The organism is Aeromonas sanarellii (assembly GCF_000820085.1).
Classification (GTDB): domain Bacteria; phylum Pseudomonadota; class Gammaproteobacteria; order Enterobacterales; family Aeromonadaceae; genus Aeromonas; species Aeromonas sanarellii.
This window is the reverse complement of sequence record NZ_CDBN01000050.1, coordinates 57,213-143,924: the sequence shown is the minus strand read 5'-3', so window position 1 is coordinate 143,924 and position 86,712 is coordinate 57,213. Positions and strand designations below refer to the sequence as shown.

Here is an 86,712-nt window from a genome sequence, read left to right as displayed (position 1 = left end):
GATTTCCCCCGCGCCCCGGCCAAGGCTCAGGCCGTTGTCCATCCCAGAGTAGATGAACGTGATCGCGACCCACCCCATGCTCGACAGCTATTACAGCCAGGATCTGGTGTTCTTCTCCATCCTGGTGGCGGTGCTCGCCTCCTACACGGCGCTGAACATGACGAGCCGGGTGAGCCAGAGCCGGGGCCGGGCCGCCGCCTTCTGGCTCGCGGGGGGGGCCTTTGCCATGGGATTCGGCATCTGGTCCATGCACTTCATCGGCATGCTCGCCTTCAACCTGCCCATCGCGCTGGGTTACGATCTGACCCTCACCGGCCTCTCCCTGGTGGCGGCCATCGGCTCGTCGGCCTTTGCGCTCTGGCTGGTGAGCCGCCCCCGGCTTCCCTGGCATCAGGTCGTGTTCGGGGCCCTGCTGATGGGGGCCGGCATCGCCACCATGCACTACATCGGCATGGCCGCCATGAAGATAGAGCCCGGCATCCATTATCAGGCCGGGCTCTTCATCCTCTCCATCCTTATCGCCGTGCTCGCCTCCGGCGCCGCGCTCTGGATAGCGTTTCGCCTGCGCAACAGCTCGCAGCGCGCCTTCTTCAGCAAGGCCGTCGCCTCCCTCGTCATGGGGGGCGCCATCATCGGCATGCACTACACCGGCATGGCGGCGGCCCAGTTTCCCGAGGGCAGCCTGTGCGGCGCCCTCTATACCGGGCTCAATACCCAGTGGCTGGCGACCGTGGTCATCATAGTGACCCTGGCGGTGTTCGCCATCGCCCTGGTGCTCTCCATGCTGGACGCCCACGCCGCGCGCCTCTCGACCTCATTGCACCAGGCCCATGACGAGCTGCTCAAGCTGGCGCTCCACGACAGCCTGACCCGGCTGCCCAACCGGCTGCTGTTCGCCGACCGACTGGAGCAGCGCATCAAGGAGTGCCAGCACAGCCAGCGCAGCTTCTCCCTGCTGTTTCTCGATCTCGACGGCTTCAAGATCATCAACGACGCCCACGGCCACCATACCGGGGATCTGCTGCTGGTCGAGGTCGCCGAGCGGATCAGCGGGCTGCTCGGCGGGAGCGACACCGCCTCGCGCTTCGGGGGGGACGAGTTCGTGCTGGCCCTGGCGCCGGGGGATCTGGGCCAGACCACGGCCTTCGTCGAGCGGCTGCTGGCCGCCCTGGCGCAGCCCTACGAGTGGGAGCATCACAGCCTGCACATCACCGCCAGCATCGGCATCGCCGTCTATCCCCAGGACGGCACCAGCCTGCACGAGCTGACCCTCAACGCCGACGCCGCCATGTACTACGCCAAGGAGCGGGGGCGCAACGACTACTACTTCTTCGACAGCGCCATGAACGCCAACGCCCACCAGCAGTTCCTGCTGCAAAGGGAGCTGCAACACGCCCTGGAGCGGGGGGAGCTGACCCTGCACTATCAGCCCAAATACGCGGCCCGCGACGGCCAGGTGGTCGGCGCCGAGGCGCTGCTGCGCTGGCAGCACCCGGTGCATGGTGCCATCTCCCCGGCCCGCTTCCTGCCCCTGGCGGAGAAGAGCCGCCTCATCATCCCCATCGGCAACTGGGTGCTCGACGAGGCCTGCCGCCAGATGAGCTGCTGGCGGGCGGCGGGGCACCACGACTGGAGCGTGGCGGTCAACCTCTCCACCATACAGCTGGCCAGCCCCGGCCTGCTGGAGGAGGTGCAAGGCGCGCTCTCCCGTCACCGCCTCGAGGCCCGTCACCTGACCCTGGAGATCACCGAATCCACCGCCATGGAGAACGCCGAGGAGAGCCTGACCATCCTCAATCGCCTGGCCGAGCTCGGGCTTGGCATCTCCATCGACGACTTCGGCACCGGCTACTCCAGCCTGCTCTACCTCAAGCGCTTCCCCGCCAACGAGCTCAAGATAGACAGGGGTTTCGTCACTACCCTGGTGCAGGGGGGAGACGATGCCACCATCATCGCCGCCATCGTCGCCCTGGGTCAGGCCCTGGGCATGCGCATCGTGGCCGAAGGGGTGGAGACCCAGGCCCAGCGCACCCTGCTGACCGAGCTGGGCTGCGACACCCTGCAGGGCTATCTGCTCGGGCGCCCCATGGCAGGGGACCAACTGCTGGCCCACTGCGGTGAACGGCCCCAGGACGGCGTGCTCGCCGAGTCCGCCTGACACGGGCGCGGTATCTCCCGAACATGGGGCTATCCCTTGCGCCCTGCCATGTCCGGCTCCTGCCATACCCCGGAAAAATTCCCGATTGCGTCTCTCGCTGACTCGGGATAGGCTGCCCCACAAAAGACTCGAATGCCCCCTTTTGCCCCTGTATTGGGGCAAGCAGGGACAGTTCGACCAGCACCTATCCGATCGACAACGCCGCACAGGCGAGGAGCACAGATGGCCAGATACCAGTTTTTCAGCATTCCGGCCTCCAACCGGCAGCAGTACACCTATGTCGACATGGCCTCCCCCAGCTTTCTGACGGAGAAGGCTGAGCTGCTGGCACAGGGATTCGAGGTGCAGGAGGACTTCATCGATGCCACCAGCCCCCAGGAGGCGGTGGAAAAATACAAGTCCGACTTCCTCTATGTGGCGGACGAGGTGGGCAAGTCGGACGCCAGCTACGGGCTGGCGGTGTTTATGCAGGAGATGGCCAGGAAGCTGTTTGGCCGCAAGGGCCATCACTGAATCGGCTGCACCAAGGCCATCGGCACTGTGCCGATGGCCTTGCACAACTCAGCCGCAGGCAAGTTGCCGGAGCATGGCGATCAGCTCCTCTTCGCTGGCCGGTTCATAGGCGAGCTGCAGGCTAGGCGCCGCGCCGCCCATCAGCATATAAACCTGGGTACTGCAGTGATCGTAGTGATACCACTTACCGTCGATACAGACGTCGGTATAGCATCTCGGGTCCCTTTTGAGTTCCATACACCTCTCCTTCTGTTACATATCACCAACATCCTGTTCGACCCTAAGGTAACCGGCCGGATCCAAACTTGATTCGGATCAAGGGGGCGCACGAGCCTGGCCCTCTTTCGGGATCATGGGTGCCGCTCGTATCGCAAACCACCTCCATGGGGCTAGCCCGCGGCCAACAAAAACGGCGCCCGAAGGCGCCGTTTTGCATTTCCGTCTTTTTGCTGTCAGCGACGGGGCGAACAAGCCTGGGCTTATTCGTCTTCCAGGTAAGCGTAGCCTTGCAACCCCAGCTCCAGCTCTTCGAGCAGGGCCTTGCGGGTCGCATCGTCCAGCGCCGGGTGGGAGACGATCTGCTGGTAGTTCTCGCGGATGACGGACGGGTCGATGTTGACGTAACGCAGCAACTGGTCGACGGTGTCGCCGCGCACCACGTTGCGGATGTCCATCTTGCCCTCCTCGTCCAGCCACACTTCCGCGCAGTGGGTGTCACCGAACAGGTTGTGCAGATCGCCGAGGATCTCCTGATAGGCGCCCACCAGGAAGAAGCCGACGTGGCACTCTTCGTTCGCACCGTACTCCGGCATCGGCAGGGTCTTCTCGACGCCGAGGCCGTCCACATAGTGCTCGACCTGACCGTCGGAGTCGCAGGTGATGTCCATCAGGATGCCGCGGCGGGTGAGCGGACGCTCGAGGCCGGCAAGCGGCATCACCGGGAACACCTGGCCGATGCCCCAGGCATCCGGCAGGGACTGGAACAGGGAGAAGTTCGCGAAGCACTTGTCCGCCAGCTTCTCGGAGAGCTCGTCGGCCAGGGCGCGGTGGTTGCGGTTGACCGGGTTGAGCAGCTCCTTGAGCGCCAGGCAGGTGTTCTGGTGCAGCATCTCGGCCCAGGCGCGCTGCTCCAGGTTCAACAGCCCCATGGTGTACTGGGTGTTGACGTCCGCCAGATCCGCCATCGAGTCGTGGAAGATCTCCAGCAGGGACGGATCTTCTCCGCGCAGGTCCAGCCAGCCTTTCCACATGTTCTGCAAGATGGTGGGCGCGTCTTCGTCCGGCGCGCTGATGTCGTTCACCTCCACCCCTTCGGCACCGATGATGTTGGTGACCAGCACGGCGTGGTGGGCGGTCAGGGCACGGCCGGACTCGCTGATGATGGTGGGGTGCGGCAGGTCGAACTCGCGGCACACGTCGCCTATGCCCCACACCACGTTGTTGGCGTATTCGGAGAGGCTGTAGTTGGCGGAGCAGTGGCTCTGGGAGCGGGTGCCCTCATAGTCCACGCCGAGGCCGCCGCCCACGTCCACCACCTCGACATTGGCGCCCAGACGGCACAGCTCGGCGTAAAAGCGGCCACACTCGCGGATGCCGCCCTGGATGTCGCGGATGTTGGCGATCTGGGAGCCCAGGTGGAAGTGCAGCAGCTGCAGGCAGTCCAGCTTGCCGAGGCTGCGCAGACGCTCCACCAGCGCCAGGATCTGGGAGGCGGAGAGGCCGAACTTGGACATGGCGCCGCCGCTCGATTCCCACATGCCGGAGCCGGTGGAGGCGAGGCGGGCACGCACCCCGATGTTGGGCTTGATGTTGAGGCGAGCCGACTCGTCCAGCACCATCTCCAGCTCGGAGGGCTTTTCCACCACTATGTAGACCTTGTGGCCCATCAGGTTGCCCAGGAGGGCGTGGCGGATGTATTCGCGGTCCTTGTAACCGTTGCAGACGATGACCGAGCCCTGGGCATGGTGATGGGACAGCACGGCCAGCAGCTCGGGCTTGGAGCCCGCTTCCAGCCCAAGCCGGGGCTTGTCGCTGTAGGACTGACTGATGGTCTCGATGACGCGACGCTGCTGGTTCACCTTGATGGGGTAAACGCACAGGTAGTCCCCTTGATAGCCTGACTTCTCGATGGCCTGACCGAAGGCGTTGAACAGCGCATCGACCCGGCTCTTGAGGATGTCGGGGAAACGCAGCAACACCGGCGTGGTCAGCCCGGACTGGCGCAGTTGCTCGATGGCCTCGGACAGCACGATCTGCGCCTCGGGGCGAGACTTGTCGGGGGAGACGGTCACATGACCGGCGTCATTGATATTGAAAAAACCCGCACCCCAGTAGGGAACGTTGTAGACCTTCAAGGAGTCCTTGCTGGACCAGTTAGTCATGGGCTATGCCTCGCAAATGAGCGGCCGTGGGCCGCCTTCGTTACCCTCAATCACATCCAGACCATCGACGGCAACGGGCGGCGCGTCAAGGCGGCCTGCTGATCAGGTGCGTGGCGGCACGCCTGGCGGGCCTGTTGCCTCGCCGTGGCCTGGCCACCCCGGTTCGTCTGTTGCACATCGCGGCAAGCCAAGGCTGCCTGGTGGATCTTGGGAAGTAACGAGTCTTGATGTGGGGCTGGTGGCTTTACATCAAGCTCAACGGTATGCGGTGCCACCTTAACGGAGCGCCGCGGTACTTTGATGACAACCGGCATCAGCCACGCCGTTTGTTCATCATTCGGCCGCGATCCCGACGGACAGGAGAGGGTTTCAAGGAAGAGAAGGGAAGGCCTCAGCACGCATGCGTGTTGATGGACGACAACCGCCACAGCCAGCTCAACGCCAGTGACCACCCATGACAAGGGAAGATGATGAGCCGCTGGCTCACTCGGTCAGCTGAAAGATGAGAGTCCGTTGTTCTCCCTGATACCGGAGCCTAACCGGTATTAAAGAAACCATTCCCCAGCAGTGTCTGTCGTTTCTGCGTGCCTCGCCCTATAGGCGTATGATCCTGTGGGTGTCTGGCGGCCTCTGCCTGCTCAGGGTTGCCCTCGGATCGGCGCGGAGTGTACACACTTACCGGCGCCAGTGACAATAAAAAATCGCGTTGAAAAACGGGTTTTCATCGAGGGGGCAAATCTTGCTGCCAGCGAGGCGGGCTCTGGGATGGCGGGGGATGAGCCCGGTCTGGAACAACCCTGAAAATAACGGGTGATCAGGCCATTTTCCCCCACCCCTTGCCAGTGCTGGGCCGGGATGAATTTCAGCCTTTTCGCATATGCTTAATCAGTTTTTTATTTGGAATTTTTATTCACATTTATCCCGCAAGAACGACCGCCACTCAGCATCCCGCGTCACCCCGCTCCCGACAAATCCATCAAAAACTGCGCTGACGCAATAAGCGCGCGGGCCGTCTTGGCCACAATGGCACCTCTTCCGTGACCCGAGGCTTGTCCATGAACACCCTGCTTTCGCGCTTTCTCCACTACCTGACCTTCCATACCCGCTCCGACGCCACCAATCCCGCCTGCCCGAGCAGCGAGGGGCAGCTCGTCTTCGCCCGCGCCCTCTTCGACGAGATGACAGGACTGGGGCTGGCGCACGTCACCCTGGACGAGCACGGCTACCTCACCGCCTGCCTGCCTGGCAACCAGCCGGATGCGCCGGCCATCGGCCTGATTGCCCACATGGACACCGCCGACTACGAGGCCGGGCGGGTGGTGCCCCAGATTGTCGAGAACTACCAGGGGGGCGACATCTGCCTTGGCAAGGGGGACGAGGTGCTGGCCATCCGCCAGTACCGCTTCCTCAAGAACTACCTGGGCCAGGATCTCATCACCACGGACGGCACCACCCTGCTCGGGGCCGACGACAAGGCGGGTATCGCCGAGATCCTCACCGCCGTCGAATACCTGCAGGCCCACCCGGAGATCCCCCGCGGCGATCTCTGGATAGGTTTCACCCCGGACGAGGAGATAGGGCGAGGCGCGGATCGCTTCCCGCTGGCGCGCTTCCCGGCCCGCTGGGCCTACACGGTGGACGGCGGCGAGCTCGGCGAGCTCGAATACGAGAATTTCAACGCCGCCAGCGCCACGGTACGCATCACAGGCAACAACGTCCACCCCGGCACCGCCAAGGGCAGCATGATCAACAGCCAGACCCTGGCCGCCCGCTTCCACGCCGAGATGCCCCCCGAGCAGACCCCGGAGTGCACGGAAGGGTACGAAGGCTTCTTCCACCTGGCCCGGATGGAAGGCACCGTGGAGGAGACCACCCTGCACTACCTCATCCGCGACTTCGACGACGACCGCTTCGCCGCCCGCAAGGCCCAGCTCAAGGAGCGGGTCGCCTCCCTGCAGCTGGACAATCCCAAGGCCCGCATCACGCTGGAGATAGAGGACAACTACCGCAACATGCGCAGCCAGGTGGCGCCACACATGCACATCATCGAGCTGGCGAGGGCCGCCATGGAGGCCGCCGACGTGGCGGTGAAGATCAAGCCCATTCGCGGCGGCACCGACGGCGCCCGGCTCTCCTTTATGGGACTGCCCTGCCCCAACCTCTTCACCGGCGGCCACAACTTCCACGGCAAGCACGAGTTCATCCCGCTGCAATCCATGGAGAAGGCGGTCGCCACCCTGGTGGCGCTGGTGCGCCTCACCTCGGCCTGGCGGGCAGAGTAAGGGATTGAGGACGGGGTTCGCCCCGTCATCAAACCGTCACGGCGCTGCCACACGGCGGGAACCCAGGGGAGAGAAGCTTGAGCAAAGTTCAGCGGAGCCTTGCCCATGTTCGACGTCGATACCCTGCTGGGGCAGCACCTGCCCCGCCTCGCCGGCCAACCCCTCATCCGCCCCCTGCTCCGGCAGGGGCTGCGCTGGCTGCTGCACGAGGAGGCCTTCACCCGCTTCGCCGAGCGCCATCCCCACCTGCGCGGCCTCGACTTCGTCGAGCAGGCGCTCACCGAGCTCGACTTCGACTGCCGGGTGAGCGAGGCGCAGCTCGAGAACATTCCCGCCAGCGGCCGGGTCATCCTGGTCGCGAACCACCCCATCGGCTCCCTGGACGGGCTGGCCCTGCTGCGCCTGCTCGGGCGCATTCGCCCGGACGTCAAGATAGTGGCCAACCAGATATTGGCCCAGCTCGCCCCCCTGCGGCCCCTGCTGCTGCCGGTGGACAACCTGGGGGGCAAGACGGACAGACGCGCCATCCTGGCCATGGGGGATCACCTGGCCGAGGAGGGGGCCCTCATCATCTTCCCCGCCGGCGAGGTGTCGCGCCTCGGCCCCAAGGGGGTGAAGGACGGCCCCTGGCAGAGCGGCTTCATCAAGCTGGCCAGGCGCACCCGCACGCCCCTGGTGCCGGTGCACCTGGACGGGCGCAACGGCCTCTCCTTCTACCTCGCCGCCTGGCTCAACAACGACTGGGCGGGCCTGCTGCTGGTCAAGCAGCTGTTTCGCCAGCAGGGGCGCCGCCTCACCCTCACCCTGGGGGAGCGCATCCCGCCCCAGAGCCTCGGGGATCTCGCCCCCAAGACCGCCGCCGCCCTGGTGCGCAGCCACCTCTATCGCCTCGGGAAGGGGAAGAAGGGGCGGCTGCAGACCGAGGCCCCCATCGCCCTGCCGGAGGATCGCCGTCTGCTGAAACAGGCCGTCGACGGGTGCGAGCCGCTCGGCCAGACCCCGGATGGCCAGCGCATCCTGCTCTATCGCCGCCACGAGCAGAGCCACTCGGTGATCCTGCGCGAGCTGGGGCGGCTGCGGGAGATCGCCTTTCGCGCCGTGGGGGAAGGCTCCGGCAGGCGGCGGGATCTCGACGCCTTCGACGACGACTATCACCACCTGATCCTCTGGGATCCGGCCCGCCTCGAGATAGTGGGTGCCTACCGCTTCGCCCCGGTGGCCGAGCGGCTGGCGAGCCAGGGGCTGGATGGCCTCTACAGCCACACCCTGTTCGGCTTTGAAGAGAAGCTGCTGCCGAGGCTGGAACAGGCCATCGAGCTCGGTCGCAGCTTCATCCAGCCCGCCTACTGGGGCAAGCGGGGGCTGGACTACCTCTGGTTCGGCATCGGCGCCTATCTGGCCCGCTACCCCCAGTACCGCTACCTGTTCGGGCCCGTGAGCCTCTCCGGCAGCCTGCCGCCGGCGGCCAAGGATCTGCTGGTGGGCTTCTACCGCCAGCACTTTGCCCCCGAGCTGGCGCTCGCCCCGTCACGCCGCCCCTATCCCGAGACGGCGCCCCTGTTCGAGGGGGCCGACTACGGGACCGATCTCAAGGCGCTCAAAGCGGGGCTCGACCACCTGGGCTGCGCCATCCCCACCCTCTACAAGCAGTACGCCGAGCTGTGCGAGCCGGGGGGCGTGCAGTTCATGGATTTTGGCATCGACCCGGACTTCAACCACTGCATCGACGGCCTGGTGTGGGTGGACGTGAGCCGCATCAAGCCCCACAAGCGGGCGCGCTATATCGGTGTCCCCGTCCAGACGGACGCGGGGGCCTAAATCACCGCAAAAAGAAGAGGGAGGCTGATGCCTCCCTCTTCTCTTTCATCTTCACGCCTCATTCGGTTGCGGGCTTGCGATCCGCGTGGCCAAGATCCCGCTCCGGGGCTATGAGGTCCCGCACCCGCTGCTTGATCTCCTTGGCCTCGGGGAAGCCCTCGTCGGCCACCCGATCCCACACCTGCACCCCGTCCACCAGGATGCGGAACTCCCCCTTGCTGGCGGGCACCAGCGCCACCTCGCCGAGCTCGCCGTCGAAGGTGGAGAGCAGCTCCTGGGCGAGCCAGGCGGCCCGCAGCATCCAGCGGCAGAGGGTGCAGTAGCGGATCTCGATCCGCGGCTTGTTCATCTGGGTTTGTGTCTCTGTCATGGGGTGACTCCGTGAAAATCGGTTAACCAGTGGCGGGCGATGCGCTGCATGGTGGCCTGGGGCAATTCGAACAAGCCGGGCTCCGGCGTCTGCCTGGCCAGCTGGTGCACCCCCTCGATGATCTCCGCCAGCACCAGGTAGACGTATTCGCCGATGACGGCGCCGTGGACGAAGTTGACCGCCTCCCCCCGGTTCAGCAGGAAGATGGTGCTGCCGTCCGGGCGGCTGAGGGCCAGCACGTGAGGGCACACCTCCTCGCTCGGCCAGGGCAGCTGGGAGAGGCAGAACGCGAACTCGTCGTCGGCGGAAGTGACCGACGCCACCATGGCGCCGGGGCGCAGGGCCTGCAAGTCGGCAATGTCCAGCGCCCCGTTGCCGGTGCAGCAGATCACCAGCTCGGCCCGCCCCAGGGCCTCGGCCTTGTTCACCAGCTTGAAGCCGTGGGAGAGCGCCTCCACCTGGCGCAGGGCGTCCGTCTCCACCAGCTCCAGGTGCAGGTTGCGGCAGCGCAGTTCGCGGGCGATGCTGCGCCCCACCTTGCCATAGCCGAACAGGGCGGCCTGGCAGACGTTGAAGGTGCGCCTCAGGGTGCGCGCCAGGGACTCGGCGGAGTAGACCACGCTCAGGCCGATCTGGATGTCCTCCGCCTGCTTGAGGGGGCTGCGGGCCACCGAGATGACGGGGGCGGCCAGGTGCTCCTGCTCGTAGCGCTGATGGCCGTTCTCCGTCATCTCCACCACCCCGAGAAAGCGCGCGCCGAAGTGCTCGGCGAGGACCGCCTGGCTCTTGGCAAAATAGCCGCCGATGTCGAGGATGATGAGCCGCTCATGCTCCCGTACCAGGGGGGCAATCTGGGCTATGACCCCTTCGGGATCCGAGGTCCAGTGGCGATTGAGGGGCAGCACGGGATAGTGCTGCTGGGCCCAGGCCAGGGTCGGCCCGTGGACGGACTTGGGTTTGGGCAGGATGGCGCCGACGCGCCCCACCCCATCGAGCACCTGGATGAAGTGGGGCCGGTCGGGCAGCAGATGGGTCACCAGCAGGATGCAGAGATCCCCGAGGCGTCCCTGCTCGGTGAAATGGCGAAAAAACAGATGCTCAGATCCCTGACTGCGCAACTGTGGCCTCCTTAGCGTGCCGCGAGAAAGCAGGCAAACAGAACCCGGCATAGCCGGGTTCTGTGTGTGTCCAGATAATTGAAAATCCTTTTTATCCGAAAGCACCATGGGTCTCAATCTTTATCTGTGCAGACTTTGACAAGCCCATCAATTTCTAAGGTAATAGCCTGTTTTTCATGCAGAAATCAGTAAAGTGACGCCTGGGGCCACACCCACCACAGACTCACGCCGGCACCGATCACCGCCACCAGGATCAACAGACCCCAGCGGGACAGTCCGGGGCGCTTGCGCAGGATCCACTCAAGGAGTGGCAGCAACCAGACCGGCAGCAGCACCAGCAGCGGCACCTCCACGTATTGCCAGGCCAGCATCTGCACGAAGGCGAGCGCCACCCCCAGGGCGGCCGGGGCCACCTTGATCCCCGCAAAGGCGCCGAGCAGGGCACGGAACCCGGCGAAGGCGGCCAGGGCGCCCGCCAGCTGGGCGATCAGCAGGCTGCCGTCGATGCCGATGACCAGCGCCAGCCAGATGAAGGCGAGGGCGAAGCCGATCCCCTCCTCGCTGTCACCGCGCCAGCCCGTCCAGCCGTACCAGGCGACGGCGGGCAGCAGGGCCAGCCAGATGCGCGGCTCTGTGGCGAGCACCGAGGCCAGCCCCTGCCACCACACCAGGGCGCCGAGCAGGGCGAACAGCACCAGGGCGACCCCCTTGCCGACCTGTTGTGCCAGGGCGGGCACCAGCAGGCACAGCGGCAGCCACTGCCACGCCTTGACCGGCAGGCCATAGGCACCGCCCAGCAGGCAGCCCACCAGCCAGAGCGCCAGGGCGCCCCCCGGATACCCCAGCCGCGGCCAGCGCCACGACAACAAAGCGGCCCCCAAGGGGGCCGCCAGGGTTTGTAGCAAGAGCGCTGCGCCCATTACTTGCGCACGCCTTCGACGAACAGGCTGATGTTCATCTCGTCCGGGATGTTCGGCACCATGTAGTTCACGCCAAAGTCGCTGCGCTTGATGGTGGTGGTGGCGTTGAAGCCGCTGCGGTAGCCACCCCAGGGATCCTTGCCTTCGCCGATGTGGACCAGATCGAAGGCCACTTCCTTGGCGACGCCGTGCAGGGTCAGGGTGCCCTTGAGCACGCCCTTCTCCTTGGTGCCTTCATAGCCGGTGCTGACGAAGGTCATCTTGGGATACTGCTTCACGTCCAGGAAGTCGGGGCTGCGCAGGTGCTTGTCGCGGGCCTCGTGGTTGGAGTCCACGCTGGCGGCGTCGATCTCGAAGCTCGCCTTGGCCGCCGCCGGGTTGGCGTCGTCCATGCTGAAGGTGCCGCTGAAGGTGTTGAACCGGCCGACCAGCTCGGAGAAGCCGAGGTGGCCCACCTTGAACTGGACTGTGGTGTGGGCCGCGTCGACATCGTAATCGGCCGCCATCAGGGGAGCCGCCATAAACAGGCAGGAGGCCAGCAGGGCCTTGGTCATTTTCATTCCGATCGTTCCTTCATTGGGGGTTCACATCTGTGTCCAAAATGCTAACCTCCTCGTAGCAATAGATAATCATCGATTTATTAAAATAATTATCAACTGAGAGTGGAATATGGATCAGATAGCCGCCATGCGCACCTTCATCAAGGTGGTGGAGTGCCAGAGCTTTACCAAGGCCGCCCACCAGCTCGGGATCTCGGTCGCCATGACGTCCAAGCTGATGCAGCAGCTCGAGGAGTCGCTGTCGACCCGGCTGCTGTCGCGCACCACCCGCCAGGTCAACCCCACAGAGGCGGGCCAGTTCTACTATCAGCGCTCCCTGGTCCTGCTGGCGGAGCTCGAGGAGACCCACAGCCAGCTCACCCACAACAACCAGCAGCCCCAGGGCACCCTCAAGCTGTCGGTGCCCATGGACTTCGGCTACCTGCACCTCTCCCCCGCCCTGCCGCTGTTTCGTGAGCGCTTCCCCGAGCTCAAGCTGGAGATAGAGTACAGCGACCGGCGGGTGGCCCTGGTGGAGGAGGGGTTCGATCTGGCGCTGCGCATCGGCAACCTGCCGGACTCCTCCCTGGTGGCCAAGCCGCTCGCCATGATGAAGATGGTGGTGTGCGCCAGCCCCGACTACCTGGCCCGCCGGGGCACCCCCAGGACCCCGGAGGATCTCAAGCAGCACGACTGCCTCATCTACACCCTGACCCAGCCGGACTGGGTCTTCAAACGGGATGGGGAGCAACAGAGCATTCGCCCCCAGGGGCCCCTTCGCGCCAACAACGGGGTGGCCCTGACCCGGGCCGCCTGCGACCACCAGGGCATCATATTGCAGCCCACCTTCATCGTCGGCGACGCACTGCGCTCGGGGGCGCTGGTGCCCCTGCTGCCGGAGTGGGAGAAGGGGCAGGTGGGGCTCTACGCCCTCTATCCGCACCGCCGTTTCGTGTCGGCCAAGGTGCGCTGCTTCATCGAGTTCGTGCAGGAGCGCTACCTGGCGCCCCACTACTGGGACAGGGAGACCTGAGCCCGGGCTCAGGGAGTGGGCATCAGCTCGGCCACCAGCAGGTGATCCTGCTGGCTCATCTGCCAGCGTGGCAGGCGCTGGCGCAAGGCGGCGAGCTCGGCCTCTCCCAGCGCATAGGGCAGGGTGATGTGCAGGCAGTGGCAGTCGAGCATGGCCGCCAACTGCATCATCAGGGCGAGGTTCGCCTCGTCGCTCCTGTGCCTGTTGATGCGCTTGCCGAGCTCGTGGCGAAAGTGGGTCTCGGGATCCTGGGTCATCGCCTGCCAGCCGTAGCCGAACAGCGGGATGAAGGCGCTGACGATGCCAAGGGCAGTGAGCGGCCGTTTGGGCGGGTGATAGAGGGCGTTGAGATCCAGCAGGATGGGGCTTTGATGGGGCTCACGACTGCCGGATAAAATAGTATTGCTCATTGGATTACCCTGTTGATTCCTCTAGACTTCGCCGCATATTTGACCCGACATGCCAACGAGGTGCTGATGCTAAGCGATATCGAGATCTCCCGCCAGTCCCCCCGCCTACCCATCGCCGAGGTGGCAGCACAGCTCGGCATAGCGGCCGCCCATCTCCACCCCCACGGCCGTTACAAGGGCAAACTCGACCTCGCGCTGCTCCATCACGCCCCCGCCCGCGAGCCCGGCAAACTGGTGCTGGTGAGCGCCATCACCCCGACCCCCCTCGGGGAGGGCAAGACGGTCACCACGATCGGGCTCTCCATGGGGCTCAACCACATCGGCCAGTCCGGCATCGCCACCATACGCCAGCCGAGCCTCGGCCCCGTGTTCGGGGTCAAGGGAGGAGCCGCCGGGGGTGGCATGGCCCAGGTGGTGCCGATGGAGGAGATGAACCTCCACCTCACCGGGGATTTTCACGCCCTCACCGCCGCCCACAACCTGGCCGCCGCCGCCCTCGATGCCCGCCTGTTCCACGAGCAGAAACTCGGGGAGGCGTTCACCCCCAACACCGGGCTGGCGCGCCTGGATATCGACCCGGCCAACATCCTCTGGCCGCGCGCCCTGGACATGAATGACAGGGCCCTGCGCCACCTCACCCTCGGTCAGGGGGGCGTCGCCGACGGTGTCGAGCGCCCCGATCGCTTCGTCATCACCGCCGCCTCCGAGCTGATGGCCATTCTGGCCCTGGCGAGCGATCTCAAGGACTTGCGCGCGCGCATCGGCCGCATCCAGCTCGCCCTCGACCTTCGCGGCCAACCCGTGACCGCCGAGCAGCTGGAAGTGGCGGGGGCCATGACGGTGCTGCTCAAAGACGCCCTCAAGCCCACCCTGATGCAGACCACGGAGCAGACCCCGGTGCTGGTCCACGCCGGCCCCTTTGCCAACATCGCCCACGGCAACTCCTCCGTCATCGCCGATCGCATGGCCCTGGGCCTGGCCGACTATGTGGTGACCGAGGCGGGGTTCGGCTCCGACATGGGGCTGGAGAAGTTCTTCAACATCAAGTATCGCCAGTCCGGCCTCGCCCCCGCCTGCGTGGTGCTGGTGGCCACGGTGCGCGGCCTCAAGGCCAACAGCGGCCTGCTCGACATCCGCCCGGGCCAGCCGCTGCCAGCCAGCCTGCAGGGGGAAGATCTGCCCACCCTGAAAGCGGGCTGTGCCAACCTCGCCTGGCATATCCAGAACGCCCGCCGCTACGGGGTGCCCGTGGTGGTGGCCATCAACCGCTTCCCCGCCGACAGCGACGCCGAGCTGGCCCTGCTGGCAGAGGAGGCGCGCCGCGCCGGGGCCTGCGACGTCGCCCTCTCCCAGGCGTTCACCCAAGGAGGGGCGGGCGCCGCGGATCTGGCCCGCGCCGTGGTGGCGGCCTGCGAGCAGCCGAGTGAGGTCAGGCTGCTCTACCCCGACGAGGCGAGCCTCGCCGCCAAGCTCGCCACCCTGGTGGAGTGCGGTTACGGCGGGCGCGGCGTGCAACTGTCGGACAAGGCGCGCCGGCAGCTGGCCAGTCTCTCGGCCGATGGCTGGGATCACCTGCCGGTCTGCGTGGCCAAGACGCCGCTGTCCCTGAGCCATGACCCCGCCCTCAAGGGCGTGCCGACGGACTTCGAGGTGCCCGTCGAGGAGGTGCGGCTCTGCGCCGGCGCCGGCTTCGTCTATGCCCTGGCGGGCCCCGTCATGACCATGCCGGGCCTGGGCAGCCTGCCAGCCTACCGTCATATCGATATCGACGACGACGGTGAGATAGTCGGATTGAGCTAAATGATCGGATAAACAGTCTGGCGCCGGCCGATTACGCTGCACTAATCGACCCTACGATCAACAAACCAGCCAGAAACGACAAGGCCCCGCCAATTGGCGGGGCCTTCTGCTATCTGCCGAACAAGGCTTACAGGGTAAAACGCTGGGTCATATGGTGCAGCGAGGTGGCCAGCTTGCTCAGCTCGACGCAGGCCTGGGCGGTCTGCTGTGCCCCCAGGGCGTTCTCGTCGGCGGCGGCATGGATATTGACGATGCTGCGGTTGAGCTCCTCGGTGACCGCATTCTGCTGCTCGGTGGCGGTGGCGATCAGGGTGTTCATGTCGGTGATCTGGGTGACGGCACCGTTGATGCTGTCGATGCTGCCCCCCGCCTCCCGGGCCAGCTCGACGCTCTCCTGCATCTGCTGGCGGCTCAGCTGCATGGCGTTGCCCGCCTCGGCGGTGCGCTCCTGCAGCACCTCGATCATCTTGCTGATCTCGGCGGTGGACGCCTGGGTACGCTGGGCCAGACTGCGCACCTCGTCCGCGACGACCGCAAAACCGCGCCCCTGCTCGCCAGCCCGGGCCGCCTCGATGGCCGCGTTGAGGGCCAGCAGATTGGTCTGCTCGGCGATGCCGCGAATGACGTCAAGCACCATGCTGATGCTGGCGCTGTCGGTCTCCAGTTGCTGCACCACGGCCCCCGCCTGCTCTATCTGGCGGGAGACCTGCTCTATGCTCCCGATGGCGCCACGCACCACCTCGTTGCCCTGGGCCGAGGTGCGAGAAGCCTGCTTGGCCGCGCCCATGGCGTCCGTGGTGTTGCGGGCCACCTCATTGACGGTGGACTGCATCTCGTTCATGGCGGTGGCCACCTGGGAGACCTCGCTCTGCTGGCTGGCCATGCCCTTGGCGGACTGCTCGGAGATGGCGCTAACCTCCTCCACCGCGCTGCTGAGCTGGCTCACCGAGCCCGCGATCTCGCTCACCAGGCTAGCCAGCGCCTCCTGCATCCGGTCGATGGCCGAGCCCAGCTGACCCAGCTCGTCGCGGTTGAAGCGGTTGCCACGGATCCACTCCTGCAGCTCCCCCTTGCCGAGATCGCCGCTCGCGATGCGCTGGGCCTGGCGGGCCAGCATGATGAGCGGGTCGCGGATCTGGCGGGTCAGTACCACGGAGAGGGCGATCACCAGCACCAGGCCGATGATCAGGGCCAGGGTGACGCTCAGCTTGGCGCTGTCGAAGGCGGCGACCACCTCGGCACGGGAACTGACGGAGTAGCCGTGATTGATGCGGATGAGATCCCCCACCGACTTGCTCAGGTTGGTGTAGAGGGTCACCCCCTCGGCCATGAAGAGGTGCTGGGCCTCGGCCATCTGGCCTGCGTCCTGCATCTGACGGATGCGCTGGTGCAGGGCGACGTACTTCTCCCAGTCCGCCTTGACGATGTCGAAGGTGCGCCGCTCCTCCAGATCTTCCTCCCAGATGGTGGCATCGTGGGCCGCTATCTGCTGCGCGGCGTCCCGCAGGCTCTTCTCGCTCTCGTCGCGATAGCGGGCCTTCTGCTGGGGATCGTCCGCCACCAGGAAGACATCCAGCTCGTAGCGGCGCAGGGCATTGATGGTCTCGCCCAGGGTGCTGGTGTGCACGACCGCGGGCAGGATGCTGTCGGTGAAGCCGATGGCGGCCCGGTTCATCTTGCTGAATTCAAACAGCGAGGCCCCGCCGATAAAGGCCATCATCAGGCCGAGGACGGCAAAGCCGGCGGTAAGTTTCTTGCCTATCGTCATGGTGTTCATGGCATGTCCTGCATGGGGAAAACAAGGGGCATTGGTCGGCGTCGGCCCAAGGGCGCGAGCACCATCACCGCCATCCTTAGCAGTACATAGGGTCTCATCCGTGTCGGTGTACACCAGGGCAACGCCATACGCTGGCACCGCTGTTGCACCGTGGGATGAGGGCGCCGCACGGCACTGAAAGACCGGCCATCTGGCGACACGGAGAGCCATATCGGCTGGCATTGCCCGGGCTTTAGGATTTTTTCAGAAAAAAACGGGCAGGAGGGGCATACCGGAGCATGCCCCCTGTTGCTAACCCTTCAGGCCGCCGAGAAACTCGGCGCGGGTATCGGGCTGGGTCTTGAAGACGCCGCCCAGGGAGGTGGTGGTGGTGTAGGAGGTGGAGTCCATCACGCCACGGGCCTTCACGCAAAAATGGGTCGCCTTGATGCTGATGGCCACATCCTGGGTGCCGAGCAGGGTCTGCAGCGCCAGCAGGATCTGCTGGGTGAGCCGCTCCTGCACCTGGGGACGGCGGGCGAAGAACTGCACGATGCGGTTGATCTTCGACAGGCCAATCACCTTGCCGCGGGGGATGTAGGCCACGTGGGCAAAGCCGTCTATGGTGACGAAGTGGTGTTCGCAGGTGCTGGTGAGGCTGATGTCCCGCACCATGATCATCTCGTCCACCTTCATCTTGTTCTCGATCACCGTCACCTTGGGGAAGGTGGCATAGTCGAGGCCGGAGAAGATCTCGTTCACGTACATCTTGGCGATGCGGTGCGGCGTCTCGGCCAGACTGTCGTCGGCCAGATCCAGCCCCAGCGTCTCCATGATGGCGCGCATATGACCTTCGATTTTTTCCTTCTTCTGCTGGCCGTTCAATGCATTGGCCACCAGAGGTGTCTCGAGGCCCTGGGCCTCGAGCGCCGCCCTGACCAACAGGGCTTCCTGGCTTAAGCTCGTCATCTTGTTTCTCTCCCACGCTCAGGGACTGTGCTGGCCTGCGACATGGTGCCGCGGCGCAATCTTACAGGGCGATTATTGTCATAATTCCGGCTAACTCAAGTCCGGCACCCGACTTTATGTCAAACCGCCCCGTTTTGCTCTCTATCCACCTCCCCGTTCGGGGACATACGCTGAACCCGGACCCGCCCCCACCTGGTGGTGCGAGGGGACTGCCGCCCCACACCCGGGGGGCCTGCCCCCATTCCCGCACCTTCGGCCTGCCCATTCGGGCGGATTTTTGGGATAATCCGCCCCCTACACACCAGAGAGGTCATGATGATGGGATTCGATACCGGTGCACTCCTCCCCTTGAACAAGGCCCTGCAAGGGATGCTGGAACAACTCAGCTGCTGCTGCGAGACGGAGCGGTTGCCCCTGCCCCAGGCGCTGGATCGGATCCTGGCCGAGGAGATCAGTTCCCCCCTGTCGGTGCCCCCCTTCGACAACGCCGCCATGGACGGCTATGCGGTGCGCCTGGCGGATCTCGCCGCCGGGGCGCCGCTTCCCGTGGCGGGCAAGGCCTTCGCGGGCCAGCCCTATGAGGGGGAATGGCCTGCCGGCCACTGCATCCGCATCATGACCGGGGCCCCGGTGCCCGCGGGCACGGAGGCGGTGGTCATGCAGGAAGAAACGCAGGCGAACGACAACGGGATCACTTTTCTGACTCATCCCCTGCCTGGCCAGAATATCCGCCGCCGCGGCGAGGACCTGGCGCAGGGGGCCAGAGTGCTCGCCAGCGGCCTGCGCCTGAGCCCCCGGGAGCTGCCGCTGCTGGCGTCCCTCGGCATCGCCAGCGTCTCGGTGCGCCGCCCCCTGAAGGTGGCCATCTTCAGCACGGGGGACGAGCTCAAGCCCCTGGGTACCCCGCTCCGGCATGGGGACATATACGACTCCAACCGTTACGGGGTCAAGGCCATGCTGAGCCGCATGGGCATAGACTGCCTGGACCTTGGCATCATCCCGGACGATCCGGCCGCCCTGCGCGCCGCCTTCATTCAGGCCGACCGCGAGGCCGACGCCCTGATCACCACGGGCGGTGTCTCGGTGGGCGAGGCGGACTTCACCAAGCAGCTGCTCGAGGAGCTCGGCGAAATCGGCTTCTGGAAGCTCGCCATCAAGCCGGGCAAGCCCTTTGCCTTTGGCCGCCTGCCCCATGCCTGGTTCTTCGGCCTGCCGGGCAACCCGGTCTCCGCCATGGTCACCTTCGATCAACTGGTGCAGCCGGCGCTGGCCAGGCTGGCCGGCCAGCAGTTCGAGCGCCCGCTCCCTCTCAAGGCCACCGCCACCGAGCCGCTCAAGAAGAGCCCGGGGCGCCTGGACTTCCAGCGCGGCATTCTGAGCCAGGGCCCGCACGGCTTCGAGGTGCGCAGCACCGGCTCCCAGGACTCCGGGGTCTTCAGTTCCCTGTCCCGGGCCAACTGCTACATCGTCCTCGAGCAGGAACGGGGCAAGGTAGCGGCGGGAGAAACCGTCACTGTCGAACCCTTCGCGGGGCTGCTGCTGTGAGCGAGATCCTCTCGGATGCCGAGCTGCTGCGCTACAACCGCCAGATCATCCTGAAATCCTTCGACTTCGAGGGGCAGGAGGCGCTCAAGCAGGCCAGCGTGCTGGTGATAGGCGCCGGGGGCCTGGGCTGCGCCGCCAGCCAATATCTGGCGGTGGCCGGGGTCGGCCACCTCACCCTGGTGGATTTCGATCGGGTGGAGCTCTCCAATCTGCAGCGCCAGGTGCTGCACAGCGACGAGCGCATCGGCATGTACAAGGTGGACTCCGCCGCCAAGACGCTGCGGGCCCTCAATCCCTGGCTCAGGGTCGAGACCCACGCCGCCGTCGCCGACGAGGCGCTGCTCGACGCCCTGCTGCCCGGCCACCAGCTGGTGCTCGACTGCACCGACAACGTCGCCATCCGCAACCTGCTCAACCGGCGTGCCCGCGCGCACCGGGTGCCCCTGGTGTCCGGCGCCGCCATCCGGCTGGAGGGGCAGCTGTGCAGCTTCACCTGGCAGGAGGATGAACCCTGCTACGCCTGCCTGAGCGCCCTGTTTGGCGATCAGGCGCTCACCTGCGTCGAGGCCGGGGTGCTGGCTCCCGTGGTGGGGCTGGTGGGCAGCCTGCAGGCCCTCGAAGCCATCAAGCTGCTGGCCGGCATGGGCAAGAGCTACAGCGGCCGCCTGCTGATGATCGACGGCCTCCAGGGCGGTTTCCGGGAGATGAAGCTCCCCAAACGCCCCGACTGCCCGGTCTGCTCCAAGCCCTGAGTGGCAAAGTGCACCCACAAAAAAGCCGAACCCCGGGGTTCGGCTTTTTTGCATTCGCTGCGGCCTCAATGGGTAAAGAGGATCCGTTGCAACAAATGATTGAACCCGGCGGGATCTTCCGCCGGCCAGGCGTGATGGCCCTCGGGAGTGTGGATGCTGGCGTTGGGCAGGGAGGCGAACTGCTCCACCCGCCGCGCCAAGGGCAGATAGTCGTGGCTGGTGGAGACGATGGCCACCGGCTGCCAGATGGTGCCGAGACGGGCGCGCACCGACCAGCCGGGCAGCGCCTCCAGCAGCGCCTTGTAGGTTTTCTTCTTGTTACGCACGAAGCGCAGCCGGAAGGTGTGGCGCACCTGGGCGAGCTCGGGACCGGGAAAGAGTTCCCGCCCCAGCCACCAGGCGAGCGGCCGCATGCCGAACCAGCGCAGCCACTTGAGGCGCATGGCGTAGCGCTCCTGCTCCTTGGGGGTCTCCAGCAGGAATTCGCTGAAGCCGTTGACCAGCACCAGCCCCTGCACCTTGTGCGGCAGTCGCAGCGTCAGCTCCAGCGCCACCATGGCCCCCAAGGAGAGCCCCACCACCCAGGCGGGCTCGGCCTGCTCGTCGAGCCAGCGGGCCACGTCCGCCGCCAGGGTGGGCACGTCGAAGGGCCCCTCCTGCAGGCTCTGGCCGTGACCACGCAAGTCCAGCGCCACCACCCGGTAGTGCTCGCTGAAGTGCTCTATCTGGGCCTGCCAGTCGAGACTGGAGGAGCCCAGCCCGTGCAGCAGCACCAGCAGGGGCCCCTCCCCCGCGCTGCGCAGGGCCAATCCATGGGATTTCATTACCTGGTTGCGACGCACCCGTCCTCTCCCTTTTCTTTCGATAGCCGCCTGCCCGTATCGGCCTCAGCCTTCCCCCACCAGGCTCACTGCCTTGACGTAGGCATAGAGCCGCTGCCCGGGCGCCAGATCCAGGCGCCTGGCGGATCGGCTGGTGATCCGGGCCAGCAGTATCTGCTGCCCCAGGGCCAACTGCAACAGGGTTTGCCCCGGCCGCACCTCCCGCGCCCCCAGCAGCCGGGTCTCCAGGCAGTTGGAGAGGCTGGAGTGCTCGATGGGCGCCGTGGCGATCACCAGGTCCCGCGCCGCCACCTTGATCTGCAGGGGGCCCGCCTCGTCGGGGGCATGCTCCATGGTCACCATCAGGATCTGCTCCCCGAGCCGCAGGGTCGCCATCTGTTCGCACTCGTCATAGTGGGCCAGGGTCGCCGAGAGCATGACCCCGACGTCGTCGCGACTGGCGAGCGACAGGTCGGTGCGGGCGAAGATCTCTTCGGGGGAGCCCTGGGCCTCCACCCGGCCATCCGCCAGCAGCACCAGCCGATCGCAGAGCAGGCTCACCTCCTCCATGGCATGGCTGACGAAGATCATGGGGATGCCGCTCTCCTGCTGCAACCCCTTGAGCACGTGGGCCTGATGGATGCGGCTGCGCCTGTCCAGCGCCGAGAAGGGCTCGTCCAGCAGCAGCAGATCGGGCTCCGCCAGCAGGGCGCGGCCCAGGGCCACCCGCTGACGCTGACCGCCGGAGAGGCCATGAGCGGGCTGCTCCAGCAGCTCGGCAAAGCCGAGCCGCATCGCCAGCGCCTCCGGTTGCCAGCGCCCCCTGCCCTTGCTGGCCGCCAGTTGCAGGTTGCCGAGCACGCTCAGATGGGGGAAGAGGCGGGCGTCCTGAAACACCAGCCCGATGCGGCGCGCCTCGGGTTGCAGGGCCGCGAGCTCGCGTCCCTGCCAGTACAGGGCGTCCGAGGAGGCCCGATCCAGCCCGGCGAGGATGCGCAGCAGGGTGCTCTTGCCACAGCCAGAGGGGCCGAACAGACCGAGGATGCGGCAGGGGGGCAGCGACAGCTCGCACGCCAGGGTGAAGGGGCCGAAGGAGCGACGAACGGAGATCTCCAGCGTCATCCGAACAGCCTCCGTTGCCGGCGCTGCAGCACGCCGTAGACCAGCACCAGCATCACCAGGGAGAAGCCCATCAGGCCGCCCGCCAGCAGGTGGGCGCTGCGATAGTCCATCGTCTCCACGTGATCAAAAAGGGCGATGGAGAGCACCTGGGTCTCGCCAGGGATGTTGCCCCCTATCATCAGCACCACGCCGAACTCCCCCAAGGTGTGGGCAAAACCCAGGGCCGCCGCCATCACGAAGCTGGGCAGCGTCATCGGCAGGATGATGCGAAAGAAGCGCTCGATGGGCCCCAGCCCCAGGGTGGCGGCGGCCTCGATCTCCTTGCTGCCCATGTTGACGAAGGCGGAGGTGAGGGGCTGCACCACGAAGGGGAGCGAGTAGATGACGGAGGCGATGAGCAGGCCGAGGAAGCTGAAGGCGAGCGGGGTCCCGAAGGTCTGCCGCCACCAGGCGCCGATGCCGTATTCGGGGGAGAACGCGATCAGCAGGTAGAAGCCGAGCACGGTCGGCGGCAGCACCAGGGGGAGCGCCACCAGGGCCTCCACCACGGGACGCAGTCGGTGCTGGCTGCGAGACAGCCACCAGGCGAGCGGTGGCGACAGCAGCAGCAGGATGCCGGTGGTGCTGGCGGCCAGCTTCAGGGTGAGCCAGATCGCCAGCAGATCCCCCTCACTCATCGCCCGCCTCCCGGATACCGACTGACAGGCATAGGAGGCCTCTCAGCACACGGGCCATCACTGCGGCAGGGCATAACCCGCGGCCTTGATCTGCGCCTGCCCAGGCCCCTTGAGCCAGGCCACCAGGGCGTCCACCGCCTCCCCTTTCTTCAGGACCAGGCCCTGCTGCTCGATGGCTGGATGGAACTGGCTCGGCACCACCCAGGCTTCGCCTGTCTTGCCCGCCTCCACCAGGTTGGCCCAGGCGACGAAGCCGAGCTTCGCATTGCCGGTGTCGACGAACTGCCAAGTCTGGCCGATGTTGGTGCCGGTCAGCAGACGGTACTGCCTGGGATCGATCTTGAGGTGTTCCAGGGTCGCCATGGCGGCGGCGCCATAGGGGGCAGTCTTGGGGTTCGCGATGGCCAGCTCCCCCTCCCAGTGGCGCAGGCTTGCCTCGTCGGGGGCCGGTCCCCCCTTCTGCCACAGGCCCAGTTGGCCGATGGCGTAGGTGAAACGCTCGCTCCCCTTGCCTTCGGCTTCCAGTTTCTGAGGGGTCGCCACGTCGGCGGAGAGGAAGAGATCGAAGGGGGCACCGTGGCTGATCTGGGTATAGAGCACGCCGGTGGCTGCCGAGCTGATGACGACGCCGTGGCCGGTCTTGGCGGTGAACGCCTTGCCGATGCGCTCCATGGTGCCCTTGAAGTTGGCCGCCACGGCCACCTTGACCTCGTCGGCCTGCACGGCGGTGGCGCAAGCACTCAGCAACACCACGGATAACAGCTTCTTCATTCCCTTACTCCTGTTGAAACCTGTGCCGGTTTGCAGCCCTGTCGCGGGGGGCCCGGCGGATTCACACCCCTTGTTGCCAGCGGGCGGTGGCGGCGTCGTCGCTCGCTTTGGCCTCGACCCAGCGTTGTACCCCGTCGGCGGTCAGCTCTTTTTTCCAGAACGGCGCCCGGGTCTTCAAAAAATCCATGATGAAGTGGCAGGCCTCGAAGGCCGCCTCGCGGTGGGCGCTGCTCACCGCCACCAGCACGATCTGATCCCCGAGCAGCAGCTCGCCGATACGGTGGATCAGGGTGCACTCCTGCAGCGGCCAGCGCGCTCGCGCCTCCTGCACGATGGCGGCCAGCGCCTTCTCGGTCATGCCGGGGTAGTGCTCGAGGGCCAGCCCCTTCACGTGCTCCCCCTGATTGAAGTCGCGCACCTTGCCCAAGAAGGTGACAATGGCGCCGCTGTCGGGGCGGGTGGCGAGACGCCCGTACTCCTCGGCCAGCGAAAAGTCCGCCCGCTGCACCAGAATGCGATCGGTCATGGTTGCCTCGCTCATGTCAGCCTCCGGTCGTCACTGGAAGGAGCGGGAAGAAGGCCACTTCGTCGCCGCCGCACAACTCAGTGGTGCGATCCACGGTCGTTATCTTGCTCATCCTTAACCTCCGGTCACCGGCGGGAAGAAGGCCACCTCGTCCCCGTCCTTGAGGGGGGTATCGAGGGGCACCAGGGTCTGGTTCACCGCCACCAGCAGCTTGCCCGCTTCCAGCGCCAGGGCCCACTTGTCACCGCGCTCGCTCAAGGCGTGGCGAAGCTCGTCCGCACTGGCGTACTCGCAGCACAGGCTCAGCTCGTCGCAGCCGACCAGCTCCCTGACTTGCGCAAAAAACAGTACCTTGATCATGCGTTCTCTCCTGCATTTGCATCCAGCTGGAAATGACCGGACTTGCCGCCCTTCTTCTCCACCAGCCGGACCTGCTCGATCACCATGTCCTTTTGCACCGCCTTGCACATGTCGTAGATGGTCAGCGCCGCCACCGACGCCGCGGTCAGCGCCTCCATCTCCACCCCCGTCTTGCCGGAGAGCTTGCACAGGGTGCGAATGTGGATCCTATTGTGCTCGGGCTGGGCCTGGATCTCTACCTCCACCCGGGTCAGGGCCAGGGGGTGGCAGAGGGGGATGAGATCGGCGGTCTTCTTGGCCGCCATGATGCCGGCGATGCGGGCGGTGGCGAAGACGTCGCCCTTGTGGTGCCGGCCACTCAGGATGAGCGCCAGGGTGTCGGGCGCCATGCGCACGAAGGCCTCGGCGCGGGCCTCCCGTTCGCTCACCTGCTTGTCGGTGACATCCACCATGTGGGCTTCACCGCTCTGGTTGAGATGAGTCAGGTTGGGTTGAGTCTGCCTGGGATCGGTCGGGTTCATGGCTGCCCCTCACAGATGGGCGACGAAGTTGCACGGCCTGGTGCGGGCGTCGAGCTGATCCCGGATCAGCTGCTCCCACCCGAGGCGGCAGGCGCCGGTCGAGCCAGGCAGGCAGCAGATCAGGGTGCGATTGGCGAGCCCCGCCAGCGCGCGGCTCTGCATGGCCGAGCCCTTGATCTCGGCAAACGAGAGCTGGCGGAACATCTCGCCAAAACCCTGCACGGTGCGCTCGAACAGCACGCCGACCGCCTCGGGCACCCGGTTCTGCTCGTTGAAGCCGGTGCCACCGTTGATGAGCACCACCTGTACCCCTTCATCGGCGATCCAGTCGCTCACCTGGGCCCGGATGCGAAACAGGTTGTCGGGGCAGAGTGCCCGGTCGGCCAGCATATGGCCGCTCTCGGTCAGGGCGGACACCAGGTAGTCCCCCGAGCTGTCGTCGGCGGCGCTGCGGCTGTCTGAGACCGTCAGTACGGCGATCTTGAGAGGGATGAATTCGCTGTGTTTGGGGGCCATGGGGCAATTCCTGTCAATCATTGACCACGAGAGGATGGGATGAAGGCGCCGCCTGGCCTGGTCGAGGATGCAGGACGACACGCTACCGGGCGGGATTCTATCAAAAGTTGTCTGGCAGAGGGGGTGAAAATCACAGGCCACCGGATCGGCGGGATCCGGTGGCCTGGGTATCAGAAGCCTGGCACGCCTTTCATGTCAGGCAGTTGGTGCGCAATCCCCTTGTGGCAGTCGATGCAGGTGCTCTGACCGCTTGCCAGGTTGGTGGAGTGCATCTGGGCTGCTCGCCGCCCTTGCAGGGAGAAGTCCATGTACTCGAAGTTGTGACAGTTGCGGCACTCGCGCGAATCCGTGTCCTTCATCCGCTTCCACTCCCGCTCCGCCATCTCGCGGCGGTGGGATTCAAACTTCTCGCGAGTGTCCACCTTGCCGGTGATCATGCCCCACAGCTCCTTGGAGGCCTGCACCTTGCGGATGATCTTGTAGGTCCACTCGTGGGGCACGTGGCAATCCGGGCAGCTGGCCCGCACGCCGGAGCGGTTGGCATAGTGGATGGTGTCGCGGTACTCCACGAACACGTTGTCCTTCATCTCGTGACAACCGGTGCAGAAGGCCTCGGTGTTGGACGCCTCCATGGCAGTGTTGAAACCACCCCAGAAGATGACGCCGCCGAAGAAGCCCATCAGCAGGATGACCCAGAGAGCCGCCTTGGACGGTGACTTGAAGGTGGTCCACAGACGCTGGACAAAGCCGGGTAATTTCATCTATGGCTCCTCAGTTCAGTGCTTCGTTCACTGGTGTGTTGAAGGTGGTCCAGACACTGGGGACAAGGCTGAGTGATGTCATCGGTAAACTCCTTAGTTCAGTGCTTCGACCGGTTTGAAGGTGTTCTCCACCAGCGGCTTGGCGTCCGCCTGCGGCACGTGGCACTGCAGGCAGAAGTAGCGGCGGGGAGAGACTTCACCCAGGGTCTGACCGTCGCGGGTCTCGAAGTGAGTGGGGCTTATCTTGGGCGCCTTCATCTTGCTGGCGTTCTTGAAGCTGTGGCAGGCCAGGCACTTGTTGACCTTGTTGTCCACCTCGTAGTTGCGGGTGTCATGGGGGATCAGCGGGGGCTGATGCATGTACTGGCGATCATAGATGTCGCCGTCCTTGCGGTAGTTCTTGAGCGGGGCCGCATCGGCCTCGGTCACCAGATCCGTGCTCCCCCGCTCCGACTTGATCCCCCCCGTGCTGTTGGTGATCTCGGGGACGGCCGCCATCAAGGAACCCGCCATCAGGCAGGCCAGCATTGCTCCAATCAGCTTCTTCATTATTTGTTCTCCGACGTTTTCTCTGCCTTGACGGCAAAACCTGTAGTGATTTCGAAAACTTGCTCCGCGCAGACATCGATGCAACGGCCGCAGTTGGTGCACTCCTGAGCCGCAATCAAGGGCCCGTGACCGCGTTTGGCCCCGTGAACCGGGCCGCGCAGTATGGGACGCTCCGGGCAGACCGCATAACAATCCATGCAGTTGCTGCACCGCTCGCGCCCATTGGCTGCAATCTTGACGAACCCCACCCGGTTGACCAGGGCATAGAAGGCCCCCACCGGACAGAGATGACCACACCAGCCCCGCTCCACCACGAAGAGGTCGAACAGGAACAGGGCCGCCAGCAGACCCCAGCCCGCCCCCATGCCGAACAGCAGGCCGCGCAGGCTGAGCGACACCGGGTTGACCAGCTCCCACACCAGCACGCCTGTGATGGCCGGGGCCACCAGCACCATGGCCAGCAGCCAGTAGCGGGTGTGGCGGTTGAACTGGCCGTTGCCCTTGAGACCGAGCCGGGCCCGAACCCAGGCGGCGGCATCCGTGACCAGGTTGACCGGGCAGACCCAGGAGCAGAACACCCGCCCCCCCACCAGCCAGTAACCCGCGAGTACCAACCCGGCCCCGAGCCACAGGGTGGGGATGGGCCAATGGCCCGCCGCCACCGACTGCAGCAGGGTCAGGGGATCCGTGAGGGGCACCGTCTCCAGCAACTGCGAGCTGGAGAGGTTGCCCTTGAGGATCCAGATGCCCGCCAGCGGTCCCAGCAGGAAGAGCGAGAGCACGCCGAACTGGCAGAGCCGGCGCAGCAGCAGGAAGCGATGCGACCGCCACCAGCCCAGCCGCGCCCGGGCTTCGGCCCCTGGATAACGACTCATAGCCCCTCCGGTTTGCGGGTCGGCAGGGTCAGGCGCTCACCGATGAGGGACTTGCCCGCCTTGGCCTTCTCTTCCCAGCCGAGCCGGTAGTGATGGCCCAGCTCCCCCTTGGCGAGCCCGCGAGGCACCACCTTGATGGCCGCCTCCTCCAGCACACAGGCGTGCTCGCACTTGCCGCAGCCGGTGCAGGCCTCGCTGTGCACCGTGGGCAGGAACATGGCGTGCTTGCCGGTGCGCGGGTTGCGTACCAGTTCGAGCGAGATCGCCTTGTCGATGAGCGGGCAGACCCGGTAGCAGACGTCGCAGCGCAGCCCCAGGTAGTTGAGGCAGGTCTCGTGATCGATGAGCACCGCCACCCCCATCCGCGCCTGATCGATGTCCGTCATCCCCTGATCCAGGGCTCCGCTCGGGCAGGCTGCCACGCAGGGGATGTCGTCACACATCTCGCAGGGGACGGCGCGCGCCTCGAAATAGGGGGTGCCCGTGGTCACGGGGGTCAGCAGCCGGGCGAGCTTGAGGGTGTCATAAGGGCAAGCTTCGACGCAGAGCCCGCAGCGCACGCAGGCGCCGAGGAAATCCGCTTCGTCGAGGGCCGCCGGCGGGCGCAGAGCCTGGGCGGGCACCGCCTGGGCCTGCTGACGCGCCACCGTGCCCAGACCCGCCCCGAGGAGGCCCACGCTGCAGGCCCCCTTGGCGAGGTCGGCCAGGAACTGGCGACGGCTGCGACTCATCCCCCCGGCCCCGCCTTAGGCCTTCATGACCTTGACGGCGCACTTCTTGTAATCCGTCTCCTTGGAGAGCGGATCCGTCGCGTCCAGGGTCAGCTTGTTGACCAGCTGGCTCGCGTCGAAGAAGGGCATGAACACCAGCCCCTTGGGCGGACGGTTGCGACCGCGGGTCTCGACCCGGGTCTTCACCTCGCCACGGCGGGAGGCGACGATCACCTCTTCGCCACGGCGCACGCCACGGGCCTTGGCATCTTCCGGGTGCATGAAGAGCACCGCATCAGGGAAGGCGCGATAGAGCTCGGGCACCCGGCGGGTCATGGTGCCGGTGTGCCAGTGCTCCAGCACGCGGCCGGTGGAGAGCCAGAGATCATACTCCTTGTCCGGCGACTCGGCGGCAGGCTCGTAGGGCAGCGCGAAGATTACCGCCTTGCCGTCGGGTTTGCCGTAGAAACGCACCCCTTCGCCCGCCTTCACATAGGGGTCGAACCCTTCGCGATAGCGCCACAGGGTCTCCTTGCCGTCCACCACGGGCCAGCGCAGGCCGCGGGCCTCGTGGTACTGATCGAAGGGTGCCAGATCGTGGCCGTGGCCGCGACCGAAGGTGGCGTACTCCTCGAACAGCCCCTTCTGGACGTAGAAGCCGAAGTGCTCGGCCTCGTCGTTGAGCGCGCCCTTGCTCTGCGCTTTCGGGAACTGGTCGACCTGGCCGTTGGCGTAGAGCACCTCGAACAGGGTCTTGCCCTTCACTTCCGGCATCTTGGCAATCAGCTCGGCTGGCCACACCTCTTCCACGGTGAAGCGCTTGGAGAACTCCATCAGCTGCCACAGGTCGGACTTGGCTCCTTCCGGTGCCTTGACCTGCTGGTGCCAGAACTGGGTGCGGCGCTCGGCGTTGCCGTAAGCCCCCTCTTTTTCCACCCACATGGCGGTGGGCAGGATGAGGTCGGCCGCCTGGGCAGTGACGGTCGGGTAAGGGTCGGACACCACGATGAAGTTGGCCGGGTTGCGATAGCCGGGCAGCCCCTCCTCGTTCATGTTCGGGCCGGCCTGCATGTTGTTGTTGCACATCACCCAGTAGGCGTTGAGCTTGCCGTCTTTGAGCATGCGGTTCTGCAGCACGGCGTGGTAGCCCACCTGCTCGGGGATGGTGCCTTCCGGCAGCTTCCAGATCTTCTCGGCGATGGCGCGGTGTTTGGGATCCGTCACCACCATGTCGGCGGGCAGGCGGTGGGCGAAGGTGCCCACCTCACGGGCGGTGCCGCAGGCGGAGGGCTGGCCGGTCAGGGAGAAGGGACCGGAGCCCGGCTGGGAGATCTTGCCGGTCAGCAGGTGGATGTTGTAGCAGAGGTTGTTCGCCCAGACGCCGCGGGTGTGCTGGTTGAACCCCATGGTCCAGTAGGAGACCACCTTCTTGCTCGGGTCGGCATAGAGCTGGGCCAGCTTCTCGAGCTTGTCCTTGGGCACGCCGGAGAGCTTGGAGACGGACTCCAGATCGTAATCCGCCACGAATTTCGCGAAGTCGTCGAAGCTCATGGGGGTGGAGTCGCCGTTGTCCGGGTTCTTGGCCTTCTGCTGCAGCGGGTTGGTGGGACGCAGGCCGTAGCCGATGTCCGTGGTCCCCTTGCGGAACTGGGTATGCTTGTTGACGAACTCCCAGTTCACCTTGTCGTTCTGGATAATGTAGTTGGCGATGTAGTTGAGGATCGCGAGATCGGTCTGCGGGGTGAACACCATGCCGTTGTCCGCCAGCTCGAAGCTGCGGTGCTCGAAGGTGGAGAGCACGTGCACCTGCACATCTTGGTGGGACAAACGGCGATCGGAGATGCGTGACCAGAGGATGGGGTGCATCTCGGCCATGTTGGAGCCCCAGAGCACGAAGGCGTCGGCCTGCTCGATGTCGTCGTAGCAGCCCATAGGTTCGTCCATGCCGAAGGTGCGCATGAAGCCGACCACGGCGGAGGCCATGCAGTGACGGGCGTTGGGGTCCAGGTTGTTGGAGCGCAGGCCCGCCTTCATCAGCTTGGCGGCGGCATAGCCTTCCCAGACGGTCCACTGGCCGGAGCCGAACATGCCGACGGCGGTCGGGCCCTTCTCTTTCAGGGTCGCCTTGAACTTCTCGGCCATGATGTCGAAGGCCTGATCCCAGCTGATGGGGGCGAAGTCGCCGTTCTTGTCAAACTTGCCGTTGGTCATGCGCAGCATGGGCTGGGTCAGGCGATCCTCGCCATACATGATCTTGGACAGAAAGTAGCCCTTGATGCAGTTGAGGCCGCGGTTCACCGGCGCATCGGGATCGCCCTGGGTCGCGACGACACGGCCTCCCTGGGAGCCCACCAGCACGGAGCAGCCGGTCCCGCAGAAGCGGCACGGTGCCTTGTCCCAGGTGATGGCTGTCTTGTCAGTACTGGTGATCAGGTTCGCCGCCAGGGTGGGGGCACTGACACCGGCCACGGCAGCGGCTGCCGCCACCGCATTGGCCTTCATAAAGTCGCGTCGACTCAGCTTCATGACATATCCTCGCATTGCTTAATCACATCAATGACAGCCATTGTGACGAGCCGCGCTGGCTCAGCTCCATGGCGCTTTTATTGCTTTCATCGGCCTCGTGAACCTTGCAGCCCCGGCCTCCTGGCTCTCTATTCCCTGCCCTCGGCGTCGGCTTCATCGAACTGGTGGTAGATGAGGGAGGCAGAGAGCACCCCCTGCATCCCATTGATGGCATCGATGGCCGCCATGATGGGACGCTGGCTCGGCCCCTCCAGGGTGACCACCAGCTTGCCCTCCTCGCTGACGGCGTGGATCTCGGCCCCCTCCAGGGTCGCGATCTCCTCGGCAAGCTGGTGACGCCGGGAGGGCTGGGCCAGCACCACCAGGCTGGATACGTGGAACTCTTCTCGCTTCATCTCGCTGCTTTCCAACTGGCTCGTCTCTTGTGTCATCTCGGTCCCCCGTCGTGAGGGAGACCCATCCTGATACTGCCGACCGGGCAATCCGCCACGCAGGCACCGCAGCCGTTGCACGACTCGGTATGGACGCTGGGGGTCGGCACTCGCCCCAGCTGGGGGGAAAAACGGATGGCCTGCTGCTCGCAGCTGTCCTGGCAACGCTGGCAGAAGACCTGGGCACTGGCCAGGCAACCGGCCTCGATATGAGCCACATACTCCCAGGGTGTCTGGGTCGTCGGTCGGAACACCGGCGCCTGGCAGACGTCGACGCACTCGGCGCAGAAGGTGCATTCGCCACGCAGAAAGTCGACCGTGGGAAAGCCGCCGTCCCCCTTCACCAGGATCTGCTCCGGACAAGCGGCCAGACAGTCGCCGCAGCGGGTGCAGTCGGCCACGAACTCGTCCCAGGAGACGGACCAGGGCAGTTGTACCCCGGGCTTGGGAGTACTCAGGCGTCCTCGAAACAGGCCGCGGCGTGACAGATTGATCCCATCGGCCATATCGACTCCTCTTCACAGGGGGAGACCCCCTGCGCGGATCCCGTGACTGGCATTTTTAATACCAATTATAAGCGTGGGTGTATATTGCGACTCTCACAAGTCCAGTGATATACCACCTGGGGGATAAACAGGGGGGATTCTTGCGCTGGATCAAACCCTTGGCGCAATTAGGCAAGACAGGGGCAAGGCAAATTACCCCTATGTGAGGATTGCTAATTAATCGCTGGCCATTTGGGCCTGGCGATCGGGGTCAGCCGCCGATGGAGGCCAGGTGGGGGGTCATGCCCGCATTGCCGTCGTGCAGGCGGTGGGTGGCGGCCTTGCCGGTCAGCGCCTGGCGGATCCGCCACTGCAGCGCCTCCTGCTGGTCGTCGGCCGTCAGCAGATCCCGCAACTCCACCCCGTTGTCACCAAAGAGACACAGGTGCAGCTTGCCCACGGAGGAGACCCGCAGCCGGTTGCAGCCGGCGCAGAAGTCCTTGCTGTAGGGCATGATGAGCCCCACTCCCCCCATTGACTCAGGATGCATAAACACCTGGGCGGGGCCGTCGTCCGGGCCGCGCAGCTGCTGTACCCAGCCCGTCTCCAGCAAGCGCTGCTTGATGAGATCCCCGCTGGTGTGGCGGTCGCGAAACAGGGTGTCCATCTCGCCGGTCTGCATCAGCTCGATGAATCGCAGCTCGATGGGTTTGTCCCGGATCCAGGCCAGGAAGGCATCCAGCTGGTGGTCGTTGAGCCCCTTGAGCAAGACCGCATTGATCTTGACCGACTTGAAGCCGACGGCCAGGGCAGCGTCTATGCCCGCCATCACCTCCGCCAGCTTGTTCTCGCCGGTGATCTGGTGAAACTGGCGGGGATCCAGGCTGTCGACGCTGACGTTGAGGGCGGTCAGCCCCGCATCGAACCACTCCCGGGCCCGCTCCTTCAGGCGGTAGCCGTTGGTGGTCATGGCCACCTTCTCGATGCCGGGCGTACTGGCGACCGTCTCTATGATGGCGGTGAAGTCGCGGCGCAGGGAGGGCTCGCCACCGGTCAGACGCACCTTGCGCGTCCCCATGGCGGCAAAGCCGGAGACGACGCGGCGGATCTCCTCCAGGGAGAGAAAGGACTTGCGCGCCTCCGAGGGGCGATAGCCGTCCGGCAGGCAGTAGGTACAACGAAAATTGCACACGTCGGTGACCGACAGGCGCAAATAGTAAAAGCGACGGGAAAAACCATCTTCAAGTGGCAACATAAACACCTTTCCAAATACGGGAGGCCAGGGCATTTCTTTCCTGACCCTTTCAGCTCGAACATCGGCTGACGGCGATCTCCCCCTATCTCAATGACTTAGGCAAAACCGCTCGGAGTTCATCTAGTTTTTCGATGCTAGCACAACTTGGAGTACACTCCCATGCTACTTTGTGGGGTCTTCATCGGTGTAAGGGGAGCCAGTCGGCATGGGAAAATGGTTCAGAGTGCAGTCGGTCAGCAGCGCCATCGGTCGCGCCATGGTGCTGATCCTGTTCATGGCCAGCCTGATCGCCCTGGTGGCCATGGTCACCCTCTTCTATTCGGTGCCGGACGCCAAAGCCATCAACCTGTCGGGCTCATTGCGCATGCAGGCCTACCGGATGGCCTATGAAATCGAGAAGGATCAGGTCGTGCTCGGCCGGCTCGCCCAGTTCGAGCAGACCCTCAATGCCCCCGAGCTGCAGGAGACCCAGCGCTGGATCACGCCCGCCTCCCTGCGCCGCACCTACGGCGAGGTGCTGCTGCAATGGCAGAGGATGCGCGAGCACATCGAGAACGCCACCCCCAGCCGCTACACCGACAACACGGAGCAGTTCGTCGCCGCCATCGACGACTTCGTCAACCAGATGCAGTACCACGTGGAGTTCAAGGTGCGCATGCTGGCCCTGGCCGAGGGACTCGGCCTGCTCGCCATCATCACCATCGCCTGGTGCACGGTGCGCTTCACGCGCCAGCAGGTGGTGGCACCGCTCAATCAGCTGGTCTATTGCGCCCGCCAGATCCAGCGCCAGGAGTTCGATCTGACCCTGCCCCCCCACTGTGAAAACGAACTGGGGGAGCTGTCGGGGGCGTTTGCCACCATGGCCGCGGAACTCGGCAAGCTCTACCGGGAGCTGGAGAGCAAGGTGGAGGAGAAGACCGCCAAGCTGCAACAGGCCAACGACACCCTCTCCTTCCTCTATTCCACCGCCCAGAAACTGCACGCGGCGCCGCTCAGCCGCCGCACCCTGCAAAAACTGCTGGAGCGGGCTGCCGCCCACCAGCACATCGACTACATCCGGCTGACCCGCTTCGAGCACAATGCCATGCCGGTCTACATCACGGGGCGCAAGGGGTGGCCCGGCGATCTCGAGGCCGTGGTGAGCTTCTACCTGCAGATGGACGAGGAGGAGTACGGTCGGCTCGACATGATAAGCGACCATCCCGTCGACGAGCGGCTGATGAAGAACTTCTCCATGTTGCTGGCCCAGGTGCTGCACAAGGATCAGACCCTGCTGCAACACCAGCGCCTGCTGCTGATGGAGGAGCGGGCCGTCATAGCCAGGGAGCTGCACGACTCCCTTGCCCAGGCGCTCTCCTACCTGAAGATCCAGTCCACCCTGCTCAAGCGCTCCTTTGCCAAGGGGGATACCGTCAAGGCCGAAGCGGCCATGCAGCAGATCGACGAGGGGCTCGGCAACGCCTACACCCAATTGCGCGAACTGCTCGGCACCTTCCGCCTGAGCATCGGCGACGCCAACCTGGGTGAAGCCATCGGCGTCATGCTGGAACAGCTCAAGCCCCAGACCCGGGCCGAGATCGGGCTCCAGTACGGACTGACGGATACCGATCTCGAGGCGGGACAGCACATTCACATCCTGCAGCTGATCCGTGAGGCAGTGCTCAATGCCATCAAGCATGCCAATGCCCGGCGCATTGACGTTAGCTGTGAGACCCTGGCTGATGGTAACATCCAGGTTCAGATTGCAGACGACGGTGTCGGAATAAGGGGCGCAAACTCGGCGGTCAATCACTACGGTCTCAGCATCATGAATGAACGCGCCAGCAAATTGCACGGCCAGCTGACCATCAGTGAGCCGCCTTCCGGGGGCACCCGCGTACACCTGACCTTTCCCACCAGCCTAACAAGAGATGCCTGATGGACGAGATGAAATACAGTGTTCTGGTCGTAGATGATCACCCCCTGATGCGCAAGGGAATTGTGCAACTGCTGGAATTGGAAGATAACATCGACGTGGTCGGCGAGGCGTCCAACGGCACCGATGCCGTGGCCATGGCCAAGGAGTCCGAACCGGACCTCATCCTGCTCGATCTCAACATGAAGGGCCTGTCGGGACTCGATACCCTGAAGGCGCTGCGGGCCGAGGAGATCACCTCCCGCGTGGTGATCCTGACCGTCTCCGATGCCCGCCAGGACGTGGTGGCCCTGCTCAAGGCCGGCGCCGACGGCTATCTGCTCAAGGACACCGAGCCCGACATGCTGCTGGCCCAGCTGGCGGATGTCATGACCGGCAAGCAGATCCTGAGTGAGCCGCTGCGCCCCTACCTCGAGAACATCTACGAGCTGGATCACCTGCAACAGAAGCTGGAGAGCCTGACCCGCCGCGAGATGCAGATCATGCGCGAAATTGCCAAGGGGCTCTCCAACAAGCAGGTGGCCTCCGTGCTCCACATCTCGGAAGGCACCGTCAAGGTACACGTCAAGAGCCTGCTCAAGAAGCTGGAAGCCCAGAGCCGCGTGGAGGCGGCGGTCATGTACCTGGAGCAGCGCAACTGATTCTCCGTCCCGAGCCAGCAAGGCAGCCCAGTGCGCCCTTGCTGGCCCCTCCTCGCCCGCCCCTGGCGGCACGACTGCGCTGCACCTTATTGAGCAAATGAATTATTATCTTCTGGGCATGGCACAGCGCACTGAGGAGAGACCCCATGACTTCCGGACAGATTGAACTGGTACAGCGGGCCTGGGGCAAGGTGACCGCCCTGAGCAACACCTATGTTCAGGAGGTATATGAGGAGTTGTTCCGGCTGTCGCCGGAATTGCAGGCCCTCTTCCCCCAGCACCCCGATCTGCCCGTCGCCAAGGTCTCCGACACCCTGAATACCGTCATCACCAGCCTGGATCAGCTGGATGCCCTGGGCTTCATCATCCGGGATCTCGGCAGACGGCATCAGAAATTCAACGTGCAGCCACACCAGTTCGCCCTCCTGAAGCAGGCGCTGACCCTGGTGCTGGCGCGCCGCCTGGGAAGCAACTTCACTCCTGAGCTGGCCGACGCCTGGTCACAGATGTATGACGAGATCGCCGCCCTGATGCAGGAAGGCTTGAGCCAGCACTCCGAATCCATCGCCTGATCCAGGCCACTGTTCATCGACCACGCAAGGTATCTGGACGGGTCTTTAAACAGGCATTTTGCGTGATCGCTATTTGCAATATGCGAAAACCGCCTCATTCTGCAGACGGGCCATGTTCGAGCCCCTGCAACCTCACCTGAATCCCCCTCATGCCATTCTCGCCATCCTCGTCAGAGGATATTTCAATAGATTGATTTTAAATGGATATTTTCCAACGCCTTCCTCATTCTCTCCGCATTGCCCGCCAGCCCCCCTCCTCTGGCACGGTCACTGCATTGTCATATTCAGACGCAACTTATCGGAGGATGGAACATGAAACTTCAACAACTGGCACTGTTCCCCTTGCCTTCTCACATACTGCCAGGCGGAAAACTGCCCCTGCGGTTGTTCGAGCCACGCCACCTCCAGATGCTCAAGGCGTCCTTCATCGAGGATCGGGGCTTTGGCATCGTCATGGAGGAGGCGACCAGCACGGGCACCTGCGGGCGGATCCTGCCGGTCGGTACCCGGGTCAAGGTGACGGACTTCTATACCCTCAACGATGGCCTGCTCGGAGTGACCGTGCTCGGTCTGGAACGTTTTTGCATCCATGAGATGGAAACCGATGACTCTGGCTTGCGCCACGCCCAGGTCGAAATGCTGCCCAACTGGCCGAGCACCCACTCAGACTTCAGCGACAAGCAGCTGGTGAGCAGATTGAGGGAGGTATTTGAACAGTATCCGGAACTGGATGAACTTTACCCGGACAAGCAGTTCGACGACGCGGCCTGGCTCTGCCAGCGCTGGCTCGAGATCCTGCCCATGCCGATCTATGAAAAACAGATGTTGATTGCCAAACAGAACAGTGAAGCGGCGCGCCAGTTTCTGCGCCGGCTGATCGCACAGTGAGTCAGAGAGTGAGTCAAATTGCGATTTGCAAAACGCGAATATCCTGACCGAAAATTCTTACAATGAGAAGGGTGAATTCGCAATTTGCAATCGCCGGTGGCGATAAACAACACATAACTCCGCTACCAGCCGCAAATAACAGGTTATGAAAAGTTGGCACGACTTTTTCATGTAAGACCGTACAACCCGATTTATCCCGTGCTCTCTTCAGTATTTGCTGAAGAATTGGTCAACCACCAGGTTGACCATTTTTTTTGCCCAGAATCGGCTCAACGGTTCCTGCAATGGCGGAGCAGGCAAGTGCGCAGTCGCGCGAGGCTGATGGGCTTGGCCAGAAAATCGTCCATGCCCTGGGCCAGACAGCGGGCCCTGTCCTCCATCATCGCATTGGCCGTCAGGGCGACTATGGGCACCTCGCACCCCATGTCGCGCAGGCGGCGCGTCGCCTCCAGCCCATCCATCTGCGGCATCCTCATGTCCATCAGGATGAGATCCGGTCGCCGCTCGCCGACCCGTGCCAGCGCCTCCAGCCCGTTGCCCGCCAGCCTCACCCTGCACGCCAGTTTTTCCAGCATGAGCGACACCACCAGCTGATTGACCGGGCTGTCCTCCACCACCAGCACATCCAGTGCCGGCATGATCCCGCCCTCGCCTGCGGGATCCGCCACCGGGGCACAGGGGGTGGCCATCCCGGGCAACTCGAACCAGAAGCAGCTGCCCTGCCCCGGCGTACTCTGCACGCGAATGTCACCGCCCATCAACTGCACCAGCCGCCTGCAGATGGCGAGTCCAAGCCCTGAGCCGGAGAAACGGCGGGTGGCCGAGCTGTCGACCTGATAGAAGGGCTCGAACAGCAGCACCTGATCCTCGGGGGAGATGCCGATCCCGGTGTCGCTGACCGACACCCTGAGCCTGTCGTCCTGCCACGCCAGCGCAAGCCGCACGCTGCCGACGGCGGTAAACTTCACCGCATTCCCGAGCAGGTTGCCGATCACCTGGGAGAGGCGCACCGCATCCCCCTGCAGCTGCGCCGGCACCGCCTCGTCCAGGTGCCAGTGCAGCCTGATGCCCTTGGCACCGGCCTGTGCCTGCAGAGGTGCCACCAGCGCCCGGCACAGCTCGGCGGGCTGGAAGGGTTCGCAGTGCAGCGCCAGGGTGTGCGACTCTATCTTCGAGAAGTCGAGCACATCGTCGATGATGGTCTGCAGCAGATGAGCCGAGTGGGTGGCATGGCCGATCAGGGCCTGCTGAGGGGGATCGAGTCGCCCGTGCTGCAGCAGATCCAGCATCCCCAGCACCGCGTTCATGGGGGAGCGGATCTCGTGGGTCATCATGGCCAGGAATTGGGACTTGGCACGGTTGGCCGTCTCGGCATCGTCCCGCGCCCGCGCCAGCTCCTGCTCCCGGCGGATCTGGCTGCCTATGTCCCGCGCCGTGCCCCGATAACCGATGAAGGTGCCTTGGGCATCGTGGCAGGGCTCGGCATTGATCTCCATCCAGCAGGGGCCGCCTGCCAGTTGCACCTGGGCACGGATCCCCCGAACCGGCAGATGACGGGCGATCAGACGCCGGTAGTTGCACCAGGCGGGATCCCGCTTGTCGTAGGCAAAATCGTAGAGGCTGCGCCCGGCCTGACCGGCCAGCACCTCCCCCTGATAACCGGGGGCGGAGACATAGCTGAGCCTGTGCAGGGGATCCGTCTCCCAGAACCAGTCGGAGGCCATGGCGGCGAAACTGCGAAAACGCTGCTCGCTGGCCTGCAGGGCGAGGGTCTTGAGATCCACCTGCTCCTGCAGTCGGGCCCGATAGGCGATGTTCACCAGCGCTTGGGAGATGAGGGGGCGGCAACGCTGCATCGCCGCCTTGCTCTTGAGATCGAAGGTGCCCGCGGAGCCGTGCCGGCAGATGAGCACGCCGGAGAACCCCGGCCCCTGCAGGCCCGTCATCATGACGCTGGCCCAGCCCGCCAGCCCCGCCAGGGGGGCCAGCTCAGGCAACTGGGCGGGATCGTAGATGACCAGAGTGTCGCCATCGATGGCCCGGGAGAAGAGCGGGGTCAGCGACCAGGTGCGGCCGACCTCTTCCGGCTGGGTGCTGAGATGGGTGGTGCCGCACGCGGCCTCCCAGGCGATCACGTCCGCCTGTTCGAATCCGATGAAGGGCTTGAGCGCAAGGATGAGGCTCTCCAGTACCTGCTCGAGGCTCTGGGCCTCGGCCAGGGTCGCCACCCCGCACAGCAGGGCTTGAGACTCCTCGCGGTATCTGGCCTCCCGCTCCCGGCAGCGCATCAGCTCCACCAGCGTGGTTTGCAGCTTGTCGCCCAGGGTTTCCAGTTCGCTATTGCCTATCATCTTGAATCCAGCATGCTGTCAGCTCTCGAGGAAGATTACGCTCGAGACCATGAGGTTGCCATGAGCCAGCTCACCGTGGGGCAATCGCCCCTGCTCGCCGAAGGTAAACGGCGTGATGAAGGGGATGTCCCCCAGCCTCTGGCCGAATTGCGCCACCACGTCGCCCAGCCTCTCCCCCAGCGCCAGACGGCAACCGGCACAGAACACTACCAGGGCGCCAAGGGGCTGCACATTGCCCGCCATGCCGTACTCCGGCTCGATGCGCACCGCGTTCAGACTGCGCTGCAACAGCCCCTCCTGGCTGCTGTACATGAGTTGCAGGCGCTCCCCCAACCGGGTTTCGGTGAAGAGGCGCAGCCCCTCCCGCGCCGTCACCGCCTCGGGGTGCGAGAGCTTGTAGTAGGGGATCTCGTCGAGCATGCCGACCTGGCGAGCCAGCGGGGAGAGCGTCGTCTCCCTGAGGATGGGGCCCACCGGCCAGGGAGCCGCACGCTCGGTCCAGCGGCCATAGACCCGGGCCGCCGGTTCATGGTCTATGGTCAGCACCTCGCGCCCCTCTAGCCCGGTGATGATGCCCTGACGCTCGGTGGGCACATAGCCTGAGTGAAACTGGAAGGCCAACTGGCAGTCGGGGTAGAGCACCGCCAGCACGCAGCCCTGGCCCCCCTCCCCCTCGTCCCAGCACAGCTGCCATGCGCCGGTGACACCGTCGTCCGCCGCCGACCCGCCGACGACGGGAACGGTCGCGCCAAACTCGGCGTCGATGCCCGCCAGCATGGCCTCCTCCAACCCCGGGCTGGCATGCAGCAAGACCAGCTGGGGCAGCTCGCCAGGGCGTCCGCCGTCGGCGATGGCGCGGCGCAGCAATGCCCGAACATCCGGCTCATCGCCCAGCTGGCCGGCCACGCCGTAGGCGCCTTTGTCATCGTAGAGGGCGGCGACCGCAAGGCTCCAACCCCTTCGGCCATGGTGGCCGGTCTGGGTCAGGATGCCGCCGCAGGAGCTGCAACCGATGAGCCGGGTGTCGGGAAAACGGGCCTTGAGCGCATGACGCAGTACCGCGGCATCGTGTGCTTGGGTAAAATAGACCAGCAACAGCGACGGGAAATGGGGTGATTGAGCGAGCAACCGCTCTGCTATCTGTTGGGCGGCCAGCGGGGTCGTCTCGGCAAGAGAGTGAGCCGTCAGGAAGTTCAACACCGTCTCCTAGAGGTATGGGATGCTGGCATCAAGCAAAAATCATACCCTTATCAAACAATTACCTGGCCACGGAGACTAGAATGGTGCTCACTGGCCCCCCACGGGATCACTGCATGTGGCAGAACAATATCAATGACTTCGACCGGGTCGTCGCCATCGGCGGTGGGCACGGCCTGGGCCGCGTGCTCTCCTCCCTTTCATTTTTGGGGTCCCGGCTGACGGGCATAGTCACCACCACAGACGACGGCGGCTCCACCGGGCGGCTACGCAAGAGCCAGGAGTGCATCGCCTGGGGCGATCTGCGCAACTGCCTCAACCAGCTGGTGACCACCCCCAGCATCGGCAGCCAGCTGTTCGAGCACCGCTTCACCGGCCGCGGCGAGCTGGCGGGCCACAACCTCGGCAACCTGATGCTGCTGGCCCTCGACAACCTCTGTGTCCGCCCCCTGGATGCCATCCGACTCATCAGCGACATGCTGGAAATCGAGCCGAAGCTGCTGCCCATGTCAGAACAGCCCACGGATCTCTGCGCCCACACCCTCTGCGGTGACCAGATCCTGGGGGAAGTCTCCATCGATCAGCTCACCACGCCGCCACGGGCCCTGAGCCTGAATCCGGTCGTGCCGGCCACCCGCGAGGCCGCCCTGGCCCTGAGCCAGGCCGACATGATCATTCTGGGGCCGGGCAGCTTCCTCACCTCCGTCATGCCCCCTCTGCTGCTGCGCGACCTCGCCGAGGCGATCCGCGGCAGCAGTGCCATCGTCGTCTTCATCAGCAATCTGGTGGCCGAGACGGGACCAGCGGGTCAGTTGACGCTGCTGGACCAGCATCGCTGGCTGGAAGAGCTGATAGGCAAGGGCCGGATCGATGCCATTCTGGCCCCCGAAGGTCAGGGATGCCCCGAGCTGCAGCCTTGCCTCGTCCAGGCCAACCTGGGTGAGGCCGCCCTGCCCCATCGCCACGATCGCATCAAGCTCAGGCAGGCGCTGGATGGCGTCATCCTCAACTGGCACATCGAGCATGACAAGGCGGGCTGAGCCGCCGGGGCTCAGTGAAACTGGGACAGGTGGGAGAAGACCTGGGGCAGGGAGTGCTCCAGCTCGGCCAGCAGTCGGCCAGCCTCCTGGGCGTCTTCCCTCCGGCAGGCGAGTTCAAGGGCCATGACCTGCCGATAGCTGGGCTCGGCACCATAGCTGCCACAAGAGGATTTCATGCTGTGGGCGAGGCGGGCCAGTGCGGACCAGTCCCGCCGTTCATAGAGAGGCCTCAGCTGGGCCAGCTGCTCCCCCACCTCTTCGACGAACACCGAGATGACCACGGGCATCATCTCGTGACCTATGTCATCTGCCAGTTGCCGCAGCACCTTCTGATCCAGCCACTCCATCTTCTCTTCCCTATGATGGTATTCAAACAGACCACAATATAGCCGATTGGGACACCCGCTGTCATCCACCCTTCCACCACGGGCAGACCGCAGTGGTTGGGCCATAATGTGAGCGCCATCAAACTCTCGGTACGACACGCTCGCGGGATCAGAGATAAATGTTGTCACAAAATTAACAATGACGTAACAATGCAACCCATGAGAATGATGCGGCTCAGCAACACCTCTCTCATCCCTTTTTGCCTGTATGGCTGCTGCGAAGAACCAGGGTAGGATTCTACCCTGGTATTTTTTTATGTCTGGCTCGGCAGTACGGCGTTATTGCCATACTCCAGCTCCCCCAGCCGGAACAGGCAGAACTCCCCTGGCACCATCTTCACCCAGCTCTCATTGCCGGTGAGCGGCCGGGTGGCGACCAGGGTCACCACGTCGTTCGGGGTGGTTTCGCTCTGAAAGTCGATGGCCACGTCCTCATCCAGCAGGCGGGCCTCGCCAAAGGGCGCCCTGCGCGTCAGCCAGTAGAGGTTGTTGCTGCAATAGGTCATCACGAACTCCCCGTCCGACAGCAGCATGTTGAACACCCCGAGCCCGCGCAGTTCGTCGCACAGGGTCGCGAGGTAGCGGAACATCGCGGGGAAATTCGCCGGGCGCTTGGGGTATTTGTGCTCCAGCCTGTCGAGCAGCCAGCAGAAGGCGTGCTCGCTGTCGGTGTCGCCCACCGGACGATGACGCCCGGTCGGCAGCTTCTTGTAACCGGTCAGCTGGCCGTTGTGGGCAAAGGTCCAGTAGCGTCCCCACAGCTCGCGGGTGAAGGGGTGGGTGTTCTCCAGCGACACGCAGCCCCGGTTGGCCTGCCGGATGTGGCTGACCACGGCGCGGCTCTTGATGGGCAACGCCTGCACCAGCTTGGCGATGGGGGACTGGGCACTGGGCTCGGGATCCTTGAAGGTGCGAAAGCCTCGCCCCTCGTAGAAGGTGATCCCCCAGCCATCCTTGTGAGGGCCCGTCTTGCCGCCCCTCAGCATCAGCCCGGTAAAGCTGAAGCAGATGTCGGTCGGCACATTGGCGCTCATGCCGAGCAGTTCGCACATATCCCGTCAACCCCCTGAAATACTTGATTCTTTCTGCTTCAATCGGGGAATCCTCTTAGGCGAGACGCCGCGGCGTCTCGCCATCCCCGTCTGACTATTTCGCCATCTCTTTCTCGACCAGCTGGATCAGGATGTGGATCACCTTGATGTGCACTTCCTGGATGCGGTCGGCGTAGCCGAAGTGCGGCACCCGGATCTCGACGTCCGCCAGACCCGCCATCTTGCCGCCATCCTTGCCGGTCAGGGCGATCACCTTCATGCCCTTGGCACGGGCCGCCTCGATGGCCTTGAGGATGTTGCCGGAGTTACCGCTGGTGGAGATGCCGAGCAGCACGTCGCCACGGCGGCCGACCGCTTCCACATAGCGGGAGAACACATGGTCATAGCCAAAGTCGTTGGAGACGCAGGAGAGGTGGCTCGGGTCGGAGATGGCGATGCCGGCGTAACCGGGGCGGTTCTCGCGATAGCGGCCGGTCAGCTCCTCGGCGAAGTGCATGGCGTCGCAGTGAGAGCCGCCGTTGCCACAGGAGAGCACCTTGCCTTCCTCCTTGAAGGAGTCGGCGAGCAGCTTGGCCGCCGCTTCGATGTTCTTCAGATTTTGCTCGTCTGCCAGGAACGCCTGGAGCACGCTGGCAGCTTCGGTCAACTCGTTGCGGATCAGTTCTTGGTACATGGTCTTTGAGATCTCGTCGTCCAACATAGGGTGGCCGCATTGTCGCACAAGCCAGCCCAATCGTCGCCCCCCGCCCGCCAAGATGCGGCGTATGACCCGTTATACCGATCACAGCACCAAGGTAACAAGCTTGTAAACAGCTTGATAAGTTTGTGCGTATGAATTACAACAGGGCCACATCCAACAGGTCAGACCTCTGGATCAGTTAACCCCAGTTTCCCAACTTCGGCAATTCATGCAAGGAGCGAAAAATGACGACGACCCTCACTCTGTTCGGGGTGATCCTGGTGATCGGCGCCATGGCCTACCGCCGGGCGTCCCTGTTCACCGCCACGCTTGCCACGGCCGCCGCCCTGGTCGCCGGCGCCCTCTATGGCCATGTGCCCCTGCTGGTGTGGGTGCTGTTCGCCGTAATCGCCATTCCCCTCAACCTGGTGGAGTTTCGCCGCAACCAGCTGACCAAACCCCTGTTCAAGATCTACAAGTCCATCATGCCGGAGATGTCCCGTACCGAGAAGGAAGCCATCGAGGCGGGGACGACCTGGTGGGAAGCGGATCTGTTTGCCGGCAATCCGGACTGGAAGAAGCTGCACGCCATTCCGGTAAGCACGCTGTCAGCCGAAGAGCAGGCCTTCATGGACGGCCCGGTGGAAGAAGTGTGCCGCATGGTCAACGACTGGGAGGTGACCCACGAGCGGGCCGATCTCTCCCCCGAGGTATGGCAGTACCTGAAGGACAACAAGTTCTTCGCCATGATCATCAAGAAGAAATACGGGGGCCTGGAGTTCTCCGCCTACGCCCAGTCCTGCGTGCTGCAGAAGCTGTGTGGCGCCAGCGCCGTGCTGGCTTCCACCGTCGGCGTGCCCAACTCCCTGGGCCCGGGGGAACTGCTGCAGCACTACGGCACCGAGGAGCAGAAAGACCACTACCTGCCCCGCCTGGCCATAGGCAAGGAGATCCCCTGCTTCGCCCTGACCAGCCCGGAAGCGGGCTCGGACGCCGGCTCCATCCCCGACTTCGGCATCGTCTGCAAGGGCGAGTGGGAAGGGGAAGAGGTGCTCGGCATGCGCCTGACCTGGAACAAGCGCTACATCACCCTCGCCCCCATCGCCACCGTGCTGGGCCTCGCCTTCAAGCTGCGTGACCCGGACCACCTGTTGGGTGAGGAAGAAGAGCTCGGCATCACCTGCGCCCTCATTCCGACCCACATCAAGGGCGTCGAGATCGGCCGCCGCCACTTCCCCCTCAACGTGCCGTTCCAGAACGGCCCGACCCGCGGCAAGGAGGTGTTCGTGCCGCTCGACTTCATCATCGGCGGTCCGGCCATGGCCGGTCAGGGCTGGCGCATGCTGGTGGAGTGCCTCTCGGTCGGTCGCGGCATCACCCTGCCCTCCAACAGCACGGGCGGCGTCAAGATGCTGGCCCTGGCCACCGGTGCCTACAGCCGCATCCGTCGCCAGTTCAAGCTGCCCATCGGCAAGATGGAAGGGATAGAAGAGCCGCTGGCCCGCCTGGGGGGCAACGCCTACATCATGGGCGCCGCCGCCAAGCTGACGGTGACCGGCATCGACCTGGGTGAAAAGCCCTCTGTCATCTCCGCCATCGTCAAGTACCACCTCACCGACCGCGCCCAGAAGTGCATCATCGACGCCATGGACATCCACGGCGGCAAGGCCATCTGCATGGGCCCCAACAACTACCTGGCCCGCGGCTATCAGGGCGCCCCCATCGCGGTCACCGTCGAGGGGGCCAACATCCTGACCCGCAGCATGATCATCTACGGCCAGGGGGCCATCCGCTGCCACCCCTATGTGTTGCCCGAGATGCTGGCCGCCAGCCACCCGGACAAGGAGCAGGCCCTCAAGGACTTCGACAAGGCGGTATTCAGCCACGTGGGCTTCGCCATCAGCAACCTGGTGCGCAGCTTCTGGCTGGGGTTGACCGGCGCCCGCTTCGCCGCCTCCCCTTACAAGGATCAGACCAAGGGCTACTACCAGCAGCTCTCCCGCCTCTCCGCCAACCTGGCGTTCCTCTCCGACATGGCGATGGGCACCCTGGGTGGCGAGCTCAAGCGCAAGGAGCGGGTCTCCGCCCGCCTCGGGGACGTGCTGAGCCAGCTCTATCTGGCCTCCAGCGCCCTCAAGCGCTATCAGGACGAGGGACGCCAGCAGGCCGACCTGCCGCTGCTGCACTGGGCGCTGCAAGATGCCCTGTTCAAGGCCCAGGAAGCGATCGACGAGCTGCTGCGCAACTTCCCGAATCGCTGGATTGGGCTGGCCCTGCGCGCCGTCGTGCTGCCGCTGGGTCGCGACCTGAAGCGTCCCTCCGACAAGCTCGACAGCCAGGTGGCCCGTCTGCTGCAGGCGCCGAGCGCGACCCGCAGCCGCCTGGCCGAAGGCCAGTACCTCACCCGCGAGGAGGGCAACCCCTTCGGTCTGCTGGAACAGGCTCTCGACGACGTGCTGGCCGCCGAGCCGCTGTTTGACAAGGTATGCAAGGCCGAAGGCAGCAAGCGTCCCTTCACCCAGCTCGACAAGGTGGCGGAGGCCGGTCTGGCGCTCGGGGTCATCAACCCGACCGAGGCCGAGCTGTTGCGCCGCGCCGAAGAGAGTCGCCTGCGCACCATCAACGTCGATGACTTCGACCCCGTCGATCTGGTGGCCAACAAGGCGCTGTTTGAGGCTTCTGCCTATCACAGGGCTGCCTGATCCCCTGCATGTCAACACGCCTCCCTCCGGGAGGCGTTTTTCATGGTGCGCTCTGCCCGATTGAGACCGGAGAAGGGAGATAAACCGGCGGGATCATATTTTGGATATCTAGCCGTTTCTTATCTTGAATGAAGCGGTTAAGGTAAGCACAGGATCACACACAGGATTGCGTAATGGATGATCAAATCCTGATTATTGACGATGACGATCTTCCCACATCAGCAGAGCGCCCCGCCGGCTGGAAGGTGATGATAGTGGACGACGAACCCGAAGTTCACCGCATCACCAAGATCACCCTGAACAAGTTCGAGTTCGACGGCAAACCCATTGATTTCCTGCACGCCTATTCCGCCGCCGAGGCCAAGGCGCTGCTCGCCATCACGCCGGATGTCGCCCTGCTGCTGCTCGACGTCGTCATGGAAGCCGACCACGCCGGTCTCGAGGTGGTCAAGTTCGTCCGCGACGAGCTGCAAAACAAGATGGTTCGCATCGTGCTGCGAACCGGCCAGCCCGGTCAGGCCCCGGAAGATGACGTCGTCACCAACTACGACATCAACGACTACAAGGACAAGACCGAGCTCACCTCCCAGAAGCTGCGCACCCTGCTGCGCGCCAGCCTGCGCTCCTACCGGGACATCCGCACCCTGGAGAGCAATCGCCAGGGACTGGAGAAGGTCATCGAAGCCTCCAAGGGGATCTTCGAGCAGCGCGCCCTGCGCCAGTTCGTCGAGGGGGCGCAGACCCAGCTCAGCGCCCTGCTCAACCTGGAAGAGTCCCAGATCTACGACGTGAAGCACCTGGCCTACGAGGTGCGGGATCAGGTACTGGAGCCCCTGCTCAGCGACGGCCCGGCCCTGCTGCTCTCCGATGCCCCGGCCATACTGCGCCACGCCATGACCAGGGGGGCCAATGTCTACGACGGCAACCAGATGGTGCTCTATTGCCAGAACCCCCGTCACCACCTGCTGTTCCACATCGAGACCACCCGTCCTCTCAGCCAGATGGACACCGGCCTGCTGAGCCTGTTCACCGAGAACATCATAGTGGCGCTGGAGAACATCCGGCTCAACGAGGTGATCGGCGACAACCAGCGCGAGATCATCTACCGCATCGGCGAGCTGGTGGAGAGCCGCTCCAAGGAGTCCGGCCTGCACGTCAAGCGGGTGGCCCTCTACACCGAGCTGTTCTGCCAGTTGCTCGGCATGAACGAGGAGAGGTGTGAACTCATCAAGCGCGCCTCCCCCCTGCACGACATCGGCAAGGTGGGGATCCCGGACGCCATCCTGCACAAGCCGGGCAAGCTCACCCCGGAGGAGTGGGAGATCATGAAGACCCATGCCCAGCTGGGGCAGGACATGCTCTCCGGCAGTGATCTGGCGCTGTTCCAGATAGGTGCCACCATCGCCGGCAACCATCACGAGAAGTGGAACGGCACCGGCTACCCCCGCGGGCTCAAGGGTGACGCCATCCCGCTGGAGGGGCGCATCGTCGCCCTGGCGGACGTGTTCGATGCCCTGGGCTCGGATCGCTGCTACAAACGGGCCTGGCCGCTGGAACAGGTGCTGGCGCTGATCAAGGAGGAGAAGGGTGAGCACTTCGATCCCCATCTGGTGGATCTGATGCTGGCCAATCTGGAGAAGTTCCTCGACATCCGCGAGCAGTACAAGGACATCTATATCGGCGCCCACTGATATCTTTGTGTTCCCCGCGCCGCCACCTCGCCATCATGAAGAAGCCGCCCATCGGGCGGCTTCTTCGCAATGCACTGGGGCTATTGCTCCGGCAGATTGAGATCCAGCTTGGGCGCCGGGGCGACCTCGGCGTGCTGCGCCTTCTGCGCTGCCATCGCCTTGCGCAGGGTGCGGCGCTTCTGCAGCAGGATGAAGCCGCCCGCCCCCAGCAAGAGCAGCAGCACACCCCCGCCCCCCAGGGCCCAGGGCAGCCAGACAGGACTCTCACGCTCCTCAAACTTGGCCTTGGCCGGCTTGGCCGCCGAGGTGGCCGGAGCCGCCGAGGGAACGGGGGCCGGTGGCGGCATGATGGTGAACGACTTGACCGGCAGCTGCAGCCGCACTTCACGGCCGAGCCGGGTCGTGGCGAACAGGGTGGCCTCCACCTGATACTGGCCCGCCCCCTTGAGGGCGGAGAGATCGACGCCGAAGCTAGGCTCCTTCGCCACCTCGCTGAAGTCCAGGCTGCGCCCGGTGCCGTCGCTGGCCTTGCCCTGGATCACCACTGAGGCCGGATCCAGCTCCTCCCCATCGATGACCAGCGACAGCCTGGCCCCCGCATCACCCGAGGGGGCAGCCAGGGTGTAGCTCACCGGCAAAGGATAGAGCAGCACCTGCTGTGACTCGGCGCGGGAGAACACCTCGTTGCCCGTGCTGTAGAGGGCGCGATACTTGCCTGCCGGCACGTCCAGCACGGCCTCGGCGGTCAGCACGCCGTCTCCCGGCACCTCGTCAAGCCCCTTGCCATCGTCCAGATAATGGCCGAGCGTCTCCTCGAATATGGGCTCCCCGCGCTGGGCCGCATCGTTGAATTGCTGCAGCTTCACCGTCATGCCGAGATCCGAGAGGTAGTAGCCGGCCCCCGGCGACGCACCGTCGATCAGCAGCCGGGATTGCAGCTTGACCCGCTCCCCCTGATAGAGGCGGGCCGGCAGCGGCTCGCTTGCGACCCGGATATCGGAGAGCAGGCGCACCCGGTTGTCGGAGTCCACCTCACCGATGGCCTGCCAGGGGCCCGGCATAGGGTTGCGCACCGTGATGAGATCCTGATCCTTGAGAGCCAGCCAGCCCACCTCCGGCGGCCTGACCTTGCCCACATAGAGCTTGCTGCCATCGGGCCGCACCAGGATCACCGAGGGGGTACCCGGCTTGCGGGTGATGATGAAGGTGATCTCCTTCACGCCATAATCGATGCGAAAGCGGTTGTCGAGCAGGGGGATGTCGGAGGGTGCGAATACCTCGTTGGCCGAGGCCGAGAGGGAGGCCAGCAGCAACAGGCCGCCCCAGAGCGAACTCATTGCCGCCACAGGCAGGCACCTCCCTTCTTCTGTACCAGGTCCAGCCTGGCCTCGTGGGTCGCCACCACCTCCTCGCTGGCCCGCACCACCCTGAGAGGCGCGCGGTTGCCCTCCAGGCGGCGAATGCCGGTGTCCTGGTTGCTGTCGCTCTCGTTGCTCTCGCTGGCCAGGTTGAGCTTGGTCTGGCCACCCGTCATCAGCAGGTAGACGTCCGCCAGGATCTCCGCATCGAGCAAGGCGCCGTGCAGGGTGCGATGGGAGTTGTCGATGCCGTAGCGATCGCACAGCACATCCAGGTTGTTGCGCTTGCCCGGGAAGAGATCCCGCGCCATCGCCAGGGTATCCGTGATGCCGCAGATATCCGCCGTCTTGAAGTCGAGGCCTAACTTGCTGAACTCATAGTCCATGAAGCTCACGTCGAAGGGGGCGTTGTGGGCGATGAGCTCGGCACCGCGGATGAACTCGATGAAGTCATCCGCTATCTGGCTGAAGGAGGGCTTGTCGGCCAGGAAGGCATCCGTGATGCCGTGTACCGCGACGGCTTCAGGGTCCACCAGCCGATCCGGCTTGATATAGACGTGGAAGTGGTTGCCGGTCAGTTTGCGGTTGATCACCTCCACGCAGCCGATCTCGACGATGCGGTGCCCGAGGTAGACGGGACCGCCCGCTGTGTTCATGCCGGTGGTTTCGGTATCCAGAATGATCTGGCGGTTCAGTTGGGGTGTGCTCATGATCAAATCCATGTCAAACTTCGGTTTTACTCGCTAGTTTACCCCAAGCCTTTGGCTAAAACAGACTGATCACTCATGTTGAAACACATTGATTTATTCACGGATGGTTCCTGCCTCGGCAACCCGGGGCCCGGCGGCTACGGCGCCGTCATGGTCTACGGCAAGCATCGCAAGGAGATCTCAGCTGGCTTCCGATTGACTACCAACAACCGGATGGAACTGATGGCCGCCATCATGGGGCTGCGCACCCTGAACGAACCCTGCCGGGTGCGGCTCACCACAGACAGCCAGTATGTGCGTCAGGGCATCACCCAGTGGATCATCGGCTGGAAGAAGAAAGGCTGGATGACCGCCAACCGCCAGCCGGTCAAGAACGTCGATCTCTGGCAGGCGCTGGATGCGGAAGTGGCGCGTCACCAGATCGAATGGCTCTGGGTCAAGGGTCACTCGGGTCACCCGGAGAACGAACGCTGCGACGAGCTGGCCCGGGAAGCCGCCAGCGGCAAGCAGCTTGCCGAAGACGAAGGCTACCAGCCCTGAGGCAGGCTAGCCCCCCTGCCGCGCCATGCCCGGCGCCGCCATCGGCTCCGGCAGGCGCCAGCGGCGACGCACCGGGGTGACGGGGAAGCGCCGCTTGCGGGCGGCAATCACGTAGACGGACGCCAGGGAGCGGCAATAGTCCCGTCCCAGGCTCTCCCGCCACCAGCCTATCCGGCTCTGCCTGCCCATGAAGGAGAAGCCGAACCGTTCGTCAAACATCACCTCGCACCCGAGCAGTTGCAGCCAGTCGGTCACCCGCGCGGGGGTGAACATGCGGGCGGACCAGGGCAGATGGCGCCGCATGAAAGGCAGGTAGTGGCCAATCCCCACCAGACTGAGGGGGTTGTAACCGCTGACGATGAGCCAGCCATCGTCGGTCAGCACCCGCTCGGCTTCGCGCAGCACCTGATGGGGATCCGGCGAGAAGTCGAGGCAGTGGGCGAGCAGACAGGCATCCACGCTGCCGGAGCGCACCGGCAGGGCGAGCGGATCACCCAGGATATCCAGCAGCCGCCCGCCGGGGGCGACCCCGATCTGGTGACGAATGGTGGAACAACCGCAGGAGAGCTCGGCGCTCAGGGCGCCAATTTTCAGCAGGTGATAGCCAAACAGATGGGGGCACCAGTTGTCGAGCCTCTCCTGAAGCTCGGCAGCCACCCAGTCCCCCATGGGCAGTGCCGACCAGCTGGTCGGGATCGCGATCTGTTGTTCGGTACGTGCCAGCTGCATAATGGAACCAATCCGGGGTGCGAATGCCATCCAGTTATATAAGATCCCATCCCCAAAGAACACAAAAGAGAAGCCGAGCCATGTATACCGTCATCACAGTTCCCGCCTTTAACGACAACTACATCTGGTTGATCCGCCACGAGAATCACTGCCTGGTCGTCGATCCGGGCGAGGCCGCCCCGGTGCTGGCGCGACTGGAGGCACTGGGGTTGGTGCTCGACGCCATCCTGCTGACCCACCACCATCGCGATCACGTCGGCGGCGTCTCGGATCTGCTGCACCATTTCCCGCACGCCCGCCTCTATGGCCCCAAGCATGACCCCATGCCGGAGCATCACGGCCAGTGGCTCGATGACGGTGACAGGATCGACTGGCATGGCCTGAGTCTCGACGTCTTCCACCTGCCCGGCCACACCCATGGCCACATCGCCTATTACGGCCAGGGCATGCTGTTTTGTGGCGATACCCTCTTCAGTGCCGGTTGCGGCCGCCTGTTCGAGGGTACCCCGGCCCAGATGTACGGCTCCCTGCAACGGCTCGCGGCCCTGCCCGACGACACCCTCCTTTATTGCGCCCACGAATACACCCTCGCCAACCTGCGTTTCGCCCATGCGGTCGAGCCGGACAACCCGGCGATCCAGCGGCAGATCGGGGTGATCAGCAAGCTGCGCCAGCAGGGCCTGCCGAGTCTCCCCTCCCGACTGGGGGATGAGCGGCATTTCAATGTTTTTCTGCGCTGCGAGCAGGACTCAGTGAAATTTTCTGCTGAAAAATACGCCCTGAAATGCTTGGAAAATCCGGAGGATACCTTCACCGTCCTGCGGGCCTGGAAGGACGTTTTTTGAACAAACCTTGATCAGGGGGGCATTGCCCCTTATGATGCGAGCTGTTTTTCCATAGATGACCTGAGCGAGATGAAGCTACGAACGGCCTTATTGGCGGCGCTGTTTCTCAGCGGCTGTCAAAACCTGAGCCATCAGGATGACCGGGCGGTAACGGCAATCGAGCCGATGAAATCCCCCCAAGTCAGCAAGAAAACGTACAAGAAACACTCTTCGCGCATGCTGTTCGGCGACGAACAGATAGAAGAGCTGGATGACACTGATAACCTGTGGGTGCGTATCAGCGATGATATGCAGCTGGACTCGTACGATAACGCCCGTGTCCGGCAACAGCGTGATTGGTTGTTGCGCAATGATAAGCATATGGCGACCATTGCCAGCCGGGCTGAGCCCTACCTGTATCTGATGGTAGAGGAAATCGAACGGCGTGAGCTGCCAATGGAGCTTATTACCATCCCCATGATCGAGAGCATGTTCGATCCCAATGCCCGCTCCCGCAGCAATGCGGTCGGTCTTTGGCAGTTCGTTCCTGCGACCGGCAAGAATTTCGGCCTGCGCCACGACAATTGGTACGACGGCCGACGCGACGTCCTGGCCTCCACCAATGCCGCACTGGACTACCTGGAGTACCTGAACCGTTTCTTCGACGGCGACTGGCTGCAGACCCTGGCTGCCTACAACGCGGGCGAAGGTCGGGTGCGCAATGCCATCGTACGCAACGAGCGGGCGGGCCGGCCGACCGATTACTGGTCCCTGGACCTGCCCCGCGAGACGCGGATGTATGTGCCCAAGATCCTGGCCATGGCCGACATGATCCGCAATGCGGACCAATACAATGTCACCCTGCCGGTGCTGGCCAACAAGCCGCAGCTGCGGACCATCAACACAGGTGGCCAGATCGATCTGAACGTGGCGGCGCAGCTGGCGGGCATTTCCGCCTCCCAGCTCAAGGCGCTCAACCCGGCACTCAAGCGGGGCATGACCTCGCCGCGGGGTCCCTACAACCTGTTGGTGCCCGTCGAGTATGCCGATACGCTGGAGCTGGCCCTGGCCGATCTGCCCCAGCGTGAGCGAACCCGAGGTGTGCGTTCCTATCAGGTCACCAGCGGCGACACCCTGTCCCGCATCGCCCAGAATCACGGGGTGAGCGTGCAGCAGCTCAAGCTCGCGAACAATCTGCGCGGCAACAACCTGCGCCGTGGCCAGAGCCTGATCATCCCCAATGGCGGCAAAGCCATGGTGAGCCAGACCGCCCAGAGCAAGCCGCAGCAACTGGCGAGCCGCAGTGGCAGCAAGGTGCATTACCGGGTGCGCTCCGGCGACAATCTGTGGAGCATCAGCCAGGCACACGGGGTCACCCACGCCGATCTGGCCAAGTGGAACGGGTTGAACGCCAAGTCGTCCCTGAAGCCAGGCATGAAGCTGGTGGTCTGGCCCAAGCAAGGCAAGGGCAGCAACAAGTCCATGGTGTACCAGGTGCGCCGCGGTGACTCCCTCTCCTCTATCGCCGCCCGTTTCCAGGTCGCCGTCAACGACGTAATGCGCTGGAATCAGCTCGGCAAGAGCGACTACCTCAAGCCGGGTCAGGAGCTGACCCTGTTCGTGAAGAACAACAGCTGATCGCTCATCAAAACCCAAAAAAATACCCCGCGAGTGCGGGGTATTTTTTTATCTGCATTCCATCGAACCTCAGGGGGTGATGGCCTGGGCCGCGAAACGTGCCAGGATGGGATTGTGATCCGAGGAATCGGTGGCCGGGGAACTCACCTCCACCAGATCCAGGTTGCGGTAGTAGAGGTGGTCCAGCGGGCGGCCGAAGGCGGTGCGGCGCAAGTCGGGCACCGGGACGGCCTCCTGCAGCCCGAGCTCTCCCACCAGCTTGTTCAGCCAGAATTCCCGCTTGTCGCTCCAGGTGTTGAAATCCCCGGCCAGAATGACCGGCCCCTGGTGGCGATGGACGAGGGCAGTCAGATCGTTGAGCTGCTCGCGGAAGGTGGCCATCCCCAACTCGAAGTTGACCGCGTGCAGGTTCACCACCAGCACGCCGTCAGGATCCCCCTGCAGGGGATACAGGCTCACCAGCCCGGACTTGGGGATGCGCAGCAGGGGCTCGGGGGAGCGCACACCGCAGACGAAGGCCTGGGGCGTCTTGGCGACCGTCATGACGCCGAAGGAGACGCCGCCCTGGGTGAAGGCCTGCAACTGCTGCCACTGGAAATCGCCTCGCCGCAACCAGTCCAGCATCTCGGGTCGGGTTGCAGACTCCTGCAGCAGCACCAGATCCTGGGATTTGGCATACTGGTCCAGCCCTTCGCGCCAGTTCTTGCGCTGTCCCTTGTAGAGATTCCAGACGGTGATGCCAAACTCCCGGGGCAAGGCGGTGGAGGCAAGAGCCACCAGCGGGGGGCGATCGCAGTTGGCGCCGGGCACTATGCCGGCGGCCGTGACCAGATGATCCTGATCCGGCACCTCGAAACAGCCGACCAGACCCAGTGTCAGCAGGGAGGTCCCCAGAATCCGATAACTATTTTTCATTGGCTAACAATCACCTGCCTCTGCAAGGCGCCATGGCCCTCACAGAGCTCATGATCGCCGACTAGTCTCATTATTCGTGTCCGGCCCGACTCACCCACGAGGGATCCCGCCATGGCGAGACAGCACCAGTACCGCGTGACATTTTATGATCAACAAGGAACCTGTCATCAAGTGGAGCTTTCCACCGTCTATCAGATCAGGCGGGATCCCCAGTGCGATCTCTGCCTCTTTGACACCCATCAGTGCGTCGGCTCGGAAGAGATGCTGGAGCGCATGATACGGCAAAAAACCGGGCTTGAGCAGGAAATATCCATCATCAATGCCCGGCTGATCTGACCCGCATCAGACCGGGACCGGGCGGGATTTACCCTGATCGTCGATGGCCACGTAGGTAAATACCCCCTCGGTCACGCAGTAGCGCTGGGCCTCGTTCTCCCGCAGCACCGGCTTGACCCAGACCTCCAGCTTGAGGCGCATGGAGCTTCGCCCTATCTTCAGGCAGCGCCCGTAGCAGCACACCACGTCCCCCACCTTGACCGGGCTGTGGAAGGTCATCCCCTCGACCGAGACGGTGCAGATGCGTCCCTTTGCCAGCTCCTTGGCCATGATGCCCCCACCTATATCCATCTGGGACATGATCCACCCCCCGAAGATATCGCCATTGGGGTTGGTATCGGCTGGCATCGCCAGGGTTCTCAGCAACAGTTCCCCATCGGGGTGACGCTTTGTCTCTTCCATCATTACCGCTCTCTCTGTCATGGATGGCGGCATGATAGGGGGCGATCCCGCCCTTGGCAAACCTCAATTGCCCTCAGGCCCGCGCCAGACCTGGCTCCCACACGTGGTCAGCCGCCATGGCAATCCGACAGCATCCCTGGCTCACCCCTTCAGGGCAGCCTGCTCGGCAAACCAGTGGGCCGGATCCGGCCAGCGATAGACGAAACCGTGCCGCAGGCAGATGCGCTGCCCCTCGATGGGGGCAAAGTCGCCGGCCGGCTCGATGAACTGCGGGGGCAGCAGCCCAAGCAGACGGCTTGCGAAGGGATAGAGCTGCTCCCGGCGCGGGTGGACAGGGGCACTCAGGTTGTAGGCCTCCCCATCCAGCCCCTGAGCCAGCATCAGCTGGCAGGCGGCCACCACGTCGTCCAGGTGCACCAGATTCACCGCCTGCCCGCCTCCCGCCAGCGTCTTGCCCGCGAGGAAACGCCCTGGATGGCGATCGGGGCCGTAGAGGCCGGCCGGGCGCAGCACCATGGCGCAGGCAAAGCCGGCGTCCAGCACGGCGAGCTCGGCTGCCCGCATTCGCATCCCTCTCTCGTGGGCAGGGGCAGGCGTCTCTTCCTCCCCCTGCCCGGGCGCCCATACCGAGGTCGCGCTGATAAACAGCACTCTCTGCACTCCCGCCATCAGGGCCAACCGGCACAGCCGGGCCACCGATGCCGGGTAATCCCGGGTCTTGCTGGGGGGCACGCAGATCACCAGGTCACGGCAGCGAAACGGCAGCGTCTCCATCTCGGGGGCGAGCAGCAACGGCCAGGCGGCGATGCCCTCCCCTCGCAGTCGCCCGGCCTTTTCGGCGCTGCTGACCGTCACCGCGACCCGCTGGCCCGACCGCTGCAGCGCCTGTGCCAGCGGCAACCCCAGCCAGCCGGCGCCGACGATGCCCGTCTGATACTCATGTTCGTGCGTCATTCCAGGATCCTGACAAAAAAAAACGGCCATCCAATGATGACCGTCGAAAGTAACGAAGGAAATAGCCGGATGAGCCGGTTACCTCCCACAGCGGGAAAATCGGGAGCGCACGCTCCTAATTCGTGGGCCTATCCTAGTGGCAGCGCCACTAAAAAGCTTTGAAGCAGATCACAGTTGAAAAGGATTTCTGAAAGCGCTTTCAATGTCTTGTGAAAAAGTCGGCCCACTTGGGGCCAACTTTATGACTCAGGCCACCGACTCCCGACGCACCAGTTCCGCTTCAAACTTGAGCTCCAGCCCCTCTACCGGCTTGTGATCCAGCAGGCGCAGGGCCAGTTCCGCGGCCCGCTCTCCCATCTCCTCGATGGGGTAGCGCACCGTGGTGAGCTTGGGATAGATGTAACGGGCATAGGGGATGTCGTCGAAGCCGACCACAGACACCTGCTGCGGGATCTTGTAACCTCGCTCCAGCAGGCAGGAGATGGCCCCCGCCACCATGGCATCGTTGAAGCCCAGGACGGCGGTGAACTCGACCCCGCGCTCCAGCAGCTCGCTCATGGCCACATAGCCGCCCTTCTCATCGGCGTAGGCGCGACCGATGAGGGATTGATCCAGTTCGATGCCCGCCCGTTCCAGGGCGAAGCGATAACCGGCCATCCGCTGCTGACCATCGACGAACTCCTCGTCATCCGAGGTGACGAAGGCTATCTTGCGGTGGCCCGCGTCCAGCAGATGCTGGCAGGCCGTGGTGATGCCCGCCTGGTTGTCCAGCCAGACACAGCGCTCCTCACAACCCGGCACCTGGCGGTTGATGAAGACGATAGGGGTCGTGCCCGACGCCAGCTCGCTCAACTCTTCGTCAGGCAGGGCCTTGCTGTGCAGGATCAGGGCGTCGCACTGGCGTTGCAGCAGCGCCTGGATGGCGTGACGCTCCCTGGCCGCATCGTGGTTGCCGGAGACGACGATGGTGAACTTGTTCGCCTTGTCGACCATGCTCTCGATGCCGCGCATCATCTGGGCGAAGAAGGGGCCGCCACACAGATCGCCCACCAGCACGCCGATGCAGTTGGAACGTTTGCTTACCAGGGCCTGGGCGAAGCTGTTTGGACGAAAGCTGAGCTCCTTCATGGCCGCGAGCACGGCCTCGCGCTTCTCTGGCGCCACCTGAGCCGTGTTGTTGATCACTCGAGACACCGTCGAAATGGAGACATTCGCCAGCTGAGACACATCTTTGATCGTTGCCACTCTCGATTCCTTTGTTGGGAAAGCCTGTCTGTGATGATCGGGCATTGTATCGAACCTGCCAGACCAAGACGCGGGGCCCGATCACCTGGCAGGTTTCCTTTTGTAACAAAGCTTAAGGGATGATAACCATTCTTGGGCAAGAATGGGAGGCAGCCGCGACAACGACTGCCCCCTGACTCAGTAGGCGTGATTCAGCTCGCGTTCCGACATGAAACGCAGGGGCTGCTGCAGCTTGTGCTGATAGATGAGGTCGAAGGAGAGGACGTTCTGGACATAGTTGCGCGTCTCCCGATAGGGAATGCTCTCCACCCAGACATCCATCGGCTTGTTCTCGCTCTGCTCACGCCAGCGCTTCACCCGGCCCGGGCCCGCGTTGTAGGCCGCCGCCGCCAGGATCCGGTTGCCGTCATACACGTCCAGCAGGCGCTTGAGGTAGGCGCTGCCGAGGCGAATGTTCATGGCCGGATCGAACAGCTGCTGCTCGTTGCGATAGGGAACCCCCAGCTTGCCCGCCGTCTCCCTGGCGGTGGCCGGCATCAGCTGCATCAGGCCCCGCGCCCCGACCGGCGACTGCGCCAGCGGATAGAGGGCGCTCTCCTGGCGGGAGATGGCGTAGAGCAGGCTGGTGTTCATGGTCCGCTCCTGGGCCATCTGGGAGAAGGTGCGCTTGAGCGGCAGCGGGAAGCGCAAGTCCAGCGCATCCCAGGCCTCGGCCCGGATGCTGGAGAGGATGGCCAGCTCGTGCCAGCCCTGGTTGAGGGCGATGTGACCGAACTCGAGACGCTGTGCCACGCTGTTGCGATCCATGTTGTGGATCCACTCAGAGCGGGCCGCCGTGATCTCGTTCATCGCCAGCAGCTCGCGCACCCGCAGCAGGAAGGGCCAGCGCTGGCTGGCGGTACGCCAGTCCGGCACCTTGTGCGCCACGCTCTGGTTCTTGATGCGATAGGGCACCCCGGTGCGCTGCGCCGCCATGAAGCCATAGAAGCCGCGCAGATTCGCGGTCTCGAGATAGAGCTCCCGCGCCGGTTTCTGCCGCCCCTGCTCCTCCAGCGAGCGCGCCATCCAGTAGCGCCAGCGATCCTCCTTCTGCAGTGCCATGGGCATCCGCTTGACCCAGCCCTCCAGCCCGCGCCAGTCCTGCTCCCAGACGGCCAGGCGGGCACGCAGCTCCATCAGCTCGCCATCCTTCAGGCGCACCAGGGCCGCGTCCAGCCAGCTGCGCTGGGCGAGGGAACGATCGAGCAGCAGGCGGCGGGCGGCCGCCCGCTCCACCCGTGTCACCTCGGTGTGGTTCAGGCCGAAGCGGCGGGTCATCTCCCCCAGCTGGCGCAAGACCGCATCCGGCTGCTCATTGGCATAGCGGGCCAGTCCCAGGGAGAGCAGCTGGCGCGATGGCGGTGTCGCCATGAAGTTGGCCGGATTCATCGCCCGCACGGGTTGCTCATACAGGGCGATCATCTGATCCCCGTATCCCTTCATGCCGCTGCCGAGCTGGGCCCCCAGGTGGCGAATGAGATTGGGGTTCTGCGCCTCGAAGGCCAGGCTCATGCGCTGCCATATCTTCTCCTGGGTGCGCAGTCCAGCCTGCTGCCAGAGATCGAACAGGGGATCGCAGGCATCGGGCCTGGACTGGCCGCTCAGCCAGAGTTTGCCGGCTTCCTTCAGGGCCTCGCTCTTGTGCCCCGTGTAGAAGCGGGCCTGATAGTGCTGACAGAGCAGATCGGTGGAGCTCGGCTTGGCCGGGTAGAAGCGCAGGAACTGGGACCATTGCTGGCTCTGGGCCAGATAGCTGAGGTAAGCGCGCTCCAGGCGGTTGGATTGGGGCGTGTCCCCGTGCTGGCGGATGAAGCGGGTCACGTCGTCATAGTCCGCCGCCCCCGGCCTGAAGGCGAGCTGGTAGTAGTCCAGATAGGGCCGCAGGGGGTAATGGCTCAGGCGGGCACGAATTTGCTCGAAACGGGTCTGATCATTGGCCCGCACGGCGTCATAGCCCTCACGATAGAGGGACTGTTCCATGGTTTGCGAAAAGACGGGTGCCACTAGCCCTGGCACACACAGCGCCGATAAGATGATTCCCTGCACGGCTTTCACGAATGGCATTCTCCCTTCAAAGGCACGGCCACCGCCCGCTGGCGGTGGTGACATACCTTCATTCTACCCGCTAAGCCCCCGGGCTACGCCACACTATTTTTGTCGGCAAAGGCGCTGCGTTCGCTGCGCACCAGGCGGCTGACATAGCGTTCCAGATAGGGCACGGGGAGCGGCTTGGAGGCGAGATAACCCTGGAAGAAATGGCAGCCCTGCGCCTGCAGGAACTCCAGCTGCTGGCGGGACTCCACCCCCTCCGCCGTCACGTTGAACCCCATGTGGCGTGCCATGGCGATCACCGCCTCGACGATGGCCATGTTGTCCCCATCCTTTGGGATGTCCTGGATGAAAGAGCGGTCGATCTTGAGCTCGTCCGCCGGCAGCCGCTTGAGGTAGCTCAGGGAGGAGTAGCCGGCTCCGAAGTCGTCGATGGCGAAGCTGATGCCCAGGGTCTTGAGCTCGGTCATCTTGCTGATGGTGTCCTCCGCATGGCCGAGCACCACGGACTCGGTGATCTCCAGGTTCAGGCACGCGGGATCCATGCCGGTCGAGGCCAGCACGTCGTGAATGCGATCGACGAAATCGGGGGCATGGAACTGCTTGGCGCTGACGTTGACCGACAGCTGGGGCACGTGGATTCCGTTCTCTTCCCAGGAGACGTACTGGGTGCACGCCTCGTGCAGCACCCAGTTGCCGATGTCGACGATGAGATCCGTCTCCTCGGCGATGGGGATGAACTCGGCGGGGGAGACCAGGGCCCGGCCCGGCGGTTGCCAGCGGATCAGCGCCTCCACCCCGATGAGGTCCCCCCCCTCGACCATGTGCTGGGGCTGGTAGTGCAGGGTCAGCTCCTGGTTGTCGAGGGCGCTGCGCAGCTCGTTGTGGATGAGCAGACGCCGGTCGGCCTGCAACTGCATGGAGGCATCGAAGAAGCGCCGGGTCTTGCGGCCCGCCGACTTGGCCTGGTACATGGCGGTGTCGGCCTGCTTGAGCAAATCCCCCGCCTCCTGCTCCCGTCCGGGGAAGAGGGTGATGCCGACGCTGGCCCCGATATGCAGCACCTGTCCCCCATGGCTGTAGGGGGCGGCGATTTCACCGATGAGCCGCTCCGCGATGAGGTCGGCCTGCATCTCCGCCTGGGGCGGGCTGATGGAGAGCGCCGGCAGTAGCAGCACGAACTCGTCGCCGCCGAGTCGCGCCAGGCAATCTCCCTGGCGCACCAGCCGCTTGAGCCGGCTGGCCACCTCCTTGAGCAGCCAGTCACCGGTGGCGTGGCCGAGGGAGTCGTTGATGGTCTTGAAGTGGTCGAGATCGATGAACAGCAGGGCGCCGATGAGGTGCTCACGGCTCGCCTCCGCAAACGCCTGGGCCAGGGTCTCGTGCAGCTGGCGGCGATTGGGCAGGCCGGTCAGCTCGTCGTAATAGGCGAGATCCTGGATGCGGCGCTCCGCCGCCTTTCGCTCGGAGATGTCCTCGAAGAAGATGACGTAGTGGCTGATGCCCCCCTTGTCGTCCTGCACCGGGGTGACGATTTCCCACTGGGGATAGGCGCGGCCGTCGGCGTGCAGACGCAGGGTCTCCCCCTGCCAGCGATCGAGGGCGTTGAGCTCATAGCCCAGCCCGCCCAGTCCCGACCAGAGATCGTTGCCAAGGTGCAGGCCTATGACCCCCTGACTGTCAAAGCCGGTGATCTGGCTGAAGGCGTAATTGACCCGCAGGATCTTGAACTCGGGATCCGTGATGATGATGCCTTCGTGGGTTTCGAACGCCACCGCAGACAGCCGCATCAGGGCATCGCTCTGCAGACGCTCCAGCTCGGCCACCATGCGCACCGAGAAGATGGTCAGCACTGAGCCCAGATCGGCGGTCTGGGTCTGGCTCGGGAACAGCAGGGCGAGATGGCCCAGGAGCTGGCCGCCGCGATCCAGCAGTGGCTGGGCGTAGTAATGAAGGCCGGCGGGCAGGCCCTGGCCCTCGCTCAATGGTTCACTGACGGGGGAAGGGCTGGTGGCCCCCTGCCGATAGAGTTGCTGGCAAGGCATGTCGCCCAGGGCGTACTCCTTGACGTCGATGCCGTGACTCGCCAGCACCCTGAGCCGGTCGAGCCCGACCCGCTCCGTCAGCCAGACCGCGCTGGCCCCCAGGATATGGGCGAGTTCGTTGACCAGGGTCTGGCAGAAATCGAGCCCCGTCTTGGCGGAGAGCGCCTGTGCCAGCTTGGCCAGCAAGGGGGCCTGCAACAGGGGCAGTGGCGGAATGATCCCGGCGGGCGGCTCGGTGCGGCTCATCTCGCGGTGGATCATCTCGAGCGGGGCCAGCCAGCCACAGCAGAGCTGCTGGGCCGCCACATACTGACCGTACCAGAGCACATGGTGCACATTGCCCGTCTCGTCGCCGAGGTGACCGATGAATTGGCCGGACTGGCCACTGTGGTGGAGTCTGGAGAGAAAATCGGCGAAACCCGCTTCATCTTCCGGCACCAGCTGCCCGGCCCAGGGATGAGGCCCCTCCCCTGCCCAGGGCTCACAAGAGACATGATCCGACAGGCTCCACTGCTCATGCTGCCGATCATAAAACCACATCATCTGGGTGGCTTGCTGCTTCATTTACGACTCCGACACGACAACCACGTCATCCACCCCCGACTCTTGCAGAAAAGCATATCCGTTTACGCGCATATCTCCACCGGCGCATGGCAATCTTCTGCGATGCGATAACGCGATGTGGATAGAGAAAATACGAGGCGGTGCGGCGAAAACCGGATATCGGGTCGGCACAAGGCGCTGCCAAGAGGGGGACAGAAACGATCCTATTCCCTGATACTGCCTTCCTGTTTCACTGAGCTCAAGCGGTTTTTGGCATGAAACGGGAAAAGCTCACAATTTGGGGACGGTGAGATCGCCAGGGGGACATTTCGTGATTCAGATCACATTCTGATTTAACCACATGGGTAATCTGAGGGTGAAGACACAAGCAAGACGACCCGAAGGGGGCCAATATGAAAATTGAAATGACCAGCAAAATCATTGACATCACCCCAGCCATCCGCGAGCGCATTGAATCCCGTTTTGAAAAGCTCGAGCGTCTTCAGGTGCCTCTTATCACACCCCACGTGATCATCTCCAAAGAGCGTTTGATGTATATCGTCGAAGCCACGGTCGGCATCCCCAACGGCAAGCTGTTTGCGCAGGCAGAGCATGAGGATCTCTATGCCGCCATCACGGATCTGGGCCAGAAGCTGGAGCGCCAGCTCAACCGTCACACGGAGAAGCCCATCGCCCGCCGTGCCGCCGGCAAGGAAGTGGCCCAGCCGGACGAAGCGGACGCTTGATCCGGTTCCCCTCTCCATCCATTGAGCAAAAGGCGGGTCATCCCGCCTTTTTGCATGGCGCCGACTCGGCGCCCATCACCCCAGCCAGCGCAGCCTGGCATCCACTTCGCGAGAGAGTTCATCCAGCAGCGGCAGCATGAGCAGAGGATCCTCCCCCCTGGGCTCGCCACCCAGAGGGCTGGCGGCCTGCTTCCCCAGCCAGCGCTCGCGGCCCAGCGCCGAGAGGTTGTCATAGACGGCGGGATCCAGCGCCGGCGCCCGGCTCACCAGCGGGGGGGATCGCAGCGCCAGCCAGAGCCGGACGTCCGCCATGCAGCCCCCCTGCTGCAGGCGCTCGTTCAGCGCTCCGGCCCCGGTCTCCTCCATTCCCCCCTGCAGGGGGGGCTGGGGCATCAGGCCGAAGCGGGTGCGCCACGGCGTCGTGCCAGAGGCAGCCGGGGGCGGGCCGTCAAACCAGGGCTGCTCTTCCACCGCCTCGGTCAGGAGCGCCAGGTGCAGCCTGAAGTCGGCCCTGTCTCCCTGGCGGAGATCCTGGTTGAGCCGCTGGCCAAGCTGGGCCTCATCGACGAGCAGTCGGTCACGAATCGCACTGGGCAGCATGAGATAAATCTTGGAAATAAGGGTTTCATTGCTTATCGGCCATCAACCCGATCCTTTAAGCATTAAAAATCCCTGCCAAGGGGTTCACAAGCGCGGCAGATCTGTTAGTATGCGCCTCGCACTTGGGGAGGGGTTCCCGAGCGGCCAAAGGGATCAGACTGTAAATCTGACGGCTCTGCCTTCGAAGGTTCGAATCCTTCTCCCTCCACCATTCAAGTGCGCACCATCAGGCAATGCCCCGTGGAGGGGTTCCCGAGCGGCCAAAGGGATCAGACTGTAAATCTGACGGCTCTGCCTTCGAAGGTTCGAATCCTTCTCCCTCCACCACTCTTCCAGAAAACCCGGCCTCGCGCCGGGTTTTCGCTTTTCCGGCTCCCCGCTCCCGACCGCGTCTCCCTCCCCGGGCAATAAAAAACGGGAGGCCCCTGGCCTCCCGTCTTCGCATCCCGCGTCCTCACAGGGTGAAGCGATAGAAGATGTCCACCGCCTGGGCCACCCCGCTCATGGCCTGCAGGTAGAGCCTGGGCATCAGCTCGTAGCGCAGCTTGAACTCGGCGATGGGGCTGAACACCCCGACCCCGTACTGGAACTGCAGGCCGGGCAGCAGGTAGGCCGACAGGGTGACCTGGGTATCGTCTCCGCTGCCGGCGGTGTCGAGGGCCACGTCGCTCATGCCGAGGGACTCCCCTATGCTGGAGACCACGCCACTCGCCTGGCTCACGGCCCCCGCCACCAGCAGGCCATTGAAGCCGCCATCCTCGCCGCTGGTCTGCAGCCCCTTGCCGCGCAGCAGGTAGGAGAGCTGCTCGGACTGCGCCATCTGCGGCTCGGAATAGACGGTGATCTTCGGCTTGGCGGCCGGCCCGGTCACCCGCACCCCGACGGTGACGTTGTCCTCTATGGTATCGGGATCCCGGTAGGTCTCGATGTTGAGATAGGGCTGATCGATGGGGCCGGAGAAGAGGATACGCCCCTCCTTGATGATGAGGTTCTGGCCATAGGCCTTGAAGCGCCCGTCTTTCAGCTCCAGCTGTCCATTGCCCGCCAAGGGTTTGGACGGAACCTGGCGAATGTTGAGCGCCCCCGTCACCTTGGTCTTGAGCCCCATGGCCTCCAGCCGGACATCGTCCCCGAGCCGTACGGCGAGCCTGATCTCCATGGGCAGCGGCGCCGCCTTGGGCACGGGAGGCAGATCGTCGTAGATGACGGTCACGTCATCGGACACCGCCACCGCGCTCTCGGGCAGGGTCTTGACCAGGATCCGCGACCAGGGGATGTCCACCTGGCCGGTGACCCGGGTCTCCTCGCCCAGGGAGATGGCGATATCCGGTGTCACCCGCACCCGGCCCATGCCCGGATACTGGGCCTCCAGATCCTTGCCCTGGATGGTGAGACTGCCGGTGACGGGCTGCCGGGCCCAGCTCAGCCAGCCGCCCAGCGCCAGGGGCCCCTTGCCCACCAGCATGGAGCCGTCGAGTTCGGCGCGATTGCCATCGATCTTGAGGCGGGTCACCAGCTTGGAGAGGGTCACCATGTCGGAGTGGGTTTGCACCTCCCCTTCCCGCAGATCCAGCTCGCCGTACAGCAGGGGCGCGGCCAGGGTGCCGTCGAAACGGGCATCCGCCGAGATGATCCCCTGCAGGGAGCGCACCTCGGGGATGAGGGGGGCGAAGGTGGTCAGCTTGAGATCGTCAAACCTGAGCTGGCCCGACAGCTGACCGCGACCGGCGGGCTCCCTGATCAGCAGATCGGTGTCGATATTGCCGATCTGTTGGGACGCGAAGTCGACCCGGATGGCGGCCTGCTGGCGCTCGAAGTCCACCCCCAGCTCCAGGCGCTGGTAGTCGGTCTTGAGCTCGTCGGCGACAAAGGTGCCCGGCGTGGTGCGCACCGTGGCGTGCAGGGTTGGCTGGCTGCCGCGCCAGCTGGCGCGCCCGTCCGCCGACAGCACCGCCTGCCAGCGGAAGTTGTCAGGCAGCCAGGGGCGCAGCCGCTTGAGATCGAACTGGCTCAGGGCAAACTCCAGGCTGCCCTGGGCCGGGGAGATGCGGCTGCCCTTGACGCAGAGGCTGGCCTTCTGGGACCCCAGGCAGAGATCCCCCATGGTCAGCTGCTGGCTCGGCAGATCCAGGTCCAGCGCCCAGGGGGCGATCAGGGACCAGCGCTTGAGGGGGGTCTTCAGCCTGAGCTCGGAGAGGGCGCCACGCCAGCGATCCCCGCGCAGACTGCCGTTCAGTCGCAGATCCGCGGCCACCGGCTCCCCCTTCATGGTCAGGGTCAGATCGTGTCGATTGAGATCGCCGCTCAGGTTCAGGGTGATCTGGGAGAGCGCTGTCGTTCCCTGCGCCAGGCTCGCCACCGTCACGCCCAGTTCGCCCGCAGGCTTGTCCCCCACCAGGGCATTGCCCCGGATGGCCGTCTCCTTGAGCACTGTCCCCGCATAGGAGAGGCGGCTCGACACCAGATCCACGCTCACCCTTGGCGCCTGCTGGCTGCCGGTGACGCGCACCTGTCCCTTGAGATCGCCGCCAAGGCCGGGGTAGATGCCACCGAGCTTGGGGGCGTCGATCTGCGCATCCAGCTTCCAGGCCAGGGTCGTGAGGGAGCCCTTCGCCTGCAACTGATTGGGGCCGCTTTGCAGCGCCAGGGCCGGGATGGTCCACTCCATCTTGTCGTTGCCGCTGAGGGCTCCCTTGAGCGCCAGAGGATACTGGTTGAGCTTGCCGTCAACCTTGAGCTCCGGCAGCGCCAGCTGCCAGTGGCCCGCCTCGTCCAGCTCGAAGCGGCTCGCAATCCTGCCCGCCAGCGTCCCCTTGATCTCCGGCACCAGCTCGGCCGGGTTGATCCCCTTGAATTCCGTGGTGCCCTGCCACTGCACCCCCTTGTTCCAGGCCAGCTTGCCGTCGAGCCTGAGCTCCCCCTGGAGGGCACCCAGCAGCAGCTCGATGCGGCTGAGCTGGCCGAGATCCCCCTTGCCCGACAGGGCCACCTTGAAGGGCGGCACATCGGTGCCCTTGCCGGCGGTCTTCAGCGCAAACTGGTAGCCGGAGAGCTTGCCCTTGGCGCTCAGGGTGCCCTTGTCCAGCCGGTAGCTGGGTTCATCCTTGGCAGGCTTGTGCAGCGGCCAGGCGAGGCTCTTCCACTCCAGCGCCAGATCAAACGGCAGATCCGGCTCGAGGGCCGAGAGCGATCCCTTGAGATTGGCGGTGACCGGCCCCTTGGCCTTGAGCGCCAGCCCCAGCTTGCCCACGGACCCCGCCAGAGTCAGGTTAGCCTGCTCCCCCTTGAGCTGGTTCTCCAGCAGCCCCTTGCGGGCCTTGGCATCCAGAGTCAGGGCGAGGGGATAATCCTCGACCAGGCGCACATGGCCGCTCAAGGCCAGATCCGCCATGGCGTGGCGCAGGGAGAGCTCCCGCACGTCGATGCGCTCATCCTGGGCCTTGGCCGACAGCAGCAGGGTGTCGAGCCCCTCGACAAGCTCCCCCTGCTGGTAGCGCAGCCTGGTGGCGTTCAGGCCTTCCAGCTGGATGGGGAAAGGCAGGCGGATCTCGGGCAGCACTATGGGCTCGGGCTTGTTCGCAGCCTTGCCCTTGCCGCCCTTGTCAGCCTGGCGTCCCTCGGACGCCTTGGCCGCCACTTCCTTCGCCTTCTGCGGTTCGCCCTTGCCCTGCCCCTGCTTGGCGGGCTTCTTCCCCTTGTCGGCGGGGGGCTTGCTGCCGGCCTCCTTGGGGGCCTGTGCCAGCACGATGTCGAGACCATCGAGCACGGGACCGCGCACCATGAGCCCCTTGCGATCCAGGGTGGCGCCAATCTCCAGATCCTTGAGGGTCACCGCCACGCCGGGCACGGCCAGATCGAGGCCGGCCACCCTGAGGCTGTCCACCTGGATCTTGAGCGGCAACGGGTGCCAGACGAAGGGCTCCGACGGCGCTTCCGGCGCAGGTTCGGATTCGGCCACCCGGACCACGGGACGGGTGACCGCGAGAGACTTGATCCAGAGCTTGCCCTGCAAGAACTTGCCGAGATCCCAGTCCAGCACCGCCCGCTCCACGGTGACATCCACCAGCTCGTCCTGCCAGCCGACCCCTTCCAGGGTCCAGCCATAGCCGAGCTGACCCGCCACCAGCTCCCCCTTGAGGGAGGGCAGCGCGCCCCTGGCCTGCTGCCACAGCCACTTGTTGCCCTGGTGGGTGAAGCCCAGCAGGCTGACGCCGATGAGCAGCAGGAAGAAGAGGCCCATGAGCCACAGGAAGATGCGTTTTACCCAGATCACGATGCAGACCCCTGCAAGGAGAGCAGCCGCAGCGGCCAGAAAAGAGAGCGAAGAGGACGAAGGCGTTCAGACCGGATCATAGCTCTGGCCCCAGCGCGAAATGCAGCCGCAGCGGCTTGTCTTCTTCGGAGATGCCCACCGCCAAGTCCAGCCTGACCTGACCGATGGGGGTCACCCAGCGCACCCCGACCCCGGTGCCTATCTTCCAGGCCTCGCTGTAGTCGACGGTGGCGGTACCGCCATCCACGAACAGGGCGCCGAGCCACTTGTCGCTGAAGCGGTAGTTGTATTCCAGGCTGCCCACGCTGGTGTAACGGCCCCCGGTGAGCTTGCCCTCCTCGTCCCTCGGCGAGACGGTCTCATAGCCGTAGCCGCGGATGGTCTGATCGCCGCCGGTGAAGAAACGCAGGGAAGGGGGCACTAGGGAGAAGTCATCCCCGACGATGGCCCCCTGCTCAACCCGCATCAGGAAGCGGTGATCCTCCCCCAGGGTGCGCAGCCACTTGCTGCGTCCCCACACCCGCATGAAGTTGATGTCGGAGCCCCAGTAGGGACTGGAGAATTCCATCGTCAGCTGCTGGCGATCCCCCCAGTCCGGCACCAGGCCGCCGCGCACCCGCAGCCGCGACCAGGAGACCCCGGGGATCAGCAGCAGGCTGTTCCCCTCGTCGTTGCCCTGCACATAGCGCTCGTTCTCCAGCCGCACGAAGACATCCCTGTCCCAGCTCTCGGGTCGCCGCTTCCAGCGGTGCACGCCGAAGGTGGCCAGATCGGAACGGGTGTCGTTGTTGTCGGTGTACTGGTAGCCGGCCTGCAGGGAGTAGTAGTCCCGCAGCGGGTTGCCGACCGGGATCTGGTAGTCGAAGCTCAGCTCTGCCTCAGGGGCCGAGATCTTGGCGGTGCTGGAGAGGCTGTGACCGTAGCGGTTGACCCAGGGCTTCTCCCAGGTGGCGCTCAGGCGCGGCCCCACGTCGGTGGCATAGCCGATACCCGTCTCTATCTCGTGGTCGACCCGGTTGGAGAGGGTCACCTGCACCGGCACCCGGTTGTCCTCGGCCTGGCTGATCAGGGGCTTGATGTCCACCTGCTTGAACAGCTTGGTGGAGGAGACGTCCTGGGACATCTCGGCCAGCCGGATCGCCAGATAGGGGTCGCCAGTCTGGATGTTGATGAGCGGCCGGATGAGGCGCAGCGCCTCCGGCGTCGCGTCGTAGCGGATCTCGCCGAAGTGATAGCGGGGGCCGGAGCGAAACAGGATGTAGATCTCCGCCTTGCCCTGATCCGGGAAGACCTTGACCTGGCTCTTGCTGATCTTGGCGTCGAAGTAGCCCCGCGCCAGCCCCAGGCTGCCGAGATCCGCCTTGATGGATTCGTACTTGCCGTGGTTGAGGGGATCCCCCTCCTTCAGGGGCAGCTTGTCCAGCAGCTCGCTGTAGACCTCGTCGCTGCCCGCATCCCCCTCCAGCAGGATGTCGAGACGCGAGATGATCACGGGCTCTCCCCGCTCGATCTCGATGACGACCCTGGCCGGAGATTTCTTGTCGCGGGTGAGGGTGATCTTCGGCTGGTAGTAGCCGTAGACCTGCAGGGCCTTCTGCACGCTCTCGGTGATCTTGGCGCGGGCGGGGCGGTACTGGCGCTCCTGATAGACCGGCAGGGCATTGAGATAGGCCTCGACGTTATCCTTCTGCTCCCCCTTGACCCCCTTGATCTGATAGGTCAGCTTGGCCGCCATGGCGGGGGTGGCCAGCAACCAGAGGGCGAGGAGCAGCAGCAAGGTGCCGGGCCCGGGGCGACGGGATCGCCCGGATGAAGTGCTCCCGGCTGGAAAAGTAGGATAGCATCCTGTCAAACGTCAATTTCCCCGAATAACATGATTGAAAAATTGTTCTATTCAGAACGATACCGGGACTCACCCCGGCCAAATGCCGCCCATCCTAGCACAATCCCCGTCGCGAGATCCCCCGATCGGGCCCAGTTCTGACCATGATGCCCGCCCCCGGGCCGCGACCCGAACGACGGCCATCGGGCTCGCCTCCCTGCCAGAGCGACCAGACTGCGCACTCTCTCGGCGAGGGTCGTACAAAAAACCGTCTCTTCAAACGTCCGCCGCCTGCCCGCACTCAGTGCCGTCTCCTGTTCGCTGCCTCCCTCCGAGCGACAGTTCCTGTCGAATCACACCGGACTTTGCGAGGGGGGACGACCCGGCCGACTTGACGTCATCGTCTGGCTCCGCCGCCTTCCTGCCGGCGATTGCACCAGAAAATAAGTTTAAATCAATAACTTGATAGGAAGCACTAAAGCTTCGTTCAATTCAATCGATTTATCCCGCTGCCACTGATCTCCCGCCTGCCTCACACTGACTCCATTCATCGCAGGAGAGCTTCCATGACCTTACGCAGCGAACAACTGGCTGACTACATCGCCGACCGGCTCGAATTCATCACCTTCCTGGCCTGCTGCAGCGCCTTGCTGGCCCTGCTGACCGGGATGAACGGCCAGCAGGCCCTGGCCTTCACCGCCCTCAACCTGCCCTTCGGCCTCGCCCTGCTGCTGGGCATGGCCCTGCTGGCCCCGCTGCCGGCCCACTGGCGCCTGCCCGGGATCGTGCTGCTGCTGGTCGGCGGCGCCCTGCTGACCCTGCAGCTGGGCGGCGACTGGCTCAATCCCCTGGCCATCTGGTGCCTCTACGCCCTGCTGGGGCTGGAGATCCTCTGGCAGTCACGCCCCAGGGTCCGCCTGGCAACCCATCCCCGCGGCTGAGCCTGCCAGCCATCTGCCGACGGCCACGAGAACGCGCCATCAGGCTGCGCCCGCAAGGGGCTGACGCAGGGGCGCAATTGGAGTAATCTTGCGCCCCTTTACCGCCACCGAGGAGCGCCCCGATGAAAAAAGCCTGTGCCCAGCACATCCTGGTCAAGACCGAGAAACAGTGCCTCGAGATCAAGGAGAAGCTCGCCAAGAGCGCCGACTTCGGCCAGATGGCCAGGCGCTTCTCCACCTGCCCCTCCGGCAAGCGCGGCGGCGACCTGGGGGAGTTCTCCAAGGGGGACATGGTCAAGGCCTTCGACGATGCCGTGTTCAAGGGGGAGCTGCTGACCGTGCTGGGGCCGGTGCGCACCAAGTTCGGCTTCCATCTCATCAAGGTGCTCTATCGCAGCTGAGGGCTGCTGCCCGGGGTCGGCCCCAGGTTCCCGGCCCCTGAAGCCCAAAGACGCAACGATAATTTACTAACGTTATCAGGCAATTAAGTTTATCCTTCTGGGCATAGTTCCATCCTGACCAGTGGATCCGTCTTATGCACAGCTCTTTGTGGTGGCCCCTGCTGGCCTGGCTGCTGCCCCTGGGGGGCGCCCTCGGCAGCCGCGCCCACCTCTGGCCCTGGTGGCTCGGTTTCGCCCTCTGCATCGTGAGCGCCCTGATCGGCCTCTGGCTCCTGCTGCGCCTGCCCTGGCGCTATCGCAACGCCCCCACCCTGTGGCCCGACATCTGGGGCATAGCCCCCCTGGTGCTGCCCCTGCTGTTCCTCGTCCAGGCGCTGCGCTCGCCGCTCACCAACGACGTCAGCACGGATCCCCATCATCCGCCCCGCCTCCAGTGGGCCGAGCAGTTGAGAACGGCAGAGGATCTCCCCGTCAACACTCCGCCCCTGCAAGTATTTCCCGGCAACCCCGGTCCTCTCTATACCTACGCCTCCCCCGCCGAGGTGCTCGCCGAAGCGGACGAGCTGATGACGGAGCTGGGCTGGCGGGTGCACCCGAGCCCGAATGGCCTCGAGGCGGTCGTCACCACCGGCTGGTTCGGCTTTCAGGATGACGTGGCGCTGCGGGTCTTCGCCGGGCCGAAAGAGACCCGGATCGACATGCGCTCCGCCTCCCGCCAAGGGCGCAGCGATCTGGGGGTCAACCGGGCGCGGATCCTGGACTTCCTGAACCGGCTGAACGAACGGCTGGGGGGCGCCTACAAGCCCAAGATGCAGAAACTCGACGAGGAACAACATGCGCATTGAGGTCAAACCGGATCGGGCCTACGCCTGGTTCATCCGCCCCTTCTTCTGGCTGCAGCAACGTAACTACGGCCAGGTGCTGATCCCCGGCAAGTGCTGGGGCCGCTCTCCGCGCCTGTTCGCCGCCGTCGCCACCCTCTACGGCGTCATCAACCGCAGGCGCTCCCCCGTCGATCCCGTGCTGCGCTCCCTGGTGACGGTGCGGGTCTCCCAGCTCAACTGGTGCCGCTTCTGCGTCGACATCAACGCCATGACCCTGATCCAGCGGGCGGGGTCGAGCGACAAGGTGGAGGCGCTCGCCCAATGGCGCACCAGCCCCCTGTTCGACGCGCGGGAGCGGGCCGTGCTCGATTACGCCGAGGCCATGACCGGCCTCGACGGGGTGAGTAACGAGCAGGTCGCCCGCCTCAAGCCCTGGTTCGATGACGACGCCCTGGTGGAGCTCACCGGCCTCATCGCCTTCCAGAACATGTCCGCCAAGTTCAACGCCGCCCTCGACATCCCGCCCCAGGGGTTCTGCCAGCTGCCGGTGCAGCCCGAGCGCCCCGCCAAACGGGATCGCCAATGACCAGGGCACGCCTCCTTCTGCTGCTGGTGATGGGCACCCTTGTCGGCGCCTTCTTCGCCCTGGATCTCGACGGCTACTTAAGCCTCGCCCAACTGCAGGCGCGGCAGGCCCAGGTCTCGGCCTGGGTGCAGGCGCACTTCGCCGCGGCAGCCCTCGCCTTCATGCTGATCTACGTGATCACCACCGCTCTCTCCCTGCCCGGTGCCAGCCTGCTGACCCTGGCGGGCAGCGCCGTCTTCGGCATCCCGTGGGGACTCTTGCTGGTCTCCTTTGCCAGCACCCTGGGGGCCACCCTGGCCTTTCTCAGCGCCCGCTTCCTGCTGCGGGACTGGGTAGCCGGGCGCTTTGGCGACAAGCTCGCCAGCGTTCAGGCCGGCATGGCGAAAGATGGCGCCTTCTACCTGCTGAGCCTGCGCCTCATCCCCCTCTTCCCCTTCTTCCTGGTCAACCTGGTGATGGGGCTCACCCCCATCCGGGTCAGCACTTACTACTGGGTCAGCCAGCTCGGCATGCTGCCGGGCACCTTCGTCTACGTGCTGGCGGGCAGCGAGCTCGCCACCCTCACCAGCACCGGCAACATTCTCTCCCCCGGGCTGGTGGCGGCCCTGACCCTGCTCGGCCTGATGCCCTGGCTGATGCGCTGGCTGCAGCGCCGTCTCGCCCTGCGCCGCCTGCACGCCCCCTATCGCAAACCCGCGCGCTTTGACTACAACCTCCTGGTGATCGGCGCCGGGGCCGGGGGGCTGGTCACCAGCTATCTTGCCGCGGCGATGAAGGCCAGGGTGGCGCTCATCGAGCAGCACAGGATGGGGGGGGATTGCCTCAACACCGGCTGCGTCCCCTCCAAGGCGCTGATCCGAAGCGCCCGCTTCGCGGCCGAGCAGCGCAGGGCCGGGGAGCTCGGATTCAGCCAGGGCACTTCCCGCGCCGACTTCGCCGCCGTGATGGAGCGAGTGGCCGCGGTGATCAGGGAGGTCGAGCCCCACGACTCCATCGAGCGCTATCAGGCCCTGGGGGTGGAATGCATCCAGGGGCTGGCCCGCCTCGTCTCCCCCTGGGAGGTGGAGGTGAACGGCAGGCGCCTGTCGAGCCGCCACCTGGTGATCGCCACCGGAGCAAGGCCCCTGGTGCCCGAGCTGCCGGGGCTCGGTGACGTGCCCTACCTCACCTCCGACACCCTCTGGCAGCTGCGCGAGCCCCCCCGCCACCTGCTGGTGCTCGGCGGCGGCCCCATCGGCTGCGAACTGGCCCAGAGCCTGGCCCTGCTCGGCATCCCGGTCACCCTGGTGGAGCTGGCCGATCAGCTGCTGCCCCGGGAGGAGCGCGACGTGGCCGAGGCGCTGGCGGCGCAGCTTGCCCGCGACGGCATACAAGTGCTCACCGGCTGGCGCACCGAGCGGGTCGATGCCAGGCCGGCGGAGGAAGACCTGCCCATCCGGCTGCACCTGCGCCGGGGCGACGAGACCCGGGCCATCGAGGGGGATCAGCTGCTGCTGGCGCTGGGCCGGGTGGCCAACGTGAGCGGCTTCGGCCTCGAGGAGCTGGGGGTGGAACTCGCCCCGCGCGGTACCCTCAAGGTCGACGGCTTCCTCGCCACCAACTACCCCAGCATACTGGCGGTGGGGGACGTCGCGGGCCCCTACCAGCTCACCCACTTCGCCGCCCACCAGGGCTGGTATGCCGCCGTCAACGCGCTCTTCGGCCCCTTCAAGCGCTTTCGCGCGGACTACCGGGTGATCCCGGCCGCCATCTACACCAGCCCGGAAATCGCCCGGGTCGGCCTCAACCAGAGAGAGGCCGGGGCCCGGGGCATCCCCTTCGAGGTGACCCGCTTCGAGATGGCCGAGCTGGATCGCGCCATCGCCGACGGGGAAACCGGCGGCTTTATCGAGGTGCTCACCGCCCCCGGCAAGGATCAGATCCTGGGAGCGACCCTGGTGGGCGCTCACGCCGGGGAGCGGATCGCCGAGTTCGTGCTCGCCATGCGCCACCGGCTCGGCCTTGGCAAGATCCTCGCCACCGTCCACCCCTATCCCACCCTGACGGAGGGGAACAAGTACGTGGCCGGCGCCTGGCGCCGCGCCCGCCAGCCCGGACGCCTGCTGGCGCTGCTGGCCCGTTACCACGGTTGGCGCCGTGGCGCCTGACCCTTCACGAGATGAACACCATGATCAAGACCCGGCTTCGCGCCCTGCTCCGTTCCCTGTTCGCCGCCGCTCCCCTGCTGCTGGCGGCCCAGCCCCACGCCGCCGAGACGCCGTGGCAGCAGACCCTCGCCGAGGCGAAGGGCCAGACCGTCTATTTCAACGCCTGGGGCGGCAGCCCGGAGATCAACGCCTACCTGGTGTGGGCGGGGCAGGAGCTCGAGCGGCAGTACGGGGTCAGGCTGGTGCAGGTGAAGGTGGATGACATCGCCCAGAGCGTCAGCCAGCTGCTGGCCGCCAAACAGGCCGGCAAGCGAGACGGCGGCCCCATCGACCTGCTCTGGGTCAACGGCGAGAACTTCAAGGCGCTCAAGGAGCAGGGGCTGCTCGGCGCGCCCTTTACCCGGGAGCTGCCGAACATGGCGCTGGTGGACGGCACCCTGCCGGTGAGCGAGGACTTCACCGTGCCGGTGGAAGGGCTGGAGGCCCCCTGGGGCATAGGCCAGCTCAACCTCATGGTGGACGGCGACCAGGTCGAGACCCCGCCCGCCTCCGCAGCGGCGCTGCTCGCCTGGGTCCAGGCACACCCCGGCCGCTTCACCTATCCCAAGCCGCCCCAGTTTCACGGCTCCAGCTTCCTCAAGCAGATCCTGCTGGAACTGACCCCGGATCCCGCCCCCCTCTATCGGGAGGCCACCGATGCCGAGTTTGCCAAGGTGACAGCCCCGCTCTGGGCCTGGCTGGAACAACTGCACCCCGCACTCTGGCGCAAGGGCAAGCTGTTTCCCACCGGCGCCGCCGAGACCAGACAGCTGCTGGACGACGGCGAGCTCGCCATGGCCATCAGCTTCAATCCGGGAGAGGCCCAAAGCGCGGTGCAGAACGGCACCCTGCCTCCCTCGGTGAGGGCGGTGGCCATGAGCAAGGGGGCGCTCACCAACAGCCATTTCCTCGCCATTCCCTTCAATGCCAGCGCCCGGGCCGGAGCCAAGGTGGCGGCCAACTTCCTGCTGAGCCCGGCGGCCCAGGCCCGCAAGGCCGATCCCGCCTTCTGGGGCGATCCCAGCGTGCTGCGCCAGGAGGCCCTGCCGGGGGCGAGCCGGCCAGCCCTGCGCTTCAAGGCCAAGCCCGAGCCCCACCCCAGCTGGCAGCTCAGGCTGGAAGCGGCCTGGGCCGAGCGCTACGGCCACTGATCCATGCAGGCCAAGGCACGTCTCCTCGTCCTGCTGACGTGCGCCTGCCTGCTGGGCGCACCGCTCGCCGGCGGCCTGCTGCTGCTGGCGCGGGAGGGCATCGCTTCGGCCAATCTCGGCCTGCTGCTCGCCCAGCCGGGGCTCTGGCGCTCCGCGGGCCTGAGCCTCTGGGTGGCGGGGGCCTCCACCCTGGGGGCCCTGGCGTTCACCGCCCTGCTGCTCGCCCTGGGCAGCGGGCGCCCCTGGATGCGCTGGCTGCACCGTCTGCTCTCCCCCCTGCTGGCCCTGCCCCACGTCGCCTTCGCCATCGGCTTTGCCTTCCTGCTCGCCCCCTCCGGCTGGCTGCTGCGCCTCTTCGCCCCGCTGCTCGGCGTCGGCGACCTTCCGCCGGACTGGCAGACCCTGAGAGATCCCTGGGGGCTCGGCCTCATTGTGGCGCTCATCCTCAAGGAGACGCCGTTCCTGCTGCTGATGGCCCTGGCGGCGCAGGATCCCGCCAGGGTGGCGCGCCAGCAGTGGCTGGGGGAGAGCCTCGGGTTCAGCGGGCCCCAGCTGTGGTGGCGCCTGCTGCTGCCGGCGCTCTGGCCCGCCCTGCGCCTGCCCCTCTATGCGGTCGCCGCCTATGGCCTGGCGGTGGTGGATCTCGCCCTGCTGCTGGGCCCCGATGCCCCGCCCCCCCTGGCGGTGCGCCTCTGGCTCTGGTATCAGGACGCGGATCTGCGCTGGCGCGGCGCGAGCAGCAGCGGCGCCCTGCTGCTGCTCGCGCTCAACCTGCTGCTGCTTGCCGCCCTGCGGCTGCTGGAGTGGGGTCACGTGAACCTCGGCAAGGTCCGCTGGCTGGACGGCAGGCGCGCCTTGCCCTCCCCCTGGCCAGAGCGGTTCACCCGGGCCGGGGTCTGGGCCCTGCTCGCCATCAACCTGCTGGTGCTCGCCTCCCTGCTGCTCTGGTCCCTGGCCAGGCGCTGGTCCTTCCCCGCCCTCTGGCCGAGCGAATGGAGCGACCGCCACTGGCTGGCGCTGCTGCCCACCCTGGGCCCCCTGCTGTGGCAGAGCCTGTGGCTGGCCCTGCTCTGCGCCGCCCTGTCGCTCCTGCTGGCGGTGCTCTGCCTGGAGGCGCAGCCGGGGCGCGGCCCCCGGGGAGCCTCCTGGTCCCTCTGGCTCGTCTGCCTGCCCCTGCTGCTGCCCCAGGCCAGCCTGCTGTTCGGGCTGCGCCTGCAGATAGACGGCCTCGGGCTCAGCGGCATAGGCCCGGGCTGGGTGCTCTGGAGCCAGCTGGTGTTCGTGTTTCCCTACGTCTATCTCTGCCTGCACGGCCCCTATCGCCAGTTCGACGATCGCCTCACCCGGGTGGCCCTCAGCCTGGGCGCCGGCCCCTGGCGAGCCTGGTGGCGGGTGAAGGGCCCCCTGCTGGCCCGCCCCCTGCTGTTCGCCTTCGGCGTCGGCGCCGCGGTGAGCCTGGCCCAATACCTGCCCACCCTGCTGTTTGGCGCGGGCAGGGTGGTCACCATCACCACGGAGGCGGTGGCCATCGGCAGCGGCCTCAACCGACGGCTGGCGGGGCTCTACGGCTTGTTGCAACTGCTGCTGCCGCTTTTCATCTACGGTCTGGTACTCTGGCTGCCGCGCCGCATCAACCCCGCCTTGAGGCCCTGAACATGCTCCACACCACCCCGCTTTGCCTCTCTCTGGACGAGCGCCCCCTGCTGACTCTGCCCCCCCTGGCGGTGGCCCCAGGCGAAGTGCTGACCCTGATGGGCCCGAGCGGCTGCGGCAAGAGCTCATTGCTGGCGGCCCTGGCCGGGGTACTGCCCGGCGTGAGGGGAAGAGGCCGGTTCCGGCTGGAGGGAGAGCTTCGCCTAGATGGGCGCCAGCTCACCTCCCTGCCCCCCCAGGAACGGCAGATCGGCATCCTGTTCCAGGATGATCTGCTGTTTGCCCACCTGACGGTGGCCGAGAACCTGATGTTCGGCATGCCGGCCAGCATCAGGGGTGCGGCGGCCAGAAGGGAGAAGGCGCTGGCGGCCTTGACCGAGGTGGGCCTGGCGAGTCAGGGGGACAAGCGGCCAGACCAGCTCTCCGGCGGCCAGAAGGCGCGGGTCGGCCTGCTGCGGGCCCTGCTCGCCGAGCCCCGCGCCCTGCTGCTGGACGAGCCCTTCTCGCGCCTCGACAAGCCGCTGCGCTCGGCGTTTCGCACCCTGGTGTTCGCCCGCATAAAGGCGCTGGGCATCCCCGCCATTCTGGTGACCCACGACGAGGAGGATGCGCCGGGCGCCATACTGCATCTGATCCCACCCGCCACCGATGAAGAGGAGAGCGACCTTGTTTGACCGCCACCTGATCCCCCTTGTCCGCCGCCCCCTCGCCACCCTGGCGCGGCCCCTGTGCCGGGCCGGGATCAGCGCCAACCAGATAAGCCTCGCCGGCTTTGCCATCGGCATGCTGGCGTTGCCGCTGCTGGCCCTGGGGGCTCATGGCTGGGCGCTCGCCGCCATCCTCTGCAACCGGCTGCTGGACGGGCTGGACGGCGCCGTGGCGCGAGAAACCGGGATCACCGACTGCGGCGGCTTCCTCGACATCACCCTCGACTTCATTTTCTATGCCGCCGTGGTGCTGGGCTTCGCCCTCGCCGACCCCGCCAACGCGCTGCCCGCCGCCACCCTGCTGTTCGCCTTCATGGGCACGGGCTCGAGTTTTCTGGCGTTTGCCGTCATGGCGGGCAAGCGGGGCATCGACAATCCGGTCTACCACCACAAGTCCCTCTATTATCTGGGCGGCCTCACCGAAGGGAGCGAGACCATAGCGCTCTTCGTGCTGATGTGCCTCTGGCCCGCCGCCTTCGTTCCCCTGGCCTACGGCTTCGCCCTGCTCTGCGCCATCACCACCCTGACCCGGGTCTGGAGCGGTTATCACACCCTGCGCTGACGGGTGTCGCGGGGAGCCGGCCCGGTACGGAACACTTGCGCATGGACGTCAATGTTTTACCATGACGGCACTCTTTTTCAGGCTCACGAGAACCCTATGCGTCGCCTTGTCTGTGTCCTCTCCCTGTTTCCCCTGCTCTATGGCTGCAGCAGCACGCCGGCGCCCAAGCCCGTGGTCAAACCCCAGCCCAACAGCGCCTTCATCAACCAGGCGCCTCCCGCCAAGCCGGTCTACCAGAGCGGGGGCGGTCTTGGCGTCAGCAAGGGGGATTTTTCCAACCGCAGCAACGTAGACAGGTTCGTGCAGCGCATGGTCGACAAGCACGGCTTCAACGGCGCCGAGCTTCACCAGCTGCTGGCCCAGGCCGAGCGCTATGACTGGATCATCCGGTTGATGGATGCCCAGGCGCCCACCCGCACGCCCCCCACCGGGCCTACCGGCGCCTGGAACCGCTACCGCGCCAAGTTCATCACCCCGGACAACGTGCAAAACGGCGTCAGCTTCTGGCGCGAGTACGAGGGCGAGCTCAACCGGGCGCAGCAGATCTACGGCGTGCCGCCCGAGATCATCGTCGGCATCATAGGGGTGGAGACCCGCTGGGGCCGGGTGATGGGCAAGACCCGCATCCTGGATGCCCTGGCGACCCTGGCGTTTGACTACCCGCGCCGCGCCGAGTTCTTCACCAGCGAACTGGAGGCCTTCCTGGTGATGACCCGGGACGAGGGGATGAATCCCACCGAACCCAAGGGCTCCTACGCCGGCGCCATGGGCTACGGCCAGTTCATGCCCTCCAGCTTCCAGCGCTACGCGGTGGACTTCGACGGCAACGGCCACACCAATCTGTGGGATCCGGTGGATGCCATCGGCAGCGTGGCCAACTACTTCAAGGCCCACGGCTGGGAGAAGGGGCAACCGGTGGCGGTGCGTGGTCAGGGGCAACTGCCTGGCTATGAGCACGGCTTCCAGACCCGCTATCCGGTCACCACCCTGCGCGGTGCCGGACTGGCCCCCATCGCCTCCCTTGGCAACCACCAGGAGGCGAGCCTGCTGCGCTTGGACGTGGGCACGGGCTACCAGTACTGGTACGGCCTGCCGAACTTCTACGCCATCACCCGCTACAACCACAGCACCCACTACGCCATGGCGGTGTGGCAGCTCGGCCTTGCCGTCAGGGATGCCCGCGGCGGTTACTGAGCCAGGCATACAGCCAACAAAAACGGGCCCGCGGGCCCGTTTTGCTATTCGTTTTCCAGCAGCCAGCGCTTGAGCAGGGCCGCCAGCTGCGCCTGCTCCTCCCCCGTCAGCGGGGCCAGCAGGCGGCGCTCGTTGGCCAGGTGCCGCTCCACCGCCTCGTCCACCAGGGCCAGGCCCGCGTCGGTCAGGTTGACCAGCAGGCTGCGCCTGTCATCTGGGGCCGCCTGACGAGTGATCAGGCCGCGCTGCTCCAGCTTGTCGAGCCGGGCCGTCATGGCCCCCGAGCTCAGCATGGCGGATTGGTAGAGGGCGGTCGGGGTGAGCGGCTCACCGGCCCGGCGCAGGGTCGCCAGGATATCGAAATCCGAGCCGAGCAGGCCGCACTCCTTGAGCTCCTCGCTCACCTCGCGCCCGGCGATGGCCGCCATGCGCGCCACCCGTCCCAGCACCCCCATGGGCGAGCAGTCGAGATCCGGGCGCTGCCGCGCCCACTGGGCCAGCAGCAGGTCAACGTGATCACTGTCCATTCGGGCTCCCTTTTTATCTTTATATAAAGATACTTGATAATAAACCAACTCGCGGCTAATTTATCTTTACTTGAAGATACTTTTTTGTGAGACAACCATGCCGCTGCTGATCGCCCTGCTCGCCCCCCTGCTGTGGGGCAGCACCTATGCCGTCGTCAGTCTCTACCTGACCGACTACTCCCCCTACTGGGTGGCCGTGTGGCGAGCCCTGCCCGCCGGCGTGCTGCTGCTGTTGATCCATCCCCGCTGGCCACCGCTGACCTGGAATCGCCAGTGCCTGCTGGCGTTCTGCAACATCACCGCCTTCTTCGCCCTGCTGTTCGTGGCCGCCTTCCGCCTGCCGGGCGCCGTGGCGGGCACCCTGGGCGCCACCCTGCCGCTGGTATTGATGGCGCTGGCCTGGTTGCAGGATGGCGTCAGGCCGTCGCTGAAATGGCTGCTGCTGGGGCTGATGGGGCTCGCCGGGGTGCTCCTGCTGCTCAACCCCTCCGCCAACCTGGACCCCGTCGGCGTGGCGTGCGCCCTGCTGGCCACCGTGCTCATCGGCCAGTCCAGCCGCTGGATGCAGCGCTGGCCGGTCAGCGATCTGCTGGCGCTCACCGCCTGGCAACTGCTGCTGGGCGGCCTGATGCTGATCCCGCTCGCCTGGTGGCTGGCGGGCCCCATGCCTGTGCCGCAACTGGCGAGTGCCCCCGCCTTTGGCTGGCTCATCCTGCTCAACACCGCGCTCGCCTACTGGGCCTGGCTGTGGGGGCTCAAGCGCCACGGTCCCGAGGTGATGGGCATGCTGGCCCTCACCAATCCCATGGTGGCGGTCTCCCTCGGCGTGCTGCTGGTGGGCGAGGCGCTGGACGGCCGCCAGTGGCTCGGCATCGGGGTGATCCTGCTCTCCCTCTTCCTGATGAAGCTGCCGGCCCGCCCCTTCTTCAAGCGCTGGCAGGCCCGCAAGGCTTGCCCCGAACACCCGGGAAACGGCTGATCGCTCGACCGACAGAAAAGCAAAGAGGAGCCGATAAGGCTCCTCTTTTCCTGATGACGACGTCAGGCTGGCGCGGGCTCAGACGCCGGCTTTTGCCAGGGCGGCGGAGACGATCTGCTGGGCCTCCTGCTGGATGAGGTCCAGGTGTGCCTCCCCCTTGAAGCTCTCCATGTAGATCTTGTAGATGGACTCGGTGCCGGACGGGCGCGCCGCGAACCAGCCGTGCTCGGTCACGACCTTCAAACCGCCGATGGCGGCATCGTTGCCGGGGGCGCGGGTCAGCTTGGCGGTGATGGGGTCACCCGCCAGCATGGAGGCCTCCACCAGCGCCGGATCCAGCTTGGAGAGCACCGCCTTCTGTGCACTGTTGGCCGGGGCGTCGATGCGACGGTAGCTGGAGCGGCCGAACTTGGCCTCCAGGGCGTCGTAGTGAGCCTGGGGATCCTTGCCGGTGACGGCCAGGATCTCGGCCGCCAGCAGCGCCAGGATGAAGCCATCCTTGTCTGTGGTCCAGACGGTGCCATCCTTGCGCAGGAAGGAGGCGCCCGCGCTCTCCTCGCCGCCAAAGCCGAACTCACCGCTATGGAGGCCATCCACGAACCACTTGAAGCCGACCGGCACCTCCTTGAGGGTGCGACCGATCTCGCCGGCGACCCGGTCGATCATGGAGGAAGAAACCAGCGTCTTGCCGACGGCGGCTTCCTTGGCCCAACCGGTTCTGTGGGTGAACAGGTACTGGATGGCCACCGCCAGGTAGTGGTTCGGGTTCATCAGCCCCGCCTTGGTGACGATGCCGTGACGGTCGTAGTCGGGGTCATTGCCGAGCGCGATGTCAAACTTGTCCTTGAGCGCAATCAGGCTCGCCATGGCGAACGGGCTGGAGCAATCCATCCGGATCTTGCCGTCCTTGTCCAGGGTCATGAAGGAGAAGGTCGGGTCGACCTTGTAGTTGACCACCTCGATGTCGAGGCCGTAACGCTTGGCGATCACGTCCCAGTAGGCGACGCCGGAGCCGCCGAGCGGATCCACCCCGATCTTGATGCCGGCCTGCTTGATGGCGGCCAGGTCCAGCACGTTCTCGAGATCGTCCACATAGGGGGTGACATAGTCGTGCTCCACTACAAACTCTCTGGCCAGGGCCTCGGCGAACGGCATGCGCTTCACGCCGGCCAGATTCGCTTCCAGAATCGCGTTGGCGCGGTCCTCCACCCACTTGGTGATCTCGCCCTCGGCGGGGCCGCCGTGGGGGGGGTTGTACTTGAAGCCGCCATCTTCCGGCGGGTTATGGGACGGGGTGATCACCACGCCGTCCGCCAGGGCAGCAGGTTTGCCTGCGTTGTGGCGCAGGATGGCATGGGAGATGACCGGGGTCGGCGTGAAGCCAAGGCCGGCCTGGATGCGGGTCTCGACGCCGTTGGCCGCCAGCACTTCCACCGCGCTGGCAAAGGCGGATTCAGAAAGGGCGTGGGTATCCATGCCGACGAACAGCGGGCCCGTGATGCCGGCCTGCTGGCGATACTCCACCAGGGCCTGGGTCACCGCCAGGATATGGGACTCGGTAAAGGCGCTGTGCAGGGCGCTGCCACGGTGGCCCGAGGTGCCGAAGGCGACCCGCTGCTCGGGGCGGCTCATGTCCGGCTTGTTGAGGTAGTAGGCGCTGACCAGACGGGGGATGTTGGTCAAATCGCAGAGACGAGCCGGTTGACCGGCGTGGGAATGCTGTGCCATGGCGTTTTCCTTGAGCTGAGCCTTGCCCGGCAAGGCCTTGAGTCGTTGATGCGTTAAACGGCGCCGCACACCCGAGCCGTCAGATCCTCGTCATAACCCATGCTGGTCATCAGCTGGGCCACCATGTTCTGCTTGCGACTGGTGTTGGTATTGGTGATCACCCAGAACGGGGTATCCGGCACCGGCTTGGGCTTGGTGGTGCTGCCACTGGCACGCAGCGCCTCGGGATCCCGGGAGAAATAGACGCGCTTGCGCCCCTTGATCTCGGTCGCCTGAGTGAAGCCCTCCGGGTTGTCCCGGTAGAGGGTGCTCAATACCAGCATGAAGCGGTTGATGGACTTCTCTTCCTTCTGCAGCTCGCCGGAATCCAGCAGGGCCTCCAGCCCCAGCGCATCGGCCACCGGCTGGGACTGAGACTGGGTCGGTGCCGCGACAGGGGCGACCGGGGTCAGCTGACCGGGTTGCTCCAGCAGACGGCGCAGGATATCGGACGCACTCTCGCCGATGTGCCTGGTCTGGCTCGCGATAAAGAGGTAGAGATCGTCATCAAGCTCGATGGTTTTCATAGGGATGCGCTGGACTCGTCGAAATTCGGATGCGGCGATTATACATAGGCAGACCCGGCAGCCCAAGGGAGGGGCTGGCAGATGTGCATGAATCTCACCGAGAATACGGCATAATGGCGGGCCAAGTGTGTGATCCCCCGCACTGATAGCCGATCCCGGGGCGCTTTTTTTGGAAAAAAACCACAAAAAAATGCCCCATCAGGAATGAAATCCTTTTCTTTCAGTGTGTTAAAAAACCTGGCGACACAGCCCACGACCGACAAGGTGTCATTTTGCAACAAAACTCATTATTGAATTTCAAGGAGCAGGGCCAGGGGGCCCCCGTCGTGCTGATCCACGGCCTGTTCGGCAGCCTGGACAACCTCGGCCTGCTGGCGCGCCCGCTCGGCGAACAGTACAGGGTCATCAGCGTCGATCTGCGCAATCACGGCGCCTCCTTTCACTCGGATGAGATGAGCTACCCGGCCCAGGCGGCGGACATCCTCGCCTTGCTGGACCACCTTGGGCTCGATCGGGTGGCCCTGGTGGGTCACTCCATGGGGGGCAAGGTCGCCATGCAGCTCGCCAAGCAGGCACCGGAACGGGTCAACCAGCTGGTGGTGGCCGACATCGCCCCCGTGGCCTATCCCCACGCCCGCCACAAGAACGTCTTCGCCGGGCTCAACGCCACGCTCGAGCACGCTCCCCAAAGCCGCAGCGAGGCGGAAGCCATGCTGGCGGAGCACATCGAGATCGCCGGGGTGCGCCAGTTCCTGCTCAAATCCTTCGCCAAAGGGGAGTCAGGGTGGGGGTGGCGTTTCAACGTGCCGGCCCTCGAGCGCAACTACGCCAACATCATGGGCTGGCCCGATGACGAGCGCCGTTTCGAGGGGCCGACGCTCTTCATCAAGGGAGGAGAGTCGGACTACATGTTGCCCCAATACAGTGAGACGGCCCTGGCCCAGTTCCCGGCGGCCAGGGTGCGGGTGATCGCCGGAACCGGCCACTGGCTGCACGCGGAAAAGCCGGTTTTGTTCAACAAACTGGTTGTGGATTTCCTGTCGACAGGCGGTTAACAGTTTCAAATCCTTTGTGATATAGTGCGCCCGTCTTAAGGAGTGCGCGCAATCCATGCTGAGTGAACACATCGATCTCATCGAGAGTCTGGGCCTGAAGCTGTTCTTCGTGGCCATCTTCCTGCTGATTGGCCTGGCCATTCAGGATGTGCTCAAACGCGGCAACGTGCCCCGTTTTGGCCGCTTCGTCGTCTGGCTGGTGCTGTTTCTGGGTTGCGCGGGTTTTGTCGCCAAGGGGCTGATCGAAATGGGCTGGGAAGGCTCAGGGATCGGCTAACTACTTTTCATCTGTGATGTATGGCCAAACAGCAAACTGATCGAACAACACTGGATCTGTTCGCAACTGAGAAGCGCCCCGGCAGGCCAAAGACCAACCCACTCCCCCGTGAGACCCAGCTCAAGATCAACAAGCGCAACCAGCTCAAGCGCGATCGGGAGAACGGGCTGAAGCGGGTCGAGTTGAAGGTGGAAGCCGAGTTGCTGGAGCGCCTGAACCAACTTGCGCTGCAACAGAACGTCAGCCGAGCCGAGCTGATCCAATCTATCCTGAAGCAACAGATCGAGTCTGCTCATGCAGCAGGCATCGCAATCTGAACCGTTAAGCATCAACACCAGATACGGGTAACTAAACACTATGGCTAGTGTAGGTCTGTTTTTCGGCAGCGATACCGGTAATACCGAAGCTGTCGCCAAGATGATCCAGAAAGAACTGGGCAAGCAACTGATTGAAGTCCGTGACATTGCCAAGAGCAGCAAGGCCGACATCGACAGCTTCGATCTGCTGATGTTCGGTATCCCGACTTGGTACTACGGCGAGGCCCAGGCCGATTGGGACGACTTCTTCCCCGAGCTCGAAGAGATCGACTTCACCAACAAGCTGGTCGCCATCTTCGGATGCGGCGATCAGGAAGACTATGCCGAGTACTTCCTCGACGCCATGGGCACCCTGCGTGACATCGTCGAAGCCAAGGGCGCCATCATCATAGGTCACTGGCCGACCGCCGGTTACGAGTTCGAAGCCTCCAAGGCCCTGGTGGATGACAAGCACTTCGTGGGTCTGGGCATCGACGAGGATCGCCAGCCGGAGCTGACCGCAGAGCGCGTCAAGGGCTGGTGCAAGCAACTGCACGAAGAGATGTGCCTGAGCGAGCTGGAGTGATCTCCCTCCCCTCTCCATGCAACAAGGGCCCCGACGGGGCCCTTGTTGCATCTGTCTTCCGCGCTCAGCCGCCTCTGTGCTGGGGCTTGGATCTGACATAGAGGGTGCGCTTCACCTGGGCCACCAGCTCGCCCTGGCTGTCCTGCACCAGCACCTCGAACTCGGGGAAGTGCTTGTCTCCCCCCTCGGTCGCCGCCACGATCGACGCCAGCTTGCCGTCGGTCAGGGTGAACTCGGCCACCAGCTTGCCCTTGCCAGGCTTGATGAAGTTGATGCTGCCCGCCTTGTCCCAGACGTAATAGCGGTTCTTGAAATGACCCATCAGCATCAGCGGATAGATG

82 protein-coding genes, 2 tRNA genes and 1 riboswitch (1 of these 85 cut by a window edge) are annotated in these 86,712 nt (G+C 64.9%); of the genes, 37 read left to right on the top strand and 47 right to left on the bottom strand.

The window, feature by feature from the left end; translation table 11 throughout:
• Positions 1-52 precede the first annotated feature (52 nt).
• Together BN1132_RS10775 and BN1132_RS10770 are read left to right on the top strand one after the other, a co-directional pair.
• The gene (locus BN1132_RS10775; RefSeq protein WP_244462932.1) at positions 53-2,158 is read left to right on the top strand and encodes a putative bifunctional diguanylate cyclase/phosphodiesterase; all 2,106 of its coding nucleotides are present in this window, start codon (positions 53-55) and stop codon (positions 2,156-2,158) included.
• Positions 2,159-2,380: 222 nt separating this feature from the next.
• Positions 2,381-2,671 (top strand): hypothetical protein, encoded by a 291-nt coding sequence (locus tag BN1132_RS10770; RefSeq protein ID WP_042077455.1) that lies wholly within the window; start codon positions 2,381-2,383, stop codon positions 2,669-2,671.
• 48 nt (positions 2,672-2,719) lie between these two features.
• On the opposite strand, the gene BN1132_RS10765 is transcribed toward BN1132_RS10770, so the two are convergent.
• Positions 2,720-2,908 (bottom strand): hypothetical protein, encoded by a 189-nt coding sequence (locus tag BN1132_RS10765; RefSeq protein ID WP_042077453.1) that lies wholly within the window; start codon positions 2,906-2,908, stop codon positions 2,720-2,722.
• 242 nt (positions 2,909-3,150) lie between these two features.
• On the bottom strand, positions 3,151-5,052 hold the full coding sequence (gene speA / locus BN1132_RS10760) for a biosynthetic arginine decarboxylase (protein ID WP_042077451.1): 1,902 nt from the start codon (positions 5,050-5,052) through the stop codon (positions 3,151-3,153).
• A gap of 1,055 nt (positions 5,053-6,107) precedes the next feature.
• Between speA and pepT the strand changes: the two genes are divergently transcribed.
• Both pepT and olsF read left to right on the top strand, forming a co-directional pair.
• Complete coding sequence (pepT, locus tag BN1132_RS10750) at positions 6,108-7,334, top strand: peptidase T (RefSeq protein ID WP_042077448.1); 1,227 nt, start codon at positions 6,108-6,110, stop codon at positions 7,332-7,334.
• Between the two features lie 105 nt (positions 7,335-7,439).
• On the top strand, positions 7,440-9,152 hold the full coding sequence (gene olsF, locus BN1132_RS10745; RefSeq protein WP_042077446.1) for a bifunctional ornithine lipid synthase OlsF: 1,713 nt from the start codon (positions 7,440-7,442) through the stop codon (positions 9,150-9,152).
• Between the two features lie 58 nt (positions 9,153-9,210).
• Here the strand turns inward: olsF and BN1132_RS10740 are convergent, their stop codons facing one another.
• The 4 genes from BN1132_RS10740 to BN1132_RS10725 all read right to left on the bottom strand — a co-directional run bounded on the left by BN1132_RS10740 (position 9,211) and on the right by BN1132_RS10725 (position 12,120).
• On the bottom strand, positions 9,211-9,522 hold the full coding sequence (locus tag BN1132_RS10740; protein WP_042077444.1) for an Rdx family protein: 312 nt from the start codon (positions 9,520-9,522) through the stop codon (positions 9,211-9,213).
• Entirely contained in the window at positions 9,519-10,640 is a 1,122-nt protein-coding gene (locus tag BN1132_RS10735) for an adenosylhomocysteinase (protein WP_042077442.1), read from the bottom strand. Before BN1132_RS10735 ends, BN1132_RS10740 begins: the two co-directional genes overlap by 4 nt.
• Positions 10,641-10,825: 185 nt before the next feature.
• Positions 10,826-11,560 carry a hypothetical protein gene (locus tag BN1132_RS10730; protein WP_042077440.1) on the bottom strand — a complete coding sequence of 245 codons (735 nt, stop codon included), beginning with the start codon at positions 11,558-11,560 and terminating at the stop codon, positions 10,826-10,828.
• Positions 11,560-12,120 (bottom strand): YceI family protein, encoded by a 561-nt coding sequence (locus BN1132_RS10725; protein WP_042077439.1) that lies wholly within the window; start codon positions 12,118-12,120, stop codon positions 11,560-11,562. The genes BN1132_RS10730 and BN1132_RS10725 overlap by 1 nt, the downstream gene beginning before the upstream one ends.
• Positions 12,121-12,229: 109 nt before the next feature.
• Between BN1132_RS10725 and BN1132_RS10720 the strand changes: the two genes are divergently transcribed.
• Entirely contained in the window at positions 12,230-13,132 is a 903-nt protein-coding gene (locus BN1132_RS10720; RefSeq protein ID WP_042077437.1) for a LysR family transcriptional regulator, read from the top strand.
• A gap of 8 nt (positions 13,133-13,140) precedes the next feature.
• On the opposite strand, the gene BN1132_RS10715 is transcribed toward BN1132_RS10720, so the two are convergent.
• On the bottom strand, positions 13,141-13,542 hold the full coding sequence (locus tag BN1132_RS10715; RefSeq protein WP_042077435.1) for a hypothetical protein: 402 nt from the start codon (positions 13,540-13,542) through the stop codon (positions 13,141-13,143).
• Between the two features lie 66 nt (positions 13,543-13,608).
• Here BN1132_RS10715 and BN1132_RS10710 point away from each other — a divergent pair, with 66 nt between their 5' ends.
• Positions 13,609-15,342: a formate--tetrahydrofolate ligase gene (locus BN1132_RS10710; protein ID WP_042077462.1), complete on the top strand. Its 1,734-nt coding sequence runs from the start codon at positions 13,609-13,611 to the stop codon at positions 15,340-15,342.
• Between the two features lie 127 nt (positions 15,343-15,469).
• On the opposite strand, the gene BN1132_RS10705 is transcribed toward BN1132_RS10710, so the two are convergent.
• Positions 15,470-17,119, bottom strand: a complete 1,650-nt coding sequence (locus tag BN1132_RS10705; RefSeq protein WP_042077433.1) for a methyl-accepting chemotaxis protein — start codon at positions 17,117-17,119, stop codon at positions 15,470-15,472.
• A gap of 291 nt (positions 17,120-17,410) precedes the next feature.
• The gene (gene folE, locus BN1132_RS10700; RefSeq protein ID WP_042077431.1) at positions 17,411-18,067 is read right to left on the bottom strand and encodes a GTP cyclohydrolase I FolE; all 657 of its coding nucleotides are present in this window, start codon (positions 18,065-18,067) and stop codon (positions 17,411-17,413) included.
• Positions 18,068-18,385: 318 nt separating this feature from the next.
• On the opposite strand from folE, the gene moeA reads away from it, so the two are divergent.
• Together moeA and moeB are read left to right on the top strand one after the other, a co-directional pair.
• Positions 18,386-19,612, top strand: coding sequence for a molybdopterin molybdotransferase MoeA (moeA, locus tag BN1132_RS10695; RefSeq protein WP_042077460.1), 1,227 nt, complete (start codon positions 18,386-18,388; stop codon positions 19,610-19,612).
• On the top strand, positions 19,609-20,364 hold the full coding sequence (gene moeB / locus BN1132_RS10690; protein ID WP_042077429.1) for a molybdopterin-synthase adenylyltransferase MoeB: 756 nt from the start codon (positions 19,609-19,611) through the stop codon (positions 20,362-20,364). The genes moeA and moeB overlap by 4 nt, the downstream gene beginning before the upstream one ends.
• 65 nt (positions 20,365-20,429) lie before the next feature.
• On the opposite strand, the gene BN1132_RS10685 is transcribed toward moeB, so the two are convergent.
• The 16 genes from BN1132_RS10685 to moaA form a co-directional block, all read right to left on the bottom strand.
• A complete protein-coding gene (locus BN1132_RS10685) occupies positions 20,430-21,206 on the bottom strand; it encodes an alpha/beta fold hydrolase (RefSeq protein ID WP_042077427.1) in 777 nt (258 codons plus the stop codon).
• A gap of 45 nt (positions 21,207-21,251) precedes the next feature.
• Entirely contained in the window at positions 21,252-22,307 is a 1,056-nt protein-coding gene (gene modC / locus BN1132_RS10680) for a molybdenum ABC transporter ATP-binding protein (protein ID WP_042077425.1), read from the bottom strand.
• Positions 22,304-22,984 carry a molybdate ABC transporter permease subunit gene (gene modB / locus BN1132_RS10675; protein ID WP_042077423.1) on the bottom strand — a complete coding sequence of 227 codons (681 nt, stop codon included), beginning with the start codon at positions 22,982-22,984 and terminating at the stop codon, positions 22,304-22,306. Before modB ends, modC begins: the two co-directional genes overlap by 4 nt.
• Before the next feature lie 57 nt (positions 22,985-23,041).
• Positions 23,042-23,755 carry a molybdate ABC transporter substrate-binding protein gene (modA, locus tag BN1132_RS10670; protein ID WP_042077421.1) on the bottom strand — a complete coding sequence of 238 codons (714 nt, stop codon included), beginning with the start codon at positions 23,753-23,755 and terminating at the stop codon, positions 23,042-23,044.
• Between the two features lie 61 nt (positions 23,756-23,816).
• The gene (moaE, locus tag BN1132_RS10665) at positions 23,817-24,296 is read right to left on the bottom strand and encodes a molybdopterin synthase catalytic subunit MoaE (protein ID WP_042077419.1); all 480 of its coding nucleotides are present in this window, start codon (positions 24,294-24,296) and stop codon (positions 23,817-23,819) included.
• Between the two features lie 99 nt (positions 24,297-24,395).
• Positions 24,396-24,641, bottom strand: a complete 246-nt coding sequence (moaD, locus tag BN1132_RS10660) for a molybdopterin synthase sulfur carrier subunit (protein WP_042077417.1) — start codon at positions 24,639-24,641, stop codon at positions 24,396-24,398.
• Positions 24,638-25,162 carry a cyclic pyranopterin monophosphate synthase MoaC gene (moaC, locus tag BN1132_RS10655; protein WP_042077415.1) on the bottom strand — a complete coding sequence of 175 codons (525 nt, stop codon included), beginning with the start codon at positions 25,160-25,162 and terminating at the stop codon, positions 24,638-24,640. The genes moaD and moaC overlap by 4 nt, the downstream gene beginning before the upstream one ends.
• Before the next feature lie 9 nt (positions 25,163-25,171).
• Complete coding sequence (gene moaB / locus BN1132_RS10650; protein WP_042077413.1) at positions 25,172-25,678, bottom strand: molybdenum cofactor biosynthesis protein B; 507 nt, start codon at positions 25,676-25,678, stop codon at positions 25,172-25,174.
• A gap of 170 nt (positions 25,679-25,848) precedes the next feature.
• Positions 25,849-26,439, bottom strand: a complete 591-nt coding sequence (locus BN1132_RS10645; protein ID WP_042077411.1) for a cytochrome c3 family protein — start codon at positions 26,437-26,439, stop codon at positions 25,849-25,851.
• Positions 26,440-26,532: 93 nt separating this feature from the next.
• Positions 26,533-26,988 carry a nitrate reductase cytochrome c-type subunit gene (locus BN1132_RS10640; RefSeq protein ID WP_042077409.1) on the bottom strand — a complete coding sequence of 152 codons (456 nt, stop codon included), beginning with the start codon at positions 26,986-26,988 and terminating at the stop codon, positions 26,533-26,535.
• The gene (gene napH / locus BN1132_RS10635) at positions 26,988-27,863 is read right to left on the bottom strand and encodes a quinol dehydrogenase ferredoxin subunit NapH (protein ID WP_042077407.1); all 876 of its coding nucleotides are present in this window, start codon (positions 27,861-27,863) and stop codon (positions 26,988-26,990) included. Before napH ends, BN1132_RS10640 begins: the two co-directional genes overlap by 1 nt.
• Positions 27,860-28,594 (bottom strand): ferredoxin-type protein NapG, encoded by a 735-nt coding sequence (gene napG / locus BN1132_RS10630; RefSeq protein ID WP_042077405.1) that lies wholly within the window; start codon positions 28,592-28,594, stop codon positions 27,860-27,862. Before napG ends, napH begins: the two co-directional genes overlap by 4 nt.
• Positions 28,595-28,609: 15 nt before the next feature.
• Positions 28,610-31,099 (bottom strand): nitrate reductase catalytic subunit NapA, encoded by a 2,490-nt coding sequence (napA, locus tag BN1132_RS10625; RefSeq protein WP_042077403.1) that lies wholly within the window; start codon positions 31,097-31,099, stop codon positions 28,610-28,612.
• A gap of 128 nt (positions 31,100-31,227) precedes the next feature.
• Positions 31,228-31,530, bottom strand: coding sequence for a chaperone NapD (locus tag BN1132_RS10620; protein ID WP_042077401.1), 303 nt, complete (start codon positions 31,528-31,530; stop codon positions 31,228-31,230).
• Complete coding sequence (napF, locus tag BN1132_RS10615) at positions 31,527-32,036, bottom strand: ferredoxin-type protein NapF (protein ID WP_042077400.1); 510 nt, start codon at positions 32,034-32,036, stop codon at positions 31,527-31,529. The genes BN1132_RS10620 and napF overlap by 4 nt, the downstream gene beginning before the upstream one ends.
• A 250-nt stretch (positions 32,037-32,286) precedes the next feature.
• Entirely contained in the window at positions 32,287-33,270 is a 984-nt protein-coding gene (gene moaA / locus BN1132_RS10610) for a GTP 3',8-cyclase MoaA (protein WP_042077398.1), read from the bottom strand.
• Positions 33,258-33,397: riboswitch (molybdenum cofactor riboswitch) on the bottom strand. Its footprint overlaps the gene before it by 13 nt.
• 78 nt (positions 33,398-33,475) lie before the next feature.
• Between moaA and narQ the strand changes: the two genes are divergently transcribed.
• The 4 genes from narQ (at position 33,476) to BN1132_RS10590 (ending at position 37,286) form a co-directional block, all read left to right on the top strand.
• Positions 33,476-35,188, top strand: a complete 1,713-nt coding sequence (gene narQ / locus BN1132_RS10605; protein ID WP_042077396.1) for a nitrate/nitrite two-component system sensor histidine kinase NarQ — start codon at positions 33,476-33,478, stop codon at positions 35,186-35,188.
• Positions 35,188-35,826, top strand: a complete 639-nt coding sequence (narL, locus tag BN1132_RS10600) for a two-component system response regulator NarL (protein WP_041212731.1) — start codon at positions 35,188-35,190, stop codon at positions 35,824-35,826. The genes narQ and narL overlap by 1 nt, the downstream gene beginning before the upstream one ends.
• Before the next feature lie 146 nt (positions 35,827-35,972).
• A complete protein-coding gene (locus tag BN1132_RS10595) occupies positions 35,973-36,398 on the top strand; it encodes a globin domain-containing protein (RefSeq protein ID WP_042077394.1) in 426 nt (141 codons plus the stop codon).
• Between the two features lie 312 nt (positions 36,399-36,710).
• A complete protein-coding gene (locus tag BN1132_RS10590; RefSeq protein ID WP_042077392.1) occupies positions 36,711-37,286 on the top strand; it encodes an LON peptidase substrate-binding domain-containing protein in 576 nt (191 codons plus the stop codon).
• Between the two features lie 269 nt (positions 37,287-37,555).
• Here the strand turns inward: BN1132_RS10590 and BN1132_RS10585 are convergent, their stop codons facing one another.
• Together BN1132_RS10585 and BN1132_RS10580 are read right to left on the bottom strand one after the other, a co-directional pair.
• Positions 37,556-39,637 (bottom strand): PAS domain-containing hybrid sensor histidine kinase/response regulator, encoded by a 2,082-nt coding sequence (locus BN1132_RS10585; protein ID WP_042077391.1) that lies wholly within the window; start codon positions 39,635-39,637, stop codon positions 37,556-37,558.
• A gap of 18 nt (positions 39,638-39,655) precedes the next feature.
• Positions 39,656-40,834, bottom strand: a complete 1,179-nt coding sequence (locus tag BN1132_RS10580) for an FIST signal transduction protein (RefSeq protein WP_042077389.1) — start codon at positions 40,832-40,834, stop codon at positions 39,656-39,658.
• A gap of 116 nt (positions 40,835-40,950) precedes the next feature.
• On the opposite strand from BN1132_RS10580, the gene BN1132_RS10575 reads away from it, so the two are divergent.
• A complete protein-coding gene (locus tag BN1132_RS10575; protein ID WP_042077388.1) occupies positions 40,951-41,874 on the top strand; it encodes a gluconeogenesis factor YvcK family protein in 924 nt (307 codons plus the stop codon).
• 11 nt (positions 41,875-41,885) lie between these two features.
• Here BN1132_RS10575 and BN1132_RS10570 read toward each other — a convergent pair whose 3' ends face one another.
• The 3 genes from BN1132_RS10570 to lpcA all read right to left on the bottom strand — a co-directional run bounded on the left by BN1132_RS10570 (position 41,886) and on the right by lpcA (position 43,985).
• Entirely contained in the window at positions 41,886-42,221 is a 336-nt protein-coding gene (locus BN1132_RS10570) for an Hpt domain-containing protein (protein WP_042077387.1), read from the bottom strand.
• A 293-nt stretch (positions 42,222-42,514) separates the two neighbouring features.
• Positions 42,515-43,312 (bottom strand): class II glutamine amidotransferase, encoded by a 798-nt coding sequence (locus tag BN1132_RS10565; RefSeq protein WP_042077386.1) that lies wholly within the window; start codon positions 43,310-43,312, stop codon positions 42,515-42,517.
• 94 nt (positions 43,313-43,406) lie between these two features.
• Positions 43,407-43,985, bottom strand: coding sequence for a D-sedoheptulose 7-phosphate isomerase (lpcA, locus tag BN1132_RS10560; RefSeq protein ID WP_042077458.1), 579 nt, complete (start codon positions 43,983-43,985; stop codon positions 43,407-43,409).
• A 251-nt stretch (positions 43,986-44,236) separates the two neighbouring features.
• On the opposite strand from lpcA, the gene fadE reads away from it, so the two are divergent.
• A complete protein-coding gene (fadE, locus tag BN1132_RS10555; protein WP_042077384.1) occupies positions 44,237-46,693 on the top strand; it encodes an acyl-CoA dehydrogenase FadE in 2,457 nt (818 codons plus the stop codon).
• A 173-nt stretch (positions 46,694-46,866) separates the two neighbouring features.
• Positions 46,867-48,384 (top strand): HD domain-containing phosphohydrolase, encoded by a 1,518-nt coding sequence (locus BN1132_RS10550; RefSeq protein ID WP_042077383.1) that lies wholly within the window; start codon positions 46,867-46,869, stop codon positions 48,382-48,384.
• An 80-nt stretch (positions 48,385-48,464) separates the two neighbouring features.
• On the opposite strand, the gene BN1132_RS10545 is transcribed toward BN1132_RS10550, so the two are convergent.
• Together BN1132_RS10545 and dnaQ are read right to left on the bottom strand one after the other, a co-directional pair.
• Positions 48,465-49,721 (bottom strand): TIGR03503 family protein, encoded by a 1,257-nt coding sequence (locus tag BN1132_RS10545; RefSeq protein WP_042077382.1) that lies wholly within the window; start codon positions 49,719-49,721, stop codon positions 48,465-48,467.
• The gene (gene dnaQ, locus BN1132_RS10540; RefSeq protein WP_042077381.1) at positions 49,718-50,452 is read right to left on the bottom strand and encodes a DNA polymerase III subunit epsilon; all 735 of its coding nucleotides are present in this window, start codon (positions 50,450-50,452) and stop codon (positions 49,718-49,720) included. The genes BN1132_RS10545 and dnaQ overlap by 4 nt, the downstream gene beginning before the upstream one ends.
• A 75-nt stretch (positions 50,453-50,527) precedes the next feature.
• On the opposite strand from dnaQ, the gene rnhA reads away from it, so the two are divergent.
• Entirely contained in the window at positions 50,528-50,992 is a 465-nt protein-coding gene (rnhA, locus tag BN1132_RS10535; RefSeq protein ID WP_042077379.1) for a ribonuclease HI, read from the top strand.
• A gap of 6 nt (positions 50,993-50,998) precedes the next feature.
• On the opposite strand, the gene BN1132_RS10530 is transcribed toward rnhA, so the two are convergent.
• On the bottom strand, positions 50,999-51,721 hold the full coding sequence (locus BN1132_RS10530) for a methyltransferase domain-containing protein (protein ID WP_042077377.1): 723 nt from the start codon (positions 51,719-51,721) through the stop codon (positions 50,999-51,001).
• Between the two features lie 80 nt (positions 51,722-51,801).
• On the opposite strand from BN1132_RS10530, the gene gloB reads away from it, so the two are divergent.
• Positions 51,802-52,566: a hydroxyacylglutathione hydrolase gene (gene gloB / locus BN1132_RS10525; RefSeq protein WP_042077376.1), complete on the top strand. Its 765-nt coding sequence runs from the start codon at positions 51,802-51,804 to the stop codon at positions 52,564-52,566.
• Between the two features lie 87 nt (positions 52,567-52,653).
• On the opposite strand, the gene BN1132_RS20250 is transcribed toward gloB, so the two are convergent.
• Positions 52,654-52,926 carry a hypothetical protein gene (locus BN1132_RS20250; RefSeq protein WP_244462931.1) on the bottom strand — a complete coding sequence of 91 codons (273 nt, stop codon included), beginning with the start codon at positions 52,924-52,926 and terminating at the stop codon, positions 52,654-52,656.
• On the opposite strand from BN1132_RS20250, the gene BN1132_RS10520 reads away from it, so the two are divergent.
• Positions 52,927-54,183 (top strand): LysM peptidoglycan-binding domain-containing protein, encoded by a 1,257-nt coding sequence (locus BN1132_RS10520; RefSeq protein WP_244462930.1) that lies wholly within the window; start codon positions 52,927-52,929, stop codon positions 54,181-54,183. It begins immediately after the preceding gene.
• Positions 54,184-54,252: 69 nt separating this feature from the next.
• Here the strand turns inward: BN1132_RS10520 and BN1132_RS10515 are convergent, their stop codons facing one another.
• Positions 54,253-55,098, bottom strand: a complete 846-nt coding sequence (locus tag BN1132_RS10515) for an endonuclease/exonuclease/phosphatase family protein (protein WP_042077373.1) — start codon at positions 55,096-55,098, stop codon at positions 54,253-54,255.
• A gap of 111 nt (positions 55,099-55,209) precedes the next feature.
• On the opposite strand from BN1132_RS10515, the gene BN1132_RS10510 reads away from it, so the two are divergent.
• A complete protein-coding gene (locus BN1132_RS10510) occupies positions 55,210-55,434 on the top strand; it encodes a hypothetical protein (protein WP_042077371.1) in 225 nt (74 codons plus the stop codon).
• 6 nt (positions 55,435-55,440) lie between these two features.
• On the opposite strand, the gene yciA is transcribed toward BN1132_RS10510, so the two are convergent.
• The 5 genes from yciA to BN1132_RS10485 all read right to left on the bottom strand — a co-directional run bounded on the left by yciA (position 55,441) and on the right by BN1132_RS10485 (position 62,732).
• On the bottom strand, positions 55,441-55,839 hold the full coding sequence (gene yciA / locus BN1132_RS10505) for an acyl-CoA thioester hydrolase YciA (RefSeq protein WP_029314261.1): 399 nt from the start codon (positions 55,837-55,839) through the stop codon (positions 55,441-55,443).
• A 138-nt stretch (positions 55,840-55,977) separates the two neighbouring features.
• Positions 55,978-56,790 (bottom strand): NAD-dependent epimerase/dehydratase family protein, encoded by an 813-nt coding sequence (locus tag BN1132_RS10500; RefSeq protein WP_042077368.1) that lies wholly within the window; start codon positions 56,788-56,790, stop codon positions 55,978-55,980.
• Between the two features lie 246 nt (positions 56,791-57,036).
• Entirely contained in the window at positions 57,037-58,035 is a 999-nt protein-coding gene (locus BN1132_RS10495; RefSeq protein WP_042077367.1) for a LacI family DNA-binding transcriptional regulator, read from the bottom strand.
• Positions 58,036-58,212: 177 nt separating this feature from the next.
• Positions 58,213-60,129, bottom strand: coding sequence for a transglycosylase SLT domain-containing protein (locus BN1132_RS10490; RefSeq protein WP_042077456.1), 1,917 nt, complete (start codon positions 60,127-60,129; stop codon positions 58,213-58,215).
• Positions 60,130-60,212: 83 nt separating this feature from the next.
• The gene (locus BN1132_RS10485) at positions 60,213-62,732 is read right to left on the bottom strand and encodes a putative bifunctional diguanylate cyclase/phosphodiesterase (RefSeq protein ID WP_042077365.1); all 2,520 of its coding nucleotides are present in this window, start codon (positions 62,730-62,732) and stop codon (positions 60,213-60,215) included.
• A gap of 392 nt (positions 62,733-63,124) precedes the next feature.
• On the opposite strand from BN1132_RS10485, the gene hpf reads away from it, so the two are divergent.
• Positions 63,125-63,457: a ribosome hibernation-promoting factor, HPF/YfiA family gene (gene hpf, locus BN1132_RS10480; RefSeq protein ID WP_042077364.1), complete on the top strand. Its 333-nt coding sequence runs from the start codon at positions 63,125-63,127 to the stop codon at positions 63,455-63,457.
• A 75-nt stretch (positions 63,458-63,532) separates the two neighbouring features.
• On the opposite strand, the gene BN1132_RS10475 is transcribed toward hpf, so the two are convergent.
• Positions 63,533-64,057 (bottom strand): VC2046/SO_2500 family protein, encoded by a 525-nt coding sequence (locus tag BN1132_RS10475; RefSeq protein ID WP_042077363.1) that lies wholly within the window; start codon positions 64,055-64,057, stop codon positions 63,533-63,535.
• A gap of 126 nt (positions 64,058-64,183) precedes the next feature.
• Between BN1132_RS10475 and BN1132_RS10470 the strand changes: the two genes are divergently transcribed.
• Positions 64,184-64,268 (top strand) — tRNA-Tyr (locus tag BN1132_RS10470).
• A gap of 31 nt (positions 64,269-64,299) precedes the next feature.
• Positions 64,300-64,384, top strand: a tRNA-Tyr gene (locus tag BN1132_RS10465).
• Between the two features lie 127 nt (positions 64,385-64,511).
• Here BN1132_RS10465 and tamB read toward each other — a convergent pair.
• Both tamB and tamA read right to left on the bottom strand, forming a co-directional pair.
• Positions 64,512-68,330: an autotransporter assembly complex protein TamB gene (gene tamB / locus BN1132_RS10460; protein WP_042077362.1), complete on the bottom strand. Its 3,819-nt coding sequence runs from the start codon at positions 68,328-68,330 to the stop codon at positions 64,512-64,514.
• A 76-nt stretch (positions 68,331-68,406) separates the two neighbouring features.
• Positions 68,407-70,182, bottom strand: a complete 1,776-nt coding sequence (gene tamA, locus BN1132_RS10455) for an autotransporter assembly complex protein TamA (protein ID WP_042077361.1) — start codon at positions 70,180-70,182, stop codon at positions 68,407-68,409.
• A gap of 536 nt (positions 70,183-70,718) precedes the next feature.
• Between tamA and BN1132_RS10450 the strand changes: the two genes are divergently transcribed.
• The 10 genes from BN1132_RS10450 (at position 70,719) to mltB (ending at position 80,357) form a co-directional block, all read left to right on the top strand.
• Positions 70,719-71,093 (top strand): hypothetical protein, encoded by a 375-nt coding sequence (locus BN1132_RS10450; RefSeq protein WP_042077360.1) that lies wholly within the window; start codon positions 70,719-70,721, stop codon positions 71,091-71,093.
• Positions 71,094-71,215: 122 nt separating this feature from the next.
• On the top strand, positions 71,216-71,494 hold the full coding sequence (locus BN1132_RS10445) for a peptidylprolyl isomerase (RefSeq protein ID WP_042077359.1): 279 nt from the start codon (positions 71,216-71,218) through the stop codon (positions 71,492-71,494).
• Between the two features lie 134 nt (positions 71,495-71,628).
• A complete protein-coding gene (locus BN1132_RS10440; RefSeq protein ID WP_042077358.1) occupies positions 71,629-72,339 on the top strand; it encodes a DUF1499 domain-containing protein in 711 nt (236 codons plus the stop codon).
• Complete coding sequence (locus BN1132_RS10435) at positions 72,329-72,904, top strand: carboxymuconolactone decarboxylase family protein (protein ID WP_042077357.1); 576 nt, start codon at positions 72,329-72,331, stop codon at positions 72,902-72,904. The genes BN1132_RS10440 and BN1132_RS10435 overlap by 11 nt, the downstream gene beginning before the upstream one ends.
• On the top strand, positions 72,901-75,051 hold the full coding sequence (locus BN1132_RS10430) for an FAD-dependent oxidoreductase (RefSeq protein ID WP_042077355.1): 2,151 nt from the start codon (positions 72,901-72,903) through the stop codon (positions 75,049-75,051). The genes BN1132_RS10435 and BN1132_RS10430 overlap by 4 nt, the downstream gene beginning before the upstream one ends.
• Before the next feature lie 20 nt (positions 75,052-75,071).
• Positions 75,072-76,241, top strand: coding sequence for an ABC transporter substrate-binding protein (locus BN1132_RS10425; RefSeq protein WP_042077354.1), 1,170 nt, complete (start codon positions 75,072-75,074; stop codon positions 76,239-76,241).
• Between the two features lie 3 nt (positions 76,242-76,244).
• Entirely contained in the window at positions 76,245-77,894 is a 1,650-nt protein-coding gene (locus BN1132_RS10420) for an ABC transporter permease (protein ID WP_042077352.1), read from the top strand.
• A 2-nt stretch (positions 77,895-77,896) separates the two neighbouring features.
• The gene (locus BN1132_RS10415; protein WP_042077349.1) at positions 77,897-78,568 is read left to right on the top strand and encodes an ATP-binding cassette domain-containing protein; all 672 of its coding nucleotides are present in this window, start codon (positions 77,897-77,899) and stop codon (positions 78,566-78,568) included.
• Entirely contained in the window at positions 78,561-79,163 is a 603-nt protein-coding gene (locus tag BN1132_RS10410; RefSeq protein ID WP_042077347.1) for a CDP-alcohol phosphatidyltransferase family protein, read from the top strand. The genes BN1132_RS10415 and BN1132_RS10410 overlap by 8 nt, the downstream gene beginning before the upstream one ends.
• A 96-nt stretch (positions 79,164-79,259) precedes the next feature.
• Entirely contained in the window at positions 79,260-80,357 is a 1,098-nt protein-coding gene (gene mltB, locus BN1132_RS10405) for a lytic murein transglycosylase B (protein ID WP_042077346.1), read from the top strand.
• A gap of 44 nt (positions 80,358-80,401) precedes the next feature.
• Here the strand turns inward: mltB and BN1132_RS10400 are convergent, their stop codons facing one another.
• A complete protein-coding gene (locus BN1132_RS10400) occupies positions 80,402-80,884 on the bottom strand; it encodes a MarR family winged helix-turn-helix transcriptional regulator (RefSeq protein WP_042077345.1) in 483 nt (160 codons plus the stop codon).
• Positions 80,885-80,981: 97 nt separating this feature from the next.
• On the opposite strand from BN1132_RS10400, the gene BN1132_RS10395 reads away from it, so the two are divergent.
• A complete protein-coding gene (locus BN1132_RS10395; protein ID WP_042077344.1) occupies positions 80,982-81,863 on the top strand; it encodes a DMT family transporter in 882 nt (293 codons plus the stop codon).
• A 78-nt stretch (positions 81,864-81,941) separates the two neighbouring features.
• On the opposite strand, the gene pgm is transcribed toward BN1132_RS10395, so the two are convergent.
• Positions 81,942-83,591, bottom strand: coding sequence for a phosphoglucomutase (alpha-D-glucose-1,6-bisphosphate-dependent) (gene pgm, locus BN1132_RS10390; protein WP_042077343.1), 1,650 nt, complete (start codon positions 83,589-83,591; stop codon positions 81,942-81,944).
• A gap of 53 nt (positions 83,592-83,644) precedes the next feature.
• The gene (seqA, locus tag BN1132_RS10385; RefSeq protein ID WP_042077342.1) at positions 83,645-84,157 is read right to left on the bottom strand and encodes a replication initiation negative regulator SeqA; all 513 of its coding nucleotides are present in this window, start codon (positions 84,155-84,157) and stop codon (positions 83,645-83,647) included.
• Positions 84,158-84,447: 290 nt separating this feature from the next.
• On the opposite strand from seqA, the gene BN1132_RS10380 reads away from it, so the two are divergent.
• Genes BN1132_RS10380 through fldA form a run of 4 tightly spaced genes read left to right on the top strand, consistent with a single transcriptional unit; the run spans position 84,448 to position 86,371 of the window.
• Entirely contained in the window at positions 84,448-85,212 is a 765-nt protein-coding gene (locus BN1132_RS10380; protein ID WP_042077340.1) for an alpha/beta fold hydrolase, read from the top strand.
• A gap of 55 nt (positions 85,213-85,267) precedes the next feature.
• A complete protein-coding gene (locus BN1132_RS10375; protein WP_042077338.1) occupies positions 85,268-85,489 on the top strand; it encodes a DUF2788 domain-containing protein in 222 nt (73 codons plus the stop codon).
• Positions 85,490-85,509: 20 nt separating this feature from the next.
• On the top strand, positions 85,510-85,806 hold the full coding sequence (ybfE, locus tag BN1132_RS10370) for a LexA regulated protein (RefSeq protein WP_005325670.1): 297 nt from the start codon (positions 85,510-85,512) through the stop codon (positions 85,804-85,806).
• 40 nt (positions 85,807-85,846) lie between these two features.
• Positions 85,847-86,371 (top strand): flavodoxin FldA, encoded by a 525-nt coding sequence (fldA, locus tag BN1132_RS10365; protein ID WP_042077336.1) that lies wholly within the window; start codon positions 85,847-85,849, stop codon positions 86,369-86,371.
• A gap of 64 nt (positions 86,372-86,435) precedes the next feature.
• Here the strand turns inward: fldA and BN1132_RS10360 are convergent, their stop codons facing one another.
• Positions 86,436-86,712 carry the 3' portion of a DUF4442 domain-containing protein gene (locus tag BN1132_RS10360; RefSeq protein WP_042077334.1) on the bottom strand. Its footprint extends 197 nt past the window's final position, so 277 of the gene's 474 nt are visible here — the last part of the coding sequence; its start codon lies off the right edge, out of view — the gene reads right to left on this strand; its stop codon occupies positions 86,436-86,438.

What these genes read in the sequence shown, in the direction of transcription:
- BN1132_RS10775 (WP_244462932.1), top strand. Translation starts at nt 53, where the DNA reads ATGAACGTGATCGCGACCCACCCCATGCTCGACAGCTATTACAGCCAG.
- BN1132_RS10770 (WP_042077455.1), top strand. Translation starts at nt 2,381, where the DNA reads ATGGCCAGATACCAGTTTTTCAGCATTCCGGCCTCCAACCGGCAGCAG.
- BN1132_RS10765 (WP_042077453.1), bottom strand. Translation starts at nt 2,908, where the DNA reads ATGGAACTCAAAAGGGACCCGAGATGCTATACCGACGTCTGTATCGAC.
- speA (WP_042077451.1), bottom strand. Translation starts at nt 5,052, where the DNA reads ATGACTAACTGGTCCAGCAAGGACTCCTTGAAGGTCTACAACGTTCCC.
- pepT (WP_042077448.1), top strand. Translation starts at nt 6,108, where the DNA reads ATGAACACCCTGCTTTCGCGCTTTCTCCACTACCTGACCTTCCATACC.
- olsF (WP_042077446.1), top strand. Translation starts at nt 7,440, where the DNA reads ATGTTCGACGTCGATACCCTGCTGGGGCAGCACCTGCCCCGCCTCGCC.
- BN1132_RS10740 (WP_042077444.1), bottom strand. Translation starts at nt 9,522, where the DNA reads ATGACAGAGACACAAACCCAGATGAACAAGCCGCGGATCGAGATCCGC.
- BN1132_RS10730 (WP_042077440.1), bottom strand. Translation starts at nt 11,560, where the DNA reads ATGGGCGCAGCGCTCTTGCTACAAACCCTGGCGGCCCCCTTGGGGGCC.
- BN1132_RS10725 (WP_042077439.1), bottom strand. Translation starts at nt 12,120, where the DNA reads ATGAAAATGACCAAGGCCCTGCTGGCCTCCTGCCTGTTTATGGCGGCT.
- BN1132_RS10720 (WP_042077437.1), top strand. Translation starts at nt 12,230, where the DNA reads ATGGATCAGATAGCCGCCATGCGCACCTTCATCAAGGTGGTGGAGTGC.
- BN1132_RS10715 (WP_042077435.1), bottom strand. Translation starts at nt 13,542, where the DNA reads ATGAGCAATACTATTTTATCCGGCAGTCGTGAGCCCCATCAAAGCCCC.
- BN1132_RS10710 (WP_042077462.1), top strand. Translation starts at nt 13,609, where the DNA reads ATGCTAAGCGATATCGAGATCTCCCGCCAGTCCCCCCGCCTACCCATC.
- BN1132_RS10705 (WP_042077433.1), bottom strand. Translation starts at nt 17,119, where the DNA reads ATGAACACCATGACGATAGGCAAGAAACTTACCGCCGGCTTTGCCGTC.
- folE (WP_042077431.1), bottom strand. Translation starts at nt 18,067, where the DNA reads ATGACGAGCTTAAGCCAGGAAGCCCTGTTGGTCAGGGCGGCGCTCGAG.
- moeA (WP_042077460.1), top strand. Translation starts at nt 18,386, where the DNA reads ATGGGATTCGATACCGGTGCACTCCTCCCCTTGAACAAGGCCCTGCAA.
- modC (WP_042077425.1), bottom strand. Translation starts at nt 22,307, where the DNA reads ATGACGCTGGAGATCTCCGTTCGTCGCTCCTTCGGCCCCTTCACCCTG.
- modB (WP_042077423.1), bottom strand. Translation starts at nt 22,984, where the DNA reads ATGAGTGAGGGGGATCTGCTGGCGATCTGGCTCACCCTGAAGCTGGCC.
- modA (WP_042077421.1), bottom strand. Translation starts at nt 23,755, where the DNA reads ATGAAGAAGCTGTTATCCGTGGTGTTGCTGAGTGCTTGCGCCACCGCC.
- moaE (WP_042077419.1), bottom strand. Translation starts at nt 24,296, where the DNA reads ATGAGCGAGGCAACCATGACCGATCGCATTCTGGTGCAGCGGGCGGAC.
- moaD (WP_042077417.1), bottom strand. Translation starts at nt 24,641, where the DNA reads ATGATCAAGGTACTGTTTTTTGCGCAAGTCAGGGAGCTGGTCGGCTGC.
- moaC (WP_042077415.1), bottom strand. Translation starts at nt 25,162, where the DNA reads ATGAACCCGACCGATCCCAGGCAGACTCAACCCAACCTGACTCATCTC.
- moaB (WP_042077413.1), bottom strand. Translation starts at nt 25,678, where the DNA reads ATGGCCCCCAAACACAGCGAATTCATCCCTCTCAAGATCGCCGTACTG.
- BN1132_RS10645 (WP_042077411.1), bottom strand. Translation starts at nt 26,439, where the DNA reads ATGAAATTACCCGGCTTTGTCCAGCGTCTGTGGACCACCTTCAAGTCA.
- BN1132_RS10640 (WP_042077409.1), bottom strand. Translation starts at nt 26,988, where the DNA reads ATGAAGAAGCTGATTGGAGCAATGCTGGCCTGCCTGATGGCGGGTTCC.
- napH (WP_042077407.1), bottom strand. Translation starts at nt 27,863, where the DNA reads ATGAGTCGTTATCCAGGGGCCGAAGCCCGGGCGCGGCTGGGCTGGTGG.
- napG (WP_042077405.1), bottom strand. Translation starts at nt 28,594, where the DNA reads ATGAGTCGCAGCCGTCGCCAGTTCCTGGCCGACCTCGCCAAGGGGGCC.
- napA (WP_042077403.1), bottom strand. Translation starts at nt 31,099, where the DNA reads ATGAAGCTGAGTCGACGCGACTTTATGAAGGCCAATGCGGTGGCGGCA.
- BN1132_RS10620 (WP_042077401.1), bottom strand. Translation starts at nt 31,530, where the DNA reads ATGACACAAGAGACGAGCCAGTTGGAAAGCAGCGAGATGAAGCGAGAA.
- napF (WP_042077400.1), bottom strand. Translation starts at nt 32,036, where the DNA reads ATGGCCGATGGGATCAATCTGTCACGCCGCGGCCTGTTTCGAGGACGC.
- moaA (WP_042077398.1), bottom strand. Translation starts at nt 33,270, where the DNA reads ATGTTGCCACTTGAAGATGGTTTTTCCCGTCGCTTTTACTATTTGCGC.
- narQ (WP_042077396.1), top strand. Translation starts at nt 33,476, where the DNA reads ATGGGAAAATGGTTCAGAGTGCAGTCGGTCAGCAGCGCCATCGGTCGC.
- narL (WP_041212731.1), top strand. Translation starts at nt 35,188, where the DNA reads ATGGACGAGATGAAATACAGTGTTCTGGTCGTAGATGATCACCCCCTG.
- BN1132_RS10595 (WP_042077394.1), top strand. Translation starts at nt 35,973, where the DNA reads ATGACTTCCGGACAGATTGAACTGGTACAGCGGGCCTGGGGCAAGGTG.
- BN1132_RS10590 (WP_042077392.1), top strand. Translation starts at nt 36,711, where the DNA reads ATGAAACTTCAACAACTGGCACTGTTCCCCTTGCCTTCTCACATACTG.
- BN1132_RS10585 (WP_042077391.1), bottom strand. Translation starts at nt 39,637, where the DNA reads ATGATAGGCAATAGCGAACTGGAAACCCTGGGCGACAAGCTGCAAACC.
- BN1132_RS10575 (WP_042077388.1), top strand. Translation starts at nt 40,951, where the DNA reads ATGTGGCAGAACAATATCAATGACTTCGACCGGGTCGTCGCCATCGGC.
- BN1132_RS10570 (WP_042077387.1), bottom strand. Translation starts at nt 42,221, where the DNA reads ATGGAGTGGCTGGATCAGAAGGTGCTGCGGCAACTGGCAGATGACATA.
- BN1132_RS10565 (WP_042077386.1), bottom strand. Translation starts at nt 43,312, where the DNA reads ATGTGCGAACTGCTCGGCATGAGCGCCAATGTGCCGACCGACATCTGC.
- lpcA (WP_042077458.1), bottom strand. Translation starts at nt 43,985, where the DNA reads ATGTACCAAGAACTGATCCGCAACGAGTTGACCGAAGCTGCCAGCGTG.
- fadE (WP_042077384.1), top strand. Translation starts at nt 44,237, where the DNA reads ATGACGACGACCCTCACTCTGTTCGGGGTGATCCTGGTGATCGGCGCC.
- BN1132_RS10550 (WP_042077383.1), top strand. Translation starts at nt 46,867, where the DNA reads ATGGATGATCAAATCCTGATTATTGACGATGACGATCTTCCCACATCA.
- BN1132_RS10545 (WP_042077382.1), bottom strand. Translation starts at nt 49,721, where the DNA reads ATGAGTTCGCTCTGGGGCGGCCTGTTGCTGCTGGCCTCCCTCTCGGCC.
- dnaQ (WP_042077381.1), bottom strand. Translation starts at nt 50,452, where the DNA reads ATGAGCACACCCCAACTGAACCGCCAGATCATTCTGGATACCGAAACC.
- rnhA (WP_042077379.1), top strand. Translation starts at nt 50,528, where the DNA reads ATGTTGAAACACATTGATTTATTCACGGATGGTTCCTGCCTCGGCAAC.
- BN1132_RS10530 (WP_042077377.1), bottom strand. Translation starts at nt 51,721, where the DNA reads ATGCAGCTGGCACGTACCGAACAACAGATCGCGATCCCGACCAGCTGG.
- gloB (WP_042077376.1), top strand. Translation starts at nt 51,802, where the DNA reads ATGTATACCGTCATCACAGTTCCCGCCTTTAACGACAACTACATCTGG.
- BN1132_RS20250 (WP_244462931.1), bottom strand. Translation starts at nt 52,926, where the DNA reads ATGCTTATCATTGCGCAACAACCAATCACGCTGTTGCCGGACACGGGC.
- BN1132_RS10520 (WP_244462930.1), top strand. Translation starts at nt 52,927, where the DNA reads ATGGCGACCATTGCCAGCCGGGCTGAGCCCTACCTGTATCTGATGGTA.
- BN1132_RS10515 (WP_042077373.1), bottom strand. Translation starts at nt 55,098, where the DNA reads ATGAAAAATAGTTATCGGATTCTGGGGACCTCCCTGCTGACACTGGGT.
- BN1132_RS10510 (WP_042077371.1), top strand. Translation starts at nt 55,210, where the DNA reads ATGGCGAGACAGCACCAGTACCGCGTGACATTTTATGATCAACAAGGA.
- yciA (WP_029314261.1), bottom strand. Translation starts at nt 55,839, where the DNA reads ATGATGGAAGAGACAAAGCGTCACCCCGATGGGGAACTGTTGCTGAGA.
- BN1132_RS10500 (WP_042077368.1), bottom strand. Translation starts at nt 56,790, where the DNA reads ATGACGCACGAACATGAGTATCAGACGGGCATCGTCGGCGCCGGCTGG.
- BN1132_RS10485 (WP_042077365.1), bottom strand. Translation starts at nt 62,732, where the DNA reads ATGAAGCAGCAAGCCACCCAGATGATGTGGTTTTATGATCGGCAGCAT.
- hpf (WP_042077364.1), top strand. Translation starts at nt 63,125, where the DNA reads ATGAAAATTGAAATGACCAGCAAAATCATTGACATCACCCCAGCCATC.
- BN1132_RS10475 (WP_042077363.1), bottom strand. Translation starts at nt 64,057, where the DNA reads ATGCTGCCCAGTGCGATTCGTGACCGACTGCTCGTCGATGAGGCCCAG.
- BN1132_RS10450 (WP_042077360.1), top strand. Translation starts at nt 70,719, where the DNA reads ATGACCTTACGCAGCGAACAACTGGCTGACTACATCGCCGACCGGCTC.
- BN1132_RS10445 (WP_042077359.1), top strand. Translation starts at nt 71,216, where the DNA reads ATGAAAAAAGCCTGTGCCCAGCACATCCTGGTCAAGACCGAGAAACAG.
- BN1132_RS10440 (WP_042077358.1), top strand. Translation starts at nt 71,629, where the DNA reads ATGCACAGCTCTTTGTGGTGGCCCCTGCTGGCCTGGCTGCTGCCCCTG.
- BN1132_RS10435 (WP_042077357.1), top strand. Translation starts at nt 72,329, where the DNA reads ATGCGCATTGAGGTCAAACCGGATCGGGCCTACGCCTGGTTCATCCGC.
- BN1132_RS10430 (WP_042077355.1), top strand. Translation starts at nt 72,901, where the DNA reads ATGACCAGGGCACGCCTCCTTCTGCTGCTGGTGATGGGCACCCTTGTC.
- BN1132_RS10425 (WP_042077354.1), top strand. Translation starts at nt 75,072, where the DNA reads ATGATCAAGACCCGGCTTCGCGCCCTGCTCCGTTCCCTGTTCGCCGCC.
- BN1132_RS10420 (WP_042077352.1), top strand. Translation starts at nt 76,245, where the DNA reads ATGCAGGCCAAGGCACGTCTCCTCGTCCTGCTGACGTGCGCCTGCCTG.
- BN1132_RS10415 (WP_042077349.1), top strand. Translation starts at nt 77,897, where the DNA reads ATGCTCCACACCACCCCGCTTTGCCTCTCTCTGGACGAGCGCCCCCTG.
- mltB (WP_042077346.1), top strand. Translation starts at nt 79,260, where the DNA reads ATGCGTCGCCTTGTCTGTGTCCTCTCCCTGTTTCCCCTGCTCTATGGC.
- BN1132_RS10400 (WP_042077345.1), bottom strand. Translation starts at nt 80,884, where the DNA reads ATGGACAGTGATCACGTTGACCTGCTGCTGGCCCAGTGGGCGCGGCAG.
- BN1132_RS10395 (WP_042077344.1), top strand. Translation starts at nt 80,982, where the DNA reads ATGCCGCTGCTGATCGCCCTGCTCGCCCCCCTGCTGTGGGGCAGCACC.
- pgm (WP_042077343.1), bottom strand. Translation starts at nt 83,591, where the DNA reads ATGGCACAGCATTCCCACGCCGGTCAACCGGCTCGTCTCTGCGATTTG.
- seqA (WP_042077342.1), bottom strand. Translation starts at nt 84,157, where the DNA reads ATGAAAACCATCGAGCTTGATGACGATCTCTACCTCTTTATCGCGAGC.
- BN1132_RS10375 (WP_042077338.1), top strand. Translation starts at nt 85,268, where the DNA reads ATGCTGAGTGAACACATCGATCTCATCGAGAGTCTGGGCCTGAAGCTG.
- ybfE (WP_005325670.1), top strand. Translation starts at nt 85,510, where the DNA reads ATGGCCAAACAGCAAACTGATCGAACAACACTGGATCTGTTCGCAACT.
- fldA (WP_042077336.1), top strand. Translation starts at nt 85,847, where the DNA reads ATGGCTAGTGTAGGTCTGTTTTTCGGCAGCGATACCGGTAATACCGAA.